Raw genomic sequence first — 106,844 nt, forward strand, 5'->3', positions numbered from 1 at the left:
GGCCAATACCTTGATTTCCACTGCTTGCTCCTGAGTCAGCATCGGCGGCAAAAGCCGCCATCGTCTACCAGGTGGGTCAGGTTTACTGCGGCGACAGGGTCATTTTTACATCGGCGCTAACAGCTAGTCTCATCAGTAGGCCCTCGGCAATCCACTCCGTGAGAGTGGCACGTCGTTTGCGTAAGCTGGGCTTCCCGGCCATATCAATAACGAGAACAACCATGCGACCCGACCACACCCCTACAGATTTCACGCAGCCTCAACTGCTGTTAGCCAAATCGGTGGATGGCCCTGACGAGGGTGGACCGCAAAGGTCGCGGAACGCATTCCCGCGCGTCACTTTCTGCTTCGCTTGGCTGTTTGGACTGGAGCCGTTCCTGACAGGAGCCTTCGACGAAGTCTCGCTCCCGGTTCGATAGACATTGATCGGGAAGGGTGAGAGAGCGCACAAAGTAGTGTTGAAAGTTTCGCAGCGCACGAGGGCAATTTCTACAGCTTGGTTGATGCGTATGTCGCGCGAGCCGCGTCTGCTAACCGCGGTACCCGTGAGAAACGGATTGCGCTCGCAGGGCGCTCATCCGAGGATGAGACGCTCCGCAAGGTCGCAAGGCAACCATAAGGGCCACCTACCGGAAAGTAGGGAAACTCCGTGTAAAAAAAAGAACGGCTGTGCCGTTAACGAATGTGGAAGGCTGTTCGATTTTTGCCGTCCGCTTTCAGCACGGGGTTATTGTCACGCGGCGGCCGGCGCCGCAGTTCACCTCCGGGCAATGCCCGTGCCGAAGGCTCCACTTCCTCAGCGGCGCGGGGTTTGCAAAGCAGCTGTCCAGTTCCGAAGCCAGAATGCATAAAGCCCCCAATGGCGATTTTTGGCACGCCCATCCAGGCGTGTGCTACTCGCCGCAGCGGAAAGCAAACCGCCTGCGCACCCGGGGCGGCCAAGAGCCGGCACCAGATCAAAATGCGGTCGCCATGGCGTAAAGCCAAACGAGAAATCGCAGCCGCCTTTAACGCGGCTATCGCATGAGATTCACTACGCTAGATATTCGCGCGTTAATGTCGCGCCGACCAGATTAAATCAATTAAGTTCCCACTTTCCTGAAATAAATCTACTCCGCATCGGAATGGCTGTTGCAATTGCCTGGATTTCACGCAATCAGATATCTCTCACTTTCAATCGCTCCGGCCCGATTACGTCACGCATATTAAATGCTGTTGCATACGCACAACTTTAATATTGAGATGTTGCAAATAATTTCTGTCCAGAGCAGGTGCGGTGCAGCCCCTGATTTTGCGATAAATGCCTGAAAAACAAAGGCTTAATGCCCATCTCGGATTCATTGTTGCGGATTCGGAAAAATCCTGTTGTGTAAATTGCCAACGTCTCTACTAGGGTGTCCCCCTACACTCACGCTTCGTTCAAAGGGTGCCTGGCTGATCCGAAACGGCTTGGTGAACAGGTGGCAGCGAGTGATTTATGCGCTGCTGAGGCAGGTCCCGCTCCCCGCGTAAATTTATCGAACAGGAGTCCCACGCATGAAAAAGAGTCTCATCGTCGTTGCGGTTGCCGCATCGTTCGCTTCCGTCGCTCACGCACAAAGCAGCGTGACCCTGTATGGTCTGCTGGACGCAGGCCTGACGTACACCAGCAATGTCGCCCCGGCCAACGGCCTCGGGCACGGTAACGCAAAGTGGGCAGCGGGTAGCGGCGGCATCAACCAAAGCATGTTCGGTCTGCGCGGTTCGGAAGATCTGGGTGGCGGTCTGAAGGCAATCTTCACGTTGGAAAGCGGCTTCAACATCAACAACGGCAAGTTCGCTAACAACAACGGCATGTTCAACCGTCAAGCGTTCGTCGGTCTGTCGAGCGCACAATTCGGTACGGTCACGCTGGGTCGTCAATACGACGCAGCACAAGACTACCTGGCACCGCTGACCGCAACGGGCAGCTGGGGCGGTACGTACTTCGCGCACCCGTTCAACAACGACAACCTGAACACCAACGGCGGCTACGCAGTCAACAACTCGATCAAGTACTCGAGCGCTAACTATGCAGGCTTCACGTTCGGCGGCACGTACGGCTTCTCGAACCAGGCTGGCGCATTCGCAAACAACCGCGAATATAGCGTCGGTGCTGCATACCAGTACCAAGGTCTGCGTTTGGGCGCTGCTTACGCACAGCAGAACAACCCGGGTGCAACGAACGCAGCAGGCACGGCAAGCAACGGTGGCGCATCGGACGGCGCGCTGTTGGGCGTCAACGGCAACTTCCGTCAGCGTGAATTTGGTGCGGCAGGTTCGTACTCGTTCGGCCCGGCTACCGTCGGTCTGGCATGGACGCAATCGCGTGCTGACAACTACGCCGCAGGCCAACAATCGCTGCGTTTGAACAACTATGAAGTGAACGGCAAGTACAACATCACCCCGGCTCTGGGCCTGGGCGTTGCGTACACGTTCACCGACGGCCATATCTACGGCGCCAACCAAGTGGGCAGCGACAAGGTTCGTTTCCACCAGATCGGCCTGCAGGCTGACTACTCGCTGTCGCGTCGTACCGACGTCTACGCTCAAGCCGTGTACCAACACGCATCGGGCGACAACGCAGTGGCATCGATCTACAGCGGCGACCCGACGCAACTGCCGTCGTCGTCGAAGAACCAGACGGCCGCTACGGTCGGTCTGCGTCACCGCTTCTAAGCTTCAGCAGAAGCTAGTTGTTGCAGAAAAGGTGCCGTTCGCGGCACCTTTTTTTATGGGCGTGGCACTTTGATGCACAGCACCCGGCCTGAATGCCAGATGGTGCGCGCCTCGCAAGACCTTGCCGTACCGTGCGGTACTCAGAAAATCGTACGCAAGCCGAGTGCAACGCCGGTCTGATTGCTCTTGCCCGGCAATTCCGCCGAGGCAGCGCCGGACACCTTGCCGAAATCGACCGTACCGTACACTTGCGTGCGCTTCGACAACGCATACTCCGCCAACGCCACGAACGTATAGCGATTACCGCGGCCTAGCTGGCCGTTACCGATCGCCGCATTCGACATATGGTCGTAATACGCCGCGCCGGTCAGCGTAAGGGCGTCCGTGGCCTGCCACGATACGCCAGCAAACGGACCGTTGTCGACGCGCCCCGAACCCTTCAGAATATCGACACCCGGCACGAGCCTTTGCTGTGCCAGCGCGCTGTCGACGAAGCCCGTATCGTCCTTGGAATGCAGATAGCCGACGTACACCTTCGCAAAACTGAACGCATAGACCGCGTTCGCGTTGAAGATGGTCTGCTTGTGGTTGCTGTTGTCGCTGTTCTGTTGCACGCCGGCTGCGACGCTCAGCGGCCCGGCCACATACGACAGCGTGAAGCCGTACATGCTGCCCGCGCCAAGATGTCCCGGCACTTGTCCCGAGAAACCTCGGACATCGCCCGATTCGGCGTTGGTGCCGAACGAGTACATTGCGGCCATCGTCAGGCCTTTGTACGTGCCGGTGTATTTGACGGCGTTGTCTGAGTAGAGCCCCGCGCCGAGCGCGCCCGGCAACCATGAATTCTCCGCGTAATTACCGACCGTGAGCGGATCGTAAGTATCGCCTAGCAAATCGAACAACGGCGTCTTCTGACGGCCGAACGTCACCGTGCCGTACTGGCTGCTCAAGCCCACATAGGCATTGCGATTGAAGATCCGCTGGCTGTCCGAAGCCGAACCGTCCTGTAGGTTGATACCGCTTTCCAGATCGAAGATTGCTTTCAGACCGCCGCCCAGATCCTCCGAGCCGCGCAGACCCCAGCGGCTGTTGGTGATCGCGCCGTTGGTCATATACAGGCGCCCGTCGTTCTTCGCATTGGCGTTCGTCAGATAGCGCACACTCGCGTCGGCGACGCCATATAGGGTGATCGAACTCTGTGCCGAAGCCTGTTCAGATGTCATTGCGAGTGCGGCGCCGCTCATGAGTGCGGCAGTCTTAAGGAGTCTTATTTGTCTCACTGGAATTCCTACGTATGCGGTGATGGATTTTTCATGCAAGGCGCAGCGCGCAGGCTCGCCACGCACCGGGCGCGCCGATGATAGACCACGACCTTCATCGCGCCATAAATCCTTCGGCACAATAAGGTATTGCGATTTCTGACGATTGTCCTTGCGTGTTATCAGACTGCGCACCGCAACTATCCGTGCTGGAAAAATTCAGGTGTGCTGGTCAATATTGTCTTCGCGCAATTCGAGGCCAATGCCATTTTGACGCAGCCTGTGTCGCGCAGAGACAACGCGCGCGCCGTTTAGATTGCTCAAGACGTGTTTCTACGGCAAACAAAAGGCCGTCACCTCATAACTCTGGTGACGGCCTATTTGACTCGGATGCGCCAAGTGCGCCGCTCAATCACGCGTGCTGTTCGACCTTGAACACTGAAACGGCATGGCGCAGCCGTTCGGTTTGCTCGTCGAGTGAACTGGCTGCGGCCGCCGCCTGCTCGACCAACGCCGCGTTGCGCTGCGTCACATCGTCCATCTGGTGGATCGCGAGATTAACTTCGTCGATACCCGTGCTTTGCGCTTTCGAGGCCGCCGAGATCTCATTCATGATCGCCGTCACGCGACGCACCGCATCGACCACTTCGCCGATCGTGCTGCCCGCCTTGCCTGCGAGCGTCGAGCCTTCGCCGACCTGCGCGACCGACTGATCGATCAGCACCTTGATTTCTTTGGCCGCTGTCGCGCTGCGCTGAGCGAGGTTGCGTACTTCGCCCGCGACGACCGCGAAGCCGCGGCCCTCTTCGCCGGCGCGCGCCGCTTCCACCGCGGCGTTCAGCGCCAGGATATTGGTCTGGAACGCGATGCCTTCGATCACGCTGATGATCTCGCCGATTTTGCGTGAACTATCGGTGATGCCGGCCATTTTCTCGACCACGTCGTTGACCACCTGGCCGCCGCGCGCGGCGATATTCGACGCATCGGTTGCCAGTTCCGACGCGGTCGCCGCATTGTCGGCGTTCTGTGTGACGGTCTTGGTGATTTCGTCCATGCTGGCTGCGGTTTGCTGCAAGGAGGCAGCCTGTTCTTCGGTGCGGCTCGACAGATCCAGGTTGCCCGCGGCAATCTCCTTCGAGGCGACGGTGATCGTCTCGGCGGATGCTTTGATCCGTGCGACAGTCGCAGCGAGTTGATCGCGCATCTCGCGCAGCGAGAACAGCAGGCTCGACGTGTCGTCGCGACGCAGGGCGATGTGGGTGGCGAGATCGCCACGCGCAATCTGCATCGCAATTGCCGCCGCCGTGGAAGGCTCTCCGCCGATCGAACGCGATACGTTGCGCACCACGCGCGAGGCCACGAACGACACCAGTACACCCAGCAGCACCAGCATGCCGGCCGAGCGTGCAAGGGTTGCGTAGAACTGCGCCTGGATATCGTCCATATAGGCACCGGCGATAAAGTCCCAGTTCCACGGGACGAAGCGTTTTACATAGCCTATCTTTTCGCTCGGCGCTGTCTCGCCGGGTTTCGGCCACCAATAGCGCAGATAGCCTGCGCCGCCCGCCGAGCCGCCGGCTTGGGCGATGTCGTGATACAGCGCGTTGCCCTTGGCGTCGCGGAAGCCGCTCATGTCCTTGCCATTGAGCTTGGGGCTCATCGGATGAGCGACCATCACTGAATCGCCGCGCACGATCGTCACGTAGCCCGATGTGCCATAACGCTGTGCGCTGACGCGGGCGACGGCCTGCTGTTTGGCCTCGTCGACGGAGAGTTTGCCCGCGTCGGCCAGCTTCGCGTAGTCCGCGACGATCGATGCCGCCATATCGGTGACATCGGCCAGATCCGCGCGTCGTGCGCCCATTTGAGCGTTACGGGCTTCGAACGCGTTTACAACGGTGATGATCAGGAGCGCTGCCCAGCAAAGCAGCAACGGTACCCACAACTTCTGTTTCAGTGTCAGACGGTTCATTATCGACTTCGACAATACATTGAGCTCGGAATAGGGAGGGGCTGCAATCTTCGTTGCATAGTCGGCATAACGGCGGTTGCCGCAGATTCTTTATTCTGACTTCCGAAATTCCTGCTTGGAACGCAAAATGTTCGGTGTGAGGTGGCCGATGAAAAACGAGACAGACAGTTCACCATGACAGTTGCCAGGCTAGCTCACCACTCAGGATAATCGACGGCGCGGCTAGCGCCTCAGGAGACAGTGCGATGAAACACATGTTCGAAGAAGGCCTCGCGCGGCGTGAGGCCAATTATGTCCCGCTGACGCCGATCGATTTCATCGTGCGCGCGGCGGAAGTCTACGGGGAGCGGCTGGCGGTCGTCCATGGAGACATTCGCCGCAACTGGCGCGAAACCTATGAGCGCGCGCGACGCCTGGCCGGCGCGTTGCGAAGCTCCGGCATCGAGCCCGGCGATACGGTTGCCGCTTTACTGCCAAACATTCCTCCGATGATAGAGGCGCACTTCGGCGTGCCGATGGCCGGCGCCGTGCTCAATACGCTCAATACGCGGCTCGACGTCTCGTCACTGCTGTTCATGCTGCGTCACGGCGAGGCGAAGGCGCTGATCGTCGATACGGAGTACAGCGAACTCGCACACCGTGCGGCACTGGAATTTCCGGAGCTACGCGTAATCAGTGTGGCGGATGCAATGCCCGCCGACGCGGACAAATTCACTCGTGCGACCGACTACGAAGCGTTTCTGCGAACGGGCGACCCTGAGTTCGCCTGGGCAATGCCTGCCGACGAGTGGGACGCCATCGCGCTGAACTACACCTCGGGTACGACCGGCGACCCCAAGGGCGTGGTCTACCACCATCGCGGTGCGTATCTGAATGCGCTCAGCAATATCCTCGAATGGGACATGCCCAAGCACGCGGTTTATCTATGGACCTTGCCGCTCTTTCACTGCAACGGGTGGTGTTTTCCGTGGACTGTCGCCGCGCGTGCCGGCGTCAACGTCTGTCTACGCAAATTCGACGCGAAGACGGTGTTCGACCTGATTCGCCGCGAAGGCATTACGCACTATTGCGGCGCGCCGATCGTGCAAAGCGCGTTGGCAAATGCGCCGGCCGAGTGGCGCGACGGCATTACACATCGCGTGTCGACGATGGTAGCGGGCGCGGCGCCCGCACCGGCGGTGATTGCCAAAATGAAGGAGATCGGTTTCGATCTGACGCACGTTTACGGGCTCACCGAGACCTACGGGCCAGCCGCGGTCTGTGCGAAGCAGGAAGAATGGGAGACGCTCGACGACAACGCGCGCGCCGAAATGAACGCGCGGCAAGGCGTGCGCTATCACCTGCAGGCGGCAGTAGCAGTGCTGGACCCGGACACGCTCGCGCCGGTTCCTGACGACGGCGAAACGCTCGGCGAGATCATGTTCCGAGGCAACATCTGCATGAAGGGCTATCTGAAGAACGAGCGCGCCACGGAAGCGACCTTCCGCGGCGGCTGGTTCCATACCGGCGATCTTGGTGTGCGGATGCCTGACGGCTATATCCGCATCCGTGATCGCAGCAAGGACATCATTATTTCGGGCGGCGAGAACATCTCGAGCATCGAGGTCGAGGACACACTGTACCGTCACCCTGCAGTCTCGGTTGCCGCCGTGGTGGCAATGGCCGATCCGAAGTGGGGCGAGGTACCGTGCGCTTTCGTTGAGCTTAAGGAAGGCGCTCAGGTGAGCGCGGAAGAGATCATTGCGCACTGCCGGCTGTTCCTTGCGGGATACAAGCTGCCCAAAGCAGTGCGCTTCGGCGAATTGCCGAAGACGTCGACGGGAAAAATTCAGAAGTTCGAATTGCGCGCGCGGATCAAAGCGGAAGGCACAGAATAGATCGCGTGCAATTGGCTAGCGCGCCGAATGGCGCGCTATATGGTGCTGAACGATGCAAACGCAGGGTCCAGCGTGCGGAATGGCTCTTAACCCGCGCTTAACCGCGCGTGTCGACCCAGTTGCGTGCCCAGCGCGCCGAGTGCTGCAACGCCTGTTCTTCGTTCATGAAGTAGTCGAGCGAATAGAACTGGTAGCGCCCTTCGGCACGTGCGCTGTCGGCCCGTTCGAGCAGCAGGTTGGACGAGAAGCTACCGTCGGGCAAACGATGCGCCGAGGGTTTGACGGCATAGCCGTTGTAGTGATGAATATGTTTGTTTTGCATTTTATTTTTTAATAATGTTCGAGTGCGCGGCTGCCGGGCGAATCGTTTGTACGAGTCACGCGGGCGAGCTGATTCAAGCCATTGCGAGCCGAATCCAAAACGCAGTCGGAAAGCTAAAAAGGGCGTTAAAGCCAGAGGGGCGAATGAGGTGCAACGAGGCGTTTGGCGCTTAGGGCTTGCTGCTCAAAAACACATGCAGCTAAGAGCGATCGCGCCAACTGTGGGAGACAAAGCTCCGCGAGGATGTCGCTGCAGCCCGATGTCCGTTGCCGGACACCGAGCCCTTCAAACTTACATCGGCTTGATGTTAGCCGCTTGCAGACCCTTCGGGCCTTGCTTCGTTTCGAAGCTCACCTTCTGATTTTCAGCCAGCGTCTTGAAGCCGTCGCCGCTGATTTCGGAGAAGTGCGCGAACAGGTCGTCGCCGCCCTTGTCCGGGGTAATGAAGCCAAAGCCTTTGCTGTCGTTGAACCACTTAACGGTACCGGTATCCATGAAGAATCCTTGAGGAAAAAATAGTAAAGATTTGCTCTGTTGGAGCGCGTGAAGCATCAAGGAGGGAGAGGACAACGAATACCGCTGAGGAGCGAACATTGATGAACAGCAATCGAACTTCTTGAACTTCGAGTGCCACAGTAACCGCCGGGCATGTTTGCGTCAACACTTATCTTGTAACTGTCTTGCCGGACGTGGCTGGCGGCTCGGCTTGCGATACGGCCCTTGGCCTGCAGGCTTGTCGTGTCGAGCGGCACGACACGCTGCCCAAACGAGTTTGCCGTTTCAGATGCCCACTTTATGGGCCGTCAGGATCAGGCGCAATCCGAGCGCGGCAACCGCGCTGGCGGCGACGCGATCGATCCAGGCCTTCCACCGTAAATAGATTTCGCGCGGCCGTTTGCTCGAAAAGCACAGTGCGACGATCGTGTACCAGCCGGCTTCGATGGCGAAAATCGCGGGGGGCAACGCAAAGTAGCACCACAGCGGTGGATGTTGCGGGAGGAGGGCCGCGAAGATACTGCCATAGTAAACGGCTGTTTTCGGATTACTGAGTTGTGTGCTCAAACCGATCCAGAAGGATTTGCGCACATTGGTGGCGGCGGCTTGCGCGGCGTCGAATGCGAGCGGTTTAGCGGCGCCGCGCCAGATCTTCGACGCGAGGTAGATCAGGTAGAGACCGCCCGCCACTTTCAAACCGACGTAGAGCCATTCGACTGTGGCCAGCAACGTGTACAGGCCGAGTAATGCGATACCGCTGAAAAAGACGCCGCCGATACCCATGCCGGCGGCCGTCGCGAGGCCGTCGCCGCGCGAGAGTCCGATTGCATTTCGGGCGACGATGACGAAGCTCGGGCCGGGGCTCATCGCGCCCAGTAGCAGGGCGGCCAGAATCGTGATGATGGCGGTTGAGGCGGGCATTTTTGTGTATCTCCTGCAGGCGTGCTGGTGGAGGGAAAATAACATGAGAAAGAGAGATCTGCTTTTCTTTTGACTTTGCCGACAGTATTGGGTGTTCTGCCTTGCGGCGGCCGGGGCTTTCTTGATCCGATTGCCTGCGTGACGCTTTCTGTTTGCCCGCGAGCCACACAGACAATAAGTGCTGCGGGGGCAAATACGCCATTGCTGCAAGCAAGCAGAATTTGAATGCTAGAATCCATTTCCATACGCTGAAGCAACCTCGGAGCACCGAGGCCAATCACGGGCGCGATTCAAGTCGTTTGTCGACCAATCCCCCTAAATCCAAGATTTGTTGGGCATGATTTCCAGGTGCGAGTTTTCCCGCATCGGGAGATGCATCGTGAGTCCGATTTGCACTCCACCCATCTGATCCAGGCATAGGCTTCGCGTCGTTTAGCGAAGCCTTTGTTTTTCGAACGCGAGCATTATCTGCCGCGGAACCGGTACGTTATGAAAGAGCGAGAAGAACAACGGCTGTTCGACCTCGACGGGAATGCGCGTGAGCGCCTGATCGTGTGGATCCGCCGCCGCATGGACGACTATGGCATTACGATCGAAGCGCTCGCCGATTCGATCGAAGCCGACGCAGCCGCCATCCCAGCCGTGAAGTATCGCGACGCCTTTGGTAATACGTGGGACGGTCATGGCGATAAACCGGACTGGCTTGCGCGCGCGATTTACGCTGGGCAGAACATCGATCACTTCCGCTGCTGACGGTTGCCGCGGTTGTCGGGTTGCAGCGGCTAGCCGCTACCCCTTGATCAAGGCTTACTCGACTGATCGTGAAGTGGTTATTTCGCCCGGCAGCGGCCGGGCAAAAAAAAGCCCGCACATGGCGGGCTCAAATACTCGGAGTTTCGCGATCCAGTCGCTAGACGGATCAATTTCAGTGTATGTGAAAGCTACATGAAAGTATAGAAAATCCGCATCACAGGTCGAAAAATACGGTTTCCTTATCGCCCTGCATGTGGATATCGAACCGGTACACATTGGCCGTATTCGGCTCGCGACGCGCGATCAGCGTGTCGCGCCGGTCCGCGGGAACTGCTGCCAGCACGGCATCCTGTTCATTTGCCTTGGCTTCGTCCTCGAAATAAAGTCGCGTGAAGGTATGCAGCAGCATGCCTCGCATCGTCACGATGACATTCAGATGCGGCGCTGCGTCCGGGCTGGCGCGCCCGGGTTTCACCGTTTCAACGACAAAGCGCTTCTGCGGATCGGTCCCCGTGCCGACGCGGGCGAAGCCCCGGAAGCCGGTTGCCTCGACTTCGGCCCGGGATGCCGGATAGTGGCCTTGCGCGTCCACCTGCGATATTTCGAGCATCGCGTCGCCGATCACCTTGCCGTCGCCGTCGAACACCTGGCCCACGATCGTGACGTGCTCGCCGGCCGCTTCACGGTCGGCCACAACCGGCGTAAACAGACTTTTGAAGTCGAAGTCGTACTGCTGCGGACAGAGACCGTAGGCGAAGTACGGCCCAACCGTTTGCGAAGGCGTTTGCTTAAGTGTCGTCATGGCTTAGCGCTCCATCGGCGTTTCGTTGCGGCCGCGCAGCACGATGTCGAAATCGTAGCCGAGCGCATAGGCTTCTTTTGTCGTATCGAGCGAGAAGTTTGCGATCAGACGGTCACGTGCGTGCTCAGGCGTGCCCTGAAAAATCGGGTCGAAGGCCAGCAGCGGGTCGCCGGGGAAGTACATCTGCGTAACCAGGCGCGAGCCGAAATGGTCGCCAAACAGCGAGAAATGGATATGGTTCGGACGCCACGCGTTCGGGTGATTGCCCCACGGGTACGCGCCCGGTTTGATCGTCAGGAAGCGATAACGGCCTTCGTTGTCGGTCAGGCAGCGGCCCGCGCCGAGGAAATTCGGGTCGAGCGGTGCGTCATGCTGGTCGTTCTTGTGCACATAGCGGCCGGCGGCATTGGCTTGCCAGATTTCGACCAGCGTGTTGCGCACCGGACGGCCGCCTTCGTCGAGCACGCGCCCCGTCACGATGATGCGCTCGCCGAGCGGCTCGCCGTTGCGCACCGCGTTACGCGTCAGATCGTGATCGAGCGCGCCGAGGTCTTCCGTGCCGTAGACGGGCACGCGTTGATCGCGCAGCTTTTCCTTCAACGGAATCAGCGGACGCGTCGGGCCGCGCTTTACCGATGAACCGTAGCCGGGATAGATGTAGTCGGGGTGGGACGCGAAGTCGCGCGGGGTGAGAAAGGAATCGTCCATCTGTGTCTCCTTCGAACAATTGTGGGATACGGCGTTATTGAACGACTTTATCTAACCCGGGAGGTTATGCAAAATGACGTTTTCGCCATTTTCGTATAACCTGCCGTTATGCAACGTAGTCTCGCGGACAGCCGCGTCAAATTCCGTCATCTTCAGTGCTTTCTGGCTGTCGCCCAATTCGGCAGTGTGCAGCGGGCCGCCGGAAGCCTGTCCATCACGCAGCCGGCGGTCTCCAAGACCGTGGCCGAACTCGAAGCGATTCTCGGCGTGAAGCTATTCGAGCGCGGCCGCCATGGCGCCGTGCCGACCCGCGAGGGGCAACTCTTCATGCCGCATGCGAGCGCCTGCGTGAGTGCGTTGCGGCAGGGCGTCGATCTGCTGGCGCGCGCCGAAGGCGCGGCCGCTGCCACGCTGGAAATCGGCATTCTGCCGACCGTCGCAGCCGCGCTGATGCCGCCGGTGCTGAAACGGTTCGCCGCGCTTTGGCCGCGCGTGATCGTGCGCCTCGCCACCGGTGCCAACCCCGAACTGCTGGAGCGCCTGAAAGCCGGCACGATCGAATTTGCGATCGGACGTCTGGCAGACCCGGAACGGATGGTCGGGCTCAGTTTCGAGCAGCTTTTCAGCGAGCCCTTGATTGCCGTGGTGCGCGCCGGCCATCCTTTGGCGCTGGGGGCGGGATTGCCCGCCACGTCGCTGGAGGATTATCCGGTGGTGCTGCCGCCGTTTGGCACGCTGATCCGGCAATCGGCTGAGAGCCTGTTGACCGCATGGGGCGTGCCGCCGTTGTCGGGGTTTGTTGAAGTGTTGTCGGTTTCCACGGGCCGCGCGTTGACCCTCGAGAACGACGCGGTGTGGTTCGTGCCGTTGAGCGCCGTCGAATATGAACTGGCGCACGGCATGCTGATGCGCTTGCCGCTGCCGTTCGGCGGTACCGGCGAGCCGGTTGGGCTGATCCGGCGTTCGGACACGCAGCCGTCGCCGGTGGGCCGGGCGTTCATCGATGCCGTGCGCGAAGTTGCGCAGCAGCGCATGGCGGCTGCCGTCGGCAAGCCTGCGGCGAGGCGCGCGCCGAAACGCAGCCGCAGCAGCACACGCAAGACGTGACGCAGGGCGCCTGACGGCGCACACGGCAAGCCGATGTGCCACGCGTGAACCATCCAGTACAAAATGAAGGTTGCGAACGCCCCGCTACCCGGTGTACAAACACGGTGCAAAACCGTCGCGGGCCCCAGTGCTGCGGCACACCACGTGTGCAGTGTCACACTGAGGGGGTGTGACGGCTTGCATCGAACATCAGGAAAAGCGTCGAAAGACGGTACAAGGAGATTGCCATGCCCAGCGACTTGCCCACTCCAGACGCCGCGCTGCGAGCCGTGTCGGTTCCTGAGCACAATCCGCTCGGCACCGCCGGCCTCGAATTCGTGGAGTTTGCATCGCGCGAGCCGAAGGCGCTCGGCGAAACCTTCACGAAACTCGGCTTCAAGGCGATTGCGCGTCATATCAGCAAGAACGTCACGCTGTATCGCCAGGGCGAGATGCATTTCCTGATCAACGCCGAGCCGGATTCATTTGCCGAGCGCTACGCCGAGGAATACGGCGCGGGCATCTGCGCGATCGGCATTCGCGTGGCCAACGCGCAGCGCGCCTTCGACCGTGCGATCGAACTCGGCGCTTGGGCGTTTGAAGGCGAGCGCCTTGGCGCGGGCGAACTGCTGATCCCGGCGATCCAGGGCATCGGCGATTCACACATCTATTTCGTGGACCGCTGGCGCGGCCGCGGCGGTCAGCGCGGCGGTCTCGGCGATATCTCGATCTTCGACATCGACTTTCGTCCGATCGAGATCGACACCGCGCAAGCCGATCTGAATCACGCGGGCACCGGCCTTATCGCGGTCGATCATCTGACGCAGACCGTCGGCGAGGGGCGGATGCAGGAGTGGCTCGACTTCTATCGCGACCTGCTCAACTTCCGCGAGATTCACGAGTTGCACGCAAACTGGCATGTGTCGGCGGAATCGCGCGTGATGGTGTCGCCGTGCGGCGCGATCCGTGTGCCTTTGTATGAAGAAGGCACGCGTCGCACGAATCTGATGCACGAGTATCTGCCGGATCATCCGGGCGAAGGCGTTCAGCACATCGCGCTCGCCACCGACGATATTTTTGCTTGCGTCGAGCGACTGCTGGCGAACGGCGTCGAGTTCGTCGAGCCGCCGCCGAGCTATTACGAGCAACTCGAGGCGCGTTTGCCGGGCCATGGACTCGATGTCGAGCGGCTCAGGCGCACGCATGTGCTGGTGGATGGCGAGATCGGCGCCGACGGCGTGCCGCTGCTGTTCTTCCAGACCTTTGTGCGACGCGGTGCCGGCGAAATCTTCTTCGAGATCGTTCAGCGGCAAGGGCATCACGGTTTCGGCGAAGGTAATTTGAGTGCGTTGGCGCAGGCGCGCGGGCAAGCCGGCGCGTAACGCTGAATCAATCGCTATCGGGTTTGCCCGCCAACTCGGGATTGACGGCGCCGTATTCGGCCGCTTCCCTCAGCAACCACTCGCGAAAGCTGGTGAGCGGCTTGCCGTGGCTCAACTCGGTCGGATAGACGAGGTAGTACGCCGACTCGGCGACCGCGGGTGCGTCGAGCGGCACCACAAGTCCGAGCTGTTCGAGCTGCGCGTCGACGAAAAAGCGCGGCACCAGCGCAATGCCAAGACCGGCCGCGGCGGCGCTGATCAGCATCGTGTGGAGTTCGTAGCGCACGCCTTGCATCGACCGGTTGTCGTCGACGCCAAAGTTGGCGAACCAGGACGCCCAGCCGTCCGGCCGGGTGGTGGAATGCAGCAGCGGATAGTCCAGAAGATCGGCCGCCGTCTCAACGGGCCGCGTCAACAGACGTGCCGCGCACACCGGCACGACTTCCTCGCTGAACAGAAAATCCGCCGATGTGCCCGGCCATGTCGGTTTGCCGTAGTGGATCGCCGCTTCGAAATGCGTCTCGGCGAAGGGGAAGGTGCCGGTGCGCACGCCCATGTTGACCCGCACATCCGGATGCTGCGCGTTGAACGCCGCCAGCCGCGGAATCAGCCATTGCGACGCGAAGGTCGGCAGCACCGCCAACTCCAGATAACCGCCGCCGCTGCCATGCGCGATGATCGACAACGTGTCGCGGTCCAGTTGTTCCAGCGAGCGCCGCACCTGCGCGCTATAGACCTTGCCCGCCTTCGTCAGCACCACGCGCTGTTTGACGCGCACGAATAGCCGCACGCCCAGATTGCTCTCCAGCGTATTGATCTGGCGGGACACCGCGCTTTCGCTGAGGAAGAGCTCGCGTGCCGCATGCGTGAAGCTTTCGTGCCGTGCGGCGGCTTCGAAAGCGAGCAGCGCACCCATGTTGGGGATCTTGAATTTTCGCACGTTGATTCCAAAAACGCATCAAGTGGCGATTTTATCTCGCTTTACGGCGGGTCGGCGGATTTGAATAATCTCCTATCCGCCGATGCCGGGCTTGCGCCTGAAAGCCGCGCCGGCAAGCCGCTTTCAATTGCACGCACGCGTGCTTACCGTACTCCGCCTGGAACCTGTATGCGAAACGTCAAGAATGCGAATGTCGAACAACTGCTGCGGACACTGCTCGGTGCCGGGAAAACTGCGAGGCTGTTCGCCACGCTGAACCATCCGCAGATCCTCAACGAGTGGGAAGACGGCACTGTCACGCGCGCCGAACTGGCTCAAGCGATGAACATGGCGCTTTTCGAAGACCTGCTGGCGCGTTCGGCGAATGGCCGCGAGTACACCGAGGAAACCGTCGCCGCCGGCGGCACCGTCTATTTTGACCACGGCGCATTGCGCACGGTGCGCTGGGCCGAAAGCGGCGCGCTGCCGCCGGGCGAGGCCGCTTTCGCGCGAATCCTGCGTCCGCTCGGCTTCAAGATCAACGGCCGTTATCCGCTCGACCGTCTCGGCATGACCGGCCGCGCGTGGGCGCACGAGGATGCGCCCGATGAGATCGCGCAGTTCTTCGTCAGCGAATTGCATCCCGAGCGTTTTTCGGCGGAATTCCAGCAGGCCGTGACGAATGTGATTGGCGCATCGCGTGATCCATTGACGCCGCAAGCCACCGGCCAGTTGTGGGAGCTCGAACGTGAAGGCGTGCTGCCGCTTGAGGCGGCACAGGCGTTGCTGCCGGTGATCGTCGGCGCGTTCGCGCGTCAACATCAGATGCCACGCGAAGCCGATTACGAAGTATTGTTGCAGGAATCGGCGGAAATGGCGTGGATCGCGACCGAAGGCAACGCGTTCAATCACGCTACCGATCGCGTCGCGGACGTGTTTAAACTCTCCGACGACGAAAAAGCGAAGGGTCGTCCGATGAAGCCGGAAGTCGAGCGTTCGCGTTCGGGCCGTGTATTTCAGACCGCATATCGCGCGGATATCGTGCGGCGCGAATTTCGTTCGGCAAATGGCAGCATCGTGGCGCGCGAGGTGCCGGGCTCGTTCTACGAGTTCATCACGCGCAAGCGCACGTTCGATCAGGACGTGCGCCGCTGGGAAACGGACCTGCGTTTCGACGCGGGCAACGCACAAGGCATCTTCAAGATGACCGCGAGCCAGGCTGCTTGATGCGTAGTTGAGGCCTTAGCGCGGACGTTGGGCACAAGACATGGGGAGCGCAGTGGGAACGTCAATAGATGAAGAGCAGGGCGCGGGCGTGAATGTGTTGGACGAGGTGGCTTATACCGCGGTGACTGAGCCGCGCGTCGCCAAGTCTTTCCAGGGCACTGCCGCCGTGATGCAGGCGCTCGAAACGGACTTGCGCCGTCACGTGCGCGGCGAAGTGCGCTTCGATCAGGGCTCGAAAGCGCTGTATGCGGCGGATGCGTCGAACTATCGGCAAGTCCCGCTCGCCGTGGTGGTGCCGTCGGACGTCGACGATCTGCTGGAAGCGCTCGCTGCCTGCCGTCGCAACGATGTGCCGTTTCTCGCGCGCGGCGGCGGCACCGCGCAGAACGGCCAATGCGTGAACGTCGCCGTGGTGGCCGACGCGAGCAAGTATGTGAACCGCGTGGTGTCGGTCGATCCTGTCGCGGGTGTCGCGATCGTCGAGCCGGGTGTGGTGTGCGACACCTTGCGCGATGCTGCCGAAGCACACGGCCTCACCTTCGCGCCCGATCCCGCGACGCACAGCCGCTGCACGCTCGGCGGCATGATCGCCAACAACTCGTGCGGCGCGCATTCGGTGATGGCCGGCAAGACGGTTGAAAACGTCGAGGCGCTGGAAGTCGCGACCTTCGACGGCGCGCGCTTCTGGGTCGGCCCCACACCTGACGACGAACTCGAACGCATCATCGCCGCGGGCGGCCGCCAGGGCGAAATCTACGCCGCCCTCAAACAACTGCGCGACACCTACGCCGATCAGATTCGCGCGAAATTCCCGCAGATCAAGCGGCGCGTGTCGGGCTTCAATCTCGATCAACTGCTGCCGGAAAACGGCTTCAACGTCGCGCGCGCGCTGGTCGGCACCGAGGGCACGTGCGCCGTGACCTTGCAGGCGAAAGTGCGGCTCGTGAAAAGTCCGGCGAAACGCGTGATCGTGGTGGTGGGCTTCACGGATATCTACACCGCCGCGGACGCCGTGCCGCATTTCATGCGCTGCGGGCCGATTGCGATCGAAGGGCTCGACCGCGCGATCATCCGCGGTTTGCAGGCGCGCGGTTTAAAGAAGGACGAGATCGCGCTGCTGCCGGAAGGCGATGCCTGGGTCGTGCTCGAATTCGGCGCGGACACGCAAGCCGATGCCGTGCGTCAGGCGCAAACCGCTGCGGCGTATTTTACGTCGGGCGAAGCAGGGCCGAACGTGTCGGCGATGCTCGTCGAAGATCGCGCGTTGCAGGCGAAGGTGTGGTCGATCCGCGAGACGGGGGCGTCGGCGGTGGCGTTGTCGGTGGATTCGAGCAAGCCCGATCCGGTGGTCGGTTGGGAAGATGCGGCGGTCGATCCGGCGCGTCTCGGCGATTATCTGCGCGCATTTCAGGCATTGGTGGATCGCTATGGCTACGAGACGAGCCTGTACGGCCATTTCGGCGACGGCTGCGTGCACGCGCGCATTACCTTCGATCTGCGTCGCGCTGAAGGTGTCGCAACGTGGCGTAAGTTTCTGCGTGAAGCGGCGGAACTGGTGGTCGAATTCGGCGGTTCGCTTTCGGGCGAACACGGCGACGGCCAGGCCAAGGCCGAGTTCCTGCCGATCATGTACGGCCCTGAACTGATGCAGGCGATGGAGCAGTTCAAGGCGATCTGGGACCCGGCCAATCGATTGAATCCCGGCAAGGTGGTGCATGCGTATCGCGCCGATGAGAACCTGCGCATGGGTCCGGCCTACAAGCCCGTGACCTTGCAAACGAAGCTCACTTTCGCGAGTCAGGAAGGCGATGGTTTCCAGCGTCAGATCGAGCGATGCATCGGCATGGGCAAGTGCCGCTCGCTCGAAGGCGGCACGATGTGTCCGAGCTATCGTGCGACGCGCGAAGAGAAATACTCGACGCGTGGCCGCGCGCATCTGTTCTGGGAAATGCTGCAAGGCGAAGTGATCACCGATGGCTGGCAAAGCCGCGAAGTGAAAGAGGCGCTCGATACCTGCCTCGCGTGCAAAGGCTGCAAATCCGATTGTCCGACGCATACGGACATGGCTTCATACAAGGCGGAATTTCTTTCGCATTACTACGAGACGAATCGTCGGCCACGTCAGGCGATGTTCATGGGACGGATCGGTGAGTGGGCGCCGTGGGCGGCGCGGTTTCCCAGGCTGACCAACTTTGTGACTTCGGCGCCGGGATTGGCGTCGGTTGGAAAGTGGGTTGCGGGTGTGGCGCAGGCGCGGGAATTGCCGAAATTCGCTCCGCAGACGTACCGGGAGATTGCGCGGCGTTCGTCTCGGACAGAGCGTGACGCTCGTGCACTTGATCGCGGTGCGGTGAAAAAAGTCATCCTGTGGGTCGATACCTTCAATGATCACTTCACGCCGGAGATTGCCCAGGCCGCCGCCGATGTGCTGACGCAAATGGGCTGGCACGTCGTGCTGCCGAAGAATCGTTTGTGCTGCGGGCGTCCACTGTATGACTTCGGCTTGCTCGAACGTGCGCGCGAGTTGTTGACCACCATTCTTGATGACCTCGGGGACGATATTGCCGCCGGTGTGCCGCTGGTCGGTCTTGAACCCGGTTGCTTATCCGTTTTCAAGGATGAGTTGCTGAAGCAGCTCCCCGGTCATGCTTTAGCGAAACAGTTGTCGGCGCAAACTTTTCTGTTCTCCGATTTCGTCGCACGTCAGCCGTTCGATTGGCCGGCGCTTTCCGCGGACGTGATCGTGCATGGGCATTGTCATCAGAAGGCGCTGTTCGGCATGCAAGGCGATACCGCGTTGTTGAACAAGCTCGGGGTGAAGTGGAAATTGCTCGATACAGGATGCTGCGGGATGGCGGGATCGTTCGGTTTTAATGCTGAGCATCACGCGCTTTCGGAGAAGATCGGTGAAGACAAGCTGTTTCCGGCTGTGCGTGACGCGACCGCGGCGAACGCGGAAACGATCGTGCTAACCAACGGGTTCAGTTGCCGTGAGCAGATCGAGCAAGGGACTGGGCGTCACGCAATGCATATCGCGCAACTTGCGCAGCGGGCGTTGGCGGGGCGTCGCCGTTAAGGTGCGTTGGCGTTGGCGTTGCCGTTGCCGTTGCCGTTGATACGCGTGAGGGCGCCGTTTGGGCGCCTTCGTTATTTCTTCGCCAGTTCGGCACTGGCCGGCGCTTGCGGGATATCGGCGCTCGTCGCCATCCACAACACTTCGGCGTCTTCTTCGCTGGTGGAGACCGCGGCGTGGCCGGTGCGGCTGTCGAAGTACAGGCTGTCGCCGGCGTTCAGATGCGTCGGCGCATACAACTCGGAATACAGGCACACGCTGCCACTGATCACATACAGGAATTCTTCGCCCTCGTGACGGCCCCAATCGTCGAACGCGTCCAGCGTGTGCGCGGAGATGCGGATGCGAAACGGCAGCATCGCTTTGTGCGCGAGATCCGTGGCGAGTAACTCCATCTGATAGCCACGATAGGCGTGGCGCTGGCCTTCGTTTTTGCGTGTCAACGCGCGGCGGCCGCTAGCGCTGACTTTGGGTGTCGAACCGAAGAGTTCGCCGATTTCGATCTTCAGGCCGAGGACGATTTTCTGCAGGACGTCGAAGGTGGGGGACATCAGGCCGTTTTCGACTTTGGAGAGGGTCGAGCGGGAGACACCGCAGAGGCGGCTGGCGGTTTCCAGCGTCAAGTCCTGCGCCTGGCGCGCGGCGCGGACGCGGCGGCCGAGGTCGGTTGTCGATTGATCGGCGGGTTTGGTGAGGTGGGTGTCCATGGGGCTGGCTAAAATGCTCGCCTTGCGCGGCGTTCGATGTTTCCGATAATAACATTTGGTCGCTGGCGGAACTCGGCGAGAGCTTTGACGGCGCGGAACAGCTTTTCTCATCGGAAACGCGAGGTGTTGGCAGCAGCGAGTCAACGGCGGACGCTGCATCGCGCCTCGTGCGGATCGTCGGATGAATTGCGTCTGCGTCGATCACGAAAAGGGCTAGCTTGCTGCCGACAAAAATCTGACTACTCCGGACGAGAAAATCGCCTCTCGCCAGCCGAATGTTTCGTAGCATCAAACTGTAGTCCCGAGTGGCTGCGGGTGTAGAGACTACTCGTGGCTTTCGGCCTGTCTTGCTCGGATATCACGGCCGTACGGCACAGATTATCTTTTCGCATTAGCATACGCATGATGTCCAGTGCCGGTCGGTGGCGTGAATCACCGGACGATTGCCGCTGGACTATCAACGTGTGCGGGTCGCGCAGATCATCCCCAAGTCATCTATCGCAGGCTCACACTGCGAATTCGCCGTTCGACATGTTTTTCGAGCGGACCGTCATCATCAATCCAATCGCATCGATTGAACGAACCGTTGGTTAATATGAGGAATGTACGCACATCATTGATAGTCGGGGTGCTTCTCGTCGAGTTGGCATTGGGGGCGCTTTTATTATCACACTATAGCCACCGCTCGAAGGTCGAAACCGACGTCACGACAAACAGTTCCGCGGGATTGGCCACGACTGCCTCCCGAAACGACGACACCCAGGTGACTGTGGGAAGTGTGGTCGGCGCGGCGCCTCTCTCTGGTGGCAACCCGGAGGAGATCGCTACTGGCCCTAAGCAGTCCACGAGCGGCGCTGTAGTGACCGAATCCGACTCGTCAGCCGAGGGCTCCGCGCAATGGCGTCGACCGGACACGCGTACACGCGCATCGGTCAACGCCCACGTCTACGCTGAGTCGAAGGCGCTCCTCATGCCGCGAACCGAAAGCAGGCGTGACAGTCTGCGTCGCCATGGCTCGTATTCCGTTGCTGCCGCGATGACGGACGAACTGGTCAAGGAGTCTGCCCAACTCGATCCGGCGCTCCCGCCACCCGCACAGCCCAGCCGTAACGACCCATACCGTCCCGGCTCGAACCCGATCGCAGCCGCGATGACTGATCAACTTGTCAGACAGTCCGCGAAACTCGATCCGGCACTCCCGCCGCCGAACTAGCCCGGCGTGAAGTCAGCGTGCGACGTAGCGTGGGCTGCTACCCGTAGCACGCGTACGGTCAGATCAACCTCTGACACGCATGCGGCACCTCGGACTCGTGGATTTTTCGTTAAGACAGCGAGGCAAGCATGATGGATAACCTTCTGATATGAGCCTTGAACGCGTCGCTCGTTTCTCGATCGCTTGTCGAACTCAGGTGGGACGTCTCGGCGAGTTCAACCTGCTCATGGAAGTCGTTCGCGACCTTGCGTCTAAGGTCTGGTGGCAACGACCGTACTATGGAAACCAGTAAAGCTTCTTCGGCGTGAATCATGCCCAGGATGGAATGGGTATCCATGCAAGAACCTCCGTTGAAGGCGTCGCAAGTGAAATCTAGCACGTTCCGCTGCTCCGTTGAGGCGGTTGCGTGCGATAGTCGATGCACCACGCACGTAGCGCTAAGTGCCGTGGTGCCGTGGTGCAGGGGCAAGGGTGATTCATATATCAGCGCGAGGCGCTTTATTCTCGCGGAATATTGTCGAGTTTCGGCTGAAATTTGTCCGTAAGCCACTGCGCTTAACCCTCTACCATGTAGTAGTACCTAAAGAATAATCTCCTCATCCGAGGTATTCGCGGCGGGGTTGCGTGCAGAGCAAATTTTGCTCTGCAGCGCAGCACAGGTCAGCGATATCGCTATGCAACAGCCTCCCCCTGCCGAGTCTTTGATGCATCGTCTGGATTCACTCACAGACGAGCTTTTCGAACTCCGCCAGGAAATCAGGCTTACATTCCAGCTCGCGGAAATCGACCCACGTATGACGCTGACTCGGACCCGCCGGGTCCTTGAGTACGTGGTCAATGAGGTCTACCGCCGGCATTTCAACGAAGATCCCGGCACTCGACCATTGGAAAACCTGCTTCAGCGGCTAATCAAAGAGCACCTCTTGCCGCCGAAGATTGCAACCTATGCTAGCGGCATTCGAGAAATGGGCAATCTCGGAACCCACGGACGCGGCGACGAAATACTGCCCTCGGACGCTCAGCATTCGCTCGACCAACTTGTCGTCATTCTGTTGTGGTATTTCGAGCAGGAGCGGCCGGACTCCCTTTCCGCCTCAACGGTGGCGGCGCGGCCGGCTCAGACCACGGCCAAATTAGACCCCTCCCGGATAGATTCCACCGAGCCGCACAGGCCTGAACGCAACAGCCATGAGACAGAGCGACGGCCATCGCAGCCCCTCTCGACACGGATTGTCACGCTCGCAGCAGGCGGCTTCGTAGCGGTCGCAGGCGTGGGCTACGCCGCTTATATAGTGCTCGCGCCTTCGCCTCCGGCGGCGCCCGTTCCGATCAAGCCGGTCGTGCCGACTGAACCGTCCGCTTCGGGTGCTGCAGCCCAAACAACGCCTCCGCGTTCGCCTACCCACCAATCCCAGGAGAAGCCGACCTTGGAGGGCGATATGACCCAAGTCCTCGATTCGAGTGCCGTGATCGTTGCCGGCAAAATCGTCAATTTGTATGGTCTCCGGGGTGCCGACGGGTCTCCGGCCATGGCGCTCCAGCAGTACGTCAATTCGCAGGGGGCGCGGCTGGCCTGCTTTGCACGGCCGGGAAATACATATCAGTGCTTCGCGCAGGACCAGGACATCGGCGAACAAGCGTTGCGGCATGGCTGGGCGCGTACCCGAAAGCATGCGCCCCAGCCTTATATCGATGCCGAGCGAGAAGCGCACGCGGCGCGGCGGGGCGTATGGGCATCGTAATCGGGGCGCCAATCGGCGCGTATTCGCCGGGGAATCACACTACGTAGAGCTGAGCAAAAAATGAATAAACATTCGTGGCTTGCGAGTAGTGCCGTCATTGGGTGCCTCACAGTCGTGGGTTGCACTGTGACCGGGCCATCGTCCGGCAACCAGAATATGATCGGTGGTGCCTCGATTGGCGCGCTTTTAGGCGGGGTCGCGGGGGCGTCGGCCTCGCATGGCAACGCCGGCGCTACCATTGCGGGCGCGTTGGCCGGTGGTTTGGTCGGCGGTCTGATCGGCCAGAAAATGGACGAACGCGATCGCGAAGAGCGCAACGCCGCGCTTTTGCAGACGTTGCAGACGTCCACCAACGACCATCCGCGACACTGGAAAAATCCGAAAACGGGTAATTCCGGCACGATCAAACCGCTTAGCGGATACACCAAAGCTGCCAACGCGCAGACTTGCCGCGACTATACGGAGACTTACGTACGGGACGGCAAGACATATACCGACACGGCACGTGCGTGCCGCGACGCCAATGGGCAATGGAAGTCGGCAAGCGATTGACTGCGATGCAGCTCTCCTCCACGGCGCCTGGGCACTTCTTGTTGCGCGCTGCAACGCTCATGTTGTTGGTATGCAGTCCAGCCTTCGGACGCGCTTCGCGACACGTTCCGAACTCCGTACGAACTGCGGTAGACGACGCGCCGTTGCTAAGGAGCGGTACTGCATTCTTCGTTTCCCCCGAGGGGTTGATGCTTACCAGCGCGCACAACGTCACCGGTTGCCAGCACATCAACATCTGGCCTCAGTACGGCCCCGCCTCGACTGCATCGATCCGGGTTTCAGACGAGCGCCTCGACCTGGCATTGCTGACGACTCGTGCTGTGCTTGACGCCGCAGCGCTCGTCCCTTGGGGCAAGGAAAGGCCGGCACGGTCGGCCTTATACACGATCGGATTTGGCATGACGCCTTCGACACCACGAGTGCCGGTGTTGACGCGAGGCTCGATGAGCGGGGTTGCCTGGGCGGCAGGCCGCCGGGTTCTGGTCGTGCGCGCTCGATTGTATGCAGGATACAGCGGCGCCCCCGTGCTCGACACGAGCGGCGCACTGCAAGGGGTGGTTGTTGGGCGCTACAGCGAAAGACCTGAACTTGGTGTGGTGGTGCCGACGCAAGAAATAGTCGGGTTTCTGACGTCAAACGGCGTCGATTTGTGGCGGGACAAACGCCGAACGCGGTTACGCGTCGGAGCATCGGAGCGACTGCGTCGCATAGCGGTGTTAGTTCAGTGCGCGGATGCAATCGAGGGAAACTGATGCCGCGCAAGGCCATATTCAGCAACCCGAACATTCCGTCAGCAGCGCCTCGCCGGCGCGTTGGACGTCATCGGGAAGAATAGCTGTCTGACCCGAGAGACCCGGCGGATTCAACCTATCGTTGCGAAGACATCTTATTGGGCCAGTGCTTCCGACGTGCCTGTGCCAGGGGATAAGAAATGACGACGAGTGATCATCAGTGGTGGAAGCAAATGACTTTCACATTCGATCCCAATGTCGCCCGGGCAAACGCCGGGGAGATTCTGGTCGGGATAGGAAGTTCAGAGGACGACGAGCAGGAGGGCCTGGTTCTCAATCCCAAGTATCCGGATTCGCCGTTCCGATCCGTTTCGGGCTACGTATGGGCGAATGCGGCAACCCGCAGCCACTGGCAGGACCGCTTACGCAAAGGCATGGCAGGTGTCCGGCGGATCGTACTCGAAGACTTGTCCCTGGACACCTGTTTTTCGCTGATACTGTTCCGGCAACTCATGGGCGAGGGGGACCTCGTCGAGCCGTCCTCCGATCACGTGGAAAAGTGGTGCGACTATGTGTCCCGTTGGGAAGACGGCTACACCCGCGAACAGAGGCCGTGGACCGAATCTATCGCCTATCTCGTGACCGCGCTCGGGCATAGCTATCTCGACCTTCAGGGGGTGGGCAAGGAAGCGCCCATCGATCCGGGAAAATTCAACGACGGCGCGCACGCCTGCCTGGAACTGGTTAACGCAGCGTTTTTGCAAGGGGGATCTCCGACGAGGATCGATCTCGCCAGGCTGGAACACTCGGAAGCTTTCCTGCGGGCTCGAAACCATGTCGAGTACGAACGATCACAGTACAACCTGGCCCGTCAGCACGGCAAGCAGTGTCAGCTCAGCCTGCCATTGGCAACATCGGGCAAATCGATGCTCGTCGACGCACTGTTTCTTGAAGAGCCGAATCCCAGTGGCTTACTCAAGATGTTTGCACGCAGCGACCGTGAAAACACCTGGACGCGGCGCGGCTTCGACGTCCTTGGCCTTTTCCGTCCCAAGGAAGTCGGGACGGGCGGCGACATGACGATCTCGCTTGCGCCGGAGTTGGGATTGACGCTGAAATCGTTGTGGAAAAAACTCGAACAATTGGAAGACGAGCGCTGGGGAGAGGCGCGTCCTAAGGACGAACCGCGCAAGATCGCCAGCTATCATCACAGCGCAATCTCCCCAAACCAGCCATGGTGGGACCACTATGGCACGTACTCGCTGCTCGGTGCGCCAAAGAACGTTCGTATCGGCGACCGTACCGAGCCAGGCTCGCGCCTGCATTGGTATGACGATGTGCTGCCAGCCGTCTGGCGCTGCTATTCACCGATTCCAGAGCAGACTATCGCGTGGACGCCGCCGATCGCCGACGTCGGCTCGAAAAAGCTCCGGTACGGCACGTGGGTCCACGAGGCCGCTGCGCAGCCTGACCCGGAAGCAGCCCCGCCCATTCCTTTCATCGCCGACTGTCCGACCTTTCGGGGCTGGTTGAAAGCCATGTCGTCCCCAGGAGGGGATATCACGTCACCCATGAACGTGCCGCCGGAATCCAGCTACCGTGTGATGTCAATTGACGGCGGCCTTCTGCTGGTTCACCGCGACGGGGTCACTGCCTTCAAGGATTGGACTCACTCGCAACTGCCCGTTGACGGCGTGACAAGAATTTTTCGTGACATGGCCGAGGCCTGTGACTACTTCGCGAAGTTCCATGAATCCTGTTCGCTGGAGGATGCACTGGAGTATCAACAGAAGCTCCTGGATAGTCGTACATTCCGGCTGAAGGAGTTTGAACATTGGAAGATCCACACGTGGCACGCGCGAGCGAATGCATTGAAGGCGGGCGTAAAAGCGCTCAATCACGCTGATGGCTGGCCGTTGAATGAGTTTCGCAGGCTCCTCATAAGCAGTTGGGGATTTGACGAGCAGCGTCAGGAAACGCTCGAATCGATCGATCGGATCGACTACGCTACCGCTGAGGTCGCCCTCGAACTGCGTGAGCGCAGGACGAAATTGTTTCAGGCTATCGGCGCAGGGCTCGCGTTGAGCATCGTCGGCAAAGAAGTCTTCGAGGCTGTTCAATATGCAGCCGGCGCGAGCCCCTACGATTGGCAATGGAAGATATTCTTGTGGCTCAAACTAACGCCATTAAAAGAGCTTGAGGATCTTCACCATTCATTCGAATTGTGGCATTTCGGAGCGCTCCTAATTATGGCTTTGGCGGGTTTTTCCGGTTTCTGGTTTTACCGGACATTTGGCACAAAGACGCTGAAAGACGACTGACTTTACCCGCTGGCAGCAGTGCTGCCTTATGCCACAAATGCGCTTGCCGTGAACGGCACAGGCCGAACGCACATCAGTCAGACTGCATTTCCGCTGTCGGTTGGCGCGACATTGCGCCTTAACTGGAGTACCTCGCCCGCCTGAATCACGGAATGGCAGATATCGTCGATCGTGACGCGCTTTTCCATGGCTTGAGCGCGTAACATCTCGTAGGCTTCGCTCTCGCCGACCTGATGCATCAGCATCAAGATTTCCTTTGCCTCACTCAGGTGTCGGCTGTCGAGAAGCTTTTGCTCAAGCTTCGCGATTCTCTGCGCGTTCTGACGTGCTCGCCTGGCGTGGTGCAACGCCATCACGATCGCCGACAGCAATCCCGACGCGCGAATCGGTGTGGTGATGATGCCGTCCGATCCCATCTTGATGGCCTGATCGATGAATGTAGGGTTCTCATAGGTGACGACGCAGATGAGCGGCGGAGCGTCAGGACCGAACCATTCGTCTTTAGGCGCACGCTCCTCCGGCCGTAGCGCCCGGAAAACAAGATCGACCTTGTCCGGCAACACGTCGGATGGAGGCCAGACCGTCTCTACCTCGAAGCCTATACGCCGAAGGTGGTTCGTCAGCGTCAACCCGTCATCGTCCTTGGGATGGAAAACGACCACGCGCAGACTCCGGTTCAGAATCGAACCGGTCAGACTCCGTTGCCCGCTGTCGCCTCGCCCGCTCACGTCAGTATTCCCGCGTGCTGAGTTTCGTCACCCAATCCCCGAGCGTCTGCCGGGTCATATAGGGATCAGGCGCGACGGCGAATTTCGACTCGCGCAAAATGGTGAACTGGCCTTCGGCATTTGCGCGCCCGACCCGGGGATACAGCGCCGTGTGGTGATTGCCGGGATCGATCCGCACTCGTCCCTGCGGCGCGGCGTACTCCATCCCAAGCAGATGCGGCATGATCCTGGCGATCTCATCGGAGCCGGCGAGTTCGAATGCCCGAGCAAACATGTGCATTTGATAGTAAGCCGCCTCCCAATTCATGTCGGTCGGTGTATCCGCGCCGAACCGCGCCTGATGATGCCGTAGCGCGGCATGATTCTCGGCTGTGTCGATACTCTGGAAGTAGGGCGCCGCCGTGAAGTGGCCGGCGGCCACGCCTTGCTTCATCGCGTGGATTTCGGTCTCGGAGGTATTGAGGCTTGCGATTGGCATCGTCGATGAATCGAGGCCGGCTTGCGCATACGCTTCGTAAAGGTGTGGCACGGTCTTGCCGATCACGGTAGAGAAGATCCAGTCGGGCGCTTTCCGCTTGATGTCCGCGGCAACCTTGGCGAAGTGTCCCGCGGGCGCGTCCAGTTCAAGATAGCGTTCGCCAAGGATCGCGCCTTCCGGATGCTGCAACAAAAGCTCCTGCATGGTCCGATTGCATTCATACGGGTACACATAGCGCGAGCCGACCATGTAGACACGCGCGCCGAACGTCTCGGTCATGAAGTCCGCGAGCTGAACACCGTTCTGGTTGGGCGACGCTCCGCTATAGATGATGTTGTCCGAGTATTCGAAGCCTTCGTACTGCTGCGAATAGATCAGCAGCCGATTGTACTTTTCCACGACCGGCAGCATCGCCTTCCGGCTCGTGGATGTGTATCCGCCGAAAATGACGTTCACGCCGTCTTTCAGGATCAGCCGCTCTGCAAGCTCGCGAAAAGCGGCAGGATCAGAAGCGGGATCGTAGTGAATGGCAACCAGTTCGCGGCCGGCAATTCCGCCCCGGTCGTTGATTTCCTCCAGGGCCAAGGCGGCGCCGCGCCGCTGGGATATCTCCAGCAGCGAAGTCGAGCCGCTGCTGGAAGTGAGAAGCCCCACTTTGATGGGATCAGATAAAGCCATTTCGTGCCGTGCCCGACATGAGTAGCTGAACGCGGGACCACCCTGTTTTCAGGTGGTCCCGCGCTTCGGCCGTTCTATTTGAGGTAGCGCTTGGCTACCATCGCCCCAACGGTGTATTTCGGATCCACAAAGTTCCCAAGTCGAACCTTGCCCACCTGACTCAGCATCATATACGCATCCCACTTGTCGAAACCATATTCCGCAGCCATCCAGAGCACGAGTTCCCGGTACGCGATCCGCGTTGCATCTTCGAGCGGACGTGCGCTGCCGATGCTCATCAAGGCATCCTCGTTCTCCAGTCGCGGCCACGCGATCTGCCAGTTCTTGATGAGGTCGACGCGGACGGTGGTCGTGCTCGCGTACTCGACGGCCGTGCCGCACACCTCGCCGTCGCCCTGACAGGCGTGTGCATCGCCGATGAAGAGCCGCCCTCCCGGCGAGCGCACGGGAAGATACGTGATGCTGCCAGGGCCCATGTCGGGCACATCCATATTGCCGCCGTGCGAATCGGGCGTGAGCGAATTGATCGAGTCGATCTCGGGCGAGAGGCTCAACGTGCCGATGTGCGGACGGTACGGAAGCGTATGGCGACGGCTCCAGTACACGTTTTCTTCATCGATCTTGATCTTGCGGACAATCTCCGGCAGCGGCTCGTTCAGGAGTGCCGTATAGTCGGTGCCCGTCAATCCGCCGAAATTCGGGATCATGCAGCAGAATCCGTGCGGATCGTCGCCGCGCGGCGCCATCTTCTCGATATGCACGGCAATGACGTCGCCCTTCTCCGCGCCCTCGATCATGATGGGGCCATTCTGCGGATTCAGGAACGGCACGGTCAGCAACTCGGATGGCTTATCCGTTTCGGAAGTGATCTTGCCCTCGAACGCGTCCCGGGTGTCCACCACCACGCGGTCGCCTGGTTTGACATGCATCACCGGCTGCGAGTACGGCCCGATCGTGTAGTGAAAGGTCTTCTGCAATTCCTCGGTGAGATGGTGCTCCACCGGATCGCGATCAGCGCCGACGCCTCGCTTCATCATGATTGATTCCTCAAGCCATTTCATCTTTGCGTCTCCGTTACAGTGCCAGATACTGGCGAATCAGTTCTTCGTCGGCGAGTTGCGCGGGGCTCAACGTATCCACGATGCGTCCCTTGTCCATCACGCAGCAGCGCGTCGCGATACTTTCGACCATCCCCATGTCCTGCTCGACCAGGAGCACGCCGATACCGGTCTCCTTCGCGATCTTCAAAAGCGTCTCGCCGATCAGGTCGACAATCGATGGCTGAATGCCTTCCGAGGGCTCGTCGAGCAACAGGATTCTTGGCGCGCTGATCAGCGCCCGCGCTATCGCGAGTTGCTGCTGCTCGCCGCCGCTCATCGTGGCGGCCTTCTGCTGCAGCTTTGCTTTCAGCACCGGGAAGTAGCCGACGACCTTCTCCTTCATCTCCGCCGCGCGTGCCCTGTTTGCCTGCGCCCCGACCTGCAGATTCTCCGCAACGGTCAACGCGCCAAAAATCTCCCGCCCCTGCGGGACGTAGCCGATTCCTTTCTGCGCACGCGAGTAGGGTTTGTCGTGTCCGACCTCGTCGCCATCGAGCCGAATGCTGCCCGCACCCAGCGGCACGAGTCCGATCAGCGCGCGCATCAAGGTGGTCTTGCCCACCCCATTGCGCCCGATCAACGCGAGAATCTCACCACGGTCGATGCCCAGGGTCACCCCGTTCAGCACGCGCCCGCCGCCATAGCCGCCTTCGATTCCGGACACTTCTAGCAGCACGCTCATTTCTTCCTCCCGAGATAGATTTCGGCGACGTCGTCGCGAGCGAGAATCTCCTCCAGCGGGCCGTCCGCGAACAGCCGTCCGCCATGCAAAACGCTGACGCGCGACGCGATCTGCTTGACGAAGGTCATATCGTGCTCGACCACCATGATGGTCAATCCCGCTTCGCGGAGCTGCATGATCAGTTCGCCCGTCGCGTGCGTTTCCTCGACCGACATTCCCGCTACCGGTTCATCCAGGAACAGCAGCTTTGGCCGCAGCGAAACCGCCATCGCGATCTCCAGCCACTGCTTCTTGCCGTGCGACAGGTTGGCCGCGAGTACCGACCCTTCCCGCTCCAGCATGAAACGGTGAAGCAATTCGTCGATGCTTTCGGGACGATCGTCTTTGGCGCGGTGCAAGCCCAGTTGAAGGTGTTGACGCACAGTCAGATCGGCAAAGACTCCGGGGATCTGGAACTTGATGCTCATGCCCATGCGGATGCGCTCATGCGGTAGCACATGGCTCATGTCGCGGCCGAGAAAATGCACACTGCCTTCAGACGGCCGATGTTCGCCGGTGATGAGCTTGAAGAACGTGCTTTTTCCTGCGCCATTTGGGCCAATCACGCAGCGGATCTCGCCTGCATCGATCCGGAAGTCGATTCCGTTGATCACGTGTGCACCACCGAAGCGCTTGGTAAGTGCGTGAGTCTCGAGTAAGGCGGTCACGATTTGCTCCCCTTTTGCGCCTCGAAGGCATCGTTGAGCTCGCGTTGCGTCCGCGCCTGTTCGCGAATCCCCATGCGTTGCAGATGTTTAAGCACGAACGGAAACAGTCCTTCAGGTGCGAAGAGCACCACGATGAGAAGAATCGCGCCCATCAGGATCAGCGCGTACTGGCTGCCGTATACCGCGAGATTCTGCGAGAGCCACACCAGCAGACCCGTTCCGAGGATCGCCCCGCCGATGCTCTTGCGCCCAGCGGTCGCGACCCAGATGATGGGCATCGCGGCGGATGTGAGCCCCATCGTCGACGGCGTGATATAGGAACCCCAGATCGTGTAGAGCGCGCCTGACAGGCCGCCGAGGGTACAGCCGAACACGAAGATCAGAAGCTGGTGCCGGCGAATGTCGACGCCGAGCATTTCGGCGCGCTGCGGATTCTCCCGGATCGCCACGAGCGTGAGACCGAAGGTGCCATCGAGCATCTTGCGCGTGACCCAGTACACGATGAGCAGCAGGATCAGCACGAGGTAATAGAAGCTCGTGTTCTCCAGCGTTAGCGGACCGCCTGGCCAGGGAATCGAGAGTTGCGGCATGCCGCCCATGCCGTTGTAACCATTGAGCCGCGCCTCGCCGATCGCCCATTGTGGCCCGGCGGTCTGCGCCATGAACGTTTCGAGCACGAGGGTGACTGACAATGTCACGATGCCGATGAACACGCCCTTGATGCGGCCATAGAAGATCATGTAGCCAATCAGCGCCGCCGCGACGACACTGACCAGCAGTCCGATCAGGAGCCCTGTCCACGACGTGATCCAGCTGTCGCTCAGATTGAGCGTGACGATCCCATAGGTATAGCCTGAGAGCCCGAAGAACGCGGTCTGGCCGAAAGAGAGGATGCCGCCGTGGCCCCACATCGCTGCAAGTCCGACGGCGCAGAACGCCCACACCAGGCAGTAGGCGAAATTGCCGCTCGCATTGCTGTTCACGAACAGTGGCAAACAGAACGCGACTATCCACGGCACGTATTTGATCGCCAGCGAAATCGCCCGTGTGCGCGAGGTATGCCGCGGCGCTGAGTTCAGTTGATTCACGACGTGCTCCTAGCGCGAGCGAGTGAACAGATTGCCAAGCCCTTGCGGCATCAGGCGAATCACGACGATGACGGTAACCAGCAAGCCTATCTGGCCGAACAACTGGCCGTAGGACGCCGTCAGTCCGGTCTGAATGATTGCCAGGATGCCTGCGGCGGGCGTCGTGCCGGCGATGACGTTGGCGCCACCCACCACCACGGAGACGAACGCTTGCACGATGAAATTGCTGCCCATGTTCGGCACCGCCGTCATCGTCGGGGCATACAGTGCGCCGGTCAGGCCTGCGAGGCCGGCACCGAGCGCGAACGTCAGCGTGTAGAGCCGGTCGGTGCGCAGCCCCAGGCACTGCGCGGTCCTTGCGTTCTGGATCGTCGCGCGCGCGCAGACGCCATAGTTGGTCTTGAAGAACAACACGTACAGTGCGAACAGGATGCCGAGCGCGATACCCGGCAGCACGGCGCGATACGTCGAGAAGGAGTATTCGCCGACCGAGAACGAACCGAACGGCGTTCCGATCCCCTCGAGCGACGGACCGGCGACGAGCAGCATCGTCTGCTGCACGATAATGCTGATTGCCCACGTGGCGACGACCGAGTCGAACAGCCGGTCGTACAGGTGCCGGATGACGAGGCGTTCAATGATCACGCCGGCGACAGCCGCAGCCAATGCGCCGAGCAGCATGGCGAACGGGAGGGGTACGCCGTGCTTGGCGGTGATGATGGTCACATACGCCCCGCACATGATGAACTCACCATGCGCGAGGTTGATGACGCCCATCATCCCGAAGATCACCGCAAGTCCGAGGGCTGCGAGAACGAGGTACGCGAAGTTGTCGCCGAACTGGTAGATCAGCGAATAGAGAACAGACAACGTGGTCATGAAGCCCCCACCCAGGTTGCCGGCGCGCTCACCCGATGCACGGTTGAGCGCGCCGAAATCGACTCACCATCAAACGCGGGACCAGTCCCTGTTTCATGACTTCTTAGGCAAATTCGTCGGCGTGTACTGGCGATGGTCGGGCTTGGCCGGCAGGTCGCATCCAACCTTTCCGAGCCAGTACGGCTGAACGTTGTCCCAAACCTTCGGAATCTCGACCGAGTGGTCTGCCTTCACGTGCACGAGGTAGATGGTGTGACTCAGGTGGTGGCTCTTCGGGTCGATGCACACTTTGCCCGACGGGCCGTCGGTACAGATTCCGCCGCTTTCCAGCGCCTTGCGCACCGCGTCCTGGTTGATGGACTTCGCTTTCTCGGCGGCTGCCTTGTACAGGTAGATGGCGTCGTAGGCGTTGGCAGCTTCCTGGTTGATGTACGGCTCGTTCGGGAATTTGGCGTGGAAGCGTTTCTTGAAGTCGTTGCTCGCCGGCGTATCGACTTCTTCCACATAGTTCGCCGTCACGTACATGTCCTTGAGTGCCGGTGCTTTGAAGCGCTTGTGCTCGTAGGCCTGGCCGACGTTCACTGAACTCGCCATCGGCAGATTCAGGTGGGCTGACGCCTGCTGCTCGTAGTACGACGCCTGGTTTGCGCCGACAAGCAGCGTCACGACGAAGTCGGGCTTGGCCTTCTGGATGTTCTGGATCGTCTGGCCGAACTGGGAGACGCTAAGCGGGATGAATTCCTCGCCGACCATCGTGCCGCCGTTTTCCTTCACGATGTTGCGCACCCACTCAGCCGAGATCTGACCGAAGTTGTAGTCGGCGGCAATCGTATAGACCTTCTTGCCGAACTTCTGCATCATCCATGGCAGCAGTGTCGAGAACTGCTGTTCAGGGACGGCGCCGGTGACGAACGTGTTGGTATCGCATACGCCGCCTTCGTACTGATTGTCGTACCAGTAGAGTTGGTGAGCGCGATCCATGATGGGCCGGATCGCCTCGCGCGACGCGCTGGAAAACGCGCCGAAGATGACATCGGCCTTATCGGTCTGGATCAGGCGGCGCGACAGTTCCTGGAATTTCGTGTTGTCCGACTGCGTATCGTAGGCAATCAGTTGGATTGGCCGGCCCATGATGCCGCCCTTGGCGTTGATCTCATCGACTGCCAGTTGGGTGGCGTGGATCTTGGGGATTGTCGCCAGTGCAAAATTGCCCGAGGCGTCTTCGAGCAAGCCGATTTTCACGGGGTCCGCCGCGGTTGCGGCGAGTGATGAGCAGGCAAGTCCTACGGCGACGGCCATACGTATCCAGCGGAACGGCTTTGGCGACATTCGTCTTCTCCAGAAGTGGGTTCGAATCGACAAAAAGGACAAAAAAAAGCCCCCTGACGAACCATTGGTTCGTCAGGGGGCTTCTATGCCGGGCCCTCCGGCGGACATCTTTGTCAGGCCGTGAGGAGGATGCTCGATACTAGGGCGCCGAAATTGCGGATGTCAACGTAAATCAAAAAACCCTTGATCCGGTTGCACTGCAGCGTGCTGCCACGCGATGAATAACATTTAATGAACTCACGCCCGGCGAGCGTCAGCCTTTCCAACATGGGCATCCGCCAGCGCCGCACTGATCGGGGGAGTTCCCGGCTTTCAGTCCTTCACCCCTTCATCCGTCTTATTACTGTTTCGACGAACCTCCCGCGCCAACCCGCGCTACCGCAGCTTTCCCACCACCTGCAAGCTGATCGAGTCACACCATGTTAAAGCGCAGAACCTTCCTGCTGGGCGGCGCCGGCGCTGTTGGCGTGCTGCTGGTAGGCTGGTCGGTGCTGCCGCCGCGACAGCGCCTCATCGCGTCCACGCCGCTGCCGGTCGAAGACACCCAGGTCGCACTCAATGGCTGGGTCAAAATCGCCGCCGACAACAGCGTGACGATCATGATGTGCAAAGCGGAAATGGGGCAGGGTATCCACACCGGTCTCGCGATGCTGCTGACCGAAGAACTGGACGCCGACTGGTCGCAGGTGCGCGTCGAACACTCGCCTGTCGACAAGATCTACAACAGCGTGCAGAACATCATCGACGATCTGCCGTTTCGCCCGGACGACGACAGTACGGTCAAACGCGCCACGGTCTGGATGACCCGCAAGCTGGTGCGCGAGGCCGGCACGATGATGACGGGTGGTTCATCGAGCATCAACGATCTATGGACGCCGATGCGCGAGGCCGGCGCCTCGGCGCGCGCGATGTTGATCGGCGCGGCCGCCGCGCAATGGAAGGTGCTCCCCCGCGAATGCCGCGCGGAAGGCGGCTACGTACTGCACGCGTCAGGCCACAAGGCAAGCTTCGGCGAACTATCGGCGATGGCCGCGCAGCAACCGCTGCCGCGCAAGGTTGCGCTAAAAGATCCCGCCGACTTCAAACTGATCGGCAAGCCGATACGCCGCATCGAAGCCTCATCGAAAATCAACGGTACGGCTCGCTTCGGCATCGACGCGCTACCCGACGGCCTCTTATACGCGAGCGTGGTGATGTGCCCCACGCTCGGCGGCACGGTGGCGCATTTCGACGCATCACCTGCCACGAAAATGCCCGGCTTCATTAAGGCATTCGCGCTAGCGCCATACGCCGGCGGCAGCGGCGGCGTCGCGGTGATCGCGGACAACCCGTTCCGCGCGATGAACGCAGTCAGCGCCGTCGACGTGGCGTGGCGGGACGGCGCCGCGGCCACGCTGTCGAGTGCCCAGATGCAGCGCCGTCTCGCGCAAGCACTGGACGACAGCGACGGCCACGCCTACTACCATCGCGGCGATGTCGATGCTGCGTTGAGCGGCGCGGCGCGAACCCTCACCGCCGAGTACTACGCCCCGTATCTCGCACATGGCGCGGTCGAGCCGGTCAATTGCACCGTACAGGTGGCGGACGGTACGGCCACTGTCTGGGTTTCCACGCAAATGCCCGCACTCGCGCGGCAACACGTCGCGAACGTGCTGGATATCGACGCCGACAAAGTCTATGTGCAAGTGCAACTGCTGGGCGGTGGCTTCGGACGGCGTCTGGAGCTCGATTTCATCTCGCAGGCCGCAGCGATTGCACGCGAGGGCGGCGGCCTGCCGGTGCAAACGATCTGGTCGCGTGCGGAGGACTTCACCCACGATTTCTATCGCCCGGCGTGCGTGTCGCGACTGAAGGCCGGTTTCGACAAAAACGGCAAGCTGGTCGCGTGGCATGCCACTTCGGCGAGTCAGGCAATCGTGCCGGAATCGCTCGCGCGTTATTACGGCGTGCCGCGTATTCCCATCGACAAAACCACCTGCGAAGGCGCGTTCGACCAGCCCTACGAATGGCCCACCGCGCGCGTGGCGCACAAGATCGTCGAATTGCCGGTGCCGGTCGGGTTCTGGCGGTCGGTCGGCCATTCGCATCAGGCGTTTTTCACCGAAAGTTTCACCGACGAACTCGCCGCGTCCGCCGGCCAGGACCCGATCGCATTTCGCGCCGCGCTGCTTGCGCAGCATCCGCGCCACCTGGCGGTGTTAAAGCGCGCGGCGCAGCTGTCGGATTGGGGGCGCCCGCTGACACGCGCAGCCGATGGCGCAAAGCGGGCGCGTGGCGTCGCGCTGCACGAGGCGTTCGGCAGCGTCGTCGTGCAAGTGGCGGAAGTGTCGCTCGGGCCGAGCAAGCAGATTCGCGTCCATCGGGTGGTCTGCGTGATCGACTGCGGACTGCCGGTGAATCCGAATCTGATCCGTCAGCAAATGGAGAGCGCGATCGTGTTTGGGCTTTCGACCGCGTTGCAGGACGAAATCACGCTCGTCGACGGCCAGGTGCAGCAGAAGAACTTTCTCGACTTCCCGATCGTGCGGATGAACGATTGTCCGGTGATCGAAACGGACATCATGCCGAGCCGGATGCACCCGCAAGGCGTCGGTGAACCGGGGGTGCCGCCGATCGCGCCGGCGGTAGCCAATGCGGTGTTCGCGCTGACCGGCCAGCGCTTGCGCGCGTTGCCCTTGAAGCTCGCCTGAAGGTCGAACTGGCGGAGGAGAACAGCATGGGATCACTCAACATCAACGGCCGGGCGGTGGCCGTGCAGGCCGAGCCGGACATGCCGCTCTTATGGGTACTGCGTTGCGACCTCGGCATGACCGGGACCAAGTTCGGCTGCGGCGTGGGTATTTGCGGTGCTTGCACGATTCATCTGGACGGCAAGGCGGGTCTCGCGTGTCAGACGCTGATGTCGAGCTTGCACACGCAGAAGATCACGACGATAGAAGGCGTGCAGGGCGCCGAAGCGCAGGCACTGAAAGCGGCGTGGATCGAACTTGACGTGGTGCAATGCGGCTATTGCCAGAGCGCGCAGCTGATGGCGGCCTGCGCGCTGCTCAAGCAGAAGCCCAACCCCACCGATGCCGACATCGACGCGGCAATGTCCAACGTCGTGTGCCGTTGCGGCACGTACCCGCGGGTGCGGGCGGCGATTCACCATGCAGCCGCGAGGCGGCGCCCCGCTTAGCGCCCCCCACGCCGCGCAGGCACATGAGCCTGCGCGAGCCGCTCAAGCTCAGTTCGCCAGCATCTCCACGACGGCGACGACCACCGTGAAAACGCCGATGCAGCCGCCCAATGTGGCTGCGCCTTGCATGAAGTTCGACATACGTGACCCCGTAACGTGTAGTTGAGGCACGTATTTAACCTGAATTGAAAGGTAAAAGAAAGCTTGTCAAAAATAGCTTTGAGCCCGGCTGGCGTGGTGCCGCTGCGCTAGCCGAGCTTTTAGACGCGCCTAAAGTGGCATCAAGGCGCTTTGCTCGCCGCGGTCGGCATGGCCTTGGCAGGTGCATGAGCGGCAGGCAGCTCCGCAGACGTCGCAGAGGCAGATGTCGCAGCCGCAGGGACCGCCGCCCCAGGCGTCGGCTGTGCTTCAGCCTCCCACCCGCCACCCAGGGCAAGGAACAGGTTGACCTGATCGATCGCCACCTGTCCTTCCGCTGCCGCGACCTGCGACTTCGTCGAGATCAGTGTGCGTGTTGCATCCAGATCCGAAATGAACGACTCGCGTCCGGCGCGATACAGCCGATGCGTTTCATCGGCCGACTGGGTGGCCGACTTCAGCGCGGCACGCAAAGCGTCGGCGCGGGCATAGTCCGACGCATAGGTCGCGAGGCTGGTTTCGGTTTCGCGCAAAGCGGTCAGCACCACGCCGTCGAACTTCGCCAACGCCACCTTGCTCGACGCTTGCGCTTCGCGCACACGGCCACGCGCACCATTCGCGGGGAAGGTCCAGCTAATCAGCGGGCCGAGGCCCCAGCGCGCCGTCTGCGATGTGCCGAGGTCTTCGAGAACCCCGGTCAAACCCGCCGATGCACCGATGCTCACCGTTGGATATAACGCGCCGGTTGCGACACCGATGCGCGCCGTCGAAGCCGCCAGTTGACGCTCGGCCTCGCGCACGTCCGGGCGCCGCTTGAGCAGCGCGGCGCCGTCGCCGACCGGAATCGGCTGACGGATCCGCGGCAGCCGGTTGCAGGCCAGCACGGCCGGCGGCAAATCGGACGGCGCGCGTGCCAGCAGCGCCGCGAGCCGATATTGCGCGATCTGGCGGCGCGCCGTATAGCGCGGAATATCTGCCGACAACGTATCCACCTGGGTCTGGCCACGCGTCACATCGGGCTGATTGCCGCGGCCCGCGTCGCGCAAACGGCGCGACACGTCCACACGTTGCTTCTGCAATACCAGCGACTGTTGTGCGACGCCGAGTTCCTCGGCCGCCGAGCAATTTTCGACGTAAGAGCGCACCACATCCGCGACCACCGTGATCCGCGCGAGATCGCCCGCCGCTTGCACGGATTCCGTGTCCGCCGACGCGGCTTCGACGCCGCGCCGCAGCTTGCCGAACAGATCGATTTCGTACGAGATGCTGATGCCGATATTGCCTTCATTCACGACCGGCAACTTCTCGGTGAGCAAGTACTGCTCGGCCGATTCCTGCGCCCGCTCGACGACCGCCGAGGTTTTGCCCGAGAAGCCGCCCTGCGCTTGCGCGACGCCCAGCGCTTCACGCGAACGCGCGAGGTTTGCCGCCGCGACGCGCAAGTCGGTGTTCGATTGCAGCGCTTCGTCGACGAGGCTGTTCAGCACCGGATCGTCGTACAGCTTCCACCAGACAGCCGGCACGTTCTGCCGCGACGTCAGCCTGGTATCGGCGCCTTCAATCGGCGCATTGGCGAGCGGCGCATTGACCAACGCCTGGTTCGGCAGCGAGTAATTGGGGCCGACGTTCATGCAACCATTGAGTGCGCCGGCTAAGGGCAACAGAGGCAACAACGGCAGTAAGGGCAGGGCGCGCGACAGCTTCATTGCGAGGCACCCGAAGCGCCCGCAGCCGGATGCTTCTTGCCGTCCGGCGACAGATCGCGCACCGACACCGTCGCGGTGCGTCCGGCGATCATGCGGAAGTCCGCAGGGACCTCGTCGAGCGCGACGCGCACCGGAATCCGTTGCGCGAGGCGCACCCAGCTGAACGCCGGGTTCACGTTCGGCAGCAGATTCGAGCCTTGCGTGCGGTCACGGTCCTCGATCCCCGCGACGATGCTTTGCACGTGGCCGCGCAGCACGTTCGGCTCGCCCATCACCTTGATATCGACGGGCTGGCCGATGTTGATGCCACGCAGCTTGGTTTCTTCGAAATAACCGTCGACACGGAAGGAATGCATATCCACAACCGCCACCACCGCGCGGCCCGCGGAGACGAACTCGCCGGTTCGTGGCGCGCGGTCGTTCAGATAACCGTCGACCGGACTCACAATGGTGGTGCGTTGCAGATTGAGCCTGGCCGTATCGATCGCGACGTTCGCATCGGCGAGCGCGGCCTCGGCCTGTTCGACACGCGAGCGGCTTTCTTCGGCGACTTCCGCCGCGACGAGGTTGCCGAGCTGGCGGTTACGCGCGTCTTCGCGGCGCGCCTGATCGAGGGTGGCGCGGCGTTGTTGCGCGGTGGCCTGCGCCTGGCGCAGCGCGAGCGCATAGCGAGCCTGATCGATCACGAACAACACCTGGCCTTGCTTGACCGGCTGGTTGTCCACCACCTCAACCGATGAAATCAATCCCGAGATATCCGGCGCGACCTGGATCACGTCCGCGCGCACGTGCCCGTCGCGGGTCCACGGCGCGAACATGTAATAGCCGACCAGTTTCCACAGCACGAGGGCCGCAGCCACGACGACGATCAAGGTCAGCAGAATTTGACCGACGGAGAACCAGGTTTTTTTCACGTTATTAGTCTGTGCGAAACGACGACGACAAGGCCCAGCACCAGCACGTAGATGCCAAGATCGAAGATGGAACGGTGCCAGACGAAGCGGTAAAAGCCGACGCGTGCGAGCACCGTGCGGATGGCCAGGTTGATCAGATAGGCGACCAACATCAGCACGAGCACGGCCGGCACGAACACGCCGAAAATATCGATTTCACCGATCATCGCGGGAAGTGGGAAAGGGAGAGAGCGGATTGCGGGACGGATGCATCAGGCAGCGGCCTCGGGTTTGGGCGGCGTGGGTGTCGACAGCGCAGGCGTTGTCAGCGTGGCCGGAAACAGCGAAAGACGCAAGCCGACCAGCGCATGCAGCGCCTCGCGCAATTGGCGCGCCGAGGTTTGCGAGGCCGCGCTCGACGTGCCGGCAACCGCGAGCCCTTGCGCGGTGACACGCGCCACGGCTGCGTCGATCGACCCCATCAGGTTTTCGGGCACCGGTTGGCGCGCCCGCCGCTCGACGCAGGTCTCGAAGTATTGGCGCACGTCATCGAGTACATGGTCGATCGCGGCCGGCGCTTCGCCGCCGAGCTTGCGGGTCAGGCGGCGCAGATCGAGCGCGTTGAGCGCGACGCGCAGATCGCGGAAGCTTTCGATCGACGGATGGCGATGGTCGTCAGTGGCGGCGAGGCGCGGAATCAACTGCATCAGGCGGTCGAGCATGCGCGCCGCGAGATTGCGCGGGTCCTCGATCGTTCGTGTGGACGCGGTCAGCGCCACGTCGGCCCAGCTCGAGCGCAACAGCCGGGAGGCCGCGAGTTCGGCGCCGAACGGGCGCGTCACGCGGGTCCACAGATATGCATACAGCAAGCCGGCGAGGCCCGCGAGATTGCTGTTCAGGAATACCAGGAAGTTGGCGTCGTAAGCGTCCTGGATGCTGATGAAGGTGGCCGTGTTCACGGCGACCAGAACCGTGGCCAGGTTGAATTGCGGGCGCGGGATCAACGTGCCGACAAGAATGAACGGCGCGGCGAACATGATGACCAGCATCGGGAAGTCATGCACATGCGGCAGCACGGCGAACAGGTAGACACCCGCAGCCACGACGCTGATCGCGGTCGCCACGAAGAACTTGAACACCATCGGCGCGGGTTCGTCGAGCGCGGCGAAGAAGCAGCAGGCCACTGCTGCCAGCGTCACGGCGCCGGCGCCGTCCGCCCATCCTGAGCTGATCCACAAGCTGGATGCAAGGATGACCGCGGCGGCCGCCGAGGTGGTCGAAAACAGCATGATGCCGCGGTCGAAATAGCGCGCTGTGCCGCCCAGCCGCCAATGGCGGAAACGGGGGCGCCACGAGCCTTCCTCGCGCGTGATGATGATGCGCAGCGAGCGGCAGTCCTGCCACACATCGACCACCTGTTTCATGCGCCACAGTGCGTTCGAGAGCAGCGCACCGTCCCAGCCCGCGAGCGCTGCCGGCGGCGGCTGCATGGCCACGATGCGCGCGCGCAACCGGTCGGCCACGGGGTCGGGGTGATAGCCCTCGCTGGTGGCGGGAAGCGGCTCACTGAACCATTTGATGACATCGGCCAGCAACGCTTCGAGCCCCGCGGGCCAGCTCTGGCGGCCGCTGTTGTAGAGCGCGATCAGCGGATCGGCCAGCGACGACATGATCGGCAGCAGCAACTCCATGCGCCCACGCAGTTCATGCGCGCGCGCCAGAATGTCCGGGCGGGTGTGGTCGTAGGCGAGTTGGCTCAGCAGCAGTTCCAGCCCGTTGATCGTGGCTGCGATCCGCTGGCGGGCCCCCGAGATCGCCGCGCCCGCAATGCGCCCGGACAGCGTTTCGGTTGCATAGAACGCGGCGTCGCGAAACCACGCGTCGGTCCGCTCGATGATGGTGGGCGCGAGCCGGCTCGGAAACAGCGTGCTGCCGACAATGCTCGCGCACACGATGCCGAGCGTGATCTCCTCGGTGCGGCTCACCGCCAGGTCGAACACGCCGCCCGGATTGGTCACGGAAGGCAGCGCGATGATCGGCATCGTATAGCCCGCCAGCAGGAACACGTAGCTGCGCGCGGTGCGGTCGGACACTGCCAGATACAGCAGCGTGCCGGTCCACAACGCGACGATCACGCTGAACAGATACGGCGATTCGACGAACGGAGGCACCAGCAGCACCGCGGCCGATGCGCCGAGCACGGTGCCGAGCGCACGATAGAGCGCCTTGGAGCGGGTCGCGCCGACAAACGGATTCGACACGATGTAGACGGTGGCCATCGCCCAGTACGGCCGCGGCAGCTCGAGCGCCAGACCGAGGTAGAGCGCGATCATCGCCGCGGCAAACGTCTTGACCGAGAACAGCCAGTCACGAAGGGAGGGATAGACCATAAACCGTTACGCCGAGTCTTTGGCGTCTGCTGTGAAAGCGGCCAGCACTCGCAAGGTCGCTTCGAGATCGCTGCGTGAAATGCCTTTCAGAGCCTGAGCACGTAGCGTGACGAGCTCTTCTTCCATTTTCGCGGTGACGGCGCGCCCTTCGTCGGTGAGCACCACGGTTTTTGCGCGCCGGTCTTCGGGATCTTCGTCGCGGCGCATCAGGCCGGCCGAGCACAGTTGATCGAGCAGCCGCACGAGCGAAGGCCCTTCGATACCGATGTATTCGGCCAGCGTGACCTGGCGCACCGCTTCGCCGAGCCGGCTGGCGGTGAGCAGCGGCGTGGCGCACGCTTCGGAAACGTTGAAGGCCGCGAGCACGCCATGACTTGTGCGCCGCCATTTTCTGGCAGCGACGACCAGGGTGCCACTAACGGTCCGGCGCAAGGCATCGAGATTCGACATGGCCGGTATTGTATTTCTAAAATATTCGTTAGCAAACTATTGAATTGGAATATTTCGTAAAGACGTACTTGGTAGCAGCCTCATGCCGCAATGTGACAACTCATGACACGCCCGGGGACTTCTTTCAGGCCGCGAGGCCGAGCCGTACGGTACGTGCCAGATCGTCGAGCTGGAAGGGTTTGCGCAAGATCGTGCAGCGCTTGACGGCGAGGCCCGAAATATCCACGTCCGCATAACCGGTCGCCAGGATGACCGGCAGGTCTTCGCGCATCTTGCGCGCCTCGGCGATGACGTCGATACCGTTCATACCCGGCATCGCGAAGTCGACCATCAGCAAATCGGGATTGTCGTCCTTTAAACGGTCTAGCCCGGCCCGTCCGTCCGCGGCTTCCGTCACGGTATAGCCGAGCATCCTCAGACAGTCGACCAGCATCGCGCGCACCTCGCCATCGTCCTCGACGACCAGCACGCGTTGTTCGCCGACCGCGTTCTCCTCGACATTGGATACCGCCTCGGTTTGCGGAGCCGCGCGCTCGCGTAACGGCAGCCAGATCTCCACCGTGGTGCCGGTGCCTTCTTCGCTGAACAGGCGTGCGGTGCCGCCGGCTTGCCGCGCGATCCCGTAGACCTGGCTCAAGCCGAGGCCGGTGCCCTTGCCGATCGGCTTGGTCGTGAAGAATGGATTGAACACGCGCGAGACGATGTCGGGGGGCACGCCGGAGCCGGTGTCGGTGACTTCGACCACGACATAGCGGCCGTGTTTGAGGGTTTGATCGGGGGCCGTGCGCTCCTTCACGTGAACGCCTAGCCGGCCGCCGCCGGGCATCGCGTCGCGCGCGTTGATCGCCAGATTGAGGATGGCCAGTTCGAGTTGATTGGCATCGGCCTCAGTCCACATCTCTTCGCAATCGGATTCGTTGATGTAGCTGATGCTCGAACCGAGCGACACGGTGACGATGTCGCGCATGCCTTGCAGCAAGGCGACCACGTCCACCGCTTTCAGATCGAGATTGCTGTTGCGCGAGAAGGTCAGTAATTGGCCCGTCAGTTTCGCGCCCCGCTCGGTCGCGCGTTTGACGGTGGCGGCCATTGCACGAATACGATCGCTGCTGCCGACTCGCGCGATCAGCTCCGCGTTGACCATGATGACGTTCAGCAGGTTGTTGAAGTCGTGCGCGATGCCGCCCGTGAGTTGCCCGAGCGCCTCCATCTTCTGCGACTGCACCAGTACCGCCTGCACTTTGGCGCGCTCGTGAATCTCCATCATCAGCCGGTTGTTGGCGGAAGCGAGCTCGTGCGTGCGCTCGGCGATGCGGCTCTCCAGCGAATCATTGAGTTGCACCAGCGCTTCTTGCGCCTCGATCAGTTCGGCCAGTTGGCGGCGCGACTCATACTGCCGCGAGCGCGCCCGCAGCGAGGACCCTACCGCGCGTCGGAGCGTTTCCGAGTTCAGCGGGCGCTCGAGCACCACTACGTTGCCGAGCCGCTCGAGCACTTCGAGGCCGCGTGCCGACCGGCGCCCGACGCGATTGGCGGCGAGCAGGATAAAGGGGAAGTCGGACCACGTCGGCTGCTGTTCGAGCCAGCCGAACAGCCGCGCTGCATGACCGTTCGCGAGTGCCTCTTCGGCGATCAGCGCGCTGCCCGCGCCGGCATCCAGCGTTTCGGTGAGCGCATCGGCATCGCGGCAAGCGACACATTCGCGGTCGTCCTTGTGGAGAACCTCGGCAATTACATCGGCGTCGCGGCCGTACGGCGCGAGGATAAGGACGCGTTGCTCCATGGCGTTATTGCCTGGACGTGTTGATGACGCGGTCGGGCGCACCGAGCAGCGCGGTGCCCCCGCGGTAGGCGGGTAGCCCCGAGAGGACGCCCTCGAAGTCGCGCAACGCTTCGCCGACTTCCACGCCGTTACTGGCGAGCCGGAACTGGCGGATCGAGCGCTCGTGTGCGCTCGCGCGGCTTTTCACCGCGGTGACGGCCGTCAACACTTCGCCGTGGTGTTCGAAATAGCGGAACAGCACGACGACGTCACTGAGATAGCTGATGTCGATGTCGCTCTGCACCTCGCCGATGATGCCGTGCTGGCCCAGTACGAGCATGGTGATGACGCCTTGCTGGTTCAGATAGCCGAGCAGTTCGTGCATTTGCAGCAGCAGATAGCGCTCACCGGGCATCGCCTGGAGATAGGCATTCAGACTGTCGATGGCAACGTACTTACAGCCCTTGTCCTCGACCGATTCGCGCACGTCGCAGGCGAATTCGCCGGGCGAGATTTCTGCCGGATCGATCTGGCGCAACGTGAGCAGGCCGCTTTCGACGTGCGGCGCCAGGTGCATGCCGAGCGTCGCACAACGGATCATGAGCGTGGTGAGGGTCTCGTCGAATACGTAGTAGACGCAGCGCTCGCCACGATCTAGCGCTGCGACCAGGCACGACACCACCGTGGTGGTCTTGCCGACGCCCGACGGGCCGATCAATAGCGCATTGGTGCCCGGGATCAAACCGCCGCCGAGCAGCGCGTCGAGACCCGGCGTGCCGGTGCTGCGCACTCGGGTATTGAATTCCGCATGATGCTCCGCCGCGACGAGGCGCGGATAAACGTGGATGCCGCCGGTGTCGAGGGTGAAGTCGTGATAGCCCTCGCGAAACTTGATACCGCGCATCTTCGAGATGCGCATGCGTCGCCGGTTCCCGCCGTAGTCGTGCACGAGGTTGTCGAGACTGATCACGCCGTGCGCGATGCTGTGCAACTGGACATCACCGGGGTCCGATGTATTGTCGTCGAGCAGGAGGACCGTGCATTCGCGGGTGGCGAAATAGCGCTTGAGCGCCAGAATCTGCCGGCGATAGCGCAACGGGTTCTGCGACAACAGACGCAACTCTGAGAGGCTGTCGAGCACGATGCGCACGGGCTTGAGCGCGTCGACCTGCTCGATGACGTTGCGCACGGTCTCGCCGAGTTCGACTTCGGCCGGGTGCAGCACGGTTTGTTCGTATTGCGGGTCGAGGCCTTCGTCGGACAGGAGTTCGAGGATGCTGAATGTGCTGATGTCCCAGCCGTGGCTGTCCGCTACTGAGATCAGCTCGTCGCGGGTTTCGGACAACGTGATGTATAGCCCTACCTGGCCGTCGGCGGCAGCCTGCAGTAAAAATTGCAACGCGAGGGTAGTTTTACCTGTGCCGGGGGCACCTTCGACAAGGTATAGGCGGTGCGGCGTGAGACCGCCCCCCAGAACGTTGTCGATTCCCTGTATTCCGCAGGAGAGACGGGCCGGTATGCCGGCGGCAGGTTGGTTAGACATTGCGTAACGGGTTGGCGTCAATTTAGTGGGCGGTATTTTCTTTGCCGGTACGGTGTGACCGCAATTTGTATGCCTACAGGCGCTGTTTGCCAGCGTCGATGAGCAACGTGATGATCGCCGTGCAGGCCACTTTCTGGTGCACTCGGCTCGTGCGATCGATTTGCCGCCCTTCCATAGGCACGAAGCGTGCTGTCGCGATAGCGCCCCGTTCGAAGGATTGCGCCGACATGAACAAGATCCTCATGCTTATTGCCGCGATTGCCGCCTTGTCGCTGAGCGCATGGCTGCCGCAGAGTGCGAATGCCGACGATGCGCCCAGCCCATGCACATCGCTCAAACGTATCGTCGCGACGGCGCCAGGCGGTTTAGCCTCGCTGACGCCGGATGACGGGAGGGGCATCGCGCAACCCTACGGCGATGACGCGCAATGTTCAGCGAACCACGGCAGCTACCAATGCACGTGGACGCCGCACAACGACGCCGGCTCGAATGCGGACGCCCTGCAGGCCGTCGCGGCGGATATCGCATCGTGTTTGCCGGACGCGACGCACGATCAGAATTCGCCGGGACGTCAGCACTTTTATCTAGGCACGCGTGCCAGGCGAACCGATATCACCTTGACGCGTTCTGGTTCGAACAAGCTGAGGCTGGTTGTCTCGGGCAAGTGAGCGGAAGAGGAGTTTCGACGCGGCCAAGCTGTCCCCATGCGCGCAGCCGTAGCCGTTACTGAGTGGCGGGCCACCATGTCCAGCCGCGTCGCGCGCATCGCAACTCGACGACCGAGAGCGGCGCGACTTCGATGCGTGGAAAGACGGCGGGCGACGCCCCGAGCGCATGAACGATCGCTGCCCGGATCACCGGCGCGTGCGTGACGGTGACCACATCTCGCCTATTGCGCGGCGCGCCGCTCGTTGCTTTGCTTGGCGCCGCATCCATTGCACCGCCCATTGCGTCGCTTAACGCAGCATCGCCCGTTAGCCTGCTGATTTCTTCGCTCATTGCATCGAGCCATTGTCCTACCCGCTTGACGAGTTGACTGAATGACTCGCCGTCGGGTGCGGCCGCGTCGGGATCGTGCGTCCATGCAGCGAGATCTTGCGGCGCTTCGACGGCGAGATCAGCGAGACGCCGGCCATGCCATCGACCGTAATCCCTGTCCGCCAGTCCCTTGTGGACGGTTGCGACGAGACCTAAGGCCGACGCCGTCTCGCGCGCGCATACGGCTGGGCTGACGAAGACCGCCACGACGTCCGGAATCGACAGACGCGCTCGCGCCGCGCTGGCTTCGGCGAGGCCGCGTGCGTCGAGTGGATCGTCGGCGGGGAAACGGCCTGCGCGCATTGCGGCGGTCGACGCGTGGCTGACCAGTAACAGCCGTGTGTCCATTCAGTTCATTTCCATGAAGGCCCAGACTAAAGCGGGAGGCGTGCGACCATGCCTGGCGCTATCGAGAGGCAAAGTTTAGCGCGTAGAATAGCGGCACTGCGAAGCACGGAAGCCGGTGAGAACCCGGCGCGGTCGCGCCACTGTATTCGGTATTCACAGCCGAAAGCCAGACCTGAGCTTCGCACTATTCCTTTTCAATCGACTATTGGGGCGCGTTACCCCCAGGAGATGTCCCGTATGACCCACGCTGTTTTCGATTCCGCGACTCTGCCCGCCGCTCAACCCACGCCGATTCCACTGCGTGAGTTGTTGCCCTGGGTCGTGTTCGGCGGCTTGCTGCTGTTGCTCGCGCTTTATTTCGTTGGTGCGGAACAGGGTGCCACGTCACTGATTCCCGGCATGTACGTGCATGAATTCGTGCACGACGGCCGCCATCTGCTCGGCTTTCCCTGCCACTAACGGAGTCGACCATGGTTGGTAAGTTGTTGGTGCGCGGGATGCTTGCAGGCATCGCCGCGGGACTCCTCACGTTCGGCTTTGCCCGAGTGGTGGGCGAGCCGCAGGTCAGTCAGGCGATTTCCTTCGAGGAAAAGACCGAGGCCGCGGGCGCCGATGCACACGAACACGGGCATGAAGAGGAACTCGTAAGCCGCGGCACGCAAGCGGGCTTGGGCCTGTTGACTGGCGTCGTGGCATATGGCGCCGCATTCGGTGGGTTGTTTTCGCTGGTGTTCGCGTATGCATATGGCCGCGTCGGCGCATTGAGTGCACGCGCGTTGTCCGCATGGTTGGCGCTCGGCGCGTTTGTCGCGCTGGTGATCGTTCCGAGCATCAAGTATCCGGCGAATCCTCCGTCAGTGGGCGACCCCGGGACGATCGGGACCAGGACCGGCTTGTTCTTCCTGATGATCGCGATCTCGCTGACGGCGTTGGTGTTTTCGCTGAAGGTGCGGCGCCGCGCGGCGCTGAAGCTGGGCGCGTGGAACGGATCGATTGTGGCGGGCCTGGTGTTCATCGTGATCATTGCTGCTGTGCAGTTGTCGATGCCGACAATCAACGAAGTGCCGGCAGGTTTCCCGGCGACGCTGTTGTGGAAGTTTCGCGTGGCGGCAATTGGGATGCAAGTGATTATGTGGACGACCATCGGGTTGCTGTTTGGCGCAATGGTCGAGCGGAGCAAGCTGTTGATTCCCGCGAGTCGCAGCGCGGCGAAGTCTGCTTACCTTTGATCGAGAGGCGCGACCGCGAGGGCGGTCGCGGTCGCGCGGACGTGCAGCGCCAGAGAAGCCAAAGACATCAGGTACTTGGCGTGCTTGCCAGAATGTTATCCACAGGCTTATGGACAAAAACTGGGGATAACTTTGGAGCGTTCGCTTGAACGGCTAGGTCACGCATAGCTCGGTTTTCATGGGGACGCCCAGTCCCCTTCTTCCTTGTCGGCCCGATGCGGCCTCTCAGCTTCCCTCTACCTTCGCGCAGGAATATCTCGTGGCCGGACTAGTCGCGAGGGCTTTTCTGCGTCTGCTTTTCTTGTTGTCGCCGTTATTGCGTGTCCATGGCCTGCATGTTCTTTCGTGACGTCTTACGGCTTGTTCTGGCTGGCGTCGCAAGCGTCTGTTGCGAGAGGCCAGGGAAGTCACAAGTTTAGGATTTGTCGGATTTCCACTATCGAGTCTTCTTTATAGAGTGCTTGGGCTTCAAACAAGTACAACCAATAAGGATGACTATGAAAAACAAAAGACTTGATGAGAGACCAACGGGAATAACGGCACGCCTGCTCGCCGCATTCATGCTGCTCATGGTCGCGTTTGGCGCCAACGCGGCAGATTACATGCAATGCATGCAGACCTACCAGAAATCTCTCGGGATTCCCGGGACCCCGACCTGCGCTATCCAGGTCGCGGGCACTTCGCCTATGTCGACGGGCCCGGACGATCCCTATAACGCATTGAATTACTACAACTGTCCTAATGCCTCGGATTGGATAGCCGACTATTGCGGCGGCGTACCGGTCCCGCCTCAGTCCGACGACTCCTGCCCCGTCGCGGACCCGGTGTTGCCGGCAAAGGGCATTGTCATGCTTTCCGAGCCTGACTTCGCGAGCGGCGACACGCTTCCACTTGTCTTTAAGCGCACGTATCTTTCGAAGCCCTATGACACCACGCAGACAGCGATGGGCCGCAACTGGGTCAATAACTGGCAGCGTAGGCTCGACCTGCTCGGGATCAACGCGAGCGTGCCGCACATTGTTGCCTATCGGGGTGACCAGCAAGCTCTGACGTTCAAGTGGATTGGCGGAGCGTGGGTCGTACCAGGAAATCGCGGGCTCTCCCTGACGAAAGCGGGCGACGGTTACTTCTACCTGAAGGACGAACTGCCGGGTACGACGGAAGCCTACTCCGATACCACCGGTAAGTTCTATTCCGAAACGACCCGCACGGGTGTGATCCGCAAGGTTTTCTATGACGGCAGGCAGCGCCTGTCATCGATCGCCGAGTGGCCGGCCGATAACGTGATACCGGCAACGGCGACCTCAATTCGTTTGGAATACGACAATAGCGACCGTGTCGTTACCCTGGTAGATCCTTTGGGAATGCCGACGTCCTATGCTTACGACGGAAAGGGCAATCTTGTTTCGGTAACTGCACCATATGACCACGTTCGTCAGTATCTGTACGAGGATGCCCGCTTCCCCAACGCATTGACGGGCGTAAAGGACGAATCCGGTTCAAGGATTGCAACGTGGGCCTACGATTCCAGCGGGCGTGCAATCTCGGTTACCCATCCTGACACGACGCGTAATGTGTCGCTCAGCTATGGTCCCGGCATGACGACGCTCAGCGACATGTCCGGCAGGAGCACGTACACCTTTGATGTCCTGGATACGCGGCGTCCTCGTTCAATTGCTACGCCAGGCGGCACGGTATCGCGTGTGTGGGATGCAGCAGGGAATCTGAAGCAGAGGCAGACTCCTGATGGAGATGTCCAGTACACCTGGGACAGCGCCAACCGGCCAACGAAGGCAATTGCAACCGTCCCCGGGAAGAAGACGGTAACGACGATTGAGTACAACGATGACAACTCGCTGCGTCCGCATCTGCTCGCTACACCGGGCAAAGTCCGCGCGTTCGTTTATGACTCGCGAGGCAACGTCACGGGCTACGCGGAGCGGGAAACGACCGACCTGACAGGCGAACAGGGACTGCAGGCGGTCGGAACGGGTAGTCAAATGACAGTCGGCGCGCGCTACGACGATGTGGGTCGTCTTCTGTCAGCCACCGTCATCCAGGACGGCAGGAAGATTGAAGACTGGACCTACACGTATGACGCAAAGGGCAACATCGCAACGACACGGGACGCCGTGTCAGGTTGGGCGATGCGAACGCTCGAGCGTAACGCCGCGAACCGTGCAACACAGATAGCGGGTAACAGCGGCCAGGCGAGCATCGCTTACGATGAGCGTGGTCGCGTAAAGTCTTTCCAGTACAAAGAACCGGCGAGTTCCATAAATGGCAGTCTCTCCCGCGTACTGGCAGTCGACTATCAGTATGCTGCGAATGGCACGGTGTCGTCACATTCGGCGAAGGTCTCTGCTAACGGTGCGTGGTGGCAGCCGATCAGCGACGCTGAACTGGGTGTGTGGCTTACCAACTGGGAGTTGGGCAATGACCCGGTTGCGCCACCGCCTATGCTCACAGGAATCAAGTCTGATGCTGGAGCCTTCGTTCCAGAAATGTGCGTTGAATGCTACATGACGTGGAAAGCGAAGTTCACGGGGAAGCTTTTTAGTAGTGAACTGAGCGATACACTGCCGAAGTGGGGCGAGACCACGGAGCTGATGCTGGGCGATCAGTCGCAGGTTCCTTATCCTGCTCTTGTGCCAGATCTGACCGGTTCTGCGAAGAGGTCGATGCTTTATGGGGCCCTTTTCAAGGGCGGTAGCGGTGACGGCGGAATGGTAAAGTGCGGTGGCAGGGAGGCTCACGAGAGTGAGTGCTTCGCGCAGTATGAAGCTCAAATGACGATATGCAATACGATTGCTCCTCACATGGGCGGCGCGCGAGCAGTCGCGCTGTGTAAGCAAAGGGCATTCCAAATCTATCAAGAGTGCAGAGGGTATTGATGGCTAATCATCCGCCGTATTCCGTGGTTCTGACATATATCGAAGATCGTCAAGAGTTTGCCGTGCAAGCTGTTGATCGAGCCAGATTAGCCCCGGTCGTGGCCGGGACGCTTGAGGCACCAATCCTGCTGGACGAGCACGATTTCAAGCTTGACGACGCGTTCGCACGACGGCTTGGAGCCGCGATGCTCAGTCTGATCGCGCTGGGTCAGCCGGACATCAAGCAATACATGAGCTTTACGCAGGACCCAATCGACTAGTCGCCCGGACAGCGAGATAGTGAACCACAAGGAAAGTGACTCGAAGCTATAACGCAAAAGGGTAGGAGGCGTCGCCTACCCTTTTCGTGTATCAACAGTACAGGGGGTATTAATGGTTAATCATCCGCCGTATTCTGTAGTTCTGACCTACAACGAAGATCTGCAGCAGCTAATTGTGCATACCATTGATCCAAACAGGCTTGCCCCGCTCGTTGCAGGGAGAATGGGCGTTGTGATGGCCGATGAACAAGATTTCAAACTGGATGATGAATTTGCGCGACAGCGTGGAGTTGGAATGCTCAATACGATTGCGCTGGGGCAGCCTGACATCAAGCAGTACATGACGTTCACAGAAGGGCCGATCGACAAGTCGTAAGGGCAGTAATTGGTCAACGCTTCAGTATCATTTGACCGACGTATGGTCATGGCCCCGAGGGGGCGGGAGCGACGCCGCTGATGGTCGAAGGCGATTTCAAGCTTGACGACGAATTCGCGCGACGACTTGGAGTCGCAATGCTCAATCTGATTGGGGCGGGCCAGCCTGACATCAAGCAATACATGACCGTTACGCAAGAGCCAATCGACAAGCCGTCAGAACAGTAATTGACTAGGGGTTGAGTGGCATGATCGACAGACGTCTGGTCATTGCGCTGAAGGGGCAGGAACGAGCCTGGTGAGGCTCGTGAGAAAAGTGCGAACTTGTCCCCTCTTCGCCAACGTCTGGCGGGGGGCGCCGCGCGCCGCCGGAAATCTCCAGAGCGAATGCTTCGCGCAGTGTGAAGCTCAAATTGAAATGTGCAATGCGATTGCTCCTCGCATGGGCGGCGCACGGGCCGCCGCGCTGTGCAAGCAGAGGGCATTCCAAATCTATCAAGAGTGTAGAGGGTATTGATGGCTATTGATCCACCCCGTTCCGTGGTTCTGAACTACGACGAAGACAGTCAGCGGTTGAATGTGCAGTTAATTGAACCTGCCAAGCTGGCCCCGCTTCTGGCTGGAAAATTCACGGTGCCGATCCTGCTGGACGATTTCGATTTCAGGCTTGACGACGAGTTCGCGCGTCGGCTTGGAGTCGCAATGCTCAATGCCATTGCGCTGGGTCAGCCTGACATCAAACAATACATGACGGTTACGCAGGAGCCCATTGACAGGCCGTCAGAACAGTAATTGACCAAGGGTTGAGTGCCATGACCGACCGACGTTTGGTCATTGCGCTGAAGGGGCAGGAACGGGGCTGGTGAGACCCGTGAGAAAGTGCGAACTGTCCTCTTCGCCTCCGTCCGGCGGGGCGCACCGCGCGCAGCCGGAAATCTCCAAAGCGAATACTTCGCGCAGTACGAAGCTCAAATCGAAATGTGCAATGCGATTGCTTTCCACATGAGCCGCGCTTGGGCAGCCGCGCTTTGTAAGCAGAGGGCATTCCAAACCTATCAAGAATGTAGAGGTTATTGATGGCTAATTATCCGCCGCGTTCCGTGGTCGTAACTTACGACGAAGATAGTCAACAGTTGATTTTGCAGTTAGTTGACCCAGCTAAGCTGGCGTCGCTCTTGGCTCAAACACTGAAAGCGCCGATCCTGCTAGACGAATTCGATTTCAGGCTTGACGATGAATTCGTGCGTCGGTTTGGGGGTGGAGTGCTCAATCTCATTGCGCTGGGTCAGCCGGATATCAAACAATATATGACCTTCACGCCTCACCCAATCGACAGGCCGTCAGGACAGTAATTGGCCCGAGGTTGGATGATGCCGGGTCAGAATTACGGTTGTCGAATTTTTGCGGCGTCGCAGCGGTGCTGCAACCGGCGAGGAGGCGGCTGCTGCGGACATGCAGCGCCGCAACCCCCACGGTCCACCAGCTCGGGCCACTTCAGGCCGCGTCGTGGAAAATCACCCCCAACGTATGCCGGTGGCCCGACCGCAGGCGGCTCACCCCATGCCGCAGATTCACCCGGTACACGCCGCGCGTGCCTTGAACCGGCCGGTGATGAACCGCAAACACGACCGCGTCGCCCTTGCCGAGCGGTACCACTTCCGTGCGCGATTGCATCCGCGGACGCTGCTCCGTCATCACGAACTCCCCGCCTGTGAAATCCTCGCCCGGCTCGGACAGCAGAATCGCGACCTGAAGCGGAAAGACGTGCTCGCCGTACAGATCCTGGTGCAGGCAGTTGTAGTCGTCCATGGCGTATTGAAGAATCAGAGGCGTCGGGCGCATCTGGCCGGCGGCGTGACAGCGCTCGATAAATTCGCCATGCACGGCCGGATAGCGGACATCGATATTCATCACCTCATTCCAGCGATTCGCCACTGGCACGAGGCGCGGATAGAGCTCTGCGCGCAACTGTGCAACCCGCTGCGGTAGCGGATACGCAAAGTACTTGTATTCACCACGTCCGAAACCATGCCGCGCCATCACGACGCGGCTGCGGTACAGCTCTTCGTGTGCATACAGCGCGGTCAGCGCGCCACATTCCTGCGCACTGAGAAGATTGCGCAGCATCGCGCAGCCATAACGATTCAGCTCTTCTTCGACATCGAACCAGTCTATCGCACCGACGCGCCGTGCGAGCGGGTCGGCTGCCGCACCCGGCGCGGCAGCACATTGCGGTTTCGGCTCCAGCCCCAGTTCCAACTCCAGCGGGTGCGAGCGCAGATCCTTCGCCACCGTATTCATGAGCATTCTCCATAAGGCGATTCATCGAACGATGACTAAGTGTAATCAAGTGCCTGAGGCCACGCACTCCGACTCTTGCTCTTCAATTCTCTGCCGGGCTATGGCGCGCTCCGCGCTAACCCGCCGCGCGGGCATCCCGCAGGCGTCGTAAGCTAAAGCAAAGACCTGCTTCGAAAGTGCAAACTTCGCGAAACGTGCCACCAGGTTCATAGTAGGACCTTATTAAGCCCTATAAACGCATTCGGAGACTTCGCCCATGTCTGCCTCCCCACGGAAACTCGACGACTGGCTCAACAAGGAGGTGGTCACCGAAGACGCCATCACCGTTTTTCCGCTAACGGCAATGGCCGCGACCCTCGACCGGGAAGAAAGCGGCGATACGATACCGCCGCTCTGGCACTGGCTGTACTTTCTGCCGACGGCGCCGATGTCCAGGACTGGGCCCGACGGTCATCCAAAGCGCGGCGATTTTCTGCCGCCGGTTCCGTTGCCGCGCCGCATGTGGGCCGGTGGCCGCCTCACATTCCACGCGCCGCTCAAAGTCGGCGAGCATGCCAAACGCACGTCGACCATCGCCAATATCGAGGACAAGACCGGCCGTTCGGGCCGTCTCGTGTTTGTGACGGTGCAGCACGCGATCGAGGCCGGTGGCGAGCTGAAGCTCGAAGAAGAGCACGACATCGTCTATCGCGACGCGCCGCAAGAGGGCAGCCGGCTGCCGCAACCGGCGCTCGCGCCGGAAGGCGAAACGTGGCGGCGCACTATCGACGCCGACGCCGTCATGCTGTTCCGCTACTCCGCGCTGACCTTCAACGCCCATCGCATCCATTACGACTACCCGTACGTCACGCAGGTCGAGGGTTATCCCGGTCTGATCGTTCATGGTCCGCTGATCGCGACGCTTCTGGTCGATCTGGTGCGCCGCGAACTGCCAAATGCGACACTGCAAAGCTTCGCGTTCAAGGCGCTGCGCCCCACTTTCGCGGGCCAGCCTTTCACGGTATGCGGCAAACCCTCCGCCGACGGCAAGACCATCGACCTGTGGGCCAAAGATCACGAAGGCTATCTGACCATGCGCGCCACGGCTGCGCTTGCCTGAACTCGGCGAAAGTCGACCATGCAGACCACGCAACAGGATTCGTTTCAGGACATTCGCGAAGCAGCGCGAGATCTATGCCGGCAGTTTTCCGGCATGGCACTCCACGGCAAACTCTTCCCTTCAACCTGAAATCGAGGGAAAGGCGGACGCACTGGCGATCAACCCGATTGCGTTCCATGTTCCGTCACCGCAGCCGGCTTTGGCTTCGGCGGATTCGGAAGGCTCTGCTGGGGCGCATTCTGCCTGATCGTTTCCGCCGTCGCGCCCACCAGTTGCAAAGTGCTGCCCTGCACCTCGATCTTCACCGGGTCAGTCTTCTTCCATAGCTTTTTGGGCACTACCAGCTTCCACGTCGCATCCTTGCCAGCGTTGCGGAATAATGCGACGACGCCGACGTATTCCGCGTCGCTGTTCATCGGTTCGCTGACGCTCGCGCTGGCATCTGGACGGAGCACCACGTCCGTCGTTGCCAGCAGGTCTGCCTTAAGCGCCGCGACATCATTCGTTTGCAGTTGCGTGTAGCTGAGTTGCTGGAACGTTTGCGGCGTTTTCAGTTGATAGATCCGCACGACGGTCGACAACGATTGCCCTGCGCCGTTTGGGTTGAGTGACGACCGGCTGACAAGATCCACGTTCATCATCTTGACCTGCGTCGTGAACGCCCATTTCGCCGCATCCACTGTGCTGTCTTTCACGGCCTGTCCTACTCCGCAACCTGCGACGGCAAGGATGGCCAACGCCGCGGCGCCGATTCGAAGTGCCCGCATCATTTTGTTGATCCCTTTTTCGTGTTCCATGTTCGTGAATCGCTGCATCAGTGCGTTGAGTGCTGTTGAGCAGCATGTCGGTCGCTGCCTCCTGTCCACGCGCCGAGTTGCACTCGCGTAACCGGGCGGGCCTGCTCCTGTATGCGAGGCTGCGGTAGTTGGGTCGTATAGCCGAGACTGACCTGATTCGAATTCAGTGCCTGGGTGGGCATCAACTCGGGATTCACATGCATCTCGAGTTGCGCCCGCGCTTCGTAACCGAGATAAAAACGCAGCAGCGCCATTACCTCGCTGTGATTCGCCCGCCCCGGCATCAGCCCGAGTACCGATTCGCGCGTTTGCGGGGTGATGACGATCCGCACCGCGTTTGCGCAGTCGTAAAATCCACGGCCAAGCAGGCATTCCTCACCTAGCGGGGTCCGCGGGTAACCTGCCGCACTGATCCACACCGGGTGGAACTCCTCCACGGTGATTTGCGCATCCGGCACCGCGTGTTGCAACACGCCAACCAGACCTTCGGCTGTACGCGTCTTCTGGCTCGCTAGCCCCAGCATCGAAAGCAGCTTGCGCGTGCCCACTACCGAAGGCAGTCCCTGGGGGGCGGCTGCAGCAAGATCAGGTGACGCGATGCCGAGGCCGGCGAAGCTCAGCAGATAGCGCGAAATTTCATCTGTGCCGCCTTTCCTGAAACCAGCGGGATACCGGTACTTGCGCCACACGCGGTAATACTGCGTGACCACCCGGTGATGGAAGATGTCGAGGAATGCCGACATGGATTCGGCACCCTCGCGATTCTGCGCGACCTCGTCGACAAAGTACGACGGCATGCGCGCGTCGACCCCGTACAGGCCGAGAAAAGTCGTGCGTATGGCGGGCGGCATCGCCGGATTATCGAGGTCGTATTCAACCGCATCGATTTCGCGGTTCGGAAAGCCGAGCCGCGCTCGCGAGCGAAAGCGCACCGGCTCGGACCCCGGCGAATCGGTCGTGCCGACGGGCGGCCGATCAGGTGCGGCAAGTTCGATCAGCTCGCAGAAGCGGAAGAAATTCATCCGTGTCGCGTCGACGAGCAGCGCGGGCAGCAACGGCCGGTCGGCGCAGTTTGCAAACGCCAACGCGAGATCTTGCTCCGTTCCCCTCCATTGCGGGCCGTTCAAAACGGTGCTCCTTCGCCTTTCGTCTCGGGCCATTCGATTCGGCGGCCAGTCGGCTGTGACACGACCACCAGCTTGGTGAACAGGTTCAACGTCGCGTACAGCGCAAGAAAGCGGTTCAGCATCCCGCCGAACAGTTCGATATCGCCGTCGCCGGCGAATGCGGCGCTGTCGAGCGTCACCTCGATCTCGACGCCACGTTGCAGCCCGCCTTTGACGAGCTTTTGCAGCAGTCGGTGTTGTACGTCGGTGATCGCGTCAATCCTGCGCTTGTTCAGTTCACCATCAGTCCAGTCGTACAGCGCAAGACTCCCGCGCAGGATTTCCGCATTGAGCAGCGACAGGTAGTTCGGTGCCAGATGCGACAGTACGCGCCACTGGAAACGGTCGCGGGTCGGTGGATGCACGGGTAGAGTCGGCGCGGTCAGGTTGCGCACGGCGCCGATGTTGGTAAAGCCGCTGCGCATACGGTTGATGCCTGCGTCGCGCAAGCGTTTGCCCGGCAACACGCCGTTTGTCCCGGTGACGGACAGCGACAGCGTTTCCTTCGGTAGCGTGTCCTGGTGTTCCCACGCATGGCCGCCAAGGACGATCCAGGTTTCGAAGCGCCCGGATGGGCCGCGTCGCGTACGTGTATGGAAATACCGCTCCGGCATTTCCTGGCGCAGCATGCCGCCGCGATGACGGAACGCGGCGAACGGCGCATATTCGAAGCGCTGGCCAGTGCCCGCCTCGAAACCCCGCACGTTCTCGACCGAATACACGTCGACCTGATCGCCCCGTTGTTCAAGCGCGTGTACGCGATATTCCGTCTCATGCTGCGACGCCGTGATCGGATCCGCTTCCAGCGCGAACAGATTGATGATCGGCGTGCAGTAGAGGCGCACGTTGTCGGCGGAGAAACGCATGTCGTCCGGATACGGTTTCGCCAGTACCACCTCGACGTCGAAGTATTCCGCAGCCAGAGGGATCGCCTGCATGTCGAGACCGACGAGGTCCACGAACATGAATTTTTCCGGGAAGGTGAAATATTCCAGCAGCAGTTGGTAACCGCCGAATGCGTTATCGGCTTTCGGCCACAGGCGCTCTTCTGCTGCGAATCCCGCGGCCTTGAGGTGCAGGCCCGGCATCGGCTGCGGGGTACCGGGCCGGTCCTCGGGGTAGCCCGGCACGCGCACGTGCAGCGCCAGCGGATCAGCTGTGAGCGCCGCATACAGCGCGAGCGCCACGGGCCGGTCGGCGTTGAGAAAAAGCCGCAGGCGCGGTACCTCCAGTTGCTCTCGCCGCGCCTGGGGTTGTACTTCCAGCCGCAAGCGCAGCACGGAGCGGCCATCTTCCCGTGCGTATGCGTTCGCTTCGACGAGGCGTAAGGGGTACAGGTCGACCGCCTGGGTTGTCCGATAGATGCACTCGACGCCATGGTCACCGACGCCCGAAGGAAGTCCCGGTGGAATCGGATCGGACATCACTTCGAGTCCTGGCGCGAGCGTTTCATGCTTTTGCAGCGCTCCACTTTCCGGACTCAATTCAAGAATCGACAGTGATGGGATCATCCGCAGGTAGTGCGGCCACAGCATGCTGACGAGACCTTCTGTCAGTTCGGGCAATTCGTCGTCGAGCTTGTGGCGCAGGCGGCCCATCAGGAACGCGAAGCCCTCGAATAGCCGCTCGACGTGCGGATCACGCTCGCCGATGTTATCGATGTTAAGCATGCGTGCGCGATCTGGAAACGCTCGTGCGAACTCCTTGCCCGCCTCGCGCAGATAGCGCATTTCCGTTTCGTAGTAGCGGAGGATTTCGTTGTCTTTGGTGGGATTGTTCATCGGCGGAATCTTTGGTCTTTGGTGGCATCCGTGTTCACTCAGACGAGCGTCACCGCGCGGGCCGGGTCGATCGCGGTCAGCTCGCTCATCAGTACTTCGATGCGCTGCGCGAGTGTGGTTTTGTCCGCGTCCTTGCGGTTCATGCGGATTCTCAGAAGGCGCAACAGGTGCTGCTTGGCTTCGAAGGCCAGCGACGGCTCCCAGATAGCGAGCTGGAAACGCTGTACAGCGGCGTCCAGCGTCGAGAGCAGGTGCAGTGCTGTGTCCGGTCGTTCGGCGCGCTCCGCTACGCGGGCCATGATCAGGTGCCGCACGAAGTGGTCGCGTTCGCCCTCCTGCGCGGGCAAACGTTGCAGCCACGAGAAGGCCGCGTCGAGTCCCTGCTGCGCAGCCAGATCCACGGCCTGTGCTTCGGTTTCTGGCCAATCGGTACCGGCCGACGCAACGGTCACCGGCGCAACGGTCTCGCCCCGTTCGACATCGCGCACCGTTGCATAACGCGCGATCCATTCGAGCGTGGCGTCGTCGGCGAAGGGTGATCCGTCGGAGAACGCGAGGTGGTCAAGGCCCGGCAGACGTTCAAGCATGAGCGCGCAGTCAGTCGCAACCAGTTCCCGAATCTGGGCATATTCGCCGCCAGCCTGTTCCTGGGCACTGAACGCGTAATACTGCAGGTCCAGCCAGAAGTGATTCGCACCTTCGGCGAACGCCGCCTCGACCCGGTCGAGTAGTTCCGGCCACTGCTTCTGCAACATCAGCCGTTTGAGATGCGCGCGCAGTTCGGCACGCGGCGCGACCAGCCGCGTCGTGCCGCTCACCTCGTGCGGCGGCACGTCGGTCAGCGTATCCCAGCGCACGCATCGCATCAGACGGTAGGCCGCCAGATAGCCTTGCGGCTGCTCTCGGAGAAACCGCGCCATCTGACGGGCACGATCGAGCAGCTCGCGGGTCGACGTGACTTCGTTTGCCGCGGGCAAAGTGGCCGCGAGTGGGGCGGTCCCTGACGACGCATCGCGATTCATATCCGCCGACGACAGCGGTGTTTCCACGCGCCCTTCGAACCGGCGGAACAGCGGGTGCAGTTCAGGTCGGACGGCTTCGGGCCATTGCGCCGTGCGTTCGGTGATCAGCGCGAGGGCCGACAGCGTGCGCTCAAGCAGCGTGTCGGTAAGTCCTTGCACCCGGTCGAGCCGGTCCGCGAAAGTGCTGCCCGCGAGCCATTCGAATGCGGCCTTGCGGGTTTCGGCGCGGGCCGGCAGTAAGGTATCGCCAAAACGGTCTACCAGCGCCGAAAGCAGTTCGAACCCCGAAGCAACGCCTTCCGCGCCGTCACGACGCATGCGTCCATAAACGTAGTAGACGGCGAGGCGCACGTCCTTGGCGTCGTGCTTGAGCAATCGCTCGGCAGTGTCGGCGATCAGCGTATCGTCGATGTCGGACAGCTTCGCAACTTCATCCTTGATGGCGAGGAAGTCATCGTCGTAACTGGGGTCGGCGCCGGTCGGAGCGGCATCGCTGACCGGCTGCAGCCAGTCGTCCCAGCGCCCCTGTGTGGAGCGTGCCAGGTCGGACGGTGCGCGCGTGCCGAAAAGCGCGTTAAGGAGGTTCGTGAACATGACAGTCAGTGATCCGCCAGTGTGAATTTCATAGAGGTCTCTGGCCGCCGGGCAGCGGGGTTTCGGCATGCTTCGCCGCGTCGAGCATCGCCTTTGGCAACGGCGGCGGGCCGTCCGACTGCGCAGTCTTTTTTACGCTTCGCGCTGCGGCTGAACTCTTGCCCGCAAAGATGCGTGCCGGCAGCACGAAGCCCCTGAGCGCAAGCAGTTCGAGCGGACCTTTGGCTACGTCCGTGCGCATCATGTAACTCAACGGCCAGGTGAGATCGACTGACGCCGGTGTGAGAGGTCCCTGGACTGTCAGAGGGCTGCTGCCCCTTGCAAAGTCGTCTTCATCGTCGCCATCGCCGATGTCCGTCGCCGTTGCCGCGCTGGCCGCAGCCGGCGTTGAAGCGGACCTGCCCGTCTGTGCCAGCCTCAGCGGTATCGAGTCCGGGGCGCCTTGCCACGTCAATTGGTATGTCGCGCTGTCGATCGGCTCGACCCGTGCGCGCTCCAGCATTCGCACCAGCCCCCAGCGGCCGCCGAACTCGAAGTTCTTGCTGGTGCCTGCCTTTTCGGTTTGCCATTCCAGCCGGGTACCGAGGTCCTGCGGAGTGTTCGACGGCCACGTCAGCGCCTGCCACGTTTCCTGCTGGTTGTAGTAGTGCAGTTTCTGGCCGTCCAGCGTGAGCAAGGTGCCGGTTACGCCCGGTGTCGGCACCGGCTTGAACTCGAACCGGTATTGCGGCTCGCCCTGCGCAAGCAGATGCCCGGCAATGCGCTGCAGCGTATTGACCGCCTTCAGGAACGCCGGATCGAACGCTAGCGCCTGACTACTGGTGGTCGCCGGCACCCATTGATCGCCCTGCAGTTCCAGCACGCCCGCCAGTTGGGAACCGAGGAAGGCACCGATCAGACCACCCTGCGGGCGCAGGAAGCGCGCGAGCTCCGGCAGCGACGCATCGTTGTCGGTGTTGGCGAACGGATAGCGCCCCGCGAACGAGCGGTTCCATGTCGTCACGATGGTTTGCCGCCATGCATCGTTGAGACTCGCCTGCGCAGGCAGCAGAACCGTCTGGGTTGCCTGGGTGACAGGCCGCACGAACAGCGCATCGCCCATGCCTGCCCATTGCGCGCCGAGGCTCGCGGCGATCAGTTGCGCGTAGGCCTGTGTGTCAGCCAGTTCAGAGCCTTTGCCCTCGAACAGTGACTGGGCGACCTGCCTCGCCTGCGCATCGGCATCGGGGCTGTCGCTGATCCGCTGCAGCTTCAGGCGCAACGTGGTGATCCGTTCCATGAAGCGTTGCAGGCTGAGGTCGCTGTTTGCCGCGGCGCTGGCGGCCGTGTTTGCATTGCCTTGTGCGACCAGACGCAGCACCGGTCCGAAAGACGCGCCGAGCGGGCCAGCGGGATCGGGTTTTGCGGTCTCGGGGGCGGCGGTCTTATTGCCTAGTATGTTCTGCGCTTTTGCTACCAGTGTGTCCGATATCGACTCCTTTAGCGCTCCCGCGCTGCCTTGGTATTCGAGCGATCTCATGAGTGCGATCACGGGCGACTGGCGAGCGTCGGCCATCAGCTTGAGTTGTTCGATGGCGGAGGGCAGGGTGGGGGCAGGCTCCCATTGCAGCGTGTTCATGAAGCCCTGCCAGTGATCCGCGTAGTCGGCGAAGTAGCGGTTGAGCAGTTCTACTCTGAGGGCGTCGGCCGATTGCGCCGGTGCCTGCAGCGGTTGTTCGTTCTTGTTGTTTCGACCGGTCTGCCCGTCGGCGAGCACCCAGTCGCTCGAGACTTCGGCGCGCCTGGCGGCTTCGTCGATTGCGACTGCGATAGTGCCTTCGTACGCCTCACGCGTGAAGACGCCGGGAACGGTGGCGGTGGCGTGGACAAGGCCGCGCGTGTCCGTGCCGGGCGTGAGCGAAGCAAGGGTCTGGCTGGGGTATTTGTTGCCCACCGACTCCAGGACGCGCTGGTAGATCGTGTCTTCGGAGTTTTTCACACCGATTACGGCGAGTAGGGTTTGACGGGATGCGTGAACCAGGTCTGCGCTTGGCTGAATGCGCCAGTCAGCGTGTGTCTTAAGGTGCTGCGCGTAGAAACCCAGCAGACGTTCGGACAGGTCGAGTTTTTCGCCTGTTGGAAGGTTTGCATCCGTGGTCCAGTTGCGTTGTAGCAGAGGCGCCATGAAGGTTGCATCGGCGCGGCTCGGGTCGGCCATCATCAGATAGGTTTTAAGTGCTTTGTGGCCGTCTAGTGCGAGCCGGTTAATCTGGTCGTCAACCTGGGCCGTCTGCATCTGACCGAGGTCGATCAGTTGTGCTTCGAGGTTTTTCTGAAGCGGGTCTATCAGTGTGCGTTTGCTAGCCTGTGCGTAGGCCGGCCACAAAGCCCCGAGTACCTCGTCGTCGTGGTTCAGGCCGAAGCGGGTCAGCAGTGGAGCGTGGTGCTGCGTGCGGTTTTCGTAGCGGGCGATCTGCTGTTGCAGGGCGAGGAGCGCGCGCAGGCGGGAGGTGGAGTCGTGCGCCGTATCGAGCGTTCTGGTCGCCTGGCTGGCAAGGTGCAGGTCTCGCGCGTTCGATACGCCAGAGATAAGCATGCCGGCAGTCCATACGCCGATCGCGGTCAAGGCGAGCGTGGAGAACACGGTCACCGGATGCAACCCGATGCGCCTGCCACGTGCGCTGTGGGATGCCTGGCCAAGGTGTTGCCATAGCGGCAGATCCGCGCTGGTTAGGTCCTCTTCCGTGCGCTTTTTCTCCGGCAGGCAGGGGGCGAAGAATGCCCCGCTGATGGGCCGGTGACGCTGCCGTTTAGCGATTCCCGCAATCCAGCTGGCGAGCGGTGCGCTGCGTGTGTCGAGGCGTTGGGAGAGCTCCGCAGCATAGCGGTCGTCCGCGTTGCGGCTCAACTGCGCGACGCTGCGATCGACCAGGCGATCGCGGATGCGAAGGAGTGCGGCTTCGATTGAATCTGCATCGGCCGTTTCAGGGAATTCGCAGCCCATCACCGCCGTGGCGCCGTGCGTGATGCTGTTGGTTTGTGCAACCTCGAGCACGTAGGCGGGCGCGGACCAGTGCAATGCGGCAGCAATGCGCGCGAGGTTCACGCTGTGCGCGCAGGTGCCGTGACGTTGTGCAGGCAAGTTGGCGGTGCTGTCGATGGTGACTACCACTGCATCGACGGGGCGGCAGCGACGCAATCTGTAGAGCTGATTCAGCCAGTTCGCGTCCGGGTGGCCTTCTTTGTCCTGCTTGCTCCACAGCAGCACGGCATTTTGCGTGACGAGCCAATTACGTGCGGCCAGCTCAGGCAGCAACCGTTCTATTGCTACATCGTCGCCGGTCAGCAGCAGCCATGGCTGTCGGTAGCGCCAGCGAAGACCCAGATCATGGCGCAAATGCTCGCGCAGGCGCAGCAGCCCATCCGCGGCATCCGTCCCGGGCGATTTCAGATCCTCGGGTAGCAGTAGTGCCTGGGTCGTTCCCGCGAAGCGCGCGGGGTTCCCATGCAACGACTGCGCGAGGCGCCGCGCGGCGTCGGCTTCGTCGCGTCCAGTCTCAAAACCGAAGTAAAGCGCAATCGCGAGGAGGAGAGCGCAAAGGACAATGATCGCAAAGGCCCTCTTCGCTTCGGTATCGAGTTGGAACAGGTCGCCCTTGAACCAGATCAGTCCGCCTGCGGCAATCGCGACGAGCAAATACGAAAATACGGTTATACGAAATTTAGTCATTTTTCAGAACGTCTTGCTGCGTGTGGTGCTCTGCCGGTGCCAGTACGGCGAGCATGACGCGCTCCTCTTGCTGAACGCCTACGATGTACGGCGCGCCACACGCGCCGGCCCGATCAAGTGCGAGCACGGCTGCAAGCCATGGCGCGGTTGGCCCGGTATTGCCGGCGAGCGTGTCGAGCGCGAACTCGAACGGCGATGCGCCTTCGCCAGGCCGGCCCGCTGCCCGCAGCGCAATCCGCAGTCGTGCCGCGGCACGTTCGTCGAACCCGGTCTGGATTGTTCCGCCCAGTGCCGCGCCCGTCGTGCCACCCCATTTCAACGCGTAGTGAAGCGCGCCTTCCTGCGGGGCAGGCATGTCCGCCTGCGGACGATGAATCCAGCCCGACACGGGAAACTGTTCCTCGCGCGCGAGTGCGGCCGGACTGAGCAGTAGCATGCACGCCGCCTCGGCGCTGCCGGGTTCAGGGTCGGCACTGCGAAGCGGATTGAGATTGGCGCTGATCAGTAGTGTCACGACGTCGCGCAGCACCGGGCTTGCGCGGTCGAGCATCGTATCGACGAGCCACAGGCCGCCGCTCGGCTCGATCGACGGCTGCTCTCTCAGGCGGGGTGGACGCACGGACGCCGGCAATCCCGCCCAGATCGCCAGAATGGCATCGCGAGAGAGCACGGCACTGGTAACGTCGAGATGGACCATAACTGGAATCCGCTCCGGGACTCGCGCCAGAACTTCCGCAATCGCGGGAGCGAACGAGCGCAGGACCCATTCGAGTACGACGCTATGCCGCTCCACATCGTCGAAAGTCAATGCCGCCGCGGCGGGCTCAAGGCAGGTCGCGACGATCATTTCTTGCGAGGCTATTGCCGGGCGAGTCGGCGGGCTCGCGCTGCGTGCGACGATCGCATCGAAGGCGTTGTGCTTCTCCTCGGCGTGAAGACGGTATCCGCATGCGAGTACCGCCAACGGCACGCTGGCCGCATCGAACACCATGTCGGCATACGCCTTTCTGGATCTGTTGTCCGACAGCGCCCGGTTGTGTCGCTTATAAAAGAGCGAAAAGCGCGTCAGGACGATTGTTCCCGAAAGGCACAAGGGGATGACCACGGCACAGAACCAGAACCAGGGTGTCTGCGTCTTCGCATTGCGCGGCCATGACCCGAGCGCGAAGGCCATGCCACCCAGCGTCAGCACGACGAAAACGATCGACCAGAGGAACGGCGACGGCGCCTTGTCTGGAACCGGGCATTCAGGCGGCAACAAAGAGAAATCGACAGCCATTCGGGCGACCTAGCGCGATCCGCTGTTCGGCAACGATGAGATCAGTGCACACCCGCACTCGCACAGATGGCCGTCTTCGGCCACGTCGAGGTCACCGTCACGAATGCGCGGATTACCTCCGGCGATGCGGTTCACCCCGTGCACGTCACAGCGCACGGGGTCCGTGCGCCGGGCCAACGCACGGCCCAGGAACATGCGCGAGCCACCGCGCAAGACTTCGCCTCCCCGGCTCAAACTATCCCCTTCCCGTATGACGCCTGCCATTCTGCTTTTCTCCTTTACTCAATGCATGCCGGCATGCGGCTGCCGGCTCGAACACCCTTCAAAACCCCATTGCCGGTCGCGCACCAGGCCCGTTCGATAGCCGGTCCACGCGTTGCGCATTGCGATCGTCTGCCGCTCGCTGCCTGGCTTCCTTCTCGATGTCGCTTTTGCCGAACGTATCGGTTGCGCGCGTCTGGAAGTAGAGCGTCGATGACAGGATGTGGTCGTGCCAGCTGGTCAGCATCGTGTCGTGCACGAGCAGGTCGAAGAGCGCCATGACCTGCGGCGGAAGCGGCGTTTTTCCACTGGCGCCGTCTTGCCAGGCTTTGGCCAGCGCGACCTGCTCAGGTGTCAGCATCTCAGCCTCGATGATGCCCGCAGCCGCGCCGGTAATGTCCGGGTCGTAAGGAAGATCCAGGCTGGTATCCCGGGCCCGGATGCGCTTGAGGGTCGCCTCCAGTTCGGGTTGCTTCGAGAGCCGCCGGGTCAGTTCGGCGGATTCGCTGTCAATGCGTTCCCAGACGTGCACGACAGGCCTCGAGAGCGCCTCGGAGGTCGGGATCAGATCGCGTTGCCGCTGCGCGTCGAGCTGCTTGTAGCGAGCGAGCAGGCTGTCAAAATAGGCGCGGTTCGCCGGCGTGTTGCGCTCGCTTGCCGGCAGGCTTTCCAGCCGTTCGTGTTCGATGCGCAGCTTCTGTTGTGTATCGCTTTTCTCAGCTAGCAATGCCTGCCAGTCGGCTAATTTATGCTTGGCCGGGGAGGTGATCGAGGCGCGGAATGCGGGATCCTTATAGCGCACTGCGAGCCAGCGCAGGAATACCTCCATGTGGGACTGGAAATCGAGTCCTTTTTTGTGGGGCACCAGCGTGCGGTATGCGGCGATCAGGTCGGGGATCCTGTAGCTTGTCTTGCCGACGGAGATGGGGTGGGCGAGGGTGAACTTGCGATAGGTGTCGGGCTTGGATTTCGCGAGGCCTTCCATCGTGTCAACCATCGCGCCCGCCATCAAGGCTTCGTTCAGCATATCGCGCAATGCAACGCGCTGGAGTTCCGCGCGGAACCCCATCGAACCTTCCGGTGCCCCGCCTGTGATGTCCTCACTGGTGCCCGGATACAGGTACTGGTCGCCACGCGTCTTTTCGAGGCTGTCAAGCCGTTGATAGAAACGCAACTCGTGCGCGGCTGCAAAATGAACGCACTTCTGAACGGCCTGCGGCACGCCCAATGGCCGGTCGCCGTAGTTCTGCCTGATCATGTTCACGAGCGGCACGAAATCAAGCAGTTTGTTCTCGGCCATGATCGACGAGACAGCATCGAGCAAACCCAGAAACTTGATCTCAATCGGGTCACCCTTCTCCGGCGCATCACCGATCCTCAGATCGAGGTCGTCGCGTCGCTTGTACCTGCGCACCAGTTCATTGACGAATACACGCGCCAGCACGCCACCACGATCGGCGCCGAACACGGAGACTTCAATACGCTGGACTTTCGACATCTGCGCCTTCGCATCGCGATAGGCGGCATCGAACTGCTTCAACGCCGCGTGCAGCCGATCCTCGACGCCCGTGCCGAACAGGCCTGATACCGCTGCGTTATCGCGTACCTGCGGAATCGAGTCCATCGCGACGTCGACGAACACCCCCTTGACGACAGACCAACCTGCCTTGAGCGGGTTTTTCCGGAGGTCATACAGGGTTGCCCGAACGGCCGCCTTGCCGCGCGTCACCCAGCGGTCGTCGCGGGCCATCGTCAGCACGCGGCCCAGTTTGGCAGGGGCTTTCTTCGCTTCTGCGATCAGGTCGGCGTAGGCTTTGGCGACAGGACGGAAAGACATCTCGTCGAGTGCTTCCGCCACCGCGGTCTTTGCGGCTTTGCCTGGTGCCTTTTTCAGGTCCAGCAGCTTGTCGACACCGACAACCTTCTGCGCGGTGGACTTCGCCGAGTCCGTAGCCGATTTGCCGACGGCGGCCGCCGTTTTAACTGCGGCGGAGACGATTTCATTGTTGGCCGCGTCTTTGTTCAGTTCAGTGCCCAGCCCGGAATAATAAAAGGGATACCAGAACTGGTTGGGCATGTCCTTTCGACGGGTATCGAGATTGTCTCGGTGCGCTTCCCACAGTCGACAGATGTTCGAATAGCGTGAAGTCGACGGATCGTCATGGTCACGATTGCGGCCAAACCCATCGAAGAAGAAGCCCATCTTGATCACCGCACCACACGGGATGCAGTCATCGTGCCTGTAGGGCTTGTGCGCCGCCAGCATTCCGTCGAGGACCTTCATCGGGGTCCGGTCAGCAGCATCGAGTTGCGTAGGGTCAGCCATGAGTCGCTCCTTTCTGGACTTGTTCAAATGTGTCGCGCTTCAGTTGCTCGACAATCGGCGTTGGCAGCTTTTCCATTGCGGCACCGAACGCACCGGGCTGATCCTTTGTTTCGCTCAGGATCTTCTGAACGGCGGGATGCTGGTCGAACTTCGGATTGAGCAATCTGAAATAGACGTACTGTTCCAGGTCCTGGGTGTTCGTCAGGTGGTATTGGATCCAGCCGTTGGCGGCAAGACGAGCCGTCCTTCGAAATACAACCATGTCATCCTCGTTCCCCGGATTGAGAAGTTTTCCGTGGGCCTTGCGCAGCCAGTCCCACACGTCTGCATAGAGAATGCGCGTACCGCTCAGATCGCGACGGAACTCGAACTCGATATGATCGTCCGGGTAGAAGTGCAGGCCGAGGATTCGCTCTCCAGCGCCTCCCCGAACTTTCGTCGGCGGCAAATGAACGTTGGTAACCTTGTGAATCTTCTGGATCGGTGCATAGAGATCCTTGATTGCTTCGTCAGCATCGTAGACATCCCATTTCACTGTGAAGTCCGTCCCTTTTAACGTATAGCAGCAACTGAGGCGACCTTCGCCGGACCCTGGCATCAGATCACCACCACCACTGGCCGTGTTCCCATACTTGTCGTACACAACGAATCGACTCAGGTTGTATGGCGTGTAGTTAAAGCCCTCCATACTCAGTCCGCCATACGTCGGAACGGACGAAAACGCATCGCACCCTGCGACGAACATCACGGAGAGCAGTAGTACGTAAAAAGATCTGTTTTTCATGATCACGTTGCTCGACGGTTTAGATGGTGAAGACCAGAGTTGTCGTGATCACGATTGCGGCCAAACCCGCCGACGAAGAATCCCATCTTGATCACCGCACCACACGGGATACAGTCATCGTGTCTGTAGGGCTTGTGCGCCGCCAGCATTCCGTCGAGGACCTTCAGCGGGGTCCGGTCAGCGGCATCGAGTTGCGTAGGGTCAGCCATGAGTCGCTCCTGTCTGGATGTGTTCAAATGTGTCGCGCTTCAGTTGCTCGACAATCGGCGTTGGCAGCTTTTCCATGGCGGCACCGAACGCACCGGGCTGGTCTTTTGTTTCGCTGAGAATTTTCTGAACGGCGGGATGCTGGTCGAACTTCGGATTGAGCAAGGTGAAATAGACGTACTGTTCCAGGTCCTGGGTGTTCGTCAGGTGATATCGGATCCAGCCAGTGGCGGCAAGACGGGCGGTGCGCCGGAACACGACGCCGTCATCTTCGCCTTGCGGATTGATGAGATTGCCGTGAATCTTGCGCAACCCGTCCCACACGTCGCCATAGAGAATGCGCGTGCCGCGCAGATCGCGACGGAACTCGAACTCGATGTGATCATCCGGGTAGAAGTGCAGACCGAGAATCCGTTCGCCCGCTCCGCCATCAAGTTTTGTCGGCGGGAAATGCACGCGAGTAACTTTGTGGATCTCCTGAAGCGGACCATAAGGATCCTTCAGAAATTCGTCCTGATCCATGACATACCAGTCAACCGTAAAGTCCGTTCCCTTCAGCGCGTAGCAGCAACTGAGACGGCCCTCACCTGACCCAGGCATCAGATCACCACCCCCACCGGCCTTGTTTCCGTATTTGTCGGTGATGACGAACCGGTCGAGGTTATAGGACGTGTAGTTGAAACCCTCAATGCTCAGTCCGCCGTAAGTCGGCACGGATGAAAACGCATCGCACCCTGCGACGAACATCAGGGAAAGAAGCAGTGCGTAAAGAAATCTGTTTTTCATGGTCGCGTTGCCCGACGGTTTAGATGGTGAAGACCAGAGTGTCGTGGTCACGATTGCGGCCAAACCCGTCGAAGAAGAATCCCATCTTGATCACAGCACCACACGGAATCCAGTCATCGAGCCTGTAGGGTTTGTGCGCTGCCAGCATTCCGTCGAGTACCTTCATCGGTGTCCGGTCAGTGGCATCGAGTTGCGTAGGCTCAGCCATGAGTCGCTCCTGTCTGGACGTGTTCAAATGTGTCGCGCTTCAGTTGCTCGACGGTCGTTGCCGGCAACTTCTCCATCGCGGCACCGAATGCGCCGGGCTGATCCCTTGTTTCGCTCAGGATCTTCTGAACGGCGGGATGCTGATCGAACTTCGGATTGAGCAACCAGAAATAGACGTACTGTTCCAGGTCCTGGGTGTTCGTCAGGCGGTATCGGATCCAGCCGTTGGCGGCAACACGAGCCGTCCTTCGAAATACAACCATGTCATCCTCGTTCTCTGGATTGAGAAGCTTTCCGTGGGTCTTGCGCAGCCAGTCCCACACGTCTGCATAGAGAATGCGCGTACCGCTCAGATCGCGACGGAACTCGAACTCGATATGATCGTCCGGGTAGAAGTGCAAGCCAAGGATGCGCTCGCCAGCACCTCCCGCAACTTTCGTCGGCGGCAAATGAACTTCGGTAACCTTGTGAATCATATTGATCGGCGCGTAGGGATTTCTCATCGCCTTGTCCTGATCATAGACATCCCATTTCACCGTAAAGTCCGTTCCCTTCAGCGCGTAACAGCAACTGAGACTGCCCTGACCTGACCCAGGCATCAGATCACCACCCCCACCGGCCTTGTTTCCGTATTTGTCGGTGATGACGAACCGGTCGAGGTTATAGGGCGTGTAGTTGAAACCCTCTATACTCAGTCCGCCATATGTCGGCACGGACGAAAACGCATCGCACCCTGCGACGAACATCACGGAGAGCAGTAGTACGTAAAAAAATCTGTTTTTCATGGTCACGTTGCTCGACGGTTTAGATGATGAAGACCAGAGTTGTCGTAATCACGATCGCGGCCAAACCCGTCGAAGAAGAGGCGCGTCTTGACGACCGCACCACACGGGATACAGTCATCGTGCCTGTCGGGTTTGTGCGCTGCCAGCATTCCGTCGAGCACCTTCATCGGTGTCCGGTCAGCGGCATCGAGTTGCGTACGGTCAGCCATGAGTCGCTCCTGTCTGGATGTGTTCAAATGTGCCGCGTTTCAGTTGCTCGACGATCGGCGTTGGTAGTTTTTCCATCGCGGCACCGAACGCACCGGGCTGGCCCTTCGTATCTGCCAGAATTCGCTGAACGGCGGGGTGCTTGTCGAAATCAGGATTTACCAACAACGTGTAATACACGTACTGTTCAAGGTCCTGTGTGTTGGTGAGGCGATACTTCAGCCAGCCTTCCGACGCCACACGCGCCGTTCGGCGGAATGCGACAGCGTCGTCGTACGAGGACGGGTCGAATGTCTTGCCTTGCTTCTTGTCCAGCCAGTCATCAATCTCTGCGTAAAAGATGCGCGTACCCCTCAGGTCGCGACGGAACTCGAACTCGATGTGATCGTCCGGGTAGAAGTGCAGGCCAAGGATGCGCTCGCCCGCCCCACCAGCGACTTTGGCAGGAGGAAGATGAACCTGGGTCACCTTGTGAATGTCCTGAATCGGCTGTTGTGCATCAATCGCCTTGATCGCAAGATCAGCATCATAGACATACCAGTCAACCGTAAAGTCCGTTCCCTTCAGCGCGTAACAGCAACTGAGACTTCCCTCACCTGACCCAGGCATCAGATCGCCCCCCCCACCGGCCTTATTTCCGTATTTGTCGGTGATGACGAACCGGTCGAGGTTATAAGGCGTGTAGTTGAAACCCTCAATGCTCAGTCCGCCATACGTCGGCTCCGACGAAAACGCATCACACCCTGCGATGAACGTCAAACAAAGTACTAACAACCAAATCATTTGCTTATTCACGTTCACGCGCCCGATGGAGAGCGAAGCTCTCGCGGAACGCATCGTCAAGCTGCGAAAGCACGTCGAAGTAGCTAACATCTCCATAAGATGCCAACTCCAGTTGCGGCTGAATCAGCGGGTGTTCATCAAACCGTGGAGAAATCAGAAGACCTTTCTTCGCGTACATAAGCAAGTCGCCTTCGCACTGAACGCGATAGCGGGCAGCTCGCTCCACCTGAATACGGACAGCCTCACGCAACTCCCGAGGCGACAGATGGTCGATGAATGACCCGCAAATCTCGCGCAATTGCATTGCCAACTTGTCGGGAATGCCCGAAGCGAGCAGCGCCAGATGCTGTTCGGTGTTCAAACCTGGCGCGGTTGTGTCTTCGAATAGTCGAGGTGCGTCCGTGCTCCAGATACGTTCAACGCCTCCGCCGTTGCAGCACCACATCTCATACGCGACACCCGCAAAGCGCGCCCATTCTTCCGGAGCCCACGTCAGGCGTAGTCGTTCAAGAATCCGGTTGTCGTAGAAATGCAGGTAGAACGTCCGCCGGTCCGGCAGCGTGTATTCGCAGTACGCCCGAAAATGATCCGCCACCTGGTCGAGTGCAAACGGCGACCATATCCACGTCACCATGAATCCGTCGTCCGCGAACCGCCAGAGGCGATTGAGCAACTGGTGCGGCACGTCCGAACCGGTTGCACCGAGGTCGATTCTGATCAGGAGGGGGGCGATGTCCCCGAACGCCGACAGGTCGGAACCGTCCCAAAGCGACGCGAATACTATCGAGTCGAGACGTTCCAAGGCCGACCGGAGATCGGGCAGGCCACGAGTATCGACAAGTGCATACAGGCACGTGGAAGGAGCGCTTCGCTCGAGTTTTTCACGTGTAACGCCGACGTGCGACCGAAACGCGGCCCAGCGCGAATCCGCGTCCTGTATGAGATGTTGCTGAACAATAGTGGACATCTTCAGGCTTTCTCGGTCATGGCTTCAACGCCGGTGTGCGCGTTGAGCAGACACTGTCTGCAGACACCGACAGGAAGCGCGGGCATCGGCGGATTCAGGCTCGCTGATCCTTGCCACGTGAAGTTGGCGGTCTTCAACGTGATACTGCCCGGGCACCCCAATTCGATGTTGCCGTTTTCTAGCGTGATATAGGCGCCTTGGCTAGACAAAGTCAGCGCGCCTGCCGATACCGCGTCGAGTTTGCCGTTGACACTCGAAAGAATCATGTCTTTCGACGACGCCAGTAGCATCTGGCCGGAGTGTGCCGCAGCCGAAAAATCGGCCTTTGCCGCGACGAGCTTGATGCCCTGATCCTGCGCAAAGATCGATGCACCCTGGCCGGCAGCGATCGTGACATGGTTACCGGCGCCAAGGTCCAGATTGGAACGTGCCGTCGCGATCACATTGCCATTTGCCGCAAGCTGGATACTCTCGGCGGTGGCGAGTGCGATGCCTGCCGGCGCGCTCGCGAGAATGACCGCCTGCTGAAGATTCAGAAGCCGCTGCTCCATCAGGTCGCGCTGCCGCTCGATGTCCGCCAACTGGACCTTCGCGGCGGCGGCGCATTCGTTCAGACGCTGCATCTGCTCCAATGCGTCGGTAAGGAGCGCTTTCGCGGGCTGCATATCGAGCTGTTTGCCACCCGCGTTCGGCTGGTCGTCCGCCGAAATGAACAGCCCTTTGCCCGCTCGAATCGCGCCATACGCCGACGTACGCAACTCGAAACCCTCGCCGCGCTTCTGGCGTTTGTCGTTGACGATGTGTCCCAGCGTCAACTGACTTTTCCCCGAGTGCTCGGTAGAAAAGTTGACGTGTTCCTCACCCTGCCAGTCTTCAATTTGGAGCTTGTTGCCGCTCTGCGTTTCGATAAGATTGCGCGAGAGCAACCTGTCCTGATTCGTGATCAGGTCCACAGCCTGGCTGTGGTGGTGAAACGCCGCGATATACGGCTTGTCGGGATCGCCATCGCGGCATTCGATCACCGCTTCCGTGCCGTGCAGCGCCGGGAAGTGGAACCCGGTCTGCAACGCGCCTGCGAACGGCTTCGCCAGGCGCAGCGGCACGCTCTCGCCGCCCGGATTCCATTCGTCGAAGTCCAGGTCGAAACGCACCGTGTAGTAGCCTTGCTGGGTCAGATACGCGTACTTGTAATGCCCGGGAGAAGTCACCCGCGCGCTCAGCGAGCCCGTGATCTTTGGCCACCTGTCGTCTTCGAGCTTCAGGCGGAAGCGCCGGTCCGACGGGATAGCCTGATAGGTATTGCTATAGGCCTCGTCGCGCGCCCCGTGGTGCGTGACCTCGATGATCACCTGCCCGTTGGGCGCATCCTCCAGGGGGGCGTCCTTCGAGGCGTCCCCCCAGGGGACTTCCTTCGGGGCGTCGGGCAGATCCTCGCCCATGCGCAGGATTCGCCCCGGTCTCAGGTCGAGTACGTTGCTTCCGCCTTCGTAGACGATCTGCCAGGCAATGGCCGCCTCGTGGCGTAACTGCGCTTCCCACTTCGCGCCGTCCTGGTCCAGGTGGTGCGTGCCGTAGATGTAGGGCTGACCGTAGGTAGTCGTGTCCTTGCTGGCCACGTTCGCCTCGGCCCTGAAGCGTTCCCACGCCCGGTCCGGGTTGTAGTCGGCCACCGCGAACGACTGCGGTACTGTCCGCGCGTGGATCTGAAGGCCGAACACAGCCTCGACACCAGCCTCCAGCCCCGCCGACTCGCGGTACGGCACTTTCAGTTCAGGGACATAGACGTAATGGTCGATGTCATCGGCAAACACCACCACATCGCCATGCTTGCCCTCAGTGATATAGCAGTAGATGCCTTCTTTCTGCATCAGCATCTGGACATAGGCGAGGTCCGTCATCTGGTACTGCATCCGGAACCTGTGTTGCGGATACTGGCGACGCAGTTTGAAAACAAACTGGTGACCCCTGAAATCGTGCCGGCGCAGGATCGCCTCGATGATCTCCGGTGCAGTCTGATGCTGGTATATGCGACTGGTTTGCACGAGCTTCAGTCGTGCGATATGCGCCTCGACGACGATCTCATAGCTGCTGAAATCCTTCGTCTTCCTGGTCTTCGAGAAGCGGGTAATGCAGCCCGAGAACTTTCTTGGCGCGGCGTTCTCGGGGACGATCGAAAAGGCAGCGTCCTTGCCGAGGTAGTCTGATCTCGACAGGCTGTCCGGGTGCGTGAGAATGATCGTGATCCGGTATGGCGCACCCATGCGTTCGGTCGCCTCGAACGACACAACCGACAGGTCCTTTGCGTTCGCCGTGCCCGGCACCTCGACGAAGTACGACTGCCGTCCGGTAATCGCCTTACTCTGATTTGCGTACGTTCTGACTTTCTTGGGCAGTTCCGTCATCGTCCTATCTCCGGTTTTCATCGCAACCGACAGAACAAGAGGAGGTATTTGCCTATGTCGATGCGGTGTCTGTGTTTGGGGTCAGAAAGGTAAACATTTTTCGCATTCCTGTGAACCACCCCCACAGCTTTTTTCGACATTCGACAAAAAACAGTTTTTTCCTACAAACGCAGCGACTCTTCTCGTGTTATCAATTACGCCTTGTCTTGGTTGTACTGATCGTTGTTAAAAAAACTAGAAGGATTCGAAGATGAGTAACAGCTTCCAGAATGAGGTGCCGAAAGCGCGCATCAACCTGAAACTCGACCTGCACACTGGCGGTGCGCAGAAGAAGGTCGAGCTACCGCTCAAGCTGCTGGTGATGGGTGACTACAGCAATGGTCAGGACGCGCGTGCACTCGCTGATCGCACCAAAGTCGACATCAACAAGAACAACTTCAATTCGGTGCTGGCGGATTACAACCCGAAGGCCAGGATCGCGGTCGAGAACACGCTTGCGGGTGACGGTTCCGAACTCCCCGTCGACCTCGAGTTCAGATCGATGGACGATTTCAAGCCGGACGTGGTGGCAAGCAAGGTGCCTGAACTACGCGCGCTGATGGCCGCACGCAACCTGCTGCGCGACCTCAAGTCGAACCTGCTCGATAACGCGATGTTCCGCCGCGAACTCGAAAAGATTCTCAAGGATCCGGCCTTGTCCGAGCGCCTTCGCAACGATCTGCAGAAGATCAGTGAGGCAGCGCCGTCCGCGCCGCAGTCTGCCCAATAACCGTCCGGTCACGGAGAAGTCTTGCACCATGGCAAAAAACGAAACGCGCATTCATCAGTCAACCGAGTCGGACACCGTTGTCCTCGAAGCCAAAAGCGTCTACGAATCTCTTTGCGAAAAAATTAACCTGACGCCGGTCACCTCGACACGCCCGTTCGAGTCGTTCCAGAATGCGGACGGGCTGGCGGAGTCGTCACTGGACGAGCGCGTCGCCCAGGCGATAAGCGTCTTCCTGAAGATGATCAAGGATTCGTCGCAGCAGGTCGATCGTCTGGACAGAAGTCTGCTCGATTTTCATATCGAACACCTTGACCAGCAGATCAGCCGTCAGCTCGACGCGATCATGCATAACGAGACTTTTCAACGGATCGAATCGGCATGGCGTGGGTTGAAGTTCCTGGTCGATCGCACCGATTTCCGCAAGAACGTCAGGATCGAAGTGCTCGACGTATCGAAGGATGCGCTGCGTCAGGACTTTGAAGACACGCCTGAAGTCATCCAGAGTGGCCTGTACCTGCATACGTATATCCAGGAATACGACACGCCGGGCGGCCAACCGATCGGCTCGATCATCTCGAACTACGAGTTCGACCGCAGCGCGCAGGACATTGCGCTGCTGCGCAATATCTCGAAGGTGTCAGCCGCCGCGCACATGCCGTTTATCGGCTCGGTGTCGCCGAAATTCTTCGGCAAGGAGTCGATGGAAGAGGTGGCGAGCATCCGCGACATCGGAAATTACTTCGATCGCGCCGAATACCTGAAGTGGAAAAGCTTCCGCGATTCGGACGATGCGCGCTACATCGGCCTCACGCTGCCGCGTTTCCTCGCGCGTCTTCCGTACGGTGCGGAGACGGTTCCGGTGCGCGCGTTCAATTACACGGAGGCGGTCAAAGGTCCCGACCATAGCCGTTACCTGTGGGCGAATGCATCGTTCGCGTTTGGCGCGAACATGGTGAGGAGCTTCATCAAGAACGGGTGGTGCGTGCAGATTCGCGGTCCGCAAGCGGGCGGACTGGTTGAAGATCTACCCATCCACCTGTACGACCTGGGCACCGGCAACCAGGCAAAGATCCCGAGCGAAGTGCTGATTCCGGAAACGCGCGAGTTTGAATTCGCCAACCTCGGTTTCATCCCGCTGTCGTACTACAAGAATCACGATTTCGCCTGTTTCTTCTCCGCGCATTCAGCACAAAAGCCGGCGCTATATGACACGAAAGAAGCCACCGCGAACAGTCGCGTCAACGCGCGCCTGCCGTACATCTTCCTGCTTTCGCGCATCGCGCACTATCTCAAGCTGATTCAGCGCGAGAACATCGGCACGACCAAAGACCGACGTTTGCTGGAGCTGGAACTGAACACGTGGGTCAAGACACTCGTGACGGAAATGACCGATCCGGGGGACGACCTGCAGGCATCGCACCCGTTGCGCGAAGCGAACGTGATTGTCGAGGACATCGAGGACAACCCCGGTTTCTTCCGCGTGAAGCTGTTCATCGTGCCGCATTTCCAGATCGAAGGGATGGATATCAATCTGTCGCTCGTCTCGCAGATGCCGAAGGCGAAGAACTGAGCACCCGTTGCAGAAACAGTCTCGCCGCGCGACGTACTGAGAGGGCGCGCGCGGAGGGCGATCCACACGGCACCGGTGGTTTGCTCACCCATCCGCATATAAACCAAAGAAGATGAAGATAACAAGACCGCTGTGGGCTCAGGGAATTTTCATGACGCCCCAGCATTTTCAGCAGCAGGCACTGTGGGACCGGTTTGCCGATGAACGTGTCGCGCGTATTGCCAGCCCTGAGCCGTGGGGAATTAGCAGGGTTGTGTTCGATATGCACGCGTTGGCGATCCACCGGGTCCAGATGACCACGCTCGACTTGCGACTGCCTGACGGTACGTTTGTCGATAGTGAGACAGCTGACTGGCTGCCTGCCGCACGCGATCTGGGCGACGTCCCTTCGCAAATGGAAGCCGTGGTTGTACTCGTAGGCCTGCCGCTCTTCGACGCCGAAGGCGGCAACTGCATCGAGGCTGGCGTGAAGCCCGCTCGTCCACGCCGCCTTGTGCGCGAATATCTGCAAGTCGCAGACCTCAACGGGGAAGGCAAGGAAGAAATTAGCGTCGAGCGCCATGCATTGGCGCTGCTGTTCGACTTCGAAGAGTATGGCGAATACGTGACATGCCCGGTTGCCCGGCTCGTGCGCAATGCGCAAGGCCGCTTCGAGATCGATCCGGCATTTGTGCCGCCGTGCCTCGTCCTGTCGGCAAGCGGTCAATTGACCGCACGCATGAACCGCCTGGCAGAAATTCTCAGCGCTAAAAGCACGAGTCTCGCAGTGCGCCGGCGCGAACGCTCCGACCAGATCGCGGACTATGCGGTCGCGGACGTATCGCTATTCTGGCTGCTTCACAGCGTGAACAGCACATGGCCCGAACTCGCAAGGCTGTGCCAGGCGCCGCATCAGCATCCCGAGCGTTTATACGGCGTGCTTGCGCGCCTTGCCGGTTCGTTGCTCACCTTCTCGACAACCGAAACGCTTCAGGCGATCCCGCCGTACGACCATCGCGCCCCTGAACCGGTGTTCGCGGAACTGGAATCGCTGATCCGTACGTTGCTCGACACGGTGATTCCGTCGCGGGTTGTGCCGATTGCGCTTGAGCGGGCAAGAGCGACGGTTTGGGTCGGAAAGATCAACGACGAACGTCTCGTCGACGGTGCCGACTATTACCTGTCGGTCCAGTCCGGTCTGCCGGCCCACGCGTTGCTTGAGCAGTTGCCGCGCCTGTGCAAAGCCGGCGCTCCGGATGAAGTCGAACAGATCGTCAACTCGGCATTGCCCGGCATCCCGTTGCGCACGATGTCGCGCTTGCCGGCAGCCATCCCGATCCGAATTGAGAACCAGTATTTCGCGCTCGATAGCACGCACCCCGCGTTCAAGCGAATGACCGCTGCGCGCGCGTGCCAGTTCTACGTGCCAGCTTCGATTCCAGACGTGTCGCTTGAACTCTACGCGGTGCTGCCGACATGATGTCCGTCGAAACTGCCTACGCTACGCTCCTGCCGGTCGCGTTGCGCGACACGGCGTTAACGGTGACGAGCCTGTCCAGCGTCGCTGCGCCCGCATTGTCGTTTGGCGACTTCCGCCAGAACTGCAAGAAACAGATCGACGGGCTCCGAGCCGAACTGCGGGTGGCGGGTCATCCGCGTGACGTCGTCGAAGACGCGGTCTACGCCCAATGCGCGCTGCTTGACGAGGCGGCACTCAACATGCTCAAGGACAGCGATCGCGACGCATGGGAACATGAGCCTCTGCAGGTGGTCGAGTTCCAGAGTCACGATGCCGGCCAGGAACTCATTACGCGTATCGAGCGGCGTCTGGCCCAGCCGCAACCCGTGCTACCGCTTCTCGCCATCTTTGGTGCCGTGCTGAACCTTGGCTTCGCCGGCAAGTTCGCGATCGACGGCCGCGATGCGCGCGCGGCGCTGATGCGAGCCGTCGACGAGCGCCTCAGCCGCGGTATCGGCCGCGCCGACACGACAGGTTCCGTGATAGTCAGGCACGGAGTCAGACACCGCTGGTTCGACAAGCTGTCACCCGTTGCCTGGGTCGTGATTGCCTGCGTCGCCGCGGCCGTCATCTATCTCGCGATCGATCAATGGTTAAACGCCTCGATCGCCCGGATTGCGCAATGACGGGGACACGCTTGGCTGGTTATCCCTATCGAACGCTTTGTGTATGGATCGCGACGCTCGCGCTGATCTGGCTTGCGCTGTGCTCACCCTGGCCGTTCGTGTGGAATGGGGTTTGTGCGGCACTGGTCGTTCTCATGGCGGTCGTCGCCATCGTCATTGCGACGCGGCGCATCCGTGAGCGCCAGCAAGCCACACGGCACGTGCTGTCCGCAATCGATACGGCACTGGCTTCGCTGCCCTCCGACATCAAGCGCAATACGCCACTGATAATCGCGGTCGGCGACGCGCCGCACATCGTAAGAACGGCCCGCGAGGCACGCCCCGAAGGAGCGCCGCTTGGGGAACCGGTGCACGCCGACGGCTCGCTCGCGGACCTGTTTGGTTCGGACCTCGTGCGTATCACCGACACGGCCATCTGGGTGCGCTCAGATGACCCGGCGCGGCTCGCGCACCTTGCGGACGCGCTCAAGCGGTGGCGCGATGGACAGGGTCCGGATGCGGTCGCGTATCCGGTTGCCGCCGACAGGGTCGACAGCCAGCCCAATTTTGCTGCGGCCCTGAAGCAATGGCGTGGGGCCATTGCCGAGGCGAGCCGTGCGGTCGGCTATCCGTTGCCGGTGTGTGTCGCGGTGTACGCGGAGGAAGTCCATTCCGCGGCTGGCGATTGTCCCTGGTTCGGCGTCTCCGGCGGCAGCGCCCTGCGGATCGAGACGTTGTCTGAACTCGTCGCGTCGCGTCTCGAGCAGTACATGCGTATGGGCCTTTCAATCAACCCTGAACCCCGCGCACGCCGCGCCGCACAGCTCGACGCCCTCACGCGCTGGGCCTGCGACGCAGTGCTGCCCGCACTTGTCGACGCGCAACGCGGCAGTCAGCCTTTGCACGTCACCGGGTTCGGCGTCACCGCGATCGAAGGGCGTCCGGGCCCGCATTCGCTATACCGCCAGTTCGTTTCGTCCATCACCGGCCTGACACTTTCGGCCGCCAACGGCAGACGGCTCACCTGTCCTCTGCCGGAGCCGCTGATCCGGGGCATCCCGCCTCAACCTGCAAGGCGGACTTTGCCGCGCGCACTGGCTCATGCATTTGCGTGTCTCGCGGCGTGCTTCTGCGCCGCTGCAGCCGCTTCGGCCTGGCAGAATCGCGCGCTGGTTGAACGTGTCGTGGGAGACATGTCCCGCTATAAGGCAATCGCGCCTGCCCAGAATGCAGCGCGTGTCGATGCGTTGACGGCAGTCAAACGCGATCGTGACGAACTCGAGCGCTATGCCACCTCCGGCGTGCCACCACGACTGGGGCTTGGCCTCTATCGGGGCGCGCCGCTGCAGCCGGTCGCCAACGCGCTGATTGCAAGCTATCAGCCGCCGGCACCCCCGCCGCCGACCATCGAGCTCGACAGTCTGTCGCTGTTCAGTACCGGCAAGGCTGTTCTGAATCCCGGCTCGAACCGCGTTCTGGTCCGCGCGCTGGAAATGATCAAGGCATACCCAGATAAGCGTGTTCTGGTCGCCGGCCATACCGACTCGGTGGGTCATTCGTCCAGCAATCTGAAACTTTCCGAGGCGCGCGCCGCCTCCGTGCGCGACTGGCTGGCAGATGCGTCCGGTATCCCGGCGACGCACTTCGCGATTCAAGGCTACGGCGACACCCGTCCGAAAGCCCCCAATGACACGGAGGCGGGGCGCGCGTCGAACCGTCGTGTCGAAATTACGCTAATTCCCGATTGTCGTGACGATCGCAGTAACGGTTTAACCCCCCAAGGCCATCCGGCCTGTTCATTCGAGTGAAAGGAGAAAAAGTAGTGGCAATTCCTGCATACATGTGGATCAAGGACGATGGCGGCGCCGACATCAAGGGTTCCGTGACGGTTCAAGGCCGCGAAGGCAGCGTCGAGATCGTCGCGCTCGATCACGGCGTGAACATCCCGACCGATGCGAACACCGGCAAGCTGACCGGCACGCGCGTGCACAAGCCGATTACCTTCACGAAGGAAACCGACGCATCGACACCGTACCTGTACAAGGCGGTTACAAGCGGTCAGACGCTCAAGTCCATCGAGATCAAGTGGTACAAGATCGACGACGCGGGCAAGGAAAAGGAATACTTCAACACGAAGCTCGACAACGTGAAGGTCGTCGCGGTCAAGCCGAAGATGCTGGACATCAAGAACCCGGCCTACGAAAAGCACAACCATCTGGAAGACGTCGAACTGCGTTACGAGAAAATCACGTGGTCGTACAAGGACGGCAACATCATCCACGCCGATAGCTGGAACGAACGTTCCTAGAAGGAATGAGTCACGGTGCTTCTTCACATCTCCCTAGAGGCACCGTTTTTTAACGCACGGACCGACCTCAATCCGGTTCGTGCGCTTTTTGTCTGTATCGCTTCTGCTATCCGTTGCCATGACTGCCCGAGACCTTTCCCAATTCCTGCGCCGCCTCAACGACCATTGCGCCCGCGCTCTCGCCGAAGCAGCGAGTCTGTGCGAAACGCGTGCCCATCGCGATATCGAGATCGAACACTGGTTGATCAAGCTGCTGGAGTTGGGCGAAGGCGACCTCGTGGCGATCGTGCGTCGCTACGAACTCGACGCCGACGGCATCTGGAACGGCCTGCTCAGCGCGATCGACCGGCTTCCGCACGAGCTGCGCGGCAAACCAGGCCTCTCCCATCGGCTCGGACAATTGCTGGAAGCGGCGTGGATGTGCGCCTCGCTTGAAGCGGGCGCCACGTCGATCCGCTCGGCGCACCTGCTGGCGGCGCTCGCCGACGCGCCGCATCTGCTACGCGCGCCGGATGCCTGGCCGCTGCTCTCCGTGTCGGCTGCGCAGATCGGACGCTTGATGCCTGCACTCGACAGGATGTCGGTAGAAGCGGCAGGCGTATCCATACAGCCGGATGGCGATGGCCATGCCGATACTGTGCCTGACAGCGTGGGTAGCGCGCCCGGCAACGTCAAGCTCGGCTCCGCCATGGACGAAACCGCTTCTCATGCCGCATTCAGCGATCAACCCTCGGCGTCGGCAGCCAGGTCGCGTGCGCCCTTGCCCGGGCAGCCGGGATCTGACGCGCTGCAACGTTTCACCATCGATATCACGCAGAAAGCGCGTGACGGCAGAATCGATCCGGTTTTCGGTCGGGATGTGGAAATCCGGCAGATGGTCGACATCCTCGCGCGCCGCCGCAAGAACAATCCGATCCTCGTTGGCGAGCCGGGAGTCGGCAAGACCGCGCTGGTGGAAGGACTCGCGCTAAAGATCGCCGAAGGCGACGTACCGTCGGCGATTCGCGAAGTCAGCGTGCTAACGCTCGACCTCGGCCTGCTGCAGGCCGGCGCTGGTGTGAAAGGCGAATTCGAGCAGCGGCTGAAGAATGTGATCGAAGCCGTACAACGATCGCCGACGCCGATCCTGCTGTTCATTGACGAAGCGCATACGTTGATCGGCGCAGGCAACACAGCAGGCGGCGCTGACGCTGCGAACCTGCTCAAACCAGCGCTCGCGCGTGGCGAGCTGCGCACGATTGCAGCAACGACCTGGTCCGAATACAAGCAGTACTTCGAGCGCGATGCAGCGCTCGAACGGCGCTTCCAGATGGTGAAGGTCGACGAACCCGACGACGACAATGCGTGCCTGATGCTGCGTGGTCTGAAGGAGCGCTACGCGCAGCATCACGGCGTGCACATCACCGATGCGGCGGTTGCCGCTGCCGTGCGTCTGTCGCGCCGGTATCTAACCGGCCGTCAGTTACCGGACAAGGCTGTCGATCTGCTCGATACCGCAGCCGCTCGCGTGCGTATGAGCGTGGAAACAACGCCGATCGCAATCTCCGCATGTCACGCTGAACAGGCTGCGCTCCAGGTCGAACGCAGGGCGCTGGTCGAGGATCATGTCGCCACGTCCGCGGATGTCGGCGAACGGCTGGTCGCAATCGACACTCGCCTCGTCCATCTCGAGGTCGAACTCGATGCACTCGAATCGGCATTCCACGAACAGAAAAACGCCGTCGCCACGCTGCGGACGCTGCGTGAACAATGGCACGCCGCTGCGGACGAAAGTGCACGTCGCGACCTGCAACAATCGATCCGCGTCGCCCATGAAGTACTGGCCGGACATGGCGCCGATGCGCTGATTCAAGCGGAAGTGGACGAAGCCGCCATTGCGCGCGTGATCGCCGATTGGACCGGCGTGCCGGTCGGCAGCTTGATGGAGGACGAACTCGCGGCGCTGCTCGAACTCGAGACGCGCCTCGGCCGCGTCGTGGTTGGCCAGGATGACGCGCTCGCTGCGCTCGGCAAGAACCTGCGCGCCGCCAAGGCCGGCCTCAAGTCCGAAGAAGGGCCGCTTGGCGTATTTTTGCTGGTCGGTCCGTCCGGCGTCGGCAAGACGGAAACGGCCCGTGCGCTGGCAGACCTGATGTTCGGCGGCGAGCGCGCGCTGATTACGATCAACCTGTCCGAGTACAAGGAAGCGCATACGGTCTCGCAGTTGAAGGGTTCTCCGCCGGGTTATGTCGGATACGGCGCGGGGGGCGTGTTGACGGAGGCCGTGCGCCAACGCCCCTACAGCGTGGTGCTTCTCGATGAGGTCGAAAAGGCGCACCGCGACGTGCTGAACCTGTTCTACCAGGTGTTCGACCGGGGCTTGATGCGCGACGGCGAGGGCCGCGTGATCGATTTCCGCAATACGGTGATCCTGATGACGTCGAATCTTGGCAGCGAGCAGATCATGGCCACGACAGAGGCCGTCGCAGAGGCGCCCACGACCAGAGGAAATCCGCCTGGGGAATCGGGGGAGGCCGGCGTCGGCATCACCACCTCGATGCTGATGGAAACGATCCGGCCCCTGCTGGTCGAGCACTTCCAGCCGGCGCTGCTCGCGCGCTTCCAGACCCTCGTGTACCGGCCGCTTTCGGCCGGAGCGCTGGCGTCGATCGTGCGAATGAAACTCGACAAGGTGGCACAGCGCATCGAGCGCCGGTTTGGTGTCCCGCTCGTATGCGACGATGCGCTGATACGCGAACTCGTGCGTGCGTGCCAACTACCTGACTCAGGCGCACGCAATATCGACAGCCTTCTGAATCAGCAAATCCTGCCGGTGCTCTCGCGCGAGTTACTCGTGCGCATTGCGGCGCAGCAACTGCCGGGCGGAATCACGCTGTCGTTCACGGAGGAAAGCGGCATTGTGGTGGAGTTTGATAGCGCGATTGAGGCGCAGGCATGACTCGCGGTGGGCCGGGTCTGTTTGAAGCGGTGACAGGTCATTTCGCGAACGGCGCAGCCGTCGACGACTTCGACGGCGCGACGCAGACCTTCCTCTCAGTGCAGGACAATATCCAGCGCATCCTGAACAGCCGTCGCAACGGGCTCGCACATCTTCCCGACTACGGACTCGACGACCTGTCGGAAATCTATCGCCATCTGCCCTCGTCTGCGCACAAGCTCAGGGGTGCGATCGAGGCGACGCTATTGAAGTACGAGCCGCGCCTGGAGGCGATCGACATCGATATCGAAGACACCGAACCAGGCATGTTGCTGAGCTTCACAATGAGCTGCCATCTGCGTCAGGCAGGTTTGGTCCGCTTCGGTACGCACTTCACGCCCGATGGACAGACGCGACTCACGATGCTGAATGCCGATCATGATCGCGGCTGACGGCGCGGCTCAGAACGGATGGGCGAGTCAACCGTGAGATCGTGGGCGAACTGTTACCGGCGCCCAAGCTGGCGCCAATAATTTCCAATAAGAAACGAATGGGCGGGCCACGCCGCGCTGCCGGGGCATCGGCAGCCGCGGCCCGCGGCACGGTCTGACGCGGCGCCATCGCTACGGTGCATCAAGCTCACAAGCCCATTCAGCCTGGTCCGCCGCCCCGCTCCGGGCAAATACCCTTGCCGCCATAAAATCCCGCGTGTATAGTTTCCGAACTTACTCTTGTTTCGCATCGGAAATTAAAGGGATTCTCATGGACGCTTCCACCATCCTCGCCGACCTCGGCATTGCCCACGCGGCGCAAGCCGGCGACATCGCGGTTCACTCGCCGATTACCGGCGAACTCATCGGCCGGGTGGCCAGCAACACGGTGTCGGAAGTCGACGCGGCCCTCGCCAATGCGAAAGAGGCGTACACCGCCTGGCGCAACGTCCCGGCGCCGCGCCGTGGTGAATTGGTGCGCCTGCTCGGCAATCGGCTGCGCGAAAAGAAGCAGGCACTCGGCAGCATCATCACGCTCGAAACCGGCAAGATCCTGCAGGAAGGCATGGGCGAAGTGCAGGAAATGATCGACATTTGCGACTTCGCGGTCGGCCTGTCGCGTCAGTTGTACGGTTTGACGATCGCTTCGGAGCGCCCGGGTCACCGTATGGCGGAAACCTGGCATCCAATGGGCACCTGCGTCGTCATCTCGGCGTTCAACTTTCCGGCAGCGGTGTGGTCGTGGAATGCGGCGCTTGCGCTGGTGTGCGGCAACGCAGTGATCTGGAAGCCGTCGGAAAAGACGCCGTTGACCGCGCTCGCCGTCAACCAGATTCTCAGCGAGGCACTGAAGGAATTCGGCGATGCGCCGGCGGGTCTCACCGCGCTGATCAACGGCGGGCGCGACGTCGGCGCGAAGCTGGTGGCCGACCCGCGTGCGTCGATCGTCAGCGCGACGGGCAGCACGGAAATGGGCCGCACAGTCGGCGTCGAAGTGGCGAAGCGCTTCGGCCGCTCGCTGCTCGAACTCGGCGGCAACAATGCGGGTATCGTCGCGCAAACTGCGGATCACGAACTCGCCATGCGCGGCATCCTGTTCTCGGCAGTCGGCACGGCGGGTCAGCGCTGCACGTCGCTGCGGCGCCTGTTCGTGCACGAAAGCGTGTATGACAAAACCATCGAACGTCTGAAGCAGTTGTACAGCAAGGTGCCGATCGGCAATCCGCTCGAAAAGGGCACGCTGATGGGTCCGCTGATCGACAAGCAATCGTACGCTCGCATGCAGGAAGCGCTGCAGCAGGCTACGGCTGAAGGCGGCAAGGTGTTCGGCGGCGAGCGCGTCGAGGTCAAGGGTCACGAAGGCGGTTTCTACGTGCGTCCGGCCATCGTCGAAATGCCGTCGCAAACGGCGGTGGTGCTGAAGGAAACCTTCGCGCCGATTCTCTACGTATTGCGCTATTCGGATTTCGCGGATGCGGTACAGGCGAACAATGCGGCGGTTCATGGTCTCTCGTCGTGCGTGTTCACAACCGATCTGCGCGAAGCGGAACGCTTCCTGTCCGACTCGGGCAGCGATTGCGGTATCGCTAACGTGAATATCGGACCGAGCGGCGCGGAAATCGGCGGCGCGTTCGGTGGCGAGAAGGAAACCGGCGGCGGCCGCGAGTCGGGCTCCGATGCGTGGAAGGCCTACATGCGCCGCGCGACCAACACGGTCAACTACTCGTCGGCCTTGCCGCTCGCTCAAGGCATCGATTTCAATATCGGTTGATTGGGTGAGTCGCAGTAGAGCATTGAAGCAGTAGAACATTCAGCAGAAAGCAGCGGCGCATTCACGCGCCGCTGTTCACAACCTCTTTCAGCAATCCGTTTGCGCCGCCCGCCGTTTCTGAGCGGCCACGCTACTCGTGGAGTAAGACGTGAGTTCCAAAGTCGTGATAGTCGGCGGTGGCGTGATCGGCAGCTCGATTGCCTATTTCTTGCGGCTGTCCGATCCGACAGTCAGCGTCACGGTGATTGAACGCGATCCGACTTATGCGCGCTCGTCATCGGCGTTGTCGGCGGCATCCATTCGCCAGCAATTCTCTACCCCGCTTTCGATTCAGATGTCGCTATTCGGTATCGAGTTTCTGCGCTCGATCGGCGAACGGCTCGAAATCGACGGCGCGAAACCGTCGATCGATCTGCACGAAGGCGGCTATCTGTTTCTCGCGACACCAGCCGGCGAAACGACGCTGCGGGAGAATCACGCGCTGCAAAAGAGTCTCGGCGCCGATATCAGTCTGCTCGACAAAGGCGCATTGCAAGCGCGCTTTCCCTGGCTCAATACAGAAGACCTCATTGCCGGCGCTTACGGCGAAAGCGGTGAGGGTTGGTTCGACGGTTATGGCCTTGTGCAGGCGCTGCGCAAGAAAGCACAGTCGCTCGGCGCATGCTATGTCGCCGCCGACGTTACCGCGCTGCATCGCGACGGCAAACGCGTCACGCACGCGCAGACCGCGAATGGAGAGACCTATGCATGCGACGTGGTAGTGAACGCCGCGGGCGCCTGGTCGCGCAAAGTTGCGCAGATGGTCGGCATCGACCTTCCGGTGTTCGCACGACGCCGTAGTATTTTCAATGTCACATCGCCCGCGCGGCTCGATCATTGTCCGTTGCTGATCGATCCGAGCGGCGTGTATTTTCGGCCCGAAGGAAAATCGTTTATCTGCGGTACGTCCCCGTCGGCGGACAACGACCCCGACGATCTGCCGCTCGACGAAGTCGACCATGCGCTATTCGACGACGTGATCTGGCCGACGCTCGCGCATCGCGTGCCGCAATTCGAAGCGCTGCGCGTGCAGAACTGCTGGTCCGGCTACTACGAATACAACGTGCTCGATCAGAACGCGATCATCGGACATCACCCGGACGTCGATAACTGCCTTTTCGCCAATGGATTCAGCGGCCACGGGTTGCAACAAGGCCCGGCAACCGGCCGCGGCATCAGCGAATTGATTCTGCATGGCCGCTACACGACACTCGATCTGGATGCGTTGAGCTTTACTCGCGTACTCGAAAACCAGCCGATCGTGGAGAAGAACGTGGTTTAGCCGGCGCATTGGAGGTGATGCGGAAAACGCAATACGTCGTGCGTAGATATCGTTTGCCGCCCACCCGGACGATGGCCACAATCGACGGCGATCTTCCATCGTCACATAAGCGGCCCGTCACCATGTTCACGTTCAATCCCGCATTCGAAGCGCCGACCGGTTCGCCGATCCGCGAGCTGTTCAAGTATCTGGCGCAGCCCGGCATGATCTCGTTTGCCGGCGGCTATCCGGCAAGTGATCTGTTCGATCGCGAAGGGCTCGATGCCGCCACTGCGCGTGCGTCGCAGCAGGCCACGCTCTGTCTGCAATATGGCCCGACTGACGGCCTCGCTGTTCTCAAGGAACAGCTCGCGCATTTGATGACGCGCCGTGGCACGGCCTGCACGCCGCAGGAATTGCTCGTCACGACCGGGTCGCAGCAAGGCTTCGATCTACTGCTGCGCGTGATGATCGCGCCGGGCGACGTGGTGCTGGTCGAGCAGCCCGCTTATCCTGCGACCTTGCAGGCGCTGAAGCTGCAGGCGGCGGATGTGACAACCGTGCCCGTCGATCAGGATGGACTCGACGTCGCCGCGCTCGCCGCATTGCTCGACGCCGGCACGCTGACGCGGCCACCGAAGCTGCTGTACACCGTGCCGACCTTTGCGAATCCAACTGGCGCGACGCTGTCGCTCGAACGCCGCAGGGCGTTGTTGGAACTGGCGGCGCGTCACCATTTTCTGGTCGTCGAAGACGATCCCTATGGCGACCTGCGTTTCAGCGGCGCGGCGTTGCCGTCGCTGCTCGCACTGAGTGATCAGGTGCCGGGAGCACGCGACTGGGTCGTGCATCTTTCGAGTCTGTCGAAGATCGTCGCACCGGGGTTGCGGGTCGGCTGGATGGTCGCGCATGCGGAAATCTTGCGCCGCTGCGTGGTCGCCAAGCAGACCGTCGATTTGTGCAGTTCGCCGTGGACGCAGGCGATCGCCGCCGAATACCTCGCGAGCGGCGCACTGGAGCGTCATCTGCCACGGATCATCGACGCCTACGCCGGGAAATGCCGCACGCTGTGCGATGCGCTGGATGCCCAATTGCCCGGCAGCATTGCGTTTCATCGCCCCGCAGGCGGTATGTTCGTGTGGGCGCGATTGACGGGTGGTCAGAATGCGTCGGACACGCTGCGTGTCTGTATCGAGCGCAACGTCATGTTCGTTCCGGGCGTCGCGTTCTATAAAGACAATATCGATCTGGCGGCACTGCGCTTGTCATTCGCGGCGCCCGGCGTAGCCGATATCGAAACCGGCGTGCAGAGAATGAAGCAGGCGCTCGAACTCGTTTGACGCGTGGCTAACGCGGCTAACGTTATATTGGCGGAAAAGCAGTAAGAACAATGCGTGAAATAACCCGGTGAGCACACAGTGTGCAACCGGGTTTTTTTGCGAATGCCAACGCGTGGCGATTTATCATAAACATTCCGATGCGGTAATGCGGCGCAAGGTCGCGCAGAGCCAAGCTACGCTCGCAGGCGTTGTTCGGTTCAAGCCTGTAATACGCGCACGTGCGGCTTTGCCTGCGGGCGCACTGCCCGCAGGCCGGTTTAACTCAAGCCATTGCTTCGAATGGGCACGGTTGGCAATAGCTTAATCCAGCCCATGCCGTATGTCCTCCAAACTCCTGAAACATGGCGAAGTGTTAAATGCAGAGCGCCATCAGTTTTCAGTTAAAAATATCGGTTATCATGCGCTGCCTTCACCGAATGATTCCGATGGATTAATTCGTCGGACATCCAGGTTAATACCATCGCGTCGAGCCAGAAAAATCAGATGAAGATGTCGCGTAAAAAGATTGCAATCCTGGGGATCGGTCTTCTGGTCGTGGCCGGCGTGGTCATTCAGGCGGTGTGGCGTCCATTTGCGCATCGCAAAGCCGCCGAAAACGGTGAAGTCGTGCTTGATATTCATCACCCGGATGCGGTGATCGACAGCGAAGCGCTCTCGCGTTTGCCACGCGACATATTGCGCGTGCCGCTGTTGCACGACGTGCTGACGCAAGACTTCGTCGACTACTACGAATCGAACAATACGCGGCTGTCCGCCGAGGGCGCGCTGCGGCGTCTCGCATTCGAACATCAGTTGGATTGGCGCGACGAACTGATCCGCCGCATGTTCGACGAACCGGCGCACGTGCTGTTGTGGCGCTCGCCAGATGGCCGCCTCGGGTACTGGGTGATGTCGATGCACCGCAACGGCCTCGCGAAGCTGCTGCAGGGCTTCGCCAATGTCGCCGCGAGCGACTCTCAGTTGAGCCAGGTCGCCAGGCTCTCGGGCGACGTGCCGGTCTATGCGCTGAAGCTGGCGGTCGGCCGCACGGTTCTGTTCGCAACCAGGGACGACCGTCTCGTCGTGATGTCCGCGCCCGGTGTGCTGCTCGACGAGAAGGGCGGCTTGCTGAGCGACCGGGCCGACGCCGTATCCGAAATGCTTTCGTCGGGCCGCGACGATGCGGCGCGCGTTTATCAACTGAACGCCTCGGGGGATGCGCCGAAAGGGCATCGGCTCGTGGTATCGGCCAATTATTTGTCGTTTGATTATCAGGGATTTTTCTCCGGTATCGACGCGCTGCGATTCGATTTTTCGGCGAATGGCAATCCTCAAAGTGGACCTCCTTCGGGGCGTGCGGCGGCGAACTGGCAAACCTCTGCTTTGATCGAGCCGGGTAAGTTGCCGCAGCGGTGGAATAGCGCCGACTTGTGGCGCGCCTTGCCAGTCAATCCTGCGGCGTGCGCGAGCTTGCCGGTGGACTGGAAAGAGGCGTCGGGCTTGTTGGGCAAGGTGGCCGATGTAGGCGCGAACGGCGCTGCAGCAATTGGCGATCAGCTCGCCGGGCCGGCCGCAGTTTGCTGGTATGCGAAGTCCACGCTCGTCGCGCCGGTGTTCGTCGCTCGCGTGAAATCGCAGGACGCGGCGAGCGTCGCCGCGCTAAAGACCGCGCTCGGCAAGACCTTTGGCGAGGTGATCGGCGCGTACGAGGCCAAGGCCGCCCAATCCGGGGGCGCCGACTCAGGCTATCGACGCTTGCCGGTCACGAAGCACGACCAGGGCGCCGGCGTCACGGTGTGGCAGCGTCCGGTCAGTGCGCGTTCCGGTACCGCGTTGTCGAGCAAGGCGTCGTTCGCGTCGCAACTGTCGGCGGAGCGCTATTTTCCGGTGACGCTCGCACTCGCGCGCGGTTATCTGATCTTCTCTCCTGATTCACGTCTGGTCGAGGACACGCTCGCCGTGCTCGACAAGCGCTATCCGGCGCTTGCCGATACGCTCGCGCCGCAGCGTCTGCCGCGCACGATTCTGACGCTGACGCCTTCGTCCGCGGCTGCGCTGATCGAACGCGAAGCGGGCGCGGCGTTGCCGGCGGATCAGGAAGCCGTGTTCCGCAATGCGTCGCGCGCCCATCTCGTGCCGAAGCTGCACGCATTGGCCCACTACCCGCCGGTTTCGTTGACGCTGCCGCGGGACTTGCCGGGTTCGACGGGTTGGGTGCCGGTCGAGTGGTGGTTCGATCACGCGAAGACGGATGCCGGTTCGGATACCGGCGCCCCCGCCGATACACCTGCGGATCAGCCCGGCACCGAGGGCGGCTAAGTGCGCCGCCTTTGCGTCCCTACAGCACGCCGCGCCTGGCTTGCGCGCGCGGCCTCCGCGCTCGTGATGGCCGGCCTTGCGCCCTATGCGAGCGCGCTCACCAGCGCCTCGGCCGTACCCGACCCCGACGCGCTCTCGCCCCAGCAATCTGCCGCGTTTCGCGCCTGGTTCGCGCGCATCGTCGACCAGCAGATACGACGCGGTCCGACGCCACGCTGGACGCAACGCGATTGCGCGGGCCTCGTGCGCTTCGCTGTCGACGAGACGCTCAAGCCGCATGACAGCAAATGGCTCCGAGCCAACGGCATGACCAGTCTCGCGGATACCAGCAGCATGCCGCCCGAATTGCAACTGTCCGCATCGCAACGCACGATCGCGAACCGCTGGACCCAGCTCGACGGTTCCACCGGCGCGTACGCGTCGGCGATCGCGCTGATTCAACGCAATAGCCGTTTTGTTTCGAAGGACGTGAACCAGGCGCTGCCCGGCGACCTGCTGTTCTTCGACCAGGGCGACGACCAGCATCTGATGATCTGGCTGGATCGCTACATCGCTTATCACACAGGCACCGTTACGCCGACCGATACCGGTTTGCGCGCCGTGGCCGTCTCCGACCTGATGCAATGGAAAGACTCGCGCTGGCAGCCGCTCGACGGCAATCCGAATTTCGTCGGCGTGTTTCGTTTGGACTTTCTGACACCATGACCCGAATGAACTCCGCCACCGCATCGCGCGATTGGCTCGGCAACTTACGTCGTCGCGTGGGCTTCGCTGTGGTCGCGCTGCTCGCGGCCATGACGCTGGTCATCGCACCGGCGGCCTATGCCGACGACGCTGCATCGAGCACCGCCGCCGACACCAACATCGCTGCGAATCCGACGCTGCAAGCAGCGCCGTCGAGCAACTTCGCTTCGCAGAAGGTCGACGGTCAGCCGTTTTTCCTGCTCTCGGATGCGAGCTTCGGCAGCGATCAGTTGGCGCAGGTGCGTCTGGAGGCGCCCGGGCGCGAGTTCAAGGATGCGCTGCAGGCATACGGCGGCGCGGACATTGTGGTGTATCGCGTGCCGAAGCCGCTGGACTTTCTGAAAGCGCAGAAGAATCTGCATCGCCTGAATGTCGCGCCGAATTATCAGGGCGAGGGACTGGCGAATACGCTCGCTTATCTGTGGGACCGCTGGTTCACCGAAGCACGCCGCGCGTGGCAGCGCGTGCTGTCGTTCGCGACGCGCAGCAAGGCGACCGAGGCCGCGCCGCAGTTCAAGCTCGGCGAGCAGACCGGCCGGCAGACGCAATTCGAGCAGAACGCGCAATTTGCGCCGCTTAAAGGCTATGACAGGGTCGCGCGCTTTCGCTATCCGATCTGGGACGCGAAGGTGATCCAGCCGCCGAAGGGGGTGAATCTCGAGGGCAGCAGCAGTAACTTTATCGAAGCCAGTTCGGGCAACGTGATGATTCCGGTCGGTAAGCTGCCGCCTGGGCTGTATATCGTCGAGGCGGTGATCGGCAACTATCGTGCGCACACCTTGTTGTTCGTGTCGGACACGGTCGCGGTCGTGAAAGCGGCGTCGAGCGGAATGCTGGTGTGGACCACGCGGCGCGATAACGGCAAGCCGGTGGCGAACACCGAAGTGAACTGGACCGACGGCGTCGGCGTATTGCAAAGCGGCTCTACCGGCAGCGACGGCGCGCTGGTGCTGCAACACGTGAGCCCCGAGCGCAGCTATGTGCTCGGCACCGATCCGCAAGGCGGCGTGTTCGTCTCGGAGAATTTCTACTACGACAGCGAGATCTACAACACGAAGATCTACGCGGTGACCGACCGTCCGATGTACCGGCCGGGTGACGCGGTGCATGTGAAGTTTATCGGCCGCACGTTCCAGAACGCGACGCAATCGTCCGCACCTGCCGGCGCCGAGATCAAGCTCGACGTGCTCGATCCGAACGGTTCACCGGTTGCAACCAGCAAGGTGCATTTCGCTTCCGATACGGGCGCGGAGTCGTCGTTCACGCTTCCCGCCGACGCCACCGCCGGCGGCTACACATTGCGCTTCGATTACAACGGCGATGTATACGGCAGCGCATTTCGCGTCGCCGAATATGTGAAGCCGCATTTCGACGTCAACCTGTCGATGGATAAAGCCGATTACGCAACCGGCGAGCAACTGAAGGGCAAGATCCAGTTGCGCTATCCGGACGGCAAGCCGGTGCGCGATAGCAAGGTCTCGGTCACGCTGCGGGCGCAGAAGGTGACGATCGTCGACGGTGAGCTGCGTTATGCGGGACTGTTTCCAGTCAAACTGGAACAGCAGGAACTCACGACGGATAGCGACGGCAACGCGAGCCTCACACTGCCTGCCGCTAAAGAGCCGAGTCGTTATGCATTGACACTGTTCGCACAAGACGGAGCGGCATACAAGGTACGTGTGACGCGCGAAGTGCTGATCGCGCGCGGCGCGACGCCTTATCGGCTGTCGACCGCGAAGTCGTTCTCGCAGCCGAGGGAAGCAGTCAACTTCGATCTGCAAGCGCTCGGTGCACTTGATCCTTCATCGCGAGCACCGGCCAGGTGGGAATGGACACGCCTCGAATCGCAAACGCATGGCGAAGGTGCGCTCAAAGGCGCAACGGCAGGTGGGAAGCTGTCGTTCCCGGTGCAATTCGACGAACCGGGTTCATACATGCTGTCCGTCAAGGATGGCGCCGGCAATCTGCTCGCCGCCGCGAGCCATTGGGTTGCGGGTGATGGCCTGAAGGCGATTCCGGGGAGCGTCGAGATCGTGTTCGATCGCGACAAGTACACGATCGGCGATACCGCGGAAGCATTGATCACCTTCCCGCTGCCGGTCGACGAGGCCTTGCTGACGCTGGAGCGCGACAACGTCGAACGCCGCGCCTTGCTGACAGCAGGCGGCGACTGGCTGCAACTGCAACGCGTGGCGCCGTCGCAATGGAAGGCACGCATCAAGGTCGGCGAAGACTTCGCGCCGAACATGACGTTCTCCGTGCTGTACGTGCATGCCGGCGAATACGTGTTCCAGAACGCGGGCCTCGTGGTCGCGCAACCGCGGATCGAACTGAACGTGAAGAGCGACAAGCCGGTGTACGGTCCGGGCGATACGGTCACGCTGAACTTCGACAGCAGGCTGAACGGCAAGCCGGAAGCGGCGAATCTGACGGTGAGCGTGGTCGATGAAATGGTCTACGTGTTGCAGCCGGAAATTGCGCCGAACATCGTCGACTTTTTCTATCACCCGCGCCGGAACAACGTGCGTACCTCGTCGAGCCTGTCGTTCATTACCTACGACCTCGCGCGCGCGCCGTTGAAGGGCGCGCCGGGCGGCCCGCAACGCGCGAACTACAACGAGCGCGGCGTGAAGGTGCTCGAACGGCCGCGTCGCGACGATCAGGACACGGCGGCGTGGGAAGGCAATCTGAAAACCGACCCGAACGGTCACGCCACAATGACCTTCAAGATGCCGGATTCGCTGGCGCGCTGGCGCGTCACCGTGCGTGCGGCGGCGCCCGATGGCATGGTCGGTCAACGTACTGCGTACGTACGTTCGGACAAGGCGCTGTATCTGAAGTGGAGCGGGCCTTCGCACTTCCGCGTCAACGATCAGCCGGCCATCGACATGATCGCCTTCAATCAGACCGACGCCGATATGGAAGCCGAGTGGGTGGTCGACGGCGGCGGTCTCTCGTTGAACCAGAAAGTCACGCTCAAGCGCGGCGCGAACTATCTGCGTCTGCCGAGCGGGGCGTTGAAGGCCGGTGTGATCAACGCGACCTTGCGTCGTGCAGGTCAGGATGTGGATCGCTTGCAGACCACTATCCATCTCGATGCGAGCGGTTGGCTCGATTTGCATCAGAACACGGTGACGCTCGACGGCTCGAACAAGCCGCTCAATCTGCCGCAAGATGCGCAGGACGTCAGCGTGCGTTTCATCGGCAGCGCGGCGAGCCAATTCGCGCGCGTCGCCGACGATCTGATCAACTACCCGTACGGTTGCGCGGAGCAGACCTCGAGCCGCCTGATACCGCTCGCGCTCGCACACGACGCAATCGGACGTGGCGACAACGCGAGTTCGACACAAGGGCTCGAAGCGCTGCTGCGCAATCAGCGGCAGCGTTTGGCGATGCTGGCGGGCGTCGGCGGCACGTTCGGCTGGTGGGGCGATACGACCGGCGGCAGCTCGCTGATCACCGCCTACGCGTACTACGCGGACTGGCTCGCGAGCCGCAGCCTCGGCATTGCGCTGCCGGCTGACAACTGGCAGCACGCGATGGAGGTCTATCGGGATGCGGGCGCGAAGGAGCCGCTGCTGCATCGCGCATTGGCGCTGTGGTTCATGCAGCAGATGAGCCTGCCGGTCGCGACGCCGGTGTCGGGTGTCGCGGCGGACTTGCTGAGCGATGCGGCGGCTTCGGGCAATGCGGCTACGCCTGCACGCAATGGCACAAATGGTGCGTCGGACAGCATTGTGTTCGCGCAAGCCGATTTGCCGCGCGCCAAACAGATGGCGACGCTGCTGACCGCCAACATCGCTCGCAGTACAGGCGCTCAACTGCCGGATGGTTTTGATGCAGCGGCGAGCGCCGCACGCACCGCACTGGCCCACGATCCCGCACCGCTCGTACAAAGCCTGCTCTACATGACCGGCGGTGACGGCGGCGCGGCGGTCGATGCATCGTCCTTGCTCGCCAAAAGCAGCGCCGACTATCCAACGCTCGATCGCGCGTTGACGCTGTTGTGGTTGCGCAAGGCGCTGGGCGGCGATGTCGCGGCGGCCTCGCTGCCATCGCTGCAAGGCGCGGGCTGGATGCGCTTGACCACGCTGACGGGTGCGCCGCTCTGGAAATGGAGCGGCGTCGCACGCCCCGAAGGAAGTCCCCTTGGGGCGTTGCCGGCCATGCTCGATGCGGGCGCTGCGCGCACCGACGTGAGCGCTCTCGTCTCATTCCGCAGCCATGTGAGCGAGGACAGCCGTCTGAACATCACGGTTGAACGCCGCTTCTACAAGTTGGAACCGCTCGAAGTGAAGGTCGATCCGAAGAAGACGGGCGGCGCCGAGAGCCAACTGGGTCGTTCGGCATTTACTGCGCGCCTCGTGAAGCAGGGCGACGCGATCGACAGCAATGCGCTGTACGTCGACGAAGTCACGCTCACGCCGCGCTCTGGCAACGCGTACCACTACGGTTTGCTCGACGTGCCGCTGCCGCCGGGCGGCGATGTCGAGGCGACCAGCTGGGGCGTGTCGATCGACGGTTTGCCTGGCGGGAAGGAAGGGGCAAGCGGTCCGCAGCCGTTCGCGCGTGCCGCGTCGTATGAGATGGGTGAGTTGGCCTATCACCAGCCGGTGCCCTTGCTCGATCGACCGGTGACGCTGCGCCAACTGGTGCGCTTCGCCTTGCCGGGCACGTTCGTGCTGCCACCCGCGCGCTACTTCCGCATGTATCAGCCGGACGCCAAGGCGTTCGAAGGCGGCAAGAGCGATCGCGTGACGACCCTGCGTATTCAGTAAGCGAGGCCGCCATGTTCTCCGCTCTTCGGCACTCGCGCGTTCGTCTGGCAGCTGCGCTGCGGGTTGCGCTCGCGGTGGGCGTGGGATGTGTTTTTGGTGGCGCCGGTGCAAGTGAGTCGCCAAGCTCATCGCCAGGGTCGATGCCAACCCTGTCGCCAACTGCACGCTCGGCGCAAATGCTGCACTTCGCCTGGCGGCGCGACGGCCAATCGCAGCTTTGGCAGTTCAACACCGGCGCCGCCGCGGACGGCCTCGCGCCACAATCCGCGCGCCCTTTGCCTGCCACGCTGGAGACGCCACTCGGCAGCGTGTGGAAGCTGTTCGTTTACGGTTATCTGGTGGACCGCAATATCGCCACACCGGATTACACCTGCAGCGGTGGCGATCCTGAAGAAGTGTATTGCTGCATGACGGGCGGTCACATCGACCGCGAACATGCGCTCGTGCAATCGTGTGGGCGCTTTTTCGAGCCCGCGCGCCTGCAACTCGATCCCGCCGACTGGCGCAAATATTGGACCGCCGCGCATGCGCCCGCCTGGCTGCGCGACCTTCACGCGATGACGCCGACGCGCCGTGTGCCGGTGACCGACTTGCTCGCCGCGTTGCAGGCGATGCCGGCACGGCCGCGCGAAGCGGCGGCGAGTACGCTGGTGTCGGTGCTGACCAGCGGACGCGGCGAAGGCACTGTGTCGCTATACGGCAGCGTGCTGCGCACCAAGACGTGGACGATGCCGGATCCGGCGCGGCCTGGCGCATCGATCGGCGGCGCGGCGGGCTGGCTCGCCGACGGCACGCCGGTATGGCTGGGCGGCCCCGGCGGCAGCGCGCGCGTGCTGGCGGCCGCCGCGCCGCGCATCGCGCCGTTGCTCACACAAGTCGCCGTACCGGACGACAACGCGTGCGTGCTGGTCGATTTCTTCAGCCGTTATCCGATTCGCCAGGTACTCGGCGACAAAGGCCCGGCAGCGGTGGCGGACGGTCCGCTGCGCGGCGATTTCCGGATCGGTTTCGTCAATGGCAACTGGACGCGGGTGGAAAGCCGCGGTGAACTGAGGCTCGATCGGGACGCTGCGGGTGCGCCGCACGTGGTCGGCCGCTTCGGCATGAACGACTACGTCGCACGGGTGGTCGAGCGGGAAGGCGACACGAGCCAGCCGGAAGCGGCCAAGGCGTTGGCGGTGGCGGCGCGGTCCTACGTCGTGCAGCACGGCAATCACGATCACGGCTGCTTCCGTATCGACGACAGTAGCAGCACGCAGCGGGTCCTGCCGCGCGCGCCGACCGCCGCCGCGCGCCGTGCGGCCGATCTGACCGACGCGCTGGTGCTGACTGGCGTGCCGGTTCAGTATCACCACGACAAGGCCGCGCCCGGTCAGATGAGCTGGCTCGCCGCGAAGGCGGCTGCGCAAACCGGCCTCACTTTTGAGGCGATCCTCGCGCGCACCTGGCCGCAAGCGACCTTGACGTCGTTCGAAAGCCCGTTGTCCGGCGATTGCATCCAGGTGGCCGGCGCCCAGCAATGGCTGCAGCGCAACGCGCCGTTGTGGGCGCGGCGCATGGACGGCGCCGCGGGCTACGAGACACCCGATCTGCCGGCCGTGTGCGCGGTGCGTGAAGGGCGCCCGTATGCCGATGCGCAGCGCAATCGCGTGTACGTGTATCGGCTGCAAACCGAAGAGGACCGTATCGCGTTGGCGCATGAATATGTCCACCTCGCGTTCCAGCATCATCCGCGTGGCCTCGACGAAGCATTCGTCGAACGTACCGCGCGCACGCTGATTCGTACCGACAATCCGATCCAATGAACACCGTCTCGCGCTCGTTTTCATCCATGTTCCGCTCGCCGCATGCCGGGCACCCGGGTGGCGTTCGCGCTCGTGTTTGGGCGAGGTTTGCGATGACCGCTGCTGCGCTGCTGGCTTGCACGGCACCGAACGTGCACGCTGCCGGCGCGGATGGCGGTGGCGGCACGCTCGTCGGCTGGCGCCACAGCGGGCTGACGAACGCGACCGGCTACAACTTCGACGCCGCCGCGCACGAGCGCGACGTGATTACCGCCACGTTGACGCTGGTGTTCAATGAAAACACGCCGAACGAGCGGCGTGAAACGATGATTGTGCCGCTGCGTAAGATCGGCGATCTGATGCTCGTGAAAAGCGAGCGACTCTGACAGCGGGATGGGAGCAGTGACGATGAAGGTCAAGACGACGGGGTGGGTGAAGGCGGGCTGGTTGATGCTCGTCGTTGCCGGTTTGCAGGCTGCGACCATGGCGCACGCGAGCGATATCGACTTCGGCGCGCCGTTGAATGGCTGGCGCAACACCAGCGGTGACAGCGAGCGCTATACGCAGGACGTGCACTACCCGGCGGTGTCGGTGTCGACGCCGGAAGGGCAGTCGAAGTTCGCGCTGATCGAAGGGCAGATCCGCAACGCGCCGAAGAAGAAGGGCACCACGGTGGGCACGCTGGTGGTCGACGGCACGCCGTTGCCTCAGCGGGTGGAGGAAGACGGCAAGTTTTCGCGGCCTTACGCGTTTCCGTCCGGCAGCAACAGCGTGGAACTGCGGGAGCCGGACGGGTCGCGCAAGCGCGTGCAGTTTTACGACGCCTACAGCGGCAAAACGCAGCCCAAGTTGCGCGTGGTGCTCGCATGGGATACGGACGGCACCGATCTGGATTTGCACGTGGTGTCGCCGGATGGGATGCACACCTGGTATGGCGACCGTGTCGCGCCGAACGGCGGTGCGCTCGACGTGGATGTGACGACCGGCTATGGGCCGGAGATTTACTCGTCTGCGGCGCCCTTGAAGGGTACGTATCTGGTCTATGTGAATTACTACGGTAATGGGAACAGCGGCAGCGATATGACCGTCGCGCAGGTGACGATCATCACGAACGAGAATACGCCGAACGAGAAGAGCGAAACCATTCGGGTGCCGATGCGTAAGCCGGGTGAGCTGACGCTCGTGAAAACATTCGTGATGCCATAGAGCGGTTGGTGACGTCACAGTATTTAACGTTTTTAAAGCTATGCAAGATGAATTGGTTTGCCGGCTGGTCATGCTTCCAATGAACGGGGCACCTGGTTAAGCCGGAAGCCATGTTTAAAAATATGGGAGAGCGTGTAATCATCGCGCTCATCGGCTTGCGCTCTCTTGCGAGCCGGATTGCAAAAATTTTCACTCTGTCTTAGTCAGTTCAACACGGGAAAGACCACCCGTCCGCCATGCATACGCGCTTACGCACGCGCGGGTCACCAAAACGTAAATTTGCCAGCCGGGGGAAGCAAAAATGAACTCATTCGACCAGAAGCAGCCGCTGTTGAGCTACGACGGCAAGATTGGCGAGCTGTACGGGATATTCATCAAAAATCTGTTGCTGCAGATCATCACGCTCGGCATTTATCGTTTTTGGGCCACCACCAATAACCGCCGGTATATCTGGTCGCGCATGCGTTTTCAAGGTGAGCGTTTTGAGTACACCGGAACCGGCGGTGAGTTGTTCAAAGGTTTTCTGCTGGCGATTGCGATTATGTTCGGAGCGATTGTCGGCACAGTCATTCTCAGCGCGATTCTGCGCGCAATCACAGGGAGCGCGGTACTGGCCGTCTTGCCGGTCATTGCCCTCTACATCGTGATCGCGGTGGTCGCAGCCGGGGCGTATTTCAGCGCGCAGCGTTATCGCCTGAGCCGCACCCAATGGTGTGGGATTCGCGGAGGCATGACCGGTTCGGCGTGGGTCTACGGTGTGTATGTGCTGCTGTCTGGCCTGCTGTGCATCGTCACGCTTGGACAGATGGTGCCGTGGGTGTCGATGCGCCTTGCGGAGCGCCGCATCAACGCGAGCAGTTTCGGCAGCCTGCCGTTTCATTTTGAAGGCCGTGCAGGCGTGCTGTATGGCGCGTTCGTCGGCACGTTTCTGGGCATCGTCGCGCTGTTCGTCGTGCTCGGGGCAGTTTTCTTCAAGGGTATCGTGGCACTGCTGCCCATCGGGCATGCGCCGCTGAAGGCCTATGATCCCGCCGCGTTCGCCTCATTCGGCTCGGTGTTCCTGTTTTACCTGCTGTTCATCGTCGGCGCGTTGCTGATCCAGTGCTTCTATCTGGCGCTGGTGACGCGCCATGTCATGGGCAATACGACGCTCGGCACGCAACTGCGCTTCGGCAGCAGCATCACCGCCGGGCGTCTGCTCGGAATGATGCTGGGCAATCTGGCGATCATCGTCTTCACGCTGGGTCTGGGTTTTCCAATCGTGCTGCATCGCGTAATGCGGTTCGCAGCCGATACGCTGCAGGTGTCCGGTCAACTCGACCCGCGGACGCTCGGTCAAAGCGATCAGACGCCGCCGCGCACGGGCGAGGGCATGCTGAACCTGCTCGATCATAGCGGCGCGTTCTGACACGGTTTTGGAACCTTCTGTTCCCACCGGCACACGCTATTACGACGGCCATACTGCCGCGCCTCGCGTGGCGACGCTGCGCTGGAGCGAGGCGTTTCTGTCGATCGACGGTGTTGCGGGTGAGTTGGCGGTTTGGCCGCGTGCGCGGCTGATCGTCAGCGAGCCCGACCCGGAAGGCAGAGTCGCTCTGTCGTGCAAAGGCGAGTTGGGCCGCGTATTGACCGATGCCTTTGCACTACCCGTGCAGATGACGGCGCCACGCATGCGGCGTTGGCATTATCTGGGCTGGATCATGATCGGCGTGGCGGCGCTGGCGCTTGCGGTCGTACTCGTCGTGAGACTGCCTGCGGCCGGCGCGGCGCTTGTGCCGCGCAGCGCGGAAAACCGGCTTGGCGAGATGGTGGAGTCGGTCGTGGTCGGCAAACATCGGGTGTGCCGTGGCGACGACGGACAACGCGCGCTCGAGCAACTCGAAGCACGTCTCGCACATGTGGCGGGGATAGTGCAACCGGTACGCGTGGTGGTCATCGACAGCAAGAAGGTCAATGCACTGACGCTGCCAGGAGCACGCATGATCATCATGCGAGGCCTGTTCGAGCAGGTCGGCAATCCTGATCAATTGGCCGGCGTGATAGCGCACGAGACGGGGCATATCGCGCGGCGCGATCCGTTGACCGCGTTGTTTCGCGGCGCCGGTATCAGCCTGATCAGCACAACCCTGGGCATCCATCTCGGTTTCGCAGATGTGTCTTCGCTGGCGGGGCGATTAGTGGGTTTGTCGTATAGCCGCGACATGGAACGTCTCGCCGACGCGAACGGCGTTGCCTATCTGCAAGCGAGCGGCTTGCGCAGTGATGGGCTCGCGGCATTTTTTGCTTCGACCGAAAAGCGTGGCGTTAGCGCCAGCGGTGCGATTGAATTTCTGTCAGATCACCCGCGTACGATCGGCCGGGAACAGCGGAGTCAGGGATCGCCACTCGGCGAACGTGCGTTGACGGCGCAGCAATGGGCGGCGATTCGGGCAATGTGCGGGAAGCCGTGAGCTGTGCGACCTGTCGGAAGCGCGGGTCTGAAAGCCAATGGGCTCAACGACTTGGGTGACTCTTGCTCAGGATATCCACAGGCTTATGGACAGTTTCTGTGGACAAATCGAACCACAGAACATCCGCTTGAACTTACTGCTTCTGTCCTGCGTTCAAGTTATGACTTGCCGCCGTGGATAGGTATTGAAAGCGGTCGTGCGTCGAACCGCCGTGTGCGAGTGAGTTGGGGAGATGGAGATGCGCTTGTCGTGCATGGCGCACGACAAGCGCAACGACCGGCTTAGCGGTCGAGGAACGACTTCAGGCGATCTGCGCGGCTCGGATGCATCAGCTTACGCATTGCCTTGCTCTCGATCTGACGAATCCGCTCGCGCGTGACGTCGAACTGTTTGCCGACTTCTTCGAGCGTGTGGTCCGACTTCGTGTTGATGCCGTAGCGCATACGCAGCACCTTGGCTTCGCGCGGCGACAGCGAGTCGAGCGCGTCGTCGATGGCGGCGCGTAAGTCGGCCTGCATCGCAGCGTCCGCCGGCGAGGAGGCTGCCGAATCTTCGATCATGTCGCCGAGCGTGGCGTCGCCGTCGTCGCCGACCGGCGTTTCCATCGACACCGGCTGCTTGGCGATCTTCAGAATGCCGCGCACTTTCTCTTCCGACAGTTCCATGCGTTCGGCGAGCACCGACGGATGCGCTTCCTGACCGGTCTGCTGCAGGATCTCGCGCGAAATGCGGTTGAGCTTGTTGATCGTTTCGATCATGTGCACCGGCACGCGAATCGTGCGCGCCTGATCGGCGAGCGAGCGCGTCACAGCCTGACGAACCCACCACGTTGCATACGTCGAAAACTTCCAGCCGCGCCGATATTCGAACTTGTCCACGGCCTTCATCAAACCGATGTTGCCTTCCTGGATCAAGTCGAGGAACAGCATGCCGCGGTTCACATACTTCTTCGCGATCGAGATCACGAGACGCAGATTCGCCTCGATCATCTCGCTCTTGGCCTTGCGCATCTTCGACTCGGCCGCGACCATCTGGCGATTGATCTCTTTCAGATGCTTGAGCGGCAGCGAAACGGTCGCTTCGATGTCGATCAGCTTTTGCTGTTCCGACTGGATCGCCGGCAGATTGCGCTCCAGCGCCGCGCCGAACGCCGACGTACCGCGCGCGGCACGTTCGGTCCAACCCAAATCGGCTTCATGACCCGAAAACGATTCGATGAACTGCTCGCGCGGCATGCCGCTCTTCGTCACGACGATTTGCAGAATGCGACGCTCGATCGCACGAACTTGCGCAACCTGGTGTTGCACGTCGCCGCACAGGCGGTCGATAGTGCGTGCGGTGAAGCGAATCTTGGCAAGGTGCTGCTGAATTTCTTCGCGGGCGCGTTGATAAGCTTTCGAACTGACGTCGCCGCGCGTGTGCGAGGCGTTCATCTGGTCGGACAGGATGCCGACCTGGGCGAAGATTTCGAGGCAGTCGTTCGTGAGCTGCTTCAGACGTGCTTCGTCCGCTGCCGAGGAGTCGGCCGGGCCGAGATCGTCGTCGCTATCGCTGTCGTCGTCGTCGGTGGCGTCCGTGTCGACGTCGGCTGCTGCGTCCGCGCTCGCGTTTTCTTCTTCCGCTGCGACCGTATCTTCATTCAGACCGTCGACCAGTTCGTCGATGCGCAGTTCTCCGTCCGCGACCTGCTGGGCGCTGGCCAGAATGGCGGAGATCGCGAGCGGGCAAGCGGCGATCGCCTGCACCATTTCGTGAAGACCGTCTTCGATGCGCTTCGCAATCGCGATTTCGCCCGCGCGGGTCAGCAGCTCGGTTGCGCCCATCTCGCGCATGTACATGCGCACGGGGTCGGTCGTGCGGCCAAATTCGGAATCGACGGTCGACAAGGCGACTTCGGTTTCCTCGTCTGCCTGATCGTCCGACACCACGGCGGGGGCGTTCGAGTTGAGCAGCAGGGTTTCCGCATCCGGAGCCTGCTCGTAGACCGCCACGCCCATGTCGTTGAAGGCGCTGACGATGCTGTCGATGGCTGCCGTCTGCGCGAAGTTGTCGGGCAGATGGTCGTTGATCTGCGCGTGGGTCAGGTAGCCCTGCTCCTTACCCAGCTGGATCAGCGCGCGCATCTGGCGCTGGCGCTCTTCGGCTTGTTGCGGCGGTAGTTCGGCCGCGACAGGGATCGCTTTGCCCGCGCCTTTGCCCTTGGCTGTACGGCCAGCGGGCGCCTTGGCGGTGAAGCTGGCGTTTTCGTGTTGCGAATCTTCGCGATCAAAAGGGTTCACGTATTCTCCTCTAGAGGCTTCGCTATGAGACGCAAGACGCGACCGTCAGGCGTTTCGAGCATGGCTCAACATCACCTGAGTGACTCAACGCGGTTGTTTGGCTGTGCTCTGGGGAGCAAAAAAGATGAGCCCGCGCGAAGCGGGCCGATAGAAATGTGCGAAATTAGTGCGGCTCGCATTATATACGAGCTTGCGCCTTCGCGCGCATTGTGCGCACAGCATTTTGTCGTGCGCTCTTGTCGCAGGCTCGTTCGGTCCGCTGGTTGCGCGGGCAGTTGCTTGTCATAGGCGGGGCATCTGAAACTCGCCGCGCTAGAGGACAGCCTTCCTACTATAGATGAACTCGCCGATCCTCGCTCGGCGTGATCACATTCTTCCGCCTCGCTATATATAAGGGCGCGCAAGTTCCGGCGTCGATTCGCGCTGGCCCAAAGGAAAATTCACAAAAAAGGTTGACGACGTGGCAGGCGTTCTCCATAATCTCGTTTCTCTGCTGCTGATGCAGCGACGCAGAACGGAGCGGTGCCGGGTAGGTGAAGGTGGCACGGTTCGGTGGTGATTGCGTATTCGATCTTTAAAAATTAACAGCCGATAAGTGTGGGCGCTTGATGCGCGACGCGCGGTGGACTCTTCGGGGTCTG

General features: G+C 61.3%; 87 protein-coding genes, 1 pseudogene and 1 riboswitch. Of the genes and pseudogenes, 42 read left to right on the plus strand and 46 right to left on the minus strand.

From position 1 onward, the window contains the following. Positions 1-1,536 precede the first annotated feature (1,536 nt). Complete coding sequence (locus ACAX43_RS30705; protein WP_370712102.1) at positions 1,537-2,697, plus strand: porin; 1,161 nt, start codon at positions 1,537-1,539, stop codon at positions 2,695-2,697. Positions 2,698-2,837: 140 nt separating this feature from the next. Here ACAX43_RS30705 and ACAX43_RS30710 read toward each other — a convergent pair whose 3' ends face one another. Beyond that, positions 2,838-3,941 carry a porin gene (locus ACAX43_RS30710; RefSeq protein WP_370712103.1) on the minus strand — a complete coding sequence of 368 codons (1,104 nt, stop codon included), beginning with the start codon at positions 3,939-3,941 and terminating at the stop codon, positions 2,838-2,840. 427 nt (positions 3,942-4,368) lie between these two features. Beyond that, positions 4,369-5,928 carry a methyl-accepting chemotaxis protein gene (locus tag ACAX43_RS30715; protein ID WP_370712104.1) on the minus strand — a complete coding sequence of 520 codons (1,560 nt, stop codon included), beginning with the start codon at positions 5,926-5,928 and terminating at the stop codon, positions 4,369-4,371. 245 nt (positions 5,929-6,173) lie between these two features. On the opposite strand from ACAX43_RS30715, the gene ACAX43_RS30720 reads away from it, so the two are divergent. Next, complete coding sequence (locus ACAX43_RS30720) at positions 6,174-7,805, plus strand: acyl-CoA synthetase (RefSeq protein ID WP_370712105.1); 1,632 nt, start codon at positions 6,174-6,176, stop codon at positions 7,803-7,805. A 97-nt stretch (positions 7,806-7,902) separates the two neighbouring features. Here the strand turns inward: ACAX43_RS30720 and ACAX43_RS30725 are convergent, their stop codons facing one another. From ACAX43_RS30725 to ACAX43_RS30735, 3 genes are all read right to left on the minus strand, one after another. Continuing rightward, positions 7,903-8,127, minus strand: a complete 225-nt coding sequence (locus ACAX43_RS30725; RefSeq protein WP_370712106.1) for a hypothetical protein — start codon at positions 8,125-8,127, stop codon at positions 7,903-7,905. Between the two features lie 291 nt (positions 8,128-8,418). Further along, positions 8,419-8,622 carry a cold-shock protein gene (locus ACAX43_RS30730; protein ID WP_007178877.1) on the minus strand — a complete coding sequence of 68 codons (204 nt, stop codon included), beginning with the start codon at positions 8,620-8,622 and terminating at the stop codon, positions 8,419-8,421. Positions 8,623-8,907: 285 nt separating this feature from the next. Then, positions 8,908-9,543 (minus strand): LysE family translocator, encoded by a 636-nt coding sequence (locus ACAX43_RS30735; protein ID WP_370712107.1) that lies wholly within the window; start codon positions 9,541-9,543, stop codon positions 8,908-8,910. Between the two features lie 489 nt (positions 9,544-10,032). Here ACAX43_RS30735 and ACAX43_RS30740 point away from each other — a divergent pair, with 489 nt between their 5' ends. Beyond that, positions 10,033-10,296: an H-NS family nucleoid-associated regulatory protein gene (locus ACAX43_RS30740; RefSeq protein WP_370712108.1), complete on the plus strand. Its 264-nt coding sequence runs from the start codon at positions 10,033-10,035 to the stop codon at positions 10,294-10,296. A gap of 214 nt (positions 10,297-10,510) precedes the next feature. Here the strand turns inward: ACAX43_RS30740 and pcaG are convergent, their stop codons facing one another. Then, positions 10,511-11,098, minus strand: coding sequence for a protocatechuate 3,4-dioxygenase subunit alpha (gene pcaG, locus ACAX43_RS30745; protein ID WP_370712109.1), 588 nt, complete (start codon positions 11,096-11,098; stop codon positions 10,511-10,513). A gap of 3 nt (positions 11,099-11,101) precedes the next feature. Beyond that, positions 11,102-11,806, minus strand: a complete 705-nt coding sequence (pcaH, locus tag ACAX43_RS30750; RefSeq protein ID WP_370712110.1) for a protocatechuate 3,4-dioxygenase subunit beta — start codon at positions 11,804-11,806, stop codon at positions 11,102-11,104. Between the two features lie 108 nt (positions 11,807-11,914). Here pcaH and pcaQ point away from each other — a divergent pair, with 108 nt between their 5' ends. Both pcaQ and ACAX43_RS30760 read left to right on the plus strand, forming a co-directional pair. Continuing rightward, positions 11,915-12,913, plus strand: coding sequence for a pca operon transcription factor PcaQ (gene pcaQ, locus ACAX43_RS30755; RefSeq protein ID WP_370712111.1), 999 nt, complete (start codon positions 11,915-11,917; stop codon positions 12,911-12,913). 227 nt (positions 12,914-13,140) lie between these two features. Further along, a complete protein-coding gene (locus ACAX43_RS30760) occupies positions 13,141-14,274 on the plus strand; it encodes a 4-hydroxyphenylpyruvate dioxygenase family protein (RefSeq protein WP_370712112.1) in 1,134 nt (377 codons plus the stop codon). 7 nt (positions 14,275-14,281) lie between these two features. On the opposite strand, the gene ACAX43_RS30765 is transcribed toward ACAX43_RS30760, so the two are convergent. Further along, entirely contained in the window at positions 14,282-15,214 is a 933-nt protein-coding gene (locus ACAX43_RS30765) for a LysR substrate-binding domain-containing protein (protein ID WP_370712113.1), read from the minus strand. A gap of 168 nt (positions 15,215-15,382) precedes the next feature. Between ACAX43_RS30765 and ACAX43_RS30770 the strand changes: the two genes are divergently transcribed. Together ACAX43_RS30770 and ACAX43_RS30775 are read left to right on the plus strand one after the other, a co-directional pair. Beyond that, positions 15,383-16,420 carry a DUF1338 domain-containing protein gene (locus tag ACAX43_RS30770; RefSeq protein WP_370712114.1) on the plus strand — a complete coding sequence of 346 codons (1,038 nt, stop codon included), beginning with the start codon at positions 15,383-15,385 and terminating at the stop codon, positions 16,418-16,420. Between the two features lie 52 nt (positions 16,421-16,472). Further along, positions 16,473-19,496, plus strand: a complete 3,024-nt coding sequence (locus ACAX43_RS30775) for an FAD-binding and (Fe-S)-binding domain-containing protein (protein WP_370712115.1) — start codon at positions 16,473-16,475, stop codon at positions 19,494-19,496. 71 nt (positions 19,497-19,567) lie between these two features. Here ACAX43_RS30775 and ACAX43_RS30780 read toward each other — a convergent pair whose 3' ends face one another. Further along, positions 19,568-20,200: a helix-turn-helix domain-containing protein gene (locus ACAX43_RS30780; RefSeq protein ID WP_370712116.1), complete on the minus strand. Its 633-nt coding sequence runs from the start codon at positions 20,198-20,200 to the stop codon at positions 19,568-19,570. A gap of 970 nt (positions 20,201-21,170) precedes the next feature. Between ACAX43_RS30780 and ACAX43_RS30785 the strand changes: the two genes are divergently transcribed. Then, complete coding sequence (locus ACAX43_RS30785; protein ID WP_370712117.1) at positions 21,171-21,413, plus strand: hypothetical protein; 243 nt, start codon at positions 21,171-21,173, stop codon at positions 21,411-21,413. 109 nt (positions 21,414-21,522) lie between these two features. Here ACAX43_RS30785 and ACAX43_RS30790 read toward each other — a convergent pair whose 3' ends face one another. Continuing rightward, the gene (locus ACAX43_RS30790; RefSeq protein WP_370712118.1) at positions 21,523-21,750 is read right to left on the minus strand and encodes a hypothetical protein; all 228 of its coding nucleotides are present in this window, start codon (positions 21,748-21,750) and stop codon (positions 21,523-21,525) included. 367 nt (positions 21,751-22,117) lie between these two features. On the opposite strand from ACAX43_RS30790, the gene ACAX43_RS30795 reads away from it, so the two are divergent. From ACAX43_RS30795 to ACAX43_RS30810, 4 genes are all read left to right on the plus strand, one after another. After that, entirely contained in the window at positions 22,118-23,155 is a 1,038-nt protein-coding gene (locus ACAX43_RS30795; protein WP_370712119.1) for a DUF4145 domain-containing protein, read from the plus strand. A gap of 156 nt (positions 23,156-23,311) precedes the next feature. Further along, positions 23,312-23,707, plus strand: a complete 396-nt coding sequence (locus tag ACAX43_RS30800; RefSeq protein ID WP_370712120.1) for an RT0821/Lpp0805 family surface protein — start codon at positions 23,312-23,314, stop codon at positions 23,705-23,707. A gap of 59 nt (positions 23,708-23,766) precedes the next feature. Beyond that, positions 23,767-24,459 (plus strand): serine protease, encoded by a 693-nt coding sequence (locus ACAX43_RS30805; protein WP_370712182.1) that lies wholly within the window; start codon positions 23,767-23,769, stop codon positions 24,457-24,459. A gap of 179 nt (positions 24,460-24,638) precedes the next feature. Next, positions 24,639-26,759, plus strand: a complete 2,121-nt coding sequence (locus ACAX43_RS30810) for a hypothetical protein (protein WP_370712121.1) — start codon at positions 24,639-24,641, stop codon at positions 26,757-26,759. Positions 26,760-26,836: 77 nt separating this feature from the next. Here the strand turns inward: ACAX43_RS30810 and ACAX43_RS30815 are convergent, their stop codons facing one another. From ACAX43_RS30815 to ACAX43_RS30850, 8 genes are all read right to left on the minus strand, one after another. After that, on the minus strand, positions 26,837-27,487 hold the full coding sequence (locus ACAX43_RS30815; RefSeq protein WP_370712122.1) for an ANTAR domain-containing response regulator: 651 nt from the start codon (positions 27,485-27,487) through the stop codon (positions 26,837-26,839). A 1-nt stretch (position 27,488) separates the two neighbouring features. Continuing rightward, complete coding sequence (locus ACAX43_RS30820; protein WP_370712123.1) at positions 27,489-28,643, minus strand: transporter substrate-binding domain-containing protein; 1,155 nt, start codon at positions 28,641-28,643, stop codon at positions 27,489-27,491. A gap of 74 nt (positions 28,644-28,717) precedes the next feature. Further along, positions 28,718-29,704 carry an acetamidase/formamidase family protein gene (locus ACAX43_RS30825; protein WP_370712124.1) on the minus strand — a complete coding sequence of 329 codons (987 nt, stop codon included), beginning with the start codon at positions 29,702-29,704 and terminating at the stop codon, positions 28,718-28,720. Positions 29,705-29,717: 13 nt separating this feature from the next. Continuing rightward, positions 29,718-30,425, minus strand: a complete 708-nt coding sequence (locus ACAX43_RS30830) for an ABC transporter ATP-binding protein (RefSeq protein WP_370712125.1) — start codon at positions 30,423-30,425, stop codon at positions 29,718-29,720. Next, positions 30,422-31,132, minus strand: a complete 711-nt coding sequence (locus ACAX43_RS30835; RefSeq protein WP_370712126.1) for an ATP-binding cassette domain-containing protein — start codon at positions 31,130-31,132, stop codon at positions 30,422-30,424. Before ACAX43_RS30835 ends, ACAX43_RS30830 begins: the two co-directional genes overlap by 4 nt. Next, a complete protein-coding gene (locus ACAX43_RS30840) occupies positions 31,129-32,220 on the minus strand; it encodes an ABC transporter permease (RefSeq protein ID WP_370712127.1) in 1,092 nt (363 codons plus the stop codon). Before ACAX43_RS30840 ends, ACAX43_RS30835 begins: the two co-directional genes overlap by 4 nt. 9 nt (positions 32,221-32,229) lie before the next feature. Beyond that, complete coding sequence (locus ACAX43_RS30845) at positions 32,230-33,099, minus strand: branched-chain amino acid ABC transporter permease (RefSeq protein ID WP_370712128.1); 870 nt, start codon at positions 33,097-33,099, stop codon at positions 32,230-32,232. 93 nt (positions 33,100-33,192) lie between these two features. Further along, positions 33,193-34,428 (minus strand): urea ABC transporter substrate-binding protein, encoded by a 1,236-nt coding sequence (locus ACAX43_RS30850; RefSeq protein WP_370712129.1) that lies wholly within the window; start codon positions 34,426-34,428, stop codon positions 33,193-33,195. A gap of 419 nt (positions 34,429-34,847) precedes the next feature. Between ACAX43_RS30850 and ACAX43_RS30855 the strand changes: the two genes are divergently transcribed. Continuing rightward, positions 34,848-37,118, plus strand: coding sequence for a molybdopterin cofactor-binding domain-containing protein (locus tag ACAX43_RS30855; RefSeq protein ID WP_370712130.1), 2,271 nt, complete (start codon positions 34,848-34,850; stop codon positions 37,116-37,118). A gap of 26 nt (positions 37,119-37,144) precedes the next feature. Then, positions 37,145-37,606 carry a (2Fe-2S)-binding protein gene (locus ACAX43_RS30860; protein WP_370712131.1) on the plus strand — a complete coding sequence of 154 codons (462 nt, stop codon included), beginning with the start codon at positions 37,145-37,147 and terminating at the stop codon, positions 37,604-37,606. A 281-nt stretch (positions 37,607-37,887) separates the two neighbouring features. Here the strand turns inward: ACAX43_RS30860 and ACAX43_RS30865 are convergent, their stop codons facing one another. From ACAX43_RS30865 to ACAX43_RS30900, 8 genes are all read right to left on the minus strand, one after another. After that, the gene (locus ACAX43_RS30865; protein WP_370712132.1) at positions 37,888-39,450 is read right to left on the minus strand and encodes an efflux transporter outer membrane subunit; all 1,563 of its coding nucleotides are present in this window, start codon (positions 39,448-39,450) and stop codon (positions 37,888-37,890) included. After that, positions 39,447-40,364 carry an efflux RND transporter periplasmic adaptor subunit gene (locus ACAX43_RS30870; RefSeq protein WP_370712133.1) on the minus strand — a complete coding sequence of 306 codons (918 nt, stop codon included), beginning with the start codon at positions 40,362-40,364 and terminating at the stop codon, positions 39,447-39,449. The genes ACAX43_RS30865 and ACAX43_RS30870 overlap by 4 nt, the downstream gene beginning before the upstream one ends. Next, positions 40,361-40,570, minus strand: a complete 210-nt coding sequence (locus tag ACAX43_RS30875) for a DUF1656 domain-containing protein (protein WP_115778589.1) — start codon at positions 40,568-40,570, stop codon at positions 40,361-40,363. Before ACAX43_RS30875 ends, ACAX43_RS30870 begins: the two co-directional genes overlap by 4 nt. A 45-nt stretch (positions 40,571-40,615) precedes the next feature. Further along, complete coding sequence (locus ACAX43_RS30880) at positions 40,616-42,733, minus strand: FUSC family protein (RefSeq protein ID WP_370712134.1); 2,118 nt, start codon at positions 42,731-42,733, stop codon at positions 40,616-40,618. Positions 42,734-42,739: 6 nt separating this feature from the next. After that, on the minus strand, positions 42,740-43,183 hold the full coding sequence (locus tag ACAX43_RS30885) for a MarR family winged helix-turn-helix transcriptional regulator (RefSeq protein WP_370712135.1): 444 nt from the start codon (positions 43,181-43,183) through the stop codon (positions 42,740-42,742). 124 nt (positions 43,184-43,307) lie between these two features. After that, positions 43,308-44,966, minus strand: coding sequence for an ATP-binding protein (locus ACAX43_RS30890; protein WP_370712136.1), 1,659 nt, complete (start codon positions 44,964-44,966; stop codon positions 43,308-43,310). Between the two features lie 4 nt (positions 44,967-44,970). Next, positions 44,971-46,488, minus strand: a complete 1,518-nt coding sequence (locus ACAX43_RS30895; protein ID WP_370712137.1) for an ATPase domain-containing protein — start codon at positions 46,486-46,488, stop codon at positions 44,971-44,973. A 73-nt stretch (positions 46,489-46,561) separates the two neighbouring features. Next, positions 46,562-46,717 carry a hypothetical protein gene (locus tag ACAX43_RS30900; protein ID WP_370712138.1) on the minus strand — a complete coding sequence of 52 codons (156 nt, stop codon included), beginning with the start codon at positions 46,715-46,717 and terminating at the stop codon, positions 46,562-46,564. Between ACAX43_RS30900 and ACAX43_RS30905 the strand changes: the two genes are divergently transcribed. Further along, positions 46,716-47,156 carry a hypothetical protein gene (locus ACAX43_RS30905; RefSeq protein ID WP_370712139.1) on the plus strand — a complete coding sequence of 147 codons (441 nt, stop codon included), beginning with the start codon at positions 46,716-46,718 and terminating at the stop codon, positions 47,154-47,156. The two genes, ACAX43_RS30900 and ACAX43_RS30905, sit on opposite strands and share 2 nt — an antisense overlap. A gap of 55 nt (positions 47,157-47,211) precedes the next feature. Here the strand turns inward: ACAX43_RS30905 and ACAX43_RS30910 are convergent, their stop codons facing one another. Next, entirely contained in the window at positions 47,212-47,874 is a 663-nt protein-coding gene (locus ACAX43_RS30910) for a histidine phosphatase family protein (RefSeq protein ID WP_370712140.1), read from the minus strand. Between the two features lie 56 nt (positions 47,875-47,930). Next, positions 47,931-48,069: riboswitch (cobalamin riboswitch) on the plus strand. Between the two features lie 42 nt (positions 48,070-48,111). On the opposite strand from ACAX43_RS30910, the gene ACAX43_RS30915 reads away from it, so the two are divergent. From ACAX43_RS30915 to ACAX43_RS30945, 7 genes are all read left to right on the plus strand, one after another. Further along, positions 48,112-48,333: a CbtB-domain containing protein gene (locus ACAX43_RS30915; RefSeq protein WP_370712141.1), complete on the plus strand. Its 222-nt coding sequence runs from the start codon at positions 48,112-48,114 to the stop codon at positions 48,331-48,333. An 11-nt stretch (positions 48,334-48,344) separates the two neighbouring features. Continuing rightward, on the plus strand, positions 48,345-49,103 hold the full coding sequence (locus ACAX43_RS30920; protein ID WP_370712142.1) for a CbtA family protein: 759 nt from the start codon (positions 48,345-48,347) through the stop codon (positions 49,101-49,103). A gap of 497 nt (positions 49,104-49,600) precedes the next feature. After that, the gene (locus ACAX43_RS30925) at positions 49,601-51,997 is read left to right on the plus strand and encodes a DUF6531 domain-containing protein (protein ID WP_370712143.1); all 2,397 of its coding nucleotides are present in this window, start codon (positions 49,601-49,603) and stop codon (positions 51,995-51,997) included. After that, positions 51,997-52,257 (plus strand): hypothetical protein, encoded by a 261-nt coding sequence (locus ACAX43_RS30930; RefSeq protein WP_370712144.1) that lies wholly within the window; start codon positions 51,997-51,999, stop codon positions 52,255-52,257. The genes ACAX43_RS30925 and ACAX43_RS30930 overlap by 1 nt, the downstream gene beginning before the upstream one ends. Before the next feature lie 112 nt (positions 52,258-52,369). After that, complete coding sequence (locus tag ACAX43_RS30935; protein WP_370712145.1) at positions 52,370-52,633, plus strand: hypothetical protein; 264 nt, start codon at positions 52,370-52,372, stop codon at positions 52,631-52,633. A 515-nt stretch (positions 52,634-53,148) separates the two neighbouring features. After that, positions 53,149-53,424 carry a hypothetical protein gene (locus tag ACAX43_RS30940; RefSeq protein ID WP_370712146.1) on the plus strand — a complete coding sequence of 92 codons (276 nt, stop codon included), beginning with the start codon at positions 53,149-53,151 and terminating at the stop codon, positions 53,422-53,424. Between the two features lie 284 nt (positions 53,425-53,708). Further along, complete coding sequence (locus tag ACAX43_RS30945; protein ID WP_370712147.1) at positions 53,709-53,984, plus strand: hypothetical protein; 276 nt, start codon at positions 53,709-53,711, stop codon at positions 53,982-53,984. A 142-nt stretch (positions 53,985-54,126) separates the two neighbouring features. On the opposite strand, the gene ACAX43_RS30950 is transcribed toward ACAX43_RS30945, so the two are convergent. Beyond that, positions 54,127-54,933, minus strand: coding sequence for a 2OG-Fe(II) oxygenase (locus ACAX43_RS30950; protein ID WP_370712148.1), 807 nt, complete (start codon positions 54,931-54,933; stop codon positions 54,127-54,129). A 256-nt stretch (positions 54,934-55,189) separates the two neighbouring features. Here ACAX43_RS30950 and ACAX43_RS30955 point away from each other — a divergent pair, with 256 nt between their 5' ends. Next, on the plus strand, positions 55,190-56,032 hold the full coding sequence (locus ACAX43_RS30955) for a MaoC family dehydratase N-terminal domain-containing protein (protein ID WP_370712149.1): 843 nt from the start codon (positions 55,190-55,192) through the stop codon (positions 56,030-56,032). 158 nt (positions 56,033-56,190) lie between these two features. Here ACAX43_RS30955 and tssJ read toward each other — a convergent pair whose 3' ends face one another. From tssJ to ACAX43_RS31040, 17 genes are all read right to left on the minus strand, one after another. After that, a complete protein-coding gene (gene tssJ, locus ACAX43_RS30960) occupies positions 56,191-56,802 on the minus strand; it encodes a type VI secretion system lipoprotein TssJ (protein ID WP_370712183.1) in 612 nt (203 codons plus the stop codon). Between the two features lie 44 nt (positions 56,803-56,846). Further along, positions 56,847-57,851: a type VI secretion system baseplate subunit TssG gene (gene tssG / locus ACAX43_RS30965; protein ID WP_370712184.1), complete on the minus strand. Its 1,005-nt coding sequence runs from the start codon at positions 57,849-57,851 to the stop codon at positions 56,847-56,849. 101 nt (positions 57,852-57,952) lie between these two features. Continuing rightward, the gene (gene tssF, locus ACAX43_RS30970; protein WP_370712150.1) at positions 57,953-59,776 is read right to left on the minus strand and encodes a type VI secretion system baseplate subunit TssF; all 1,824 of its coding nucleotides are present in this window, start codon (positions 59,774-59,776) and stop codon (positions 57,953-57,955) included. 38 nt (positions 59,777-59,814) lie between these two features. Further along, a complete protein-coding gene (gene tssA, locus ACAX43_RS30975; RefSeq protein ID WP_370712151.1) occupies positions 59,815-61,392 on the minus strand; it encodes a type VI secretion system protein TssA in 1,578 nt (525 codons plus the stop codon). Positions 61,393-61,420: 28 nt separating this feature from the next. Next, positions 61,421-65,101 carry an ImcF-related family protein gene (locus ACAX43_RS30980; protein ID WP_370712152.1) on the minus strand — a complete coding sequence of 1,227 codons (3,681 nt, stop codon included), beginning with the start codon at positions 65,099-65,101 and terminating at the stop codon, positions 61,421-61,423. After that, complete coding sequence (locus tag ACAX43_RS30985; protein WP_370712153.1) at positions 65,094-66,380, minus strand: hypothetical protein; 1,287 nt, start codon at positions 66,378-66,380, stop codon at positions 65,094-65,096. Before ACAX43_RS30985 ends, ACAX43_RS30980 begins: the two co-directional genes overlap by 8 nt. Before the next feature lie 9 nt (positions 66,381-66,389). Then, positions 66,390-66,644, minus strand: a complete 255-nt coding sequence (locus ACAX43_RS30990; RefSeq protein ID WP_370712154.1) for a PAAR domain-containing protein — start codon at positions 66,642-66,644, stop codon at positions 66,390-66,392. 58 nt (positions 66,645-66,702) lie between these two features. Further along, entirely contained in the window at positions 66,703-68,925 is a 2,223-nt protein-coding gene (locus ACAX43_RS30995; protein WP_370712155.1) for a hypothetical protein, read from the minus strand. Positions 68,926-68,959: 34 nt separating this feature from the next. Next, complete coding sequence (locus ACAX43_RS31000; protein ID WP_370712156.1) at positions 68,960-69,751, minus strand: hypothetical protein; 792 nt, start codon at positions 69,749-69,751, stop codon at positions 68,960-68,962. A gap of 2 nt (positions 69,752-69,753) precedes the next feature. Continuing rightward, on the minus strand, positions 69,754-69,960 hold the full coding sequence (locus ACAX43_RS31005) for a hypothetical protein (protein ID WP_370712157.1): 207 nt from the start codon (positions 69,958-69,960) through the stop codon (positions 69,754-69,756). Further along, positions 69,953-70,744 carry a hypothetical protein gene (locus ACAX43_RS31010; RefSeq protein ID WP_370712158.1) on the minus strand — a complete coding sequence of 264 codons (792 nt, stop codon included), beginning with the start codon at positions 70,742-70,744 and terminating at the stop codon, positions 69,953-69,955. Before ACAX43_RS31010 ends, ACAX43_RS31005 begins: the two co-directional genes overlap by 8 nt. Positions 70,745-70,763: 19 nt before the next feature. Beyond that, on the minus strand, positions 70,764-70,952 hold the full coding sequence (locus ACAX43_RS31015; RefSeq protein ID WP_370709877.1) for a hypothetical protein: 189 nt from the start codon (positions 70,950-70,952) through the stop codon (positions 70,764-70,766). Then, entirely contained in the window at positions 70,945-71,736 is a 792-nt protein-coding gene (locus ACAX43_RS31020) for a hypothetical protein (protein ID WP_370712159.1), read from the minus strand. Before ACAX43_RS31020 ends, ACAX43_RS31015 begins: the two co-directional genes overlap by 8 nt. A 2-nt stretch (positions 71,737-71,738) precedes the next feature. Further along, positions 71,739-71,945 carry a hypothetical protein gene (locus tag ACAX43_RS31025; RefSeq protein ID WP_370712160.1) on the minus strand — a complete coding sequence of 69 codons (207 nt, stop codon included), beginning with the start codon at positions 71,943-71,945 and terminating at the stop codon, positions 71,739-71,741. Beyond that, entirely contained in the window at positions 71,938-72,726 is a 789-nt protein-coding gene (locus ACAX43_RS31030) for a hypothetical protein (protein ID WP_370712185.1), read from the minus strand. The genes ACAX43_RS31025 and ACAX43_RS31030 overlap by 8 nt, the downstream gene beginning before the upstream one ends. Before the next feature lie 4 nt (positions 72,727-72,730). Further along, complete coding sequence (locus ACAX43_RS31035) at positions 72,731-73,693, minus strand: DUF4123 domain-containing protein (RefSeq protein WP_370712161.1); 963 nt, start codon at positions 73,691-73,693, stop codon at positions 72,731-72,733. A 2-nt stretch (positions 73,694-73,695) separates the two neighbouring features. Further along, entirely contained in the window at positions 73,696-76,095 is a 2,400-nt protein-coding gene (locus tag ACAX43_RS31040) for a type VI secretion system Vgr family protein (protein ID WP_370712162.1), read from the minus strand. A 250-nt stretch (positions 76,096-76,345) separates the two neighbouring features. Here ACAX43_RS31040 and tssB point away from each other — a divergent pair, with 250 nt between their 5' ends. The 19 genes and pseudogenes from tssB (at position 76,346) to ACAX43_RS31135 (ending at position 103,924) form a co-directional block, all read left to right on the plus strand. Continuing rightward, positions 76,346-76,864 (plus strand): type VI secretion system contractile sheath small subunit, encoded by a 519-nt coding sequence (gene tssB / locus ACAX43_RS31045; RefSeq protein WP_370712163.1) that lies wholly within the window; start codon positions 76,346-76,348, stop codon positions 76,862-76,864. Between the two features lie 28 nt (positions 76,865-76,892). After that, positions 76,893-78,434, plus strand: a complete 1,542-nt coding sequence (tssC, locus tag ACAX43_RS31050; RefSeq protein WP_370712164.1) for a type VI secretion system contractile sheath large subunit — start codon at positions 76,893-76,895, stop codon at positions 78,432-78,434. A gap of 112 nt (positions 78,435-78,546) precedes the next feature. Then, entirely contained in the window at positions 78,547-79,893 is a 1,347-nt protein-coding gene (gene tssK / locus ACAX43_RS31055) for a type VI secretion system baseplate subunit TssK (protein WP_370712165.1), read from the plus strand. Next, complete coding sequence (locus ACAX43_RS31060; protein ID WP_370712166.1) at positions 79,890-80,558, plus strand: DotU family type IV/VI secretion system protein; 669 nt, start codon at positions 79,890-79,892, stop codon at positions 80,556-80,558. The genes tssK and ACAX43_RS31060 overlap by 4 nt, the downstream gene beginning before the upstream one ends. Beyond that, positions 80,555-82,345 carry an OmpA family protein gene (locus ACAX43_RS31065; protein WP_370712167.1) on the plus strand — a complete coding sequence of 597 codons (1,791 nt, stop codon included), beginning with the start codon at positions 80,555-80,557 and terminating at the stop codon, positions 82,343-82,345. The genes ACAX43_RS31060 and ACAX43_RS31065 overlap by 4 nt, the downstream gene beginning before the upstream one ends. Before the next feature lie 14 nt (positions 82,346-82,359). Next, the gene (locus ACAX43_RS31070) at positions 82,360-82,845 is read left to right on the plus strand and encodes an Hcp family type VI secretion system effector (protein WP_370712168.1); all 486 of its coding nucleotides are present in this window, start codon (positions 82,360-82,362) and stop codon (positions 82,843-82,845) included. Between the two features lie 118 nt (positions 82,846-82,963). Continuing rightward, the gene (tssH, locus tag ACAX43_RS31075; protein WP_370712169.1) at positions 82,964-85,783 is read left to right on the plus strand and encodes a type VI secretion system ATPase TssH; all 2,820 of its coding nucleotides are present in this window, start codon (positions 82,964-82,966) and stop codon (positions 85,781-85,783) included. Continuing rightward, the gene (tssE, locus tag ACAX43_RS31080) at positions 85,780-86,214 is read left to right on the plus strand and encodes a type VI secretion system baseplate subunit TssE (protein WP_370712170.1); all 435 of its coding nucleotides are present in this window, start codon (positions 85,780-85,782) and stop codon (positions 86,212-86,214) included. Before tssH ends, tssE begins: the two co-directional genes overlap by 4 nt. A gap of 310 nt (positions 86,215-86,524) precedes the next feature. After that, positions 86,525-88,024 carry an aldehyde dehydrogenase family protein gene (locus tag ACAX43_RS31085; RefSeq protein WP_370712171.1) on the plus strand — a complete coding sequence of 500 codons (1,500 nt, stop codon included), beginning with the start codon at positions 86,525-86,527 and terminating at the stop codon, positions 88,022-88,024. A gap of 148 nt (positions 88,025-88,172) precedes the next feature. Next, positions 88,173-89,345 carry an NAD(P)/FAD-dependent oxidoreductase gene (locus ACAX43_RS31090; protein ID WP_370712172.1) on the plus strand — a complete coding sequence of 391 codons (1,173 nt, stop codon included), beginning with the start codon at positions 88,173-88,175 and terminating at the stop codon, positions 89,343-89,345. Between the two features lie 122 nt (positions 89,346-89,467). Then, on the plus strand, positions 89,468-90,664 hold the full coding sequence (locus ACAX43_RS31095) for a PLP-dependent aminotransferase family protein (RefSeq protein WP_370712173.1): 1,197 nt from the start codon (positions 89,468-89,470) through the stop codon (positions 90,662-90,664). 483 nt (positions 90,665-91,147) lie between these two features. Next, the gene (locus tag ACAX43_RS31100; RefSeq protein WP_370712174.1) at positions 91,148-92,962 is read left to right on the plus strand and encodes a DUF2138 domain-containing protein; all 1,815 of its coding nucleotides are present in this window, start codon (positions 91,148-91,150) and stop codon (positions 92,960-92,962) included. Further along, positions 92,963-93,667: a DUF1175 domain-containing protein gene (locus tag ACAX43_RS31105; RefSeq protein WP_370712175.1), complete on the plus strand. Its 705-nt coding sequence runs from the start codon at positions 92,963-92,965 to the stop codon at positions 93,665-93,667. Continuing rightward, positions 93,664-98,484 carry an alpha-2-macroglobulin gene (locus ACAX43_RS31110; RefSeq protein ID WP_370712176.1) on the plus strand — a complete coding sequence of 1,607 codons (4,821 nt, stop codon included), beginning with the start codon at positions 93,664-93,666 and terminating at the stop codon, positions 98,482-98,484. The genes ACAX43_RS31105 and ACAX43_RS31110 overlap by 4 nt, the downstream gene beginning before the upstream one ends. 176 nt (positions 98,485-98,660) lie before the next feature. Then, positions 98,661-100,289 carry a DUF2300 domain-containing protein gene (locus tag ACAX43_RS31115; RefSeq protein ID WP_370712177.1) on the plus strand — a complete coding sequence of 543 codons (1,629 nt, stop codon included), beginning with the start codon at positions 98,661-98,663 and terminating at the stop codon, positions 100,287-100,289. Between the two features lie 188 nt (positions 100,290-100,477). Next, positions 100,478-100,654 (plus strand): annotated as a pseudogene (locus ACAX43_RS31120) (DUF2135 domain-containing protein); the annotation flags it as partial. 22 nt (positions 100,655-100,676) lie between these two features. Further along, complete coding sequence (locus ACAX43_RS31125; RefSeq protein WP_370712178.1) at positions 100,677-101,474, plus strand: DUF2135 domain-containing protein; 798 nt, start codon at positions 100,677-100,679, stop codon at positions 101,472-101,474. A gap of 301 nt (positions 101,475-101,775) precedes the next feature. Beyond that, entirely contained in the window at positions 101,776-102,882 is a 1,107-nt protein-coding gene (locus ACAX43_RS31130; protein ID WP_370712179.1) for a YjgN family protein, read from the plus strand. A gap of 7 nt (positions 102,883-102,889) precedes the next feature. Further along, positions 102,890-103,924, plus strand: a complete 1,035-nt coding sequence (locus ACAX43_RS31135; RefSeq protein WP_370712180.1) for a M48 family metallopeptidase — start codon at positions 102,890-102,892, stop codon at positions 103,922-103,924. A 281-nt stretch (positions 103,925-104,205) separates the two neighbouring features. Here ACAX43_RS31135 and rpoD read toward each other — a convergent pair whose 3' ends face one another. Next, the gene (rpoD, locus tag ACAX43_RS31140; RefSeq protein WP_370712181.1) at positions 104,206-106,203 is read right to left on the minus strand and encodes an RNA polymerase sigma factor RpoD; all 1,998 of its coding nucleotides are present in this window, start codon (positions 106,201-106,203) and stop codon (positions 104,206-104,208) included. Between the last annotated feature and the right edge of the window lie 641 nt (positions 106,204-106,844).

The sequence above is a fragment of the Paraburkholderia sp. IW21 genome, from assembly GCF_041321145.1.
Classification (GTDB): Bacteria; Pseudomonadota; Gammaproteobacteria; order Burkholderiales; family Burkholderiaceae; genus Paraburkholderia.

What these genes read in the sequence shown, in the direction of transcription:
- tssE (WP_370712170.1), top strand. Translation starts at nt 85,780, where the DNA reads ATGACTCGCGGTGGGCCGGGTCTGTTTGAAGCGGTGACAGGTCATTTC.
- ACAX43_RS30770 (WP_370712114.1), top strand. Translation starts at nt 15,383, where the DNA reads ATGCGAAACGTCAAGAATGCGAATGTCGAACAACTGCTGCGGACACTG.
- ACAX43_RS30810 (WP_370712121.1), top strand. Translation starts at nt 24,639, where the DNA reads ATGACGACGAGTGATCATCAGTGGTGGAAGCAAATGACTTTCACATTC.
- ACAX43_RS30940 (WP_370712146.1), top strand. Translation starts at nt 53,149, where the DNA reads ATGGCTATTGATCCACCCCGTTCCGTGGTTCTGAACTACGACGAAGAC.
- ACAX43_RS30875 (WP_115778589.1), bottom strand. Translation starts at nt 40,570, where the DNA reads ATGATCGGTGAAATCGATATTTTCGGCGTGTTCGTGCCGGCCGTGCTC.
- ACAX43_RS31110 (WP_370712176.1), top strand. Translation starts at nt 93,664, where the DNA reads ATGACCCGAATGAACTCCGCCACCGCATCGCGCGATTGGCTCGGCAAC.
- tssJ (WP_370712183.1), bottom strand. Translation starts at nt 56,802, where the DNA reads ATGATGCGGGCACTTCGAATCGGCGCCGCGGCGTTGGCCATCCTTGCC.
- ACAX43_RS30825 (WP_370712124.1), bottom strand. Translation starts at nt 29,704, where the DNA reads ATGAAATGGCTTGAGGAATCAATCATGATGAAGCGAGGCGTCGGCGCT.
- ACAX43_RS31000 (WP_370712156.1), bottom strand. Translation starts at nt 69,751, where the DNA reads ATGAAAAACAGATCTTTTTACGTACTACTGCTCTCCGTGATGTTCGTC.
- ACAX43_RS31100 (WP_370712174.1), top strand. Translation starts at nt 91,148, where the DNA reads ATGAAGATGTCGCGTAAAAAGATTGCAATCCTGGGGATCGGTCTTCTG.
- ACAX43_RS31085 (WP_370712171.1), top strand. Translation starts at nt 86,525, where the DNA reads ATGGACGCTTCCACCATCCTCGCCGACCTCGGCATTGCCCACGCGGCG.
- ACAX43_RS30715 (WP_370712104.1), bottom strand. Translation starts at nt 5,928, where the DNA reads ATGAACCGTCTGACACTGAAACAGAAGTTGTGGGTACCGTTGCTGCTT.
- ACAX43_RS30865 (WP_370712132.1), bottom strand. Translation starts at nt 39,450, where the DNA reads ATGAAGCTGTCGCGCGCCCTGCCCTTACTGCCGTTGTTGCCTCTGTTG.
- ACAX43_RS30735 (WP_370712107.1), bottom strand. Translation starts at nt 9,543, where the DNA reads ATGCCCGCCTCAACCGCCATCATCACGATTCTGGCCGCCCTGCTACTG.
- ACAX43_RS30885 (WP_370712135.1), bottom strand. Translation starts at nt 43,183, where the DNA reads ATGTCGAATCTCGATGCCTTGCGCCGGACCGTTAGTGGCACCCTGGTC.
- ACAX43_RS30950 (WP_370712148.1), bottom strand. Translation starts at nt 54,933, where the DNA reads ATGAATACGGTGGCGAAGGATCTGCGCTCGCACCCGCTGGAGTTGGAA.
- ACAX43_RS31015 (WP_370709877.1), bottom strand. Translation starts at nt 70,952, where the DNA reads ATGGCTGAGCCTACGCAACTCGATGCCACTGACCGGACACCGATGAAG.
- ACAX43_RS31095 (WP_370712173.1), top strand. Translation starts at nt 89,468, where the DNA reads ATGTTCACGTTCAATCCCGCATTCGAAGCGCCGACCGGTTCGCCGATC.
- tssH (WP_370712169.1), top strand. Translation starts at nt 82,964, where the DNA reads ATGACTGCCCGAGACCTTTCCCAATTCCTGCGCCGCCTCAACGACCAT.
- ACAX43_RS30995 (WP_370712155.1), bottom strand. Translation starts at nt 68,925, where the DNA reads ATGAAGGTCCTCGACGGAATGCTGGCGGCGCACAAGCCCTACAGGCAC.
- ACAX43_RS31130 (WP_370712179.1), top strand. Translation starts at nt 101,776, where the DNA reads ATGAACTCATTCGACCAGAAGCAGCCGCTGTTGAGCTACGACGGCAAG.
- ACAX43_RS30785 (WP_370712117.1), top strand. Translation starts at nt 21,171, where the DNA reads ATGCCGCGAACCGAAAGCAGGCGTGACAGTCTGCGTCGCCATGGCTCG.
- tssG (WP_370712184.1), bottom strand. Translation starts at nt 57,851, where the DNA reads ATGAATTTCTTCCGCTTCTGCGAGCTGATCGAACTTGCCGCACCTGAT.
- ACAX43_RS30805 (WP_370712182.1), top strand. Translation starts at nt 23,767, where the DNA reads ATGTTGTTGGTATGCAGTCCAGCCTTCGGACGCGCTTCGCGACACGTT.
- ACAX43_RS30725 (WP_370712106.1), bottom strand. Translation starts at nt 8,127, where the DNA reads ATGCAAAACAAACATATTCATCACTACAACGGCTATGCCGTCAAACCC.
- ACAX43_RS30845 (WP_370712128.1), bottom strand. Translation starts at nt 33,099, where the DNA reads ATGACCACGTTGTCTGTTCTCTATTCGCTGATCTACCAGTTCGGCGAC.
- ACAX43_RS30915 (WP_370712141.1), top strand. Translation starts at nt 48,112, where the DNA reads ATGACCCACGCTGTTTTCGATTCCGCGACTCTGCCCGCCGCTCAACCC.
- ACAX43_RS30910 (WP_370712140.1), bottom strand. Translation starts at nt 47,874, where the DNA reads ATGGACACACGGCTGTTACTGGTCAGCCACGCGTCGACCGCCGCAATG.
- ACAX43_RS30930 (WP_370712144.1), top strand. Translation starts at nt 51,997, where the DNA reads ATGGCTAATCATCCGCCGTATTCCGTGGTTCTGACATATATCGAAGAT.
- ACAX43_RS30855 (WP_370712130.1), top strand. Translation starts at nt 34,848, where the DNA reads ATGTTAAAGCGCAGAACCTTCCTGCTGGGCGGCGCCGGCGCTGTTGGC.
- ACAX43_RS30860 (WP_370712131.1), top strand. Translation starts at nt 37,145, where the DNA reads ATGGGATCACTCAACATCAACGGCCGGGCGGTGGCCGTGCAGGCCGAG.
- pcaH (WP_370712110.1), bottom strand. Translation starts at nt 11,806, where the DNA reads ATGGACGATTCCTTTCTCACCCCGCGCGACTTCGCGTCCCACCCCGAC.
- pcaG (WP_370712109.1), bottom strand. Translation starts at nt 11,098, where the DNA reads ATGACGACACTTAAGCAAACGCCTTCGCAAACGGTTGGGCCGTACTTC.
- tssA (WP_370712151.1), bottom strand. Translation starts at nt 61,392, where the DNA reads ATGTTCACGAACCTCCTTAACGCGCTTTTCGGCACGCGCGCACCGTCC.
- ACAX43_RS30990 (WP_370712154.1), bottom strand. Translation starts at nt 66,644, where the DNA reads ATGGCAGGCGTCATACGGGAAGGGGATAGTTTGAGCCGGGGAGGCGAA.
- ACAX43_RS30895 (WP_370712137.1), bottom strand. Translation starts at nt 46,488, where the DNA reads ATGTCTAACCAACCTGCCGCCGGCATACCGGCCCGTCTCTCCTGCGGA.
- ACAX43_RS31060 (WP_370712166.1), top strand. Translation starts at nt 79,890, where the DNA reads ATGATGTCCGTCGAAACTGCCTACGCTACGCTCCTGCCGGTCGCGTTG.
- ACAX43_RS30880 (WP_370712134.1), bottom strand. Translation starts at nt 42,733, where the DNA reads ATGGTCTATCCCTCCCTTCGTGACTGGCTGTTCTCGGTCAAGACGTTT.
- tssF (WP_370712150.1), bottom strand. Translation starts at nt 59,776, where the DNA reads ATGAACAATCCCACCAAAGACAACGAAATCCTCCGCTACTACGAAACG.
- ACAX43_RS30905 (WP_370712139.1), top strand. Translation starts at nt 46,716, where the DNA reads ATGAACAAGATCCTCATGCTTATTGCCGCGATTGCCGCCTTGTCGCTG.
- ACAX43_RS30790 (WP_370712118.1), bottom strand. Translation starts at nt 21,750, where the DNA reads ATGGATACCCATTCCATCCTGGGCATGATTCACGCCGAAGAAGCTTTA.
- ACAX43_RS30900 (WP_370712138.1), bottom strand. Translation starts at nt 46,717, where the DNA reads ATGTCGGCGCAATCCTTCGAACGGGGCGCTATCGCGACAGCACGCTTC.
- tssC (WP_370712164.1), top strand. Translation starts at nt 76,893, where the DNA reads ATGGCAAAAAACGAAACGCGCATTCATCAGTCAACCGAGTCGGACACC.
- ACAX43_RS31030 (WP_370712185.1), bottom strand. Translation starts at nt 72,726, where the DNA reads ATGATTTGGTTGTTAGTACTTTGTTTGACGTTCATCGCAGGGTGTGAT.
- ACAX43_RS30820 (WP_370712123.1), bottom strand. Translation starts at nt 28,643, where the DNA reads ATGGCTTTATCTGATCCCATCAAAGTGGGGCTTCTCACTTCCAGCAGC.
- ACAX43_RS31025 (WP_370712160.1), bottom strand. Translation starts at nt 71,945, where the DNA reads ATGGCTGACCGTACGCAACTCGATGCCGCTGACCGGACACCGATGAAG.
- ACAX43_RS31115 (WP_370712177.1), top strand. Translation starts at nt 98,661, where the DNA reads ATGCTGCACTTCGCCTGGCGGCGCGACGGCCAATCGCAGCTTTGGCAG.
- ACAX43_RS30955 (WP_370712149.1), top strand. Translation starts at nt 55,190, where the DNA reads ATGTCTGCCTCCCCACGGAAACTCGACGACTGGCTCAACAAGGAGGTG.
- ACAX43_RS31020 (WP_370712159.1), bottom strand. Translation starts at nt 71,736, where the DNA reads ATGAAAAACAGATTTTTTTACGTACTACTGCTCTCCGTGATGTTCGTC.
- ACAX43_RS31010 (WP_370712158.1), bottom strand. Translation starts at nt 70,744, where the DNA reads ATGAAAAACAGATTTCTTTACGCACTGCTTCTTTCCCTGATGTTCGTC.
- ACAX43_RS31125 (WP_370712178.1), top strand. Translation starts at nt 100,677, where the DNA reads ATGAAGGTCAAGACGACGGGGTGGGTGAAGGCGGGCTGGTTGATGCTC.
- ACAX43_RS30850 (WP_370712129.1), bottom strand. Translation starts at nt 34,428, where the DNA reads ATGTCGCCAAAGCCGTTCCGCTGGATACGTATGGCCGTCGCCGTAGGA.
- ACAX43_RS30980 (WP_370712152.1), bottom strand. Translation starts at nt 65,101, where the DNA reads ATGACTAAATTTCGTATAACCGTATTTTCGTATTTGCTCGTCGCGATT.
- ACAX43_RS31040 (WP_370712162.1), bottom strand. Translation starts at nt 76,095, where the DNA reads ATGACGGAACTGCCCAAGAAAGTCAGAACGTACGCAAATCAGAGTAAG.
- ACAX43_RS30800 (WP_370712120.1), top strand. Translation starts at nt 23,312, where the DNA reads ATGATCGGTGGTGCCTCGATTGGCGCGCTTTTAGGCGGGGTCGCGGGG.
- ACAX43_RS30985 (WP_370712153.1), bottom strand. Translation starts at nt 66,380, where the DNA reads ATGGCTGTCGATTTCTCTTTGTTGCCGCCTGAATGCCCGGTTCCAGAC.
- ACAX43_RS31035 (WP_370712161.1), bottom strand. Translation starts at nt 73,693, where the DNA reads ATGTCCACTATTGTTCAGCAACATCTCATACAGGACGCGGATTCGCGC.
- ACAX43_RS30710 (WP_370712103.1), bottom strand. Translation starts at nt 3,941, where the DNA reads ATGAGCGGCGCCGCACTCGCAATGACATCTGAACAGGCTTCGGCACAG.
- ACAX43_RS30920 (WP_370712142.1), top strand. Translation starts at nt 48,345, where the DNA reads ATGGTTGGTAAGTTGTTGGTGCGCGGGATGCTTGCAGGCATCGCCGCG.
- ACAX43_RS30730 (WP_007178877.1), bottom strand. Translation starts at nt 8,622, where the DNA reads ATGGATACCGGTACCGTTAAGTGGTTCAACGACAGCAAAGGCTTTGGC.
- ACAX43_RS30935 (WP_370712145.1), top strand. Translation starts at nt 52,370, where the DNA reads ATGGTTAATCATCCGCCGTATTCTGTAGTTCTGACCTACAACGAAGAT.
- ACAX43_RS31065 (WP_370712167.1), top strand. Translation starts at nt 80,555, where the DNA reads ATGACGGGGACACGCTTGGCTGGTTATCCCTATCGAACGCTTTGTGTA.
- tssK (WP_370712165.1), top strand. Translation starts at nt 78,547, where the DNA reads ATGAAGATAACAAGACCGCTGTGGGCTCAGGGAATTTTCATGACGCCC.
- ACAX43_RS30720 (WP_370712105.1), top strand. Translation starts at nt 6,174, where the DNA reads ATGAAACACATGTTCGAAGAAGGCCTCGCGCGGCGTGAGGCCAATTAT.
- ACAX43_RS30945 (WP_370712147.1), top strand. Translation starts at nt 53,709, where the DNA reads ATGGCTAATTATCCGCCGCGTTCCGTGGTCGTAACTTACGACGAAGAT.
- ACAX43_RS30890 (WP_370712136.1), bottom strand. Translation starts at nt 44,966, where the DNA reads ATGGAGCAACGCGTCCTTATCCTCGCGCCGTACGGCCGCGACGCCGAT.
- ACAX43_RS30740 (WP_370712108.1), top strand. Translation starts at nt 10,033, where the DNA reads ATGAAAGAGCGAGAAGAACAACGGCTGTTCGACCTCGACGGGAATGCG.
- ACAX43_RS30925 (WP_370712143.1), top strand. Translation starts at nt 49,601, where the DNA reads ATGAAAAACAAAAGACTTGATGAGAGACCAACGGGAATAACGGCACGC.
- ACAX43_RS30760 (WP_370712112.1), top strand. Translation starts at nt 13,141, where the DNA reads ATGCCCAGCGACTTGCCCACTCCAGACGCCGCGCTGCGAGCCGTGTCG.
- pcaQ (WP_370712111.1), top strand. Translation starts at nt 11,915, where the DNA reads ATGCAACGTAGTCTCGCGGACAGCCGCGTCAAATTCCGTCATCTTCAG.
- ACAX43_RS31005 (WP_370712157.1), bottom strand. Translation starts at nt 69,960, where the DNA reads ATGGCTGACCCTACGCAACTCGATGCCGCTGACCGGACCCCGCTGAAG.
- ACAX43_RS30780 (WP_370712116.1), bottom strand. Translation starts at nt 20,200, where the DNA reads ATGGACACCCACCTCACCAAACCCGCCGATCAATCGACAACCGACCTC.
- ACAX43_RS30705 (WP_370712102.1), top strand. Translation starts at nt 1,537, where the DNA reads ATGAAAAAGAGTCTCATCGTCGTTGCGGTTGCCGCATCGTTCGCTTCC.
- tssB (WP_370712163.1), top strand. Translation starts at nt 76,346, where the DNA reads ATGAGTAACAGCTTCCAGAATGAGGTGCCGAAAGCGCGCATCAACCTG.
- ACAX43_RS30830 (WP_370712125.1), bottom strand. Translation starts at nt 30,425, where the DNA reads ATGAGCGTGCTGCTAGAAGTGTCCGGAATCGAAGGCGGCTATGGCGGC.
- ACAX43_RS30795 (WP_370712119.1), top strand. Translation starts at nt 22,118, where the DNA reads ATGCATCGTCTGGATTCACTCACAGACGAGCTTTTCGAACTCCGCCAG.